General features: G+C 42.5%; 95 protein-coding genes and 3 tRNA genes (2 of these 98 cut by a window edge). 45 read left to right on the top strand and 53 right to left on the bottom strand.

Annotated elements, in window-relative coordinates:
- The 4 genes from ACOOEY_RS15260 to rpmH all read right to left on the bottom strand — a co-directional run.
- A protein-coding gene (locus ACOOEY_RS15260; protein WP_420385589.1) for a S41 family peptidase crosses the window boundary here: on the bottom strand, window positions 1–1540 show its 5' portion. Its footprint begins 104 nt before the window's first position; 1540 of the gene's 1644 nt are visible here — the first part of the coding sequence; its start codon is at window positions 1538–1540; the stop codon falls past the left edge of the window.
- A gap of 138 nt (window positions 1541–1678) precedes the next feature.
- Window positions 1679–1945, bottom strand: a complete 267-nt coding sequence (locus ACOOEY_RS15255; RefSeq protein WP_420385588.1) for a YtxH domain-containing protein — start codon at window positions 1943–1945, stop codon at window positions 1679–1681.
- 153 nt (window positions 1946–2098) lie between these two features.
- Window positions 2099–2476 carry a ribonuclease P protein component gene (gene rnpA, locus ACOOEY_RS15250; protein WP_420385587.1) on the bottom strand — a complete coding sequence of 126 codons (378 nt, stop codon included), beginning with the start codon at window positions 2474–2476 and terminating at the stop codon, window positions 2099–2101.
- Window positions 2477–2507: 31 nt separating this feature from the next.
- Window positions 2508–2666 carry a 50S ribosomal protein L34 gene (rpmH, locus tag ACOOEY_RS15245; RefSeq protein ID WP_420385586.1) on the bottom strand — a complete coding sequence of 53 codons (159 nt, stop codon included), beginning with the start codon at window positions 2664–2666 and terminating at the stop codon, window positions 2508–2510.
- A gap of 95 nt (window positions 2667–2761) precedes the next feature.
- Here rpmH and ACOOEY_RS15240 point away from each other — a divergent pair, with 95 nt between their 5' ends.
- The gene (locus ACOOEY_RS15240; protein ID WP_420385585.1) at window positions 2762–4438 is read left to right on the top strand and encodes a M61 family metallopeptidase; all 1677 of its coding nucleotides are present in this window, start codon (window positions 2762–2764) and stop codon (window positions 4436–4438) included.
- Between the two features lie 59 nt (window positions 4439–4497).
- On the opposite strand, the gene ACOOEY_RS15235 is transcribed toward ACOOEY_RS15240, so the two are convergent.
- The 6 genes from ACOOEY_RS15235 to ACOOEY_RS15210 form a co-directional block, all read right to left on the bottom strand.
- Entirely contained in the window at window positions 4498–6540 is a 2043-nt protein-coding gene (locus ACOOEY_RS15235; protein WP_420385584.1) for a M16 family metallopeptidase, read from the bottom strand.
- Entirely contained in the window at window positions 6540–7901 is a 1362-nt protein-coding gene (locus ACOOEY_RS15230; RefSeq protein WP_420385583.1) for a M16 family metallopeptidase, read from the bottom strand. The genes ACOOEY_RS15235 and ACOOEY_RS15230 overlap by 1 nt, the downstream gene beginning before the upstream one ends.
- Window positions 7902–8010: 109 nt before the next feature.
- Window positions 8011–9006: an adenosine kinase gene (locus ACOOEY_RS15225; RefSeq protein WP_420385582.1), complete on the bottom strand. Its 996-nt coding sequence runs from the start codon at window positions 9004–9006 to the stop codon at window positions 8011–8013.
- Window positions 9007–9008: 2 nt separating this feature from the next.
- Window positions 9009–10181, bottom strand: a complete 1173-nt coding sequence (locus tag ACOOEY_RS15220; protein ID WP_420385581.1) for a hypothetical protein — start codon at window positions 10179–10181, stop codon at window positions 9009–9011.
- A gap of 77 nt (window positions 10182–10258) precedes the next feature.
- Window positions 10259–11143: a glycerophosphodiester phosphodiesterase family protein gene (locus ACOOEY_RS15215; protein ID WP_420385580.1), complete on the bottom strand. Its 885-nt coding sequence runs from the start codon at window positions 11141–11143 to the stop codon at window positions 10259–10261.
- Window positions 11144–11264: 121 nt separating this feature from the next.
- Window positions 11265–11531 (bottom strand): hypothetical protein, encoded by a 267-nt coding sequence (locus tag ACOOEY_RS15210; RefSeq protein ID WP_420385579.1) that lies wholly within the window; start codon window positions 11529–11531, stop codon window positions 11265–11267.
- A gap of 162 nt (window positions 11532–11693) precedes the next feature.
- Here ACOOEY_RS15210 and ACOOEY_RS15205 point away from each other — a divergent pair, with 162 nt between their 5' ends.
- Together ACOOEY_RS15205 and ACOOEY_RS15200 are read left to right on the top strand one after the other, a co-directional pair.
- On the top strand, window positions 11694–11924 hold the full coding sequence (locus ACOOEY_RS15205) for a hypothetical protein (RefSeq protein WP_420385578.1): 231 nt from the start codon (window positions 11694–11696) through the stop codon (window positions 11922–11924).
- Between the two features lie 172 nt (window positions 11925–12096).
- Window positions 12097–12170 (top strand) — tRNA-Pro (locus ACOOEY_RS15200).
- Window positions 12171–12384: 214 nt separating this feature from the next.
- Here ACOOEY_RS15200 and ACOOEY_RS15195 read toward each other — a convergent pair.
- Together ACOOEY_RS15195 and ACOOEY_RS15190 are read right to left on the bottom strand one after the other, a co-directional pair.
- Window positions 12385–13260, bottom strand: coding sequence for a hypothetical protein (locus tag ACOOEY_RS15195; protein WP_420385577.1), 876 nt, complete (start codon window positions 13258–13260; stop codon window positions 12385–12387).
- Window positions 13261–13288: 28 nt separating this feature from the next.
- Window positions 13289–14887 (bottom strand): L,D-transpeptidase family protein, encoded by a 1599-nt coding sequence (locus tag ACOOEY_RS15190; RefSeq protein ID WP_420385576.1) that lies wholly within the window; start codon window positions 14885–14887, stop codon window positions 13289–13291.
- Between the two features lie 200 nt (window positions 14888–15087).
- Here ACOOEY_RS15190 and ACOOEY_RS15185 point away from each other — a divergent pair, with 200 nt between their 5' ends.
- Window positions 15088–15423 (top strand): PadR family transcriptional regulator, encoded by a 336-nt coding sequence (locus tag ACOOEY_RS15185; RefSeq protein WP_420385575.1) that lies wholly within the window; start codon window positions 15088–15090, stop codon window positions 15421–15423.
- The gene (locus ACOOEY_RS15180) at window positions 15420–18014 is read left to right on the top strand and encodes an FtsX-like permease family protein (RefSeq protein ID WP_420385574.1); all 2595 of its coding nucleotides are present in this window, start codon (window positions 15420–15422) and stop codon (window positions 18012–18014) included. Before ACOOEY_RS15185 ends, ACOOEY_RS15180 begins: the two co-directional genes overlap by 4 nt.
- Before the next feature lie 17 nt (window positions 18015–18031).
- On the opposite strand, the gene ACOOEY_RS15175 is transcribed toward ACOOEY_RS15180, so the two are convergent.
- The 8 genes from ACOOEY_RS15175 to ACOOEY_RS15140 form a co-directional block, all read right to left on the bottom strand.
- Window positions 18032–18106, bottom strand: a tRNA-Val gene (locus tag ACOOEY_RS15175).
- 107 nt (window positions 18107–18213) lie between these two features.
- Entirely contained in the window at window positions 18214–19863 is a 1650-nt protein-coding gene (gene glgP / locus ACOOEY_RS15170; RefSeq protein ID WP_420385573.1) for an alpha-glucan family phosphorylase, read from the bottom strand.
- A gap of 104 nt (window positions 19864–19967) precedes the next feature.
- The gene (locus ACOOEY_RS15165; protein WP_420385572.1) at window positions 19968–21263 is read right to left on the bottom strand and encodes a hypothetical protein; all 1296 of its coding nucleotides are present in this window, start codon (window positions 21261–21263) and stop codon (window positions 19968–19970) included.
- Window positions 21264–21324: 61 nt separating this feature from the next.
- Window positions 21325–22167 carry a hypothetical protein gene (locus ACOOEY_RS15160; RefSeq protein ID WP_420385571.1) on the bottom strand — a complete coding sequence of 281 codons (843 nt, stop codon included), beginning with the start codon at window positions 22165–22167 and terminating at the stop codon, window positions 21325–21327.
- A gap of 90 nt (window positions 22168–22257) precedes the next feature.
- Window positions 22258–22932, bottom strand: a complete 675-nt coding sequence (locus ACOOEY_RS15155) for an IS1 family transposase (RefSeq protein WP_420385570.1) — start codon at window positions 22930–22932, stop codon at window positions 22258–22260.
- 339 nt (window positions 22933–23271) lie between these two features.
- Window positions 23272–23751: a hypothetical protein gene (locus ACOOEY_RS15150; protein WP_420385569.1), complete on the bottom strand. Its 480-nt coding sequence runs from the start codon at window positions 23749–23751 to the stop codon at window positions 23272–23274.
- Between the two features lie 2 nt (window positions 23752–23753).
- The gene (locus ACOOEY_RS15145) at window positions 23754–28052 is read right to left on the bottom strand and encodes a DUF6443 domain-containing protein (protein WP_420385568.1); all 4299 of its coding nucleotides are present in this window, start codon (window positions 28050–28052) and stop codon (window positions 23754–23756) included.
- Window position 28053: 1 nt separating this feature from the next.
- Entirely contained in the window at window positions 28054–31392 is a 3339-nt protein-coding gene (locus ACOOEY_RS15140; protein WP_420385567.1) for a hypothetical protein, read from the bottom strand.
- Between the two features lie 423 nt (window positions 31393–31815).
- On the opposite strand from ACOOEY_RS15140, the gene ACOOEY_RS15135 reads away from it, so the two are divergent.
- Window positions 31816–33096 carry an acetyl-CoA hydrolase/transferase family protein gene (locus tag ACOOEY_RS15135; protein ID WP_420385566.1) on the top strand — a complete coding sequence of 427 codons (1281 nt, stop codon included), beginning with the start codon at window positions 31816–31818 and terminating at the stop codon, window positions 33094–33096.
- A gap of 55 nt (window positions 33097–33151) precedes the next feature.
- On the top strand, window positions 33152–34375 hold the full coding sequence (locus tag ACOOEY_RS15130; RefSeq protein WP_420385565.1) for a DUF4221 family protein: 1224 nt from the start codon (window positions 33152–33154) through the stop codon (window positions 34373–34375).
- A 27-nt stretch (window positions 34376–34402) separates the two neighbouring features.
- Here ACOOEY_RS15130 and ACOOEY_RS15125 read toward each other — a convergent pair whose 3' ends face one another.
- The 4 genes from ACOOEY_RS15125 to ACOOEY_RS15110 form a co-directional block, all read right to left on the bottom strand.
- Entirely contained in the window at window positions 34403–35338 is a 936-nt protein-coding gene (locus ACOOEY_RS15125) for a hypothetical protein (RefSeq protein WP_420385564.1), read from the bottom strand.
- Between the two features lie 95 nt (window positions 35339–35433).
- Window positions 35434–36201, bottom strand: coding sequence for a succinate dehydrogenase/fumarate reductase iron-sulfur subunit (locus ACOOEY_RS15120; protein ID WP_420385563.1), 768 nt, complete (start codon window positions 36199–36201; stop codon window positions 35434–35436).
- 28 nt (window positions 36202–36229) lie between these two features.
- A complete protein-coding gene (locus ACOOEY_RS15115) occupies window positions 36230–38239 on the bottom strand; it encodes a fumarate reductase/succinate dehydrogenase flavoprotein subunit (RefSeq protein WP_420385562.1) in 2010 nt (669 codons plus the stop codon).
- Window positions 38240–38249: 10 nt separating this feature from the next.
- Window positions 38250–38939, bottom strand: coding sequence for a succinate dehydrogenase cytochrome b subunit (locus tag ACOOEY_RS15110; RefSeq protein ID WP_420385561.1), 690 nt, complete (start codon window positions 38937–38939; stop codon window positions 38250–38252).
- A gap of 182 nt (window positions 38940–39121) precedes the next feature.
- Between ACOOEY_RS15110 and ACOOEY_RS15105 the strand changes: the two genes are divergently transcribed.
- From ACOOEY_RS15105 to ACOOEY_RS15085, 5 genes are all read left to right on the top strand, one after another.
- A complete protein-coding gene (locus tag ACOOEY_RS15105) occupies window positions 39122–41974 on the top strand; it encodes a gliding motility-associated C-terminal domain-containing protein (RefSeq protein ID WP_420385560.1) in 2853 nt (950 codons plus the stop codon).
- 124 nt (window positions 41975–42098) lie between these two features.
- Window positions 42099–44972 (top strand): gliding motility-associated C-terminal domain-containing protein, encoded by a 2874-nt coding sequence (locus ACOOEY_RS15100; protein WP_420385559.1) that lies wholly within the window; start codon window positions 42099–42101, stop codon window positions 44970–44972.
- On the top strand, window positions 44972–45373 hold the full coding sequence (locus ACOOEY_RS15095) for a thiol-disulfide oxidoreductase DCC family protein (RefSeq protein ID WP_420385558.1): 402 nt from the start codon (window positions 44972–44974) through the stop codon (window positions 45371–45373). Before ACOOEY_RS15100 ends, ACOOEY_RS15095 begins: the two co-directional genes overlap by 1 nt.
- A gap of 112 nt (window positions 45374–45485) precedes the next feature.
- The gene (gene fabD / locus ACOOEY_RS15090; RefSeq protein ID WP_420385557.1) at window positions 45486–46358 is read left to right on the top strand and encodes an ACP S-malonyltransferase; all 873 of its coding nucleotides are present in this window, start codon (window positions 45486–45488) and stop codon (window positions 46356–46358) included.
- 141 nt (window positions 46359–46499) lie between these two features.
- Window positions 46500–47357: an alpha/beta hydrolase gene (locus tag ACOOEY_RS15085; RefSeq protein ID WP_420385556.1), complete on the top strand. Its 858-nt coding sequence runs from the start codon at window positions 46500–46502 to the stop codon at window positions 47355–47357.
- Between the two features lie 139 nt (window positions 47358–47496).
- Here the strand turns inward: ACOOEY_RS15085 and folK are convergent, their stop codons facing one another.
- The gene (gene folK / locus ACOOEY_RS15080) at window positions 47497–47991 is read right to left on the bottom strand and encodes a 2-amino-4-hydroxy-6-hydroxymethyldihydropteridine diphosphokinase (RefSeq protein ID WP_420385555.1); all 495 of its coding nucleotides are present in this window, start codon (window positions 47989–47991) and stop codon (window positions 47497–47499) included.
- A 74-nt stretch (window positions 47992–48065) separates the two neighbouring features.
- Here folK and bioB point away from each other — a divergent pair, with 74 nt between their 5' ends.
- A complete protein-coding gene (bioB, locus tag ACOOEY_RS15075) occupies window positions 48066–49169 on the top strand; it encodes a biotin synthase BioB (RefSeq protein WP_420385554.1) in 1104 nt (367 codons plus the stop codon).
- A 13-nt stretch (window positions 49170–49182) separates the two neighbouring features.
- On the opposite strand, the gene ACOOEY_RS15070 is transcribed toward bioB, so the two are convergent.
- From ACOOEY_RS15070 to ACOOEY_RS15030, 9 genes are all read right to left on the bottom strand, one after another.
- Entirely contained in the window at window positions 49183–49698 is a 516-nt protein-coding gene (locus ACOOEY_RS15070) for a VOC family protein (RefSeq protein ID WP_420385553.1), read from the bottom strand.
- Window position 49699: 1 nt separating this feature from the next.
- Window positions 49700–50314, bottom strand: coding sequence for a porin family protein (locus ACOOEY_RS15065; RefSeq protein WP_420385552.1), 615 nt, complete (start codon window positions 50312–50314; stop codon window positions 49700–49702).
- Window positions 50315–50409: 95 nt separating this feature from the next.
- The gene (locus ACOOEY_RS15060) at window positions 50410–51000 is read right to left on the bottom strand and encodes an outer membrane beta-barrel protein (protein ID WP_420385551.1); all 591 of its coding nucleotides are present in this window, start codon (window positions 50998–51000) and stop codon (window positions 50410–50412) included.
- A gap of 1 nt (window position 51001) precedes the next feature.
- Complete coding sequence (locus tag ACOOEY_RS15055; protein WP_420385550.1) at window positions 51002–51898, bottom strand: flavin reductase family protein; 897 nt, start codon at window positions 51896–51898, stop codon at window positions 51002–51004.
- Window positions 51895–52302, bottom strand: coding sequence for a DoxX family protein (locus ACOOEY_RS15050; protein WP_420385549.1), 408 nt, complete (start codon window positions 52300–52302; stop codon window positions 51895–51897). Before ACOOEY_RS15050 ends, ACOOEY_RS15055 begins: the two co-directional genes overlap by 4 nt.
- A gap of 98 nt (window positions 52303–52400) precedes the next feature.
- Complete coding sequence (gene fahA, locus ACOOEY_RS15045; RefSeq protein WP_420385548.1) at window positions 52401–53672, bottom strand: fumarylacetoacetase; 1272 nt, start codon at window positions 53670–53672, stop codon at window positions 52401–52403.
- A 107-nt stretch (window positions 53673–53779) separates the two neighbouring features.
- Complete coding sequence (hppD, locus tag ACOOEY_RS15040; protein WP_420385547.1) at window positions 53780–54919, bottom strand: 4-hydroxyphenylpyruvate dioxygenase; 1140 nt, start codon at window positions 54917–54919, stop codon at window positions 53780–53782.
- Between the two features lie 150 nt (window positions 54920–55069).
- On the bottom strand, window positions 55070–56227 hold the full coding sequence (locus ACOOEY_RS15035; protein ID WP_420385546.1) for a homogentisate 1,2-dioxygenase: 1158 nt from the start codon (window positions 56225–56227) through the stop codon (window positions 55070–55072).
- Between the two features lie 149 nt (window positions 56228–56376).
- A complete protein-coding gene (locus ACOOEY_RS15030; protein ID WP_420385545.1) occupies window positions 56377–57603 on the bottom strand; it encodes a Glu/Leu/Phe/Val dehydrogenase dimerization domain-containing protein in 1227 nt (408 codons plus the stop codon).
- 278 nt (window positions 57604–57881) lie between these two features.
- Here ACOOEY_RS15030 and ACOOEY_RS15025 point away from each other — a divergent pair, with 278 nt between their 5' ends.
- From ACOOEY_RS15025 to ACOOEY_RS14990, 8 genes are all read left to right on the top strand, one after another.
- Window positions 57882–58343 carry an Lrp/AsnC family transcriptional regulator gene (locus ACOOEY_RS15025; protein ID WP_420385544.1) on the top strand — a complete coding sequence of 154 codons (462 nt, stop codon included), beginning with the start codon at window positions 57882–57884 and terminating at the stop codon, window positions 58341–58343.
- Between the two features lie 2 nt (window positions 58344–58345).
- Window positions 58346–58507: a hypothetical protein gene (locus ACOOEY_RS15020; protein ID WP_420385543.1), complete on the top strand. Its 162-nt coding sequence runs from the start codon at window positions 58346–58348 to the stop codon at window positions 58505–58507.
- A gap of 47 nt (window positions 58508–58554) precedes the next feature.
- On the top strand, window positions 58555–59109 hold the full coding sequence (locus ACOOEY_RS15015) for a hypothetical protein (RefSeq protein ID WP_420385542.1): 555 nt from the start codon (window positions 58555–58557) through the stop codon (window positions 59107–59109).
- A 135-nt stretch (window positions 59110–59244) separates the two neighbouring features.
- Entirely contained in the window at window positions 59245–59454 is a 210-nt protein-coding gene (locus ACOOEY_RS15010; RefSeq protein WP_420385541.1) for a hypothetical protein, read from the top strand.
- Window positions 59444–59854, top strand: coding sequence for a putative toxin-antitoxin system toxin component, PIN family (locus ACOOEY_RS15005; protein WP_420385540.1), 411 nt, complete (start codon window positions 59444–59446; stop codon window positions 59852–59854). Before ACOOEY_RS15010 ends, ACOOEY_RS15005 begins: the two co-directional genes overlap by 11 nt.
- Window positions 59855–61210, top strand: coding sequence for a methyltransferase RsmF C-terminal domain-like protein (locus ACOOEY_RS15000; protein ID WP_420385539.1), 1356 nt, complete (start codon window positions 59855–59857; stop codon window positions 61208–61210).
- A gap of 129 nt (window positions 61211–61339) precedes the next feature.
- Window positions 61340–64024 (top strand): valine--tRNA ligase, encoded by a 2685-nt coding sequence (locus ACOOEY_RS14995; RefSeq protein WP_420385538.1) that lies wholly within the window; start codon window positions 61340–61342, stop codon window positions 64022–64024.
- 123 nt (window positions 64025–64147) lie between these two features.
- Window positions 64148–64957: a thioredoxin family protein gene (locus ACOOEY_RS14990; protein ID WP_420385537.1), complete on the top strand. Its 810-nt coding sequence runs from the start codon at window positions 64148–64150 to the stop codon at window positions 64955–64957.
- Window positions 64958–64981: 24 nt separating this feature from the next.
- Here ACOOEY_RS14990 and ACOOEY_RS14985 read toward each other — a convergent pair whose 3' ends face one another.
- Both ACOOEY_RS14985 and ACOOEY_RS14980 read right to left on the bottom strand, forming a co-directional pair.
- Window positions 64982–66616, bottom strand: a complete 1635-nt coding sequence (locus ACOOEY_RS14985) for a B12-binding domain-containing radical SAM protein (protein ID WP_420385536.1) — start codon at window positions 66614–66616, stop codon at window positions 64982–64984.
- Window positions 66617–66733: 117 nt separating this feature from the next.
- Window positions 66734–67438 (bottom strand): TIGR04283 family arsenosugar biosynthesis glycosyltransferase, encoded by a 705-nt coding sequence (locus tag ACOOEY_RS14980; RefSeq protein WP_420385535.1) that lies wholly within the window; start codon window positions 67436–67438, stop codon window positions 66734–66736.
- Between the two features lie 131 nt (window positions 67439–67569).
- Here ACOOEY_RS14980 and ACOOEY_RS14975 point away from each other — a divergent pair, with 131 nt between their 5' ends.
- Both ACOOEY_RS14975 and ACOOEY_RS14970 read left to right on the top strand, forming a co-directional pair.
- Window positions 67570–67839, top strand: a complete 270-nt coding sequence (locus tag ACOOEY_RS14975) for a hypothetical protein (protein WP_420385534.1) — start codon at window positions 67570–67572, stop codon at window positions 67837–67839.
- A 17-nt stretch (window positions 67840–67856) separates the two neighbouring features.
- Window positions 67857–68942, top strand: a complete 1086-nt coding sequence (locus ACOOEY_RS14970; RefSeq protein WP_420385533.1) for a glycoside hydrolase family 130 protein — start codon at window positions 67857–67859, stop codon at window positions 68940–68942.
- A 29-nt stretch (window positions 68943–68971) separates the two neighbouring features.
- On the opposite strand, the gene ACOOEY_RS14965 is transcribed toward ACOOEY_RS14970, so the two are convergent.
- Window positions 68972–69046 (bottom strand) — tRNA-Val (locus tag ACOOEY_RS14965).
- A gap of 184 nt (window positions 69047–69230) precedes the next feature.
- On the opposite strand from ACOOEY_RS14965, the gene ACOOEY_RS14960 reads away from it, so the two are divergent.
- The 4 genes from ACOOEY_RS14960 to ACOOEY_RS14945 are packed head-to-tail and all read left to right on the top strand — an operon-like array spanning window position 69231 to window position 74374.
- On the top strand, window positions 69231–69722 hold the full coding sequence (locus ACOOEY_RS14960; protein WP_420385532.1) for an RNA polymerase sigma-70 factor: 492 nt from the start codon (window positions 69231–69233) through the stop codon (window positions 69720–69722).
- A 14-nt stretch (window positions 69723–69736) separates the two neighbouring features.
- Window positions 69737–70633: a FecR family protein gene (locus tag ACOOEY_RS14955; protein WP_420385531.1), complete on the top strand. Its 897-nt coding sequence runs from the start codon at window positions 69737–69739 to the stop codon at window positions 70631–70633.
- A gap of 50 nt (window positions 70634–70683) precedes the next feature.
- Window positions 70684–73377: a carboxypeptidase-like regulatory domain-containing protein gene (locus ACOOEY_RS14950; RefSeq protein WP_420385530.1), complete on the top strand. Its 2694-nt coding sequence runs from the start codon at window positions 70684–70686 to the stop codon at window positions 73375–73377.
- A gap of 52 nt (window positions 73378–73429) precedes the next feature.
- Window positions 73430–74374, top strand: a complete 945-nt coding sequence (locus ACOOEY_RS14945; protein WP_420385529.1) for a FecR family protein — start codon at window positions 73430–73432, stop codon at window positions 74372–74374.
- 102 nt (window positions 74375–74476) lie between these two features.
- Here the strand turns inward: ACOOEY_RS14945 and ACOOEY_RS14940 are convergent, their stop codons facing one another.
- Window positions 74477–75757 (bottom strand): UDP-N-acetylmuramoyl-tripeptide--D-alanyl-D-alanine ligase, encoded by a 1281-nt coding sequence (locus ACOOEY_RS14940; RefSeq protein ID WP_420385528.1) that lies wholly within the window; start codon window positions 75755–75757, stop codon window positions 74477–74479.
- A 95-nt stretch (window positions 75758–75852) separates the two neighbouring features.
- On the opposite strand from ACOOEY_RS14940, the gene ACOOEY_RS14935 reads away from it, so the two are divergent.
- Both ACOOEY_RS14935 and ACOOEY_RS14930 read left to right on the top strand, forming a co-directional pair.
- Complete coding sequence (locus tag ACOOEY_RS14935) at window positions 75853–78009, top strand: T9SS type A sorting domain-containing protein (RefSeq protein ID WP_420385527.1); 2157 nt, start codon at window positions 75853–75855, stop codon at window positions 78007–78009.
- Window positions 78006–78395 carry a hypothetical protein gene (locus ACOOEY_RS14930; RefSeq protein ID WP_420385526.1) on the top strand — a complete coding sequence of 130 codons (390 nt, stop codon included), beginning with the start codon at window positions 78006–78008 and terminating at the stop codon, window positions 78393–78395. The genes ACOOEY_RS14935 and ACOOEY_RS14930 overlap by 4 nt, the downstream gene beginning before the upstream one ends.
- Here the strand turns inward: ACOOEY_RS14930 and ACOOEY_RS14925 are convergent.
- From ACOOEY_RS14925 to ACOOEY_RS14890, 8 genes are all read right to left on the bottom strand, one after another.
- Window positions 78385–79161: an amidohydrolase gene (locus ACOOEY_RS14925; protein WP_420385525.1), complete on the bottom strand. Its 777-nt coding sequence runs from the start codon at window positions 79159–79161 to the stop codon at window positions 78385–78387. The genes ACOOEY_RS14930 and ACOOEY_RS14925 overlap by 11 nt on opposite strands.
- 27 nt (window positions 79162–79188) lie before the next feature.
- Window positions 79189–80457, bottom strand: a complete 1269-nt coding sequence (locus ACOOEY_RS14920; protein ID WP_420385524.1) for a DASH family cryptochrome — start codon at window positions 80455–80457, stop codon at window positions 79189–79191.
- Complete coding sequence (locus ACOOEY_RS14915) at window positions 80454–81983, bottom strand: cryptochrome/photolyase family protein (protein WP_420385523.1); 1530 nt, start codon at window positions 81981–81983, stop codon at window positions 80454–80456. The genes ACOOEY_RS14920 and ACOOEY_RS14915 overlap by 4 nt, the downstream gene beginning before the upstream one ends.
- 34 nt (window positions 81984–82017) lie before the next feature.
- Window positions 82018–82158 carry a DUF2256 domain-containing protein gene (locus ACOOEY_RS14910; RefSeq protein WP_420385522.1) on the bottom strand — a complete coding sequence of 47 codons (141 nt, stop codon included), beginning with the start codon at window positions 82156–82158 and terminating at the stop codon, window positions 82018–82020.
- Window positions 82159–82294: 136 nt separating this feature from the next.
- A complete protein-coding gene (locus ACOOEY_RS14905) occupies window positions 82295–83776 on the bottom strand; it encodes an AAA family ATPase (RefSeq protein WP_420385521.1) in 1482 nt (493 codons plus the stop codon).
- Window positions 83777–83855: 79 nt separating this feature from the next.
- Window positions 83856–85325: a deoxyribodipyrimidine photo-lyase/cryptochrome family protein gene (locus ACOOEY_RS14900; RefSeq protein ID WP_420385520.1), complete on the bottom strand. Its 1470-nt coding sequence runs from the start codon at window positions 85323–85325 to the stop codon at window positions 83856–83858.
- Window positions 85326–85366: 41 nt separating this feature from the next.
- The gene (locus ACOOEY_RS14895; RefSeq protein WP_420385519.1) at window positions 85367–86068 is read right to left on the bottom strand and encodes a hypothetical protein; all 702 of its coding nucleotides are present in this window, start codon (window positions 86066–86068) and stop codon (window positions 85367–85369) included.
- 35 nt (window positions 86069–86103) lie between these two features.
- Window positions 86104–86820: a hypothetical protein gene (locus ACOOEY_RS14890; RefSeq protein ID WP_420385518.1), complete on the bottom strand. Its 717-nt coding sequence runs from the start codon at window positions 86818–86820 to the stop codon at window positions 86104–86106.
- Between the two features lie 78 nt (window positions 86821–86898).
- Between ACOOEY_RS14890 and ACOOEY_RS14885 the strand changes: the two genes are divergently transcribed.
- The 6 genes from ACOOEY_RS14885 (at window position 86899) to ACOOEY_RS14860 (ending at window position 93024) form a co-directional block, all read left to right on the top strand.
- Window positions 86899–88038 carry a methionine aminotransferase gene (locus ACOOEY_RS14885; RefSeq protein WP_420385517.1) on the top strand — a complete coding sequence of 380 codons (1140 nt, stop codon included), beginning with the start codon at window positions 86899–86901 and terminating at the stop codon, window positions 88036–88038.
- Between the two features lie 106 nt (window positions 88039–88144).
- Window positions 88145–88849, top strand: coding sequence for a ceramidase domain-containing protein (locus tag ACOOEY_RS14880; RefSeq protein ID WP_420385516.1), 705 nt, complete (start codon window positions 88145–88147; stop codon window positions 88847–88849).
- A 105-nt stretch (window positions 88850–88954) separates the two neighbouring features.
- Window positions 88955–90568, top strand: coding sequence for a glutamate synthase-related protein (locus ACOOEY_RS14875; protein WP_420385515.1), 1614 nt, complete (start codon window positions 88955–88957; stop codon window positions 90566–90568).
- Between the two features lie 6 nt (window positions 90569–90574).
- On the top strand, window positions 90575–91798 hold the full coding sequence (locus ACOOEY_RS14870) for an NAD(P)-dependent malic enzyme (protein ID WP_420385514.1): 1224 nt from the start codon (window positions 90575–90577) through the stop codon (window positions 91796–91798).
- Window positions 91799–91866: 68 nt separating this feature from the next.
- The gene (locus ACOOEY_RS14865) at window positions 91867–92148 is read left to right on the top strand and encodes a DUF427 domain-containing protein (RefSeq protein WP_420385513.1); all 282 of its coding nucleotides are present in this window, start codon (window positions 91867–91869) and stop codon (window positions 92146–92148) included.
- On the top strand, window positions 92149–93024 hold the full coding sequence (locus ACOOEY_RS14860; protein WP_420385512.1) for a hypothetical protein: 876 nt from the start codon (window positions 92149–92151) through the stop codon (window positions 93022–93024). It begins immediately after the preceding gene.
- A 2-nt stretch (window positions 93025–93026) separates the two neighbouring features.
- On the opposite strand, the gene ACOOEY_RS14855 is transcribed toward ACOOEY_RS14860, so the two are convergent.
- From ACOOEY_RS14855 to ACOOEY_RS14825, 7 genes are all read right to left on the bottom strand, one after another.
- On the bottom strand, window positions 93027–95645 hold the full coding sequence (locus ACOOEY_RS14855; protein WP_420385511.1) for an ABC transporter permease: 2619 nt from the start codon (window positions 95643–95645) through the stop codon (window positions 93027–93029).
- A 29-nt stretch (window positions 95646–95674) separates the two neighbouring features.
- Window positions 95675–95998 (bottom strand): helix-turn-helix transcriptional regulator, encoded by a 324-nt coding sequence (locus ACOOEY_RS14850; protein ID WP_420385510.1) that lies wholly within the window; start codon window positions 95996–95998, stop codon window positions 95675–95677.
- A 141-nt stretch (window positions 95999–96139) separates the two neighbouring features.
- Window positions 96140–97846 carry an alanine/glycine:cation symporter family protein gene (locus ACOOEY_RS14845; RefSeq protein WP_420385509.1) on the bottom strand — a complete coding sequence of 569 codons (1707 nt, stop codon included), beginning with the start codon at window positions 97844–97846 and terminating at the stop codon, window positions 96140–96142.
- Between the two features lie 402 nt (window positions 97847–98248).
- Window positions 98249–98653, bottom strand: a complete 405-nt coding sequence (locus tag ACOOEY_RS14840) for a Dabb family protein (protein WP_420385508.1) — start codon at window positions 98651–98653, stop codon at window positions 98249–98251.
- Window positions 98654–98689: 36 nt separating this feature from the next.
- Window positions 98690–99250, bottom strand: a complete 561-nt coding sequence (def, locus tag ACOOEY_RS14835) for a peptide deformylase (protein ID WP_420385507.1) — start codon at window positions 99248–99250, stop codon at window positions 98690–98692.
- Window positions 99247–99663, bottom strand: coding sequence for a Holliday junction resolvase RuvX (gene ruvX / locus ACOOEY_RS14830; RefSeq protein WP_420385506.1), 417 nt, complete (start codon window positions 99661–99663; stop codon window positions 99247–99249). Before ruvX ends, def begins: the two co-directional genes overlap by 4 nt.
- Window positions 99663–100415 carry an iron-sulfur cluster repair di-iron protein gene (locus tag ACOOEY_RS14825; protein WP_420385505.1) on the bottom strand — a complete coding sequence of 251 codons (753 nt, stop codon included), beginning with the start codon at window positions 100413–100415 and terminating at the stop codon, window positions 99663–99665. Before ACOOEY_RS14825 ends, ruvX begins: the two co-directional genes overlap by 1 nt.
- A 164-nt stretch (window positions 100416–100579) precedes the next feature.
- Between ACOOEY_RS14825 and ACOOEY_RS14820 the strand changes: the two genes are divergently transcribed.
- The 10 genes from ACOOEY_RS14820 to ACOOEY_RS14775 form a co-directional block, all read left to right on the top strand.
- Window positions 100580–102229: a S41 family peptidase gene (locus tag ACOOEY_RS14820; protein ID WP_420385504.1), complete on the top strand. Its 1650-nt coding sequence runs from the start codon at window positions 100580–100582 to the stop codon at window positions 102227–102229.
- Between the two features lie 41 nt (window positions 102230–102270).
- The gene (locus tag ACOOEY_RS14815; RefSeq protein WP_420385503.1) at window positions 102271–102762 is read left to right on the top strand and encodes a hypothetical protein; all 492 of its coding nucleotides are present in this window, start codon (window positions 102271–102273) and stop codon (window positions 102760–102762) included.
- A 55-nt stretch (window positions 102763–102817) separates the two neighbouring features.
- Window positions 102818–103849, top strand: a complete 1032-nt coding sequence (locus ACOOEY_RS14810; protein ID WP_420385502.1) for a hypothetical protein — start codon at window positions 102818–102820, stop codon at window positions 103847–103849.
- Between the two features lie 8 nt (window positions 103850–103857).
- Entirely contained in the window at window positions 103858–104958 is a 1101-nt protein-coding gene (locus tag ACOOEY_RS14805; RefSeq protein ID WP_420385501.1) for a hypothetical protein, read from the top strand.
- Between the two features lie 153 nt (window positions 104959–105111).
- Window positions 105112–105522, top strand: coding sequence for an HYC_CC_PP family protein (locus ACOOEY_RS14800; protein ID WP_420385500.1), 411 nt, complete (start codon window positions 105112–105114; stop codon window positions 105520–105522).
- A gap of 146 nt (window positions 105523–105668) precedes the next feature.
- On the top strand, window positions 105669–109424 hold the full coding sequence (locus ACOOEY_RS14795; protein ID WP_420385499.1) for an efflux RND transporter permease subunit: 3756 nt from the start codon (window positions 105669–105671) through the stop codon (window positions 109422–109424).
- Complete coding sequence (locus ACOOEY_RS14790) at window positions 109393–110142, top strand: acetolactate decarboxylase (RefSeq protein ID WP_420385498.1); 750 nt, start codon at window positions 109393–109395, stop codon at window positions 110140–110142. The genes ACOOEY_RS14795 and ACOOEY_RS14790 overlap by 32 nt, the downstream gene beginning before the upstream one ends.
- Window positions 110139–111368, top strand: a complete 1230-nt coding sequence (locus ACOOEY_RS14785) for a TolC family protein (protein WP_420385497.1) — start codon at window positions 110139–110141, stop codon at window positions 111366–111368. Before ACOOEY_RS14790 ends, ACOOEY_RS14785 begins: the two co-directional genes overlap by 4 nt.
- A 2-nt stretch (window positions 111369–111370) precedes the next feature.
- Complete coding sequence (locus tag ACOOEY_RS14780; RefSeq protein WP_420385496.1) at window positions 111371–112582, top strand: exo-alpha-sialidase; 1212 nt, start codon at window positions 111371–111373, stop codon at window positions 112580–112582.
- A gap of 2 nt (window positions 112583–112584) precedes the next feature.
- A protein-coding gene (locus ACOOEY_RS14775; RefSeq protein WP_420385495.1) for an efflux RND transporter periplasmic adaptor subunit crosses the window boundary here: on the top strand, window positions 112585–112797 show its beginning. The gene runs 1545 nt beyond the window's last position; the window shows 213 of its 1758 coding nt (coding positions 1–213); its start codon is at window positions 112585–112587; its stop codon lies beyond the right edge, outside the window.

The raw sequence follows: 112797 nt of genomic DNA, 5'->3' as shown, positions 1-112797 counted from the left end.
CCGGCTCAAAGAATTGCCTGATAACAAACTCTTCTTTCAGCAAAAACATGATTTCTTCTTTCGCCTTGTCTAAGTCTGCCGATACATCTTTCGCCAATGATTTTTCTAATATGTCCAGCTGCTCAGCTATTTTGGAAAGCTCTCCGGCTTCATCAGCAGCACGCTTAAGTGATTCTATTTCATCGTGAAGAGGATGGCTGTAAGTAAATTCTTTGTCGGCTACCCAGGTCTTAAATGCATTATATACTTCCTCAGAAACCTGATAGGTTGCAGCATCTTCAATTTCTCCGACCTGCGCCTGATATTCATTTCCAAAGCGGAAAATCAGGTCTTCACTCAGGAGACCAATAGCTACCGGAGAAAAGCGCATCCTGTTCACATCAAAGTCGGGATCTATCCCTCCACCATCGTAAACCAGCCTTCCGTTATTCGTCTTGAAGGCGGTCTTTAGGGAGTCGGCAATTTTTCCGACCGAACCATCTGCATTTCTGGTACTATAATCTATGGCCTGAATACATCTGCCGCTTGGCGTGTAGTATTTGGCAATGGTCACCTTCATCTGTGAATTATAGGAAAGCGGAAGTGTACGTTGCACCAGGCCTTTTCCATAAGACTTTCGACCGATCAAAACTCCCCGGTCATAATCCTGCATTACACCTGCCACAATTTCAGAGGCTGAGGCACTTGAGCTATTGATTAAAACGGCCAGCGGAATATCAGTATCTGTAGCGGCATTGAGTGTCTTGTATGTGGCATTCATCTCATCGAGCTTGCCTTTGGTAGTCACCACTAATTCACCCTTATCTAAGAAGATGTTGGAGATATTGACAGCCTCATTCAACAAGCCTCCCCCATTGTCGCGAAGGTCCAGAATAACACTGGTAGCTCCTTCTTTCTTCAAATCTCTCAGGGCATTTCTTACTTCTTTGCCTGCATCTTCTCTAAAGCCGGTCAATTTGATATAGCCTACCTGATCGTTGACCATACCGCTGTAAGGCACATTTGGTAATTCAATTCTTTCAAATTCAACATCAAAATCCATTGGCCCCTGGCCCGGACGATCGATTTTGATTTTTATCGAAGAAGCTGTCTGCCCCCGCAGGTAGAGCCCGGCCTTATCATAATCGTTAGATACATCTATCCCATCTATTTCGAGAATTACATCTCCTCTTTTAAGTCCTGCCTTTTCTGCCGGATAGCCTTTATTGGGTAGGACAACGGTTACCTGCCCACCATTTCTTTCTCCTATGATGGCTCCTATGCCGCCAAACTGGCCTGTGTTTTCGGTTCGCACATCTTCAATCTGATCTTCAGAATAGTACACGGTGTAAGGATCTAGCGAAGTGAGCATCGCATCGATACCGGTACGCATCAGTGTATTAGGGTTGAGGTCGTCAACATAGTTGGCATTGACTTCCTTATACATGGTGGCGAAAATGTCGAGGTTCTTAAGTATTTCGAAATACTTATCGTTTTGTCGCAATGTGGCAGCACTCGCAACAAGCACCACGATCAATCCACCTAGGAGCACCTTTTTCATAGCCATGGTATTAGTTTAGCAATAAAACGGAAGATAACGGTTCATGTTCCTTAATGAAATGTTTTTCCTGTATATGGTCTAAAAAGCAAAAACCCCTGACATCCGCCAAGGGTTCACAACAGTCTATTTAGTCTGAGTCTATGACAAGCTTAATTTTTCTTTTGCTTTGTCGACACCGTTTTTGGTTGAGTTCGCTGCCTGCTCCAGAGAATGATTGTATTTCTCCTTAGCAACGCCTGTCTTTTCTTCTACTTCTTCTTTGAGGTTATCTACGAGTTCGTTGGTGCCGTCTACAATTTTCTTTCTTGTGTTTTTACCACTATCGGGAGCTAACAAAATTCCTGTTAATGCTCCTGCTGCTGCACCTGCTACTACTCCTGTAATTATTTTTGCTGTATTGTTCATAATATGTATCTGAGTTTAGATTTTAAATGTTCGCTTATCTAAAGTTCAAATACCATTCCAGCGGCCAAAACGGCCCTCAGAGGCTATTTTTGAGGCAAATGCTTATCATTTTGAAAAAAGCTTTTTCAAAATGGGGATATCAATGAGAATGATTTAAAGCTGACTTAGCTTGTTGAGTGCCTTTTTAAGCTTCTTCTCCACAAAACTAAAGGCAGGCATATCATCAGATGTGTAGACTACTCCGATAAGACATCTGGATAAATCCACATCATGCTTATTGAGGCGATAGGCTTCGCGCATCAGCCGCTTGATCCGGTTTCGGTGCACTGCAGACTTAAACTTCCTTTTTGAAACCGAGAACATGACCTGCGGAGCTTCGGGCAGGTCATCTTTAAACAAATAGGTGACCCTGAATGGGTATAAATAAAAATAGGAGCCTTCGTTAAAAAGCTCCTCAATCAGTTTTTTACTATGTAGTCTTTCCGACTTAGGGAAAGTATATTTCAAATCCGAGTTAGCGGTTTCTGTCACGAGGTTAAGATAATAAACCTCCGCGCAAGAATTAGGCTTTGTGTCTTCTTTCGTCAGACACGGTCAGTTTGTGACGACCTTTAGCTCTTCTGCTAGCCAATACTCTTCTTCCTCCCGGAGTCTCCATTTTAGCTCTGAAACCGTGCTTATTTCTTCTTTTTCTCTTCGAAGGTTGGAATGTTCTTTTCATTTTCTACTGCGTCTAATTGCAAAAGGACTGCAAAGATAGATAGTCTTTTTTTATTTGCCAACCTCTGTTTAAAATTGTTGTAGAAAAGATTAGCGATGCCAAATTACAAAATAAGTTATACCAAGCCTCTCACCCATTTCTTAAAGTTTAGCTTTGAGCTCGATTCATTGAATGGAGACTCTGCTGTATTGGAACTACCTGTATGGAGACCAGGCCGTTACGAAATCCAGAACTTCCCCAAAAGAATCAGAAACCTGAAAGTAACAGATGCTTCGGGTGAAACACTCTCTTATCAAAAGCTGACCAAAAGCCGCTGGTTGGTTTCACTCGAGGGAAATTCTTCGATTGTAGTCACCTATGAATATTATGCGGGTTTAATGGATGCGGGGAATAGCTGGCTGGATGATGAGCAAGTTTATGTTAATCCGGTAAACTGCTGCTTGTACTGCCCGGAACAGATGTATAACGAGGTGCATCTGGAATTTGATTTACCAGAAAATTACCGCATAGCATCGGGACTTCAACCAGATGGTGAACATGGGCTCAAGGCTAAGTCTTACTTTCAACTGGTGGACAGTCCTGTGTTTGCGAGTGCGGGTTTGAGAACGGTTAAGTATGAGGTGGATGGCATTGAGTTCTATGTTCATATTCAGGGTAATGTACCTCAGTCTGACGAAATACTGATTAAGGACTTCGAGGGTTTTACTGTAAAGCAACTGGAGGTAATGAACGGTTTCCCGGCTAAACATTACCATTTTCTTATTCAGAGCCTGCCATACAAGGCTTATCATGGTGTTGAGCACTGGAATTCTACTGTGATCTGTCTGGGACCTTCTTCTAATCTGGGGGAAAGGGAATTATATAAGGAGTTGCTGGGTGTGAGCTCTCATGAGCTTTTCCATACCTGGAACGTGATCAGACTCAGGCCGAAGGAAATGACTCCGTATGATTTTCAGGGGGAAAACTATCACCAGACGGGTTTTGTCACTGAGGGTGTTACAACTTACTATGGTGACTTATTTCTGATGCGTTCGGGGGTCTTTTCTCTGGAGGAGTACTTATCTGAGTTGAATAAGCTGTTGAAAAGGCATTTTGAAAATGAGGGCAGAAAGCATTACTCGGTTGCAGATTCTTCTTTTGACTTGTGGCTGGATGGCTACGAGCCTGGTATTCCGGGCAGAAAGGTTTCTATTTATAATGAGGGCGCCCTGGCTGCATTGATCCTGGACTTAAGCATTCGCCTGAAGTTCGATAATGAAAAGTCGCTTGACGATGTCATGCGCCTGATGTGGCAACGCCATGGCGAAGACCTAAGTGGTTACAACCTGGAGGATTACCGCCAGGCTGCTGAAGATGTGTTTGGCGATGACCTTAGCTTGTACTTTGAGGAAGTTATACATGGCGTGAATAGTTTAGATAATTATCTAAAGAGACTACTGGAAAGCTTTGGGCTGAGCTTTGGGTTGGCTGCTGCTGAAAAACCGGAAGAAAGGTTATTTGGCCTTAGACTGAATGAAGGAAAGGTGGTTATGATTGCCCCTGACTCTCCTGCTGAAGAGATGCTTTCTCTTGGCGATATGATCGAAAGTGTGAATGGGGTGGCTCTCTCTGAGCAATTCCCTGACGTTCAAACGGTGACTCTAAAACTGAACCGTATGGGCGTAAGTAAGGAGATCAGGCTGGATGCTGGTGATGCCTCTTTCTTTAATATCTATCGGGTAGACCTGAAGTCTGAACCGAACGGTTTACTGAAGGGGTGGCTTGAATTATAATAAAAAGGCTGTCAGCCTTTAATAGACTGACAGCCTCATATCTTAACTGTATTGATTGATTAGTTAAATTCAGAATCCTCAATCCCAGAGTTGATTTGAATCTCAACAGTTGCTTCAACACTTCCCATACCTGGTAAGCTGAGCATCATTTTGGAAGGCATCTTGATTCCATTTACTTCGGTATACTCCGTAATTTCATTACCTCCTTGTACTGATTGCTCTTTAAGCAACAAACCAGACTCCACACTAAAGAATTGGGTAAAGCTTGGAGCGTCTCCGGGCTTCACTACTAATTCATATGCATCTTCTCCTGATACCTGACTAATGCCTTTTACGGTCAACTCATATCCCATCTCTTTATAATAGAGCTCCGGAAATATTACTGCATCGGTCTTAATGGCTTCCAACTGAGGGCCCGCGGGAATTTCCTGCGATTGACCCTGGACGCTCATCTTTGCACTACCATCATTGAAAACTAATTCCTGGAGAGTCATTCCGGCTATTCCGATCGACTGCTTCAGCATGCTATTGCCCTTTTTCTTAACGACAATAGAAATCTGCTGTCCTTGAATTGTAGCCTTTGAAGTAGTGGTCATATCAGTAATGGCCTTTATCTTTTCTGCTCCACCTACGGCTTCGATGTAATTGTTGATTATGGCAAAGGGGTCAACATTGGCCACGGCTGCTTTTGCAGCTTCAACATCCACCTGATTACCATAGGCATCATAGTAGGTAATAGGTCCAAACTGCTTGAGTTTAGGGGCTACTTCTTCTGCCTTACCTACCACTACAATATTAGCCTGGTCTGGTCGAATGTATCTTTTAGCTACATCGAGCAAATCTTCTCTGGTAACGGCATCTACCCTCTTCAAATAGGTGGCATAATAGTCTTCTGGAAGATTATTGAGTTGGGTATTCAAGGCAAAGCTGGCTACGGTTCCACGACCTTCCAGCGATCTGGCAAATGAACCCTTGGCGGAGTTCTTGGCTAATTCAAATTCCTCTTCAGTAACCAACTCGGTGGCAATCTTATTGAGCTCGTACATGAATTGTACAAGAGCACTATCAGTGACCTCATTTCTAACGCTGGCACCTGCACTGAATGTAGCACTGTATCTGCTGGTTCCTATGCTGGAGTTTGCGCCATAAGTATAACCTTTGTCTTCTCTCAGGTTCATGTTCAATCGGGTAGAAAGGCCTCCACCACCAAGAATCTGGTTCAGAAGAGAAAGCTTCACTACATCAGCGCTACCCGGTTTGTTATCAATTGGATAAGTTATATTGATCACCGATTGTACCGAAGAGGGTCTGTCTACAAAAGCAATTGATGTTTCGCTTACAGGCTCTGGCTGAGAGAAGGTTTCTTTTTGAACATCTCCTGCTTTCCAGTCACCGAAGTAATCTTTTACCAGCTTCTGAGCTTCAGACTTTTTGATATCACCTACAATCACGAGGTAGGCAATGTTTGGTTTGAAGTACCTGGCATAATGTTGCTTCAGGTCTTCCATGGTAATGTTCTTGATGGTTTCCTCTGTTACGATTTCACCGAAAACATGGTCTTTACCATAGTTGACAATACCGCTGATATTACCGGCAATGGCATCAGGATTATCCATTGACTGTTTAATTCCGGTCAGCGACTGCTCAATGGCCCTGTCGAACTCATCTTGCGGGAAGGCGGGATTGAAAAGCACATCCGTCATCATTCCCAGAATGTCTTCCTTATATCTGGAAAGTGAGAAGGCACTAATGGAAGATGAACCTACATTAAGGGAAGCTCCCATAAAGTCGATTTCTTCGTTGAGCACTTCTTTTGACTTGCTGGCCGTTCCGGCTCTCATCACTTGTCCGAAGATACCGGTATATCCTGCCTTGTCTCCTTCAGTAATTACTCCGGTATCGAAGCTGAGTGTCCAACCCAAAGTGGGTAATTTATGATCTTCTACCAGAATCACTGTCAATCCATTTTTCAGAGTGAACTTTTCGTAGTCTCCTATCTCTATTTCCTTAGCAGGAGCTGGTTCTGGTAATTTGGTTCTGTCTATTTGTGCAGTGGCTGCCAGAGAGAGGCAACACAATGCTATGGTCAATAGCTTTTTCATTATCTATTTCCTCCTTCCTTTTTTACTTTGGTATCCTCAGGCTTTTCTTTTTCCGACATCGGTCGGTAAGTCAGCTCCACTTTGTTTTCAGGCACCAGGTATTTCTGAGCGACACGCATCAGGTCTTCGCGTGTCACTTTTCTGTATCGTTCAATTTCTGTGTTGATCAATTCGGCATTACCGAAGTAAACATGGTAATTGGCCAGACTTTCGGCAATGGATTGTACTGAACCATAACCGGAGATGAAATTACTTTCAATCTGGTTTTTCAGCTTTTGGAATTCTCTTTCACCTACCTTTTCGGTTTTCACCTGCTCCACCAGTTTATCTACTTCAGCTGCGAGGTCTTCGGTTGAATACCCCTGATTAGGCAGGGCAAAGTTGATAAAGAGACCACCATCTTCCAGAGCTAATGGTATGGCCTGAACGGCAAGTGCCATTCCTTTCTCATCTACCAATTCCTTCTGATATCTTGAACTTTGACCTCCGGAAAGGAGCTGTGTCAACATTTGCAGTGCATAGTAATCATCAGTTCCCTGAGGTGGCATTCTGTACCCCTGAATCACGGCAGGCACCTGAATGTTATCGAATACAGTAGCAGTGATGGCACTATCTTGCTTAGGCGCTTTAATTTCAGGACGAGGAATTGTTTTGGTTCCTCTCTTGATTTCTCCGAAATAAGCTTCTACCAGCTTTTTGGTTTCTTTGATATCAATATCACCGGCAATGGAGAGGGTGGCATTGTTCGGCACATAGAAGGTTTCGTAGAAGTCTTTGAAGTCTGCCTCAGTAGCCGCATCAATATCATCGAAACTACCAATAGGTGCCCATTCGTAGTTCGTACCCTGATATGCATTGGCAAGCATCTTCTCCAGAATAGACCCATAAGGCTGGTTATCTACTCTTAGTCTTTTTTCTTCCTTCACTACTTCTTTCTGAGTGGCAATTCCGGTTGAGTCAATTACCGCATGCAGCATTCTTTCCGACTCCATATAAAGGCCTAACTCCAACTGATTGGAAGGCAGGGTCTGATAGTAGAAAGTTCTGTCGTTCGAAGTATTGGCATTCAGTGTACCACCGGCAGCCTGAATGATCTCGAAATACTCTCCTCTTTCGATATTGGGAGAGCCTTCAAACATAAGGTGCTCAAAGAAGTGAGCAAAGCCGGTTCGGCCGGGAGGTTCATTTTTAGAACCCACATGATAGAGCACAGACACCGTCACAATCGGTGTGCCATTGTCTTGATGGAGAATGACGTGCAGTCCATTATCCAGATCATATTCTTCGAATTCAATATTCTGCGCTTTGGCTCCCAGGAGCACAAAACCGAACATGAGAAGAAAACTAATTTTTCTAGTCATATTTCTATTTTAGTTAAATCGCAACTCAATTAAGCAAGGGCAAATGGCCCTGACATGAGCGATATGTTTAATGGATTAACGTACAGATGAGCGGAAGATAGCCTTGATGCTATTTTAGCTCATGAAGAATGCGCTGAAGCTCATGTGTTTTCAGTCTGGGACCAAACTGTGAAACCACCTTTGAACTAGCCATACTGGCTAATTTACCTGCAGCAGCCATTGACATTCCGTTGGTAATTCCGAACAGAAATGCACCTGCAAACATATCGCCTGCCCCATTGGTATCAACTGCTTTAACGGCATAAGGTTCAATATCTATAAAGGTATCACCATCATAGATAATAGCTCCGTTTTTACCTTGTGTTATGGCAAACTGGCGTGCTTCCTTCTTCATGGCCTGGCGCGCATCATCGAGGTTATTGGTTCCGGTATAAGTCATGGCCTCATCTTCATTACAGAAGAGCATATCTACTGAAGCCCCTATTACATCTTCAAATTGAGATTTGAAGCCCTGAACAATAGAAGGATCTGATAGAGTAATAGATGTTTTCACCCCGTTTTCCTCGGCCACTTTCTTGGCCAGCTTCATGGCCTCCACACCAGAAACTGATGGAGTCAGGTAACCTTCGAGGTAAACGTACTTAGAGTCTTTGATGGCTCTTTCATCTACTTCATGCACCGAAAGATCTGTGGTAGCTCCAAGGAAGGTATTCATGGTGCGCTCAGCATCGGGGGTAATCATCACCAGACACTTTCCGGTAATTCCTCCATCACGTTGCTTACCATCGAGATTGGTATCTACACCCGCCTCGTTCATGTCTTTGAGATAAAAGTCGCCATACTCATCGCTGGAGACTTTACATGAGTAAAACGATGAACCGCCCAACTGGCTAACTGCGATGACAGAGTTGGCAGCTGAACCACCTGACTTTCTGATCAGGTCGCCCTGATTAATGGCATTGATCAATCTGAACTGGGTATCTTCATCTACGAGTGTCATTAATCCCTTCTTCACTCTGTGATCGTACAGGAACTGATCATTTACTTTAAACTCTAAGTCAACCAGGGCATTGCCCACGCCATAGACATCGTATTTCTTACTCATAATTATTGGATAATCGGAGCTCTTTTGAACTCCCGGGTTTCATCGAATAGTTTTCTGTAGGTAATGTGCGTTTTGTAAACCTTGGCTCCGATCTGTTCTACTACACGCATCATTTTAGGATTGAAGTCACCAATCCAGTTCATCTCAATATCGTTGTAGCGGAAGCCATCTTTCCAGGCCATTTTCTTAACGAATGAGATTACCAATCCGCCTTCTACTCCTTTACGCTGGTGTTCGGGCACTACGCCAAACACAATACCTAATCCGGTTTTGCATGCGCCTGTCTTGAGCAGATAAAGGAATTTCAATTTGCTCCACAGGTTCCATTGCCCATTCAGGTGACGATAGATTTCATTGAGCTCAGGGATTGAAATGAAGAAGGCTGCAGGTTCACCTTTATAAAAAGCAAACCATAAGAGCTTTACATCAGCAATGGGCTTCAGCATTTTGAAAGTAGCCTTAGCCTGCTGCTCGGTCATCGGTTTCACACCGCTATGCCCTGCCCAGGCCTTATTATAAACCTCAAGAAAATAGAGGTGACCTTTTTCGTATTCCTTTTTAGTCAGGTGCCTGAACTCATAGTCAGGATCGGCCAGCGTGGCCTCTGCCTTTTCATAGAATCGTGGAGTAAAGTCTACCTGGCTACCCATTGGTCTTCTATAGGTAAACTGCCTGAAGTACTCCTGAAATCCATAGGCTTCGAACAGTTGCTGATAGTAGGCCAAGTTATAGGGCATTTGGTAGTTGGGCTTATGAAAGCCATCGACCAGCAAACCCCACCAGTTATTCCTGTCACCAAAGTTGACCGGGCCATCCATGGCTTCCATACCTAAATCTTCCAGCCATTGTTTGGCTGCATCGAAGAGCATAAAGGCGGCTGCCTGATCATTGATGCATTCAAAGAAGCCTACACCTCCGGTGGGCTGCTCTTGTGCTTCGGAAACTTTCTTAATGTAAAAAGCGGCTATACGGCCTATGGTCTGACCTTTGTCATCGAGCAATATCCAGCGAATGGCATTACCCTGTCGGTAGTTCTTATTCTTTTCAGGATTGAATACGGCACGGATGTCTTTATCGAGTGGACGAATCCAATTCTTTTCATCCTTGTAAAGCCTCACTGGCAGTAATAAGAATTGCTTTTCTGTTGACTTATCGTTGACTTCTACCAGCTTCATCGTTCAGGGACACCAAAAATAAAGACTTATCTATTACTAAAAAACGAGTAGTGCATGTTTTGCTTGAGTGACCAAAATCATCGGTCTAAACCCTTTGCCAGGTTTGGGTAATCTGTAATGATACCGTCTACTCCCCACTCCACCAATTTTTCCATGCGTTTTCTGTCATTTACTGTCCAGGGAACCACTTTCATTCCTTTCTCATGACACAGCGCCACGGCTTTCTCATTGAGTAAAATGTGGTATGGACTGTAAACCTCAGGAACAAAGCCCAAAGCTTCCAGGTTCGCTTCCACCCCTTTCGTATTTTCTATCAGGGCTACCAGTTTGACCTCTTCATAAGATTCATGGAAATACTTGAGCACTCTAAAATCGAAACTCTGGATGGTGTATCTAAAAGAAGGAAGCTTAGACTTCAACAGTCCGTAAACGATGTCTGAAAAAATATCGAAGGAAGGATGAAAAACACCATCTCCTGCTTCGCTACTCTTAATTTCAATATTATAAAACACATTGGGCAGCTTTTTGGCTGCAATATAACTTTCAACACTATCGATGACCTCTACCAGCAAGGGCTTGTACGCAGACATTTTATTCTGCTTGGGGAAACGCTCATTTCCTTTGGAACCGCAATCGTACAGAACGGTTTCGGCCGCTGTCATCTCGAAAATATTATGTTCCTTTTGCTCGGACCTTTTGATCTCTTCACCCAAAGGGGAAAGACAAATTTCGGCCGACATGAAGGGTTCATGAGAAACCAACACTCTGCGGTCTGAAGTAATGACTACATCGAGTTCCAGCGTGGTTACCCCTTCTTCCAGGGCCCTGATAAAGGCGGGAATCGTATTTTCAGGCATCAGTCCTCTGGCACCTCTGTGTCCCTGGATGTCTATCTCCTGAGCACTAAGGCTAACTGAGCATAATAAACTGATAAGTAGTAAAGCGATTTTTGAGCGTAGCATAAGGTTACCTGAAAGTATTGAGTGATTAAGTTAAAAACATTCATCCCAAATCGATGAACATCAGGCTACTTTTGAACTAAACACTCAATGCACTGAGCACAGGTAAAGTTCAATAAGGCAATCAGAAATTGAGGGCTCCCTGATAATACTGGTTAAAAACAGTATTGACGGTGGTATAGACATCGCCCGGCATAAACTTCACCTTCACGATGACATGATAAAAGGCACCCAAAGGATCTGAACCTGCCTTTTCGAAATGAGCTCCATAGGTATCGAATAGCATTTGTCCTACTTCCTGACCAAAGTTACTCCGCGCATTAATCTCGGTAAAGTCAGAAACAAAGTTCTCAATGGCCTGAAGCATGGTCATGGTGTCGATAGATGTCATAGTCTGTTTGTTAGATAGTGAGTGATGAAATTAATGATTTTCTGTATTGCCACCTTCACCACCTAAAGGAAAGGCAGTTGGCGTGAAATCCATCTGAACTCAGATACCTTCTACCGCTCATCAAAAGGCACAACCTGACAAGTTTTCCTTCCGTTATCGACTATGATATTTTTTAAACCTGTGGAAGAGAGACATCATTTAGAAGCACAGCCAGGCCATAAACTGGCTATCCCCCTATTCTTATTAACCAGCATCTTATACTTCGGCACTTTTGCCTACGATTACTTCAACTGTTGTCAGAATATTGACCGAACCTTTGCCTGGTTTGGCGGTTTTTATGTAGTACTCGGAGGCTTGTATATGTTAGCCAAACTGAAGAAATCGGCCAAATGAGGAAAATCTCAACCTGCCTCTTGTAATAAAATCTGAATACATTAAACTTGCACTCAGTTCGGGGTGTGGCGTCCACCTTCGCTACGCTTCGGTTGGACAGGCAGTCTGGACTGCTTGTTGAAGGAGAGTAGAACTTCTCTCTTACCGGAATTAAATAGGTGGAGATACTTTTCGGGGTGTGGCGCAGTCCGGTAGCGTACTTGCATGGGGTGCAAGGGGTCGCTGGTTCGAATCCAGTCACCCCGACAACAGAAAGGCTTAGTCAATGACTGGGCCTTTTTTGTTTACTGTGACTCGAGTTGTAATTCACTTCATTGGCGAATAGAAAATGATTTTAAGCCATCGAGAGCATTCGTTTAATCTCATTCCTACCTCCAGCAAACTTTAAGGCATTACCTACTTAAAAGTCCATATTCGTAGGCCAATTAAGCTTATAAGTGATTAACTCATTACCCAATCGTCACCACCTCGCTTTTCTCCCGCGCACATCGACATGGATAAAGCCACTGTGCCGGCTATTCTTTTTATAAAAGCCCAGCCCACCAATAAACTTCTTATACTCCAACTTATCGTATTCATCTTCCACCAGATTGTAGAAGTATCGGACATCCCTCTCATCAATAAGGCCATCGTGATTCAAATCGTCCATGCGCCCGTCTTTGTCCTCATCAATGAAGATATCTGCCGCCCCTCCCCATACATGGCGGCTATATGGGACATTACCAATTGACTTATTATAAAAAGGGGTTCTGTAGCCACTGATGAATCCAAAAGTATCGATCTCTATGCCTTTGGATTGAACTATGGCGAGCAGGTACTCCAGCTTTAGCAAAAGCCTCTCCCGCACTACCAGGTATTTAGGGAAATCTCCTGCCTGCTTGCAAACGAACTGGCTTAGTTTGAAATGAGGGGTTAGCTGTAAATTCTCCGTTTCAGCAGTTACTTCAAAGAGGCCCTTTGGTCTTTCATAAATAGGATCATTGTTCAACAGGCGCGATGGATAGTCTCCGATTCTATAACCGTTCAGGTATTCCCCCTTCTTGGCACTGAGTGGAGTCAATACCAAAATATTCAATACCATTTGCTCCGCATCAGTCTGTAAATACACATGGTAAGCTCCAGGCTGTGCAGGAGCCCGTAAAACATATCTTAAATCTGATCTGGAGGTAATCCCTACTTCGGTAGACTGTATTTCCAGTGCTACAGACGTAGTCAGATTCAACTGTTCAGATGGCATTACAAAAAAGCTGAACAACCGATAGGGCACCTCCTCTCCATTGACTGTCACCTGAAATGATAGCTTATCTCCTGCCTGTGCACCTAATACTATGCACATTAGCCAACCTATAATCCAGTATCTCATCTTACTCCATGCCAGGGGCACCTTCTTCCAAAGCATCAATGACTGCCGCATCGCGTTGATAAACATCGTTTCTAAACTGAAGGCCATTTTCATCATACCAGGCAGTCAGATAAAGAATATGCACATTAAGCGGCTTTTTGAGCATAATGGTCTTGTCCTTTCCTGACTTCAACACCTCCTGAATCTTCTCTTCATTCCATTCGGGCAGGTCATTCAAAAGATAATTCACAAAATTGAGCGGCTTATTCAGGCGCACACAACCGGAGCTAAATGCTCTGTCCGGGCGATTGAACAGTTCTCTGCTGGGCGTATCATGAATGTAGATGTTGTACTTATTCGGAAACATAAACTTGACGGCCCCCAGTGCATTCGCAGGCCCCGGGTCCTGCCTGATGGTGTATGGAAAATTACTTCGTGAAAGACTATTCCAGTCTACAGATTCGGCAGATACCTCTTCATTACCCCTGAGTACTTTCATGTTCTTAGTCTGTAAATAGCCCACGTTCTTCTTAACCTCAGGCAGTACGTCATTAAAGAGGATGGTTGGTGGTACAGTCCAGTAAGGGTTCAACACAAAATAGGTCATCGTATCACTGAATACAGGCGTCTTACGGTAGGGCTTACCTACTACCACAGTCTGTTGGTAACTCAAAGTATCATCTTTAAAAACCTTCATAGTGTAATCGGCAATATTCACCAGTACATAGTGACTCCCTAAATCCTTATTGATCCATCGAAAGCGTTCGAGATTCGCCTTGATCTTAGCAATCTTCTCCTGAACCGGCACATTGAGCATGGCCAGTGTCTGCTTACCTACATTACCATCTACTTCCAAACCATGATGTTGCTGAAAGCTTTTTACGGCTTCTGCCAGTTGAGGAGTATATTCATTATTGGCTTCTAATTCCAGATTGAAATAACCTTCCACCATGAGCCTTTTCTTGAGGGCCTCCACCCTGGCACCCGTCATACCCGGCTTGAGGGTTTCTCCTGCTTCCAGCACTGACCAGCCACCTGCCTTTCTAATTTCTCTATACTTGACAAGCGACTCTACAAGCCCCCGGTAACTCTGGCTTTCCGGCTCCAGTTGTTCGAATTGCCTTTCAAAATCACCTTCCACTAAACACTGCTTAAGGAAACTCTTGGCATTCCCTTCTCTGCGAACGGCCTGCCATTCACCCTCTACTTCCTCGGGGTTGAGCTTCCCATTAAGAAAATGACTGGCATACATTAAAAAGGCATCGGTAAATAGTAGTTCTGCTGAAGTACTTTGCGACTCTACTGGATCTTTGTAAAGGCTATCCAAAACACGGTAGTGGTAATCAGCAGGGTTCAGACCATGCCGATTAGCGGTTTTAATAATTTCCAGAAAAGACGATTGCAAATTCCTGGTCCACACCCGTTGAAACTGATTCTCAAAATAGAATTCCGGCAACAAGTTGGTGCTGTGAATCAGGTCTCCTTCAATCTCTACGGGTATCCCGGCATTAATGGACTCTGTGTATTTACGAATCAATTCATTTGACTGTGCCAGGGCATCAGTCCTTAGACCTGCTACAGTTAGAAGAATAAGACAAAATAGCTTGATGCTTAATTTCATGTGCTCAGTGTATATCCTAATATAATGCTTTGTTGGACGCCAACTCTAACAAAAGTCACATGGTTCTCTCATTTTTTTATAAGCTGAATATTGGCCTATCTCAGTCCATGATTACCTAATTCACAATTATTTTATTTACATAAGTATAAATTATTTGCGAGTCTGATTTTATTTTATTTACATTGATGTAAAATATCAATATGAAAGGTGATTCATTAGGCGAATTTGAAGAGCTGGTTTTGTTGGCGACCTGTACACTTGGAGAGGACGCCTATGCCAATACCATCAAGGATGAAGTAGAAAGTCATAGCCAGCGGAGCTATAACCTCAGTGCTATCCATGCCGCTTTATATCGGTTAGAGGATAAGGGCTATCTGACTTCTGAGCTTGGCGCTCCAACTCAGAAAAGAGGTGGAAAGCGCAAGCGCATTTTCCAGCCTACTGCTTATGGTATTAAAAGCCTGAAGCAGCAAAGGGCCATGCGTGAATCTCTTTGGCAAAATATTCCTGCATCTACCCTGAACCTTGCTAAATGATGCATCAACCTCCTAAACTGCCACTTCGTATTTTACGCAGATTCTGCCGTGAAGACCGCCTCGAAGAAATTGAAGGTGACTTGTTCGAGGCATATCAAAATTGGAGGTCAGAGAAAAGCAGGGTCACTTCGAGTCTGCTCTACACTTACACACTATTTCGCGATGCTCTTCTCTTTATGAAGAAACCTGATTATTCCATCTTACCCTTCCCTCGCATGATTAAACACTACCTGAAAACTGCATGGAGATCTATGCTTCACGAAAAGTCTTTTACCCTCATTAATCTATTTGGCTTAACCGTTGGCCTGGCCAGCAGCCTTATGCTTATTCTCCTGATTATTGAGCAAGCCCGAAAAGACTTTGACCTGCCAGGCAAAGACAGGATTTACAAGGTTGAATCCAATGCGGGCATCAGACCTTCAGAGGGATTTAAAAGCTCAACACATCCAGGTGTTGGCCCATTTCTTCAACAGGTTATGCCTCAGGTAGAAGACTATACCATCCTGAATAAAATCGAGTGGAATGTAATCTCACAACAAGGAGAAAGAAGAAACTACTTTAAAGAAGACTTTCTTTTAGCCGACAGCTTATTCTTCAACATCTTCCCCCAGACTTTTTTAAGGGGAAACCCTACTACTGCTTTGAAATCCTTTTCAGATATAGTCCTTACTGAATCTACCGCCTTTAAATACTTTGGAAGTGAAAACCCAATAGGGCAAGAGCTTGAAATTGTCAATAACAGAAGAAACCGTTTCACAGTTAGTGCGGTCATTCAAGACCCTCCACCACATGCAAGTATTCAGTTCGACCTGATTGTTTCTCAAACCATTGAGTATGATATTACCTCCGGTGGCTATGACATGACTAATGTCTATTTCAAACTAGCACCCAATACAGATATCTCAGCTTTTGAAAAAGAAGCCAATACACAGATTGCAGGTGTTGTCAGTGGCCCATTAATGACTTCCATTCAATACAGACTTAAGTCATTTGAGGAGGTGAAATACGACCTGGAAATTCCTAACGATGTGATTGTACCTACGGACAAGAAGCTGTACGGTATTTTCACCACTATTGCCATCGCCATTTTACTTCTGGCCATTATCAACTACATCAACCTCACGGCAGCCAGGTCTCTGAAACGGGGACAGGAAGCCGGCATCAGAAAAGTACTGGGAGCTGGTAAAGGAAGCTTCATCGCTCAATTCCTTACCGAATCGTGGTTACTTTGTCTGATTGCATTACCCCTTGCCATTCTTTTGGTAGAGTCATTTACCCCTTTCTTTGAAGACGCACTGAATACAGAGTTGAGTTTCCGCTACTATACAGACATTACTTTCATAGGAATTACAGCTGCCATTCTATTCCTCACAGGGCTGGTAGCGGGGCTGTATCCTGCTTTGCTGGTTTCCAGATTCTCATTCAGTCAATTTCTCAAGGGACGAATAGCCGATAGTGGAAAGGGACGGTATATCAGAAAGGCACTGGTCGTTTTCCAATTCACCATGGCCATAGTATTGATTGTTGGGGCCATTATCGTGCAGCGACAACTGAACCTCTTTCAACAGCAAAAGCTAAGCTATGCACCAGAACAGATAGTGGTATTGGACAGGGCCCTTTCTCAAAACTTCGACCTGATCAGGGCCGATGTACAAAAAATCCCCGGAGTAGAATCAGTTTCCATCTCCACCAGTCCACCAGCAGGCAATAACTTTCGCTTTGACACAGATTTGCTGAATGTAGGAGAACTGGTACAGGGTCATAATATTGACGAATATTATGCAGAACTGCTCAATCTTGAATTTGTGAGCGGTGAAAATTTCGACCCGGAAAAACTGTCGGACTATAGCTCTACTGTTATCATTAATGAGACCATGGCCAACCTGCTTCTGGAAGTAAATCCAAAGAAAGTAGAGCATCCGTTGGAAGTTACTTATTCCTTTATGTACGATGAGGCACGTATTCAGGGAGTTGTTAAAGACTTCCACTTACAATCGCTCCATGAGAAAATCAAACCCATGGTTTTCTTCTATGAAGACTTTAGTGGCTATAATGGCGCCTATAGCCTGATCAAACTCAGTACAACAAACATTCAGGAAACCATGGCGAGTATTGAAGATATCTGGCAGGAACACATTCCTACGGCTCCTTTCCGCTATCAGTTTCTGGATAGTCGATTCAATAATCTCTATACTACAGAAATGAGACTGGGCAAAATCTTTCAGCTATTCACCGCCATTGCACTGATGGTTTCCTGCCTTGGTTTATTAGGTCTGGTCACCTTTATCATTCAATCGAAGGTGAAAGAAATAGCTATTCGCAAGGTATTAGGAGCCAGAATTAACCAGATCGTTTCGCTTTTCCTGAAAGAGATTTACTGGCTCATTGGCCTTTCCAGTCTGTTAGGTCTGCCGATAGCTTATTGGCTGATGAATCGCTGGCTGCAGGACTTTGCCTACCATACCGATATTCCGCTTTCCATCATACTAACCACAGTAATACTGATGCTTACCATTGCCTCATTGACAGTGCTGCTGCGAACGCTGAAAACAGCCAGGATGAATCCGGTAAATTCTTTGAGAAACGACTAAAGTAAGGGGAAATGAAGTGGGATATACTGGATTCGAACCAGTGACCTCTGCCCTGTCAAGGCAGCGCTCTAAACCAACTGAGCTAATACCCCTTAAATTTTAGAAGCAGTTTCAAGTGATGCCTTTCTATAATTGAAAAACAAAAAAGAAAGGCAGTCTTTCAACTGCCTTGCAATATTAATAAAACTCTTTATTCCTCTTAATGATTATAGAGCTTTTTATAATACTCATCGGCCATTCTCGAAGCTCTGAAGTATTTATTCACATCTTCCATGCTCTGGAAGTTCATCTCTACCCATTGATCGTGATTGTTATAGTACATCGGCACAATCTCATCTTCAAGAATTTGCATCATATGGTCTGCATCCCACTGATCTTGCTCTCCTTCAGGCGCTGAGGTATCAGCTTCTGGAATCACGAAGCCATTTTTACCATGCTCTCCAAATTCTAAAATCCAGCCATCGTTGGTAGAAAAGTTGAGCGAACCATTCATGGCTGCCGTCATACCAGATGTACCGGAAGCCTCCAAAGGAATACGTGGATTGTTCAGCCAAACATCAGAACCTTTCTTCATCAAGGCCGATAAACCCAGCTCATAGCCGGTAAGGATAGTGGCATTATGATATTTTCTGGTAAAGTATACCAACCAGTTAAAGGTACTGACAGCGGAATGGTCGAGTGGATAAGGCTTTCCTGCCCAAATGACCTGAACAGGATAGTCCTTGTTATTTAAAAGCTTCTCGAATCTTTCTACATCTCTGGCGATCAGATCGGCACGTTTGTAACCTGCAAATCTCCTGGCCCAAACTATGGTGAGCACGTTCGGGTCTAGAATCTTACCGGTTTGATCTGCCACCAGTTGAAATAGCTCATGTTTGAGCTCCTTCTTTCGGCTAACAAATTTCTTGTTATTCTTTTTCTCAAAGGCCTTTTCCAGCTCTTTGTCAGTCCAATAGTTTTTATTCTGGGCGTTGGTAATTGGAATGATGTCACAGATATCATTAAATCCACCCCACATTTCTGCGGAAACTTCCTGGTGCTTTTTAGACACGGCATTGGCAATCTTCGAAAGCCTTAGTGCTGCCAGGGTATGGTTGAACATTCCCTGATCCAAACCTACCAGCTCATCAACCTCCCTGATACTAAAACCATTGAAGAAGCCCAGCTTATGGAGGAAATTAGGGTCGTTCACCTCATTCCCTGCCTTAACAGGTGTATGTGTAGTGAAAACCAATTTTTCCTTCACCTTATCGACACTACCATACTTCTCCAGCAACCTGAAAGCTGCAGGCAAGGCGTGTGCCTCATTGAAGTGGTATAAATCCACCTCATGTCCCAGTGCCTCGAGCAATTTGGCTCCACCAACACCCAATAGAATGTATTGGGCAATTCTGGTAGCAATGTTATTATCGTAGAGTTTATGGGTAATGGTATGTGCCAGGTGATCATTCTCTGGATGGTCAGTCGACAGCAAGAATATAGGTGCTGTACCAAATACCTCTGGCGCCAGGTAATAGACCTTGGCTTTCACCGGATGGTTATCTACTGAAACCTCAATTTCAATATCCAGCTCCTGCAGAAAGTTATAATGTCTTTCCTGCCAAAGCACATCCAGTTCATTGTTATGCTTTCTTACCTGGTCGTAGTAACCGTATTTCCATAGAATACCAATACCGACCATATTTTGCTTCAGGTCGTAGGCACTACGCATATGTGAACCAGCCAGAAAGCCCAGTCCGCCAGAGTAAATTTTAAGTGGTTGGTCAATGGCAAACTCCATGGAGAAGTAGGCCACGGGCTTTTCATAGCCCTTACCATATTGATAAGGATGTTTTAGCTTGAAACTCATGTTAATTCGATTTCGCGGCTCCTAAAATACAGGAATGCCCCCTCACTCCTGACTGATCTGGTGATTTCTTTTATGCAAACGATTGTGAGCGAAAGAGAGAAGCACTAGAGCTCAAAGCCCAGTCTGGCAATCCATGCTTTTCCATGAGGACTGGTTACAGGATTGTAGAATACATCGTAGAAAATGGAAACATTCATCTTGATCCCTTTTCTTACATTGAACTGTTTTCCAATTCCTACAAGTCCGGTTCTATACCAATTGTAAGATATACTATTATCTAAATTCTCTGTATTGACCTTGCTGGCTTCATAGTTAGCCTGAAAGAAAAAGTTAGGGGTGATAAAGTACCTGCTTAAGCCTCTGAGGCTCCACACTTGTTGTCTGCCCTGCTGATTAGAAGAGGCCACCTTATTCGATTTCTCTAACTGAATACGCCCGGCACTTTCAACTCCGAGGCTGAGACGTTTATTGACAGGATATACAATATTACCTGCCAGGTCTATCGATACCGGCTTCTCTGGGTTATAGTTAAGATTACCACCAAACTGCAAGCGCTGAAACAACGGAAGGCCTTTGTATGGATTATATCTTTTGGGTGCATCTTCAAGACTTTCGAGGCTGGGAAACTCTGCTTTGGCTTCTTGCATCTTAGCCATAGCCTCATCAAAACGTTCCTGCAAGCTCTCCCCTACCTTCTCCAATTCTTTTGCCTTTTCTTCCAGTTTGTCCTTTACAAAATCATTAGTCTGGAGTCTGTCCATATTTTTTCTGTAACCTTCTGGAAGCGGTTTGTAAGCCTTTATTTTTTCCAGTTGATCTTTCATCAGTTGCGCTTCAGGTAAACTCTCAACTTTCGACAGCATAACCTCATCAAAGTCTTTGAACTCTGATTTATACTTTCCGAAATTGTCTAGTACATCTCCGGCCCTTTTGTTTACTTTTTTGATATTGGATGGGGTGAATATATCCTTAGCCTTTAGAGAGTCCTTCTTCAGTTTTGAAATAGCTTCAAGCTCCTTTAAGGTTTCTATACTTTCCTGAACTTCATCTGAAACAGGCAATTTTTCTGGAGTTTCCTTTAAGTCTTCTGAAAGCTTTTGTCTCAATGATCCAAAGGCACTCTCAGTGCTATCCTTAAAATTTTCCTTTATCTCCCCAATTTGTTGTTTAATCAGAGAATCAAGTTCCGCCTCGGAGGCATCCGGATATTGTTTGGCCAAGGTGCGCTTACCTTTCTTCTTAAGTTTTCTGAGGTCTTTCAGCAGTTTGGCATTGGAAGATTGTAATTCACCAGAGGTAGTTGACACACTACTCTCATTAAGATTGATACTCTGAGCATTCAAGTTCTGAGCATACCCGCCAAGCATTAAAAAAATACACAGAAGAAATGTGTGTTTCATTCAGCAATGTTACAATGAGTATAACCCATATCAAACTACATATTCCATAAAAGGGCTACTGTCAATTGTCTGAAGTTTTAAGCTCTTTGAGCTCGGCTTCCATTTTAGACATCCTCTTCTCCTGCTCAATAATGTAAAGAGTAAGCTCTTCGATCTTCTCCAGAAGCCTGAGTTGCATCTCTCCAACGTTCTGGCCGTTAGCTTCTACTTCCTGTGCACTCGGGATATTGGGCAGGTGGGAGTATGTTTTGATATAAGTTTCCAATTCGGACAGACTTCTCAATTTATAACCCGACTTAAATACGTAATCTGGCACAGACCCGGGAGAGGCCGTTACCTTCACTCGGCTAGATTCTATCTCATCTTCAACAATCATCTTTTGACTAAAACGGCTTGTGCCCGTTACATCCAAGGCATAACTGGAAGAATAACTGTTATTCGCTCCTTGACCTATGGCCAGGTGGTTTCTTAAAATCACATCCCCATCATTCTGTATGTGTAATCTGTATAGTCCATTATTTCCAAAGTATAATTCTTGGCCTATAGCCTGAGCATAACTGGTACTGAATGGACCAAAGTAGGCGATATTATTATTGAACGAAGCGCTACTCTCCATTAAAATACCACCTCCTGCAAACAGTCTCAGTTTACCACCTACCTCATTCTGCCAGTAGAGATCATTATTACCCATACTACCATCTCCAAACCATCCTATTCTGGTATTATCAAGTTGTCTCCATTCCAGATAGCCTCCTGAGGAAATCCCATTTGAATTATTGTCTTTGAAAATTAGAAGTGGCCAAGCGTGATTAATGGTCAGACTGCCATTAACAGTCTCATCTTGCGCTTTTAGCGATACAAGAACAGCCATAAGACAGGCTGTGATCAGTAGTTTTGTCCTCATGTGAGTTTAGTTCTATTTGTTAAAAATTGATTATAAATGAATATTTAAGATCGCTATTTCAAACTTATTGAGAAAGGTTAATCCGATGATTCATATGAAAGGTATAACCTGAAACCAGACATATATTTTCACAAGGGCTAGTAATACAATAAGCTTCTTACTAAAACATATGGTTTTACGATTCAATCTTTTGATGTGCAGCCTCAAGTTGAGATGGTGTCGCTCTATTTTATTGATACCCCTGCGTCTGACATGATGCAGGTGGCTTGGGATAAGACAGAAGTATTGTCTTAGTCTATCTGTATAGATAGCTTTGGGCGAGAGTGCCAGTACTTTTTGAACAACCTGCCCCAGATTTCTCAAAGACCTTGAGCCAACAACCACATCAATTATTTTCCCTGTACCTCTTGAAATAGCTGAGATGACCCATTTACGGTTTTTCTTATGGCCAACATAGGTGCAGAGTTCATCTATTTCATATTCATCATTGGGTAAAAAAGCCGTTTGCGGAACCAAAGTCTTGCCCCATTTCCTTATCCATCTCAATTGGGTTGAAACTGCCACACCGGTAATGACCTGACTTCCTCTCAGTCCACTTCCCGTCTTAAGGCAATTCAGGTATAACTGTTTGCTTGAATAGTTACAAGCCAGATATCGGTAAGTTGATTGCTGATATTTTCTACATATTTTACAACAGTACTTTTGCTTACCATTGCTTTGCTTACCAGCCTTTATACATGGTGAAGCACAATATTGACATTTCATGTGTGATAATTGATAACACCAAGGAAACAAAAACCATTATTAGCTATCCTCAGCTTGTGTTTATTGCCTCAATAATACATCTCCACTCTTGAAAAAAGAAAAGGCCGTTCTCAAAACAGCCTTAATTTTTGAAATTTTCAATGCTTTATATTCAAACAGATAATTGATAGCATTACCGGATAATGAGAATTCTACCTTTCACAGCCTAGCGCTAATCACTCTGTATTATTACTTTATAAAAAAACCCTCCGAAGAGGGCTTTATGTTTTGACAGATAATTGATAGAACTACCAAGTATATGACATATGGTCTCAGCAAACCCCAGGTGAGCGTTTCCAACTAGTTATTAATAAACCTTGCTGTCTTTATATGTTCCAATTCTCTATTCTTTGTTATTCTAAACAGAAATATATAGCTATCGCCCTGTATATAAGAACCCTTTCTGTTATCCCTTTTTGTCAAATCATGAAATATCTCACACATGAATAACCCATTATCAATTTCGGAAAAATATACTTTGTTAAGACTCCTTTTTTTCCCTTTCGTAGTATGAAACTCACCCCTTTTATTCATTGGCAGATTCATTGACATATCGACTTCATCTAATGCTTTTTTCATAAAGCTTGCCAACTCTTCATACTTAAGGATACATGTTGATATCATAAAATCGTTGCTCTTTGAGTCTCTGAGTATCGATTTAAACTCCTCTGAATTTTCGACATATTGTTCAAAGGCTACTTCTCTGAAATCCAGTTGCTGTCCCAATAAAGTCGAAGGAAATAACACAATTGTTAATATTATATATTTATAGCTTCTCATATTTATTTGATTACTACAGATGCTGTTTGATTTTTACCTTGTTGCCTATATGTAAATTGAATTCTAGTAATTTCTGCATTATAGTGAGTTCTCTGTCCATAAGGTGCTCCATTACCGTAACCATTATCTAATTCCCTTCTATAAGTATTTACTCTATCAACTGCATCTCCAGTACTCGTCAAATCACTTCTAACAGGGTCTATTGCTTTATTGCCAACAAAAGTATGTTGAAGTTCGTGCATGAATGTCATACCAACGCCCATAGTAAGTTTATTAAGTTTATCTGAAGTTTTATCAACAGTTATTCGAATAGCATCAAAATCCATGAAAACCTCACTAGTTTCAGGATTAGTTTTTGATCCTCTATTACTCTTATCCACTGATATCATACCACCATTTATGGCCTTGAAAAGATCTTCCCTTGCACTTTCACTTCCCATTTCGGTTTCCTTTGCTCCTTCAGCAGCATTTGAAATAATTGCATTTCCATTATCATCTTTTTCAAAGTCCAAATAACCAGATTTATTTAAAAATAAATTCAGTCCTGTAATACTACTTAACTGTGAAAGCATGGTTTCTGTATTATTAGTATTGTTGATTTTATCGTCAAGAACAATAGCTGCAAAGCTGACAGTGTCACCCAAATAATCGTTATATAGAATAGGGTTATTGCTCATTCCAACATAAGGAGATTCTCTTTCAGAAGCCTTTGGATCAACTTGCCACCATCTACCTAATACAGGATCATAATTACGGTAAAAAGCGTCATAGACATTAATGTCAAATTCTGTGTTTTCCTCAATTCCGTTAAACTTGTACTGATTAGGCTTACTCAAAGGAGCATTGGAAGACAATGCCTGAATATTCATCCCAAAGGGATAGTAATGATCTTCCTGTAGGATAGCACCTTTGGTATGAGTGATTCTTAAATCATCAAAGAAGACATCAAAATTGGCCGCACTCTCATTGGAAACAAATACATATAGATAACCTCCCTCTGTAATGCTCAGTGTCGCAAAACTCAGCTTCTCATGGGCTCCATTAGCCAGACTGGTCACCTGATCATGTCCTGAAGTGATATAGCCAAAGTCCTGATCGAAGAGGATATAGTTCAGGTAAGCTCTTGGCTGGCTCGAACTGCCCCCTACAAAGACATAGCCGCTATTGGTGTTGAACAGATTGTATATTGACTGTTGTTCTGTTGTTCCCCCACTTATTCCACCAAAGGTGGCTGCTATAGCGGTAACCATCTGAGATTGACTCAATCCTGTGCTACTGCCAATTGTACCGTCATATCTGGCATATACCTCCAGGTCCACCTGATCTCCTGCCGTTACAGCCATTAGCTTACCCGGACCACTTCTTCTATTCGCATCGCTACCATTTAACCTGGAGGCTTCATTAGCAGTGATTGAACCATCAACTGTGTAGTTGCCAGAAGTGGAGGTCACTCTGGAAGCATCCATATTCAAGAATAGACTTTCTTCAAAAGACTCATATTCCGTCTCCATAGTGGCAATATAAACCGCTACCTCATCGTCTTCTGTCAGTGTCATGCGGGTATTGCCCAAATGGTCTTTCACATAGTAGTCATATACCAGTGTACCTTCATTGTTCTTTCTTACCCTACCTTCTTCATGGGCAAAGTGCTGCAGCTCATCATTTTCATAAATGAAGCCGGCAACGTAATCTGTTACTGTTATCTCCCCTCCATTGTTGACTGTCTTAGCCAGTTTAATTCCTGCTGCATCGTAGGTATAGGTTATCGTCTTGGTACTGCTGTTGCCAAATGTGATGGTCTCTGGCAGGTTAAGATGGTTGTAGGTAATGTCTCCCGATTGAATGTCTTTATTCAGGTCTGTTATCATATTACCATTACCATCATAGGTATAGTCTGTAGTTCCTGTATTGCCATCTACAAAATCTCCCTGTCCCAGGTCTCCGGCAGCATCAGCCACCTTTTGCAATTGGTTGCTCTTGCCTGAGTTGTTGTAAGTATAAGTCAGATTGTCAATGGTCAAAATATTTCCTGCCACCGTACCCATACGCATCAGGCTGGTGATGTTTCCATTCACATCATAGCCATAGCTGGTACTATAGTCATTCTCCGTCTGTAACCATGAACTCCCTTGGGTATAGTCGGCCAGTTCCAGACGGTTACTCTCATCATAGGTAAAACCATAGGCTCTTACATCAGAACTGGAGGTACTCTTCCACTTCACTCCTGCTATATTTCCATTCAGCTGGTTTTGAGTAAACCCATGGTCATAGCTCAGGGTCATACCAAAATAATGACCACTGCCTCCATTTACATAGTCCTTATTGATTCCTTCCAGCCAGCCTCTGACTGTATAGTCAAAGTTGAGTGTTTCCAGTGGGGTGGTTGGATTGTCAAGTTTCTTGGTTATCAACTGGCCCAGATCGTCATATGTATTAGTCACAAATGTCTTATAGCTGCCTCCATTAATCTTCTGCTGAATATTCAATAACCTTCCGGTACCTGAGTTCTCATAAGTGAAGCGCTTGGCTATTGTGGTCTGAGATTCACTTCCACTGGCCTGGGGGTTGTTGTGTTCGGTATAGGTGTTAAGCACCTTTCCACTAAAATCATACTGTGTCGTATTGATGTCTTGGCTTCCCAGGTGATTATCAGCTACGGTTTGGATAACTCTATTCCTGTCATCATAAAACATTACTGTGGTCAGCCACTCGTCTGCACTACCCAGAACCTTTACCCTACTCCCTGTAGCCATGCCCTCAACACTGGAATATACCGTAGGGTCTATCGCATTGTTGGTTCCTGCAGTATGGAAATCCACTTCCTGACCGCTGTCATAGGTGGTCAGAGTGAAATCATAGTTATCGTAGTAACTCACTGTCAATACCTCTTCAGTATAGTCCTTAAGACTCGGAAAGGTGGCATCATGATAACCCTGAACAAAGGTATAATCACTACTGAGCGCTGGAACAATCTCTGTCTCAAAATACTCTCCATTGGAATCGAAACCCGGCAAAAACTCTATGGTCGTTTTGCTCCTGTAAATAGCTGTACCACTAATATGGTAGCTGAGTGAGATACTATTGGCCTCCAGTACGTTATTCATATCCAACGGCTCGGTACTTACATTAAAAACAGCAGAAGCGTTTGCCTGTGTCTGCATCGTAGCTCTTGTATTACTGCTGTTGATAAAGCCCGTGAGTACCGGTCTGTTCAAATCATCATACTTAGTGAATAGCCATTTACCGTCAGTGGTCATGTTCGCATCACGGGTAAGTACCAGTCTGTCTAGTTTATCATACACCATCTCTACCAATCCTCCACCAGGCACCCGCTTGGTTATCATTCTATTGCGGTCATCATAGGTATAGTGGAATGCCAGTGCATTCATATCGGTCGTGTTCCATGACCAGCTATTGGCACTCAGTACTTCTTCTGCCCTTGGTGGCAATACAAACCTCAGGTTACCATAGTCATCATATACATAATAGGTATTCATCCAGTTGCTTCTACCGTCTGCTGTGCTTGCTCCCTTTTGAACACGCTTAAGCACTACCCTACCCAGCTTGTCTGTAAATTCTCTTACCTGATTGCCTTCTTCATCTGTTACAATCGAAACTGTCAGGCTCTTTATAGCATATGTCCCTGGGCTGGAAGCTGAACTGGCACCTGCGGTCCAGCGTCTAACATCATCTGTACTGTTGTTGGTCCTCCAGCTTGAGCTTACTCCATTACTACTACCCGCCCAGCTATTGCCCGGAGACATTTGTTTTAATGGTCTGTTCAAAGGAGAGTTCTCATAGCTGGTCAGTCCGTAAAAAATATCTTCATGTGGGTAGAAACCTGATCCAGCGGTTCCATTGCCATTCATAAAAGTGTTCAATCTCGCACTGGGACTCAGGTGCATCCTGCCGTCTCCATAGTCACTCTGAAATGCCATCGGCTGATAAACCTGTCTGCCATATGCATCATACACCATATACTGAACCAAATCCTTCCCCCCGGGAAGGGCTCTTCTGGCTACACTTTGGATAGGTCTGCCCAAACCATCTACATACTGTGTAGCCTGCATCACATTTCCATTGGTGATTTCTGTAGAAAGACCTGTTTCTGTAGTCATTGCCTTGTAGAAATCAAAGGTCCTTACATAACTCACCTTATCATCTGTCTGATAAGATGTCGTTGGCAAGGTTGAAGTCTTCGATGCACGGTCTCCCGACACCGGCTTTATCTGCCCCTCAACCGGGAAAACTACCGAAAACAATAAAATGATTAGTAAAAACTTAACCTCCTGTGTATGCATATTAGTTATTAGTAGTGTTTGCGTTTACCTGATAGACATATTCATTCTTCTTCAGAATGTTACCGTCCTGATCTTTAATGTATTCGAGTCTGCCGAAGCTATCATACTCATAATAGACAATGATACCATTGGGGCTTTTCTGACTTGTAACCCCCACACCTGGAAGGTATGTCATAGTCGTAATCAGGGCATTCTTAAGATCTGGATCCGATCTCAGTTTATCCAACTCTGTCATCAAGGCTGCATCACTTGCCGGATTATCGAGAACAGACTGGGTAATTACAGATACCACATCAGACTTAGTCGCATTTTCAATCTTTGCCACAGGAAGAGTATGATCATAACCCCATAAGTAGACAATCTTAGTCCCGTTAGTCTGCTGAACCTCAACAGGATTCCCATATGCATCATAATCATTGTAGTTGACTCTGGCTTCAAGACTTGCGGTCCCCTTTGCCATTTGTACCTCCATTGGGAAATAGTGAGCATTAGCATTAAAGCCTGCATATTTGGTCACTAAAGTAGATAGTTTGGTAGTACCTATAAACTCCTCCTGTTTCAACAGTGCTCCAACTATATTCTTACCTACCATTCCTGTTCTTACCGAAGAACTAACCTCTGTCACATTATCAAATGGATAGTAGTACTTGGTTTCCCTAATATTCCCCTCACTGTCAGTGAATTTTGTCCTTGAAACATTTACATACTGATCTGTATCATTCAAATCATCCCAAAAACTCTCAGTTTGTGTCTCAATGTAATTGGCAGGACTATTCAGGTCATAGTTCCTGGTAATAGATTTACTCAGGTCAAATCTGCCACTATATACGTTATAACGCTTAAGCTTAATTGATGTGACCGTTCCAGAACCGTTCCTATAGGTTTTTACCTTTAAGCCTTTGCTGTAAATATGATTAGAGTTGTTAGCCTTAAAGCTATTCCAGGGATTAATAACTCCTGTCTCACCATTTTCCTGAGGCATGTCAAAGGTTATTGAATAAGTATTTTCAAGTGATTTCACGATTTCATAAGCCGATCCATTCCACCTGTAATCTCTCTGTTTAACCAGTTTCCCTCTCATATAATCTCTATCCTCAGTTGGAGGGAAGGGGAACAAATCATGAACACCAAAATTACCCAAAGAAAAATAAGCATCTCCCAAATTATTGTAATAACCAAAAGTCACATCAGGATAATCCTCCGCTGTTGTGAATTCATACTCTGTTTTTCCCAGTCCCTGACCATCAGAAGTAATAACAGTTACCTTTTTATAACCTACAAATGATCCGTTGGTAGACATTAAAGGGTAATGTGGAGTAATCGTACGCGTAATACCCTCTGGTACTATTTGCCAGGAATCCGAAGATGGCAAATAAGTTTCAACTACTCTTTGATAGGCGTATTGAGGCACATTACCCACGCGGCCAGTGCTGTTTCCTGTCTCACCATTTTCATTGTAATAGAAGTTTCTAACAACATCATTAGCTGAACTTATTCCATCATGATCGGTAATCTTTTTAACACGCAGACCTCCCACCGGCTTATTGGTTAGTGCGACTTCGTCTTTGTAGGATAGATAAAGTCCATCTGTCGGATTTACATAACTACACCCACTTTGATATTTTAACTTGATATAAAAACTACCTGATTCAGTTAAGTAAAACTTGTAATCATATTGATAGGTACCACCACCAATACTTACTGCATTAATTGTAAAGCCACTACCACCGACCTGACTATTATCACTTTGCCTATATATACCTCCCGTTATATTACAAGACTGGGCAGTTGTCCCCGATATGTCAAGCACAACGAATGGTTCACTAATTAGCTCAACATCAAAGCTATGAGCTGAGTCATCGGCCTTAATATTTGTTGGACCGTTGTCCTGAACAGCATGGGGAAGTTCATCATTCACGGCAACATTCCCCTCCATCTCAAATTCAGTATATCCTCCCGTTGGATATGTGATCCTTTTTAAAACCCCTGCTTTAGTTTTCGTTACATCTGCAGCTCTATCTGCCGAACCCAATTCTGCAAACTTTTCAGTATTACCTAATATATAGTATTTGAATCTATAGTAAGGTTCTGGTGACGTATTAGAAGTCTTGCCATTACTATAACCCCAATGATCTTGAGCAAATGTATAGCGATGGGGCAGGTAATTGCCCGACTCATAATTATAAGTAAAACTGTATGGTGGCAGCGATTGAGTACTGTTGTTATTGTATTCCTGAATACTATTGAGTTTAAGACGCTTTTTATAATCTCCTACATTACTCCCTTTATAAGACACACCTGTTGGAGTAGCAGAAATGTCGGTTATTCCATTTTCATCAAAGTAATCGTAGTCAAACCTGAATTCTTTGATCAAAGCATTATTACCATCATATATCTCAATTTCGGTCAGATATTTATCATTCTTATAGTCCTGCCGGGTACCTGTAGATATATTAAACTTCACCTTCCCCCCCGGGTATGTTATTTCTTTAATCCTTTTAGCTGTAAGATAATGAGTTGTATGGCTCATGTCACTTGAGGTAAAAGCAGCGAGATTCTCCTTTTGAGAATTAGGGGCAAAGGTAGTATACTCAAGATTCGACAAAGTATAGTAGGTAAAGGTTAATAGGGTATTTCCCTTCTGATCCTTGATTGTGCTTAAATACCAGGATGTGACTGGATTGGCAACACCAGTTGTTGCTTGCCCCATACCTACCGATTGTGTCTTTTCCTGCTCGGAGAAAGTATATACATAACCATTGGCATCAGTAAGTTCAAACTGAGTAATTGGATCATTGAGCGTCCAATCAATATCTACATTCTCTATTGGCTTCTGAACAACTCTAAGTGCAGTAGTATCTGTCTTATTAAAGAAGAAGGTACCTGATATACCATTCATGCTATAGTAAAATTTATCAGGTTCTCCATCATAATCGCCATCTCCATAATCTTCCATCTCAAGAGGATCAGTTATATCAGGTTCAGGAATTCTAATATAACCCTCAGAAAATGTTTCATCGGCTTTTCCTCTGATCGTTCTGGAGACTGTTCCTGTAGCATTTAATGACCAACCCAAACCAACCCATGGAGCCACTGATTCTACATTGATACCCTGAAAAGATGAGTATGATAAGGAAATAGGAAACTGATATCCTCTAACAGAAATAGTATGAATAGGAATCGAGACATTTGGCTGTCCTGTATAGAAACTGACGCCAGTATTGCCGTAAGTTAACATTGATGCTGCCTCTGGAGATGGTGGAATTAAATCAGGCACATCTTGTGCATGAACAATAGATACTGCCATTAAAAGCAGAAGTGACTTAAGCAAAATCTTCATATAGGGTTGTCTGTGTTTTCAGATTTCAATGAAAATCGATTTGTTTCGATAAAGTGTGATCAGTTCATGTCACTTTTAGAGACCATAGTCAATCCGAGTTCCTACATTAATTACCGTTCTGATATCAGAAAATTAGATTTATCCTTTGTAAATTCTTACTGAGCCAAAAAAGGTAGAATACTATTGAAACTGTACATTGACCTGATGTGTCTTTATTGTCAAAAATCATATTAATATAACAGACTCTCTGTCACTAATCAAACACAAAAGAGTATTCTTGTGATAACCACATTCTTATACCTTACAATTGCCATCATTGAGAATGATATATTGTAAAACCTATCAAAAAGTTTGTGCAAAGATGATTTAGATCAACTTTAGACTAATCAACAGTTACCACCTTTGCATCAAATCACAGGAAAAATGAAAGTCAACACTGCCTTAGAAGCTGTTTCGATTATAAAACCAGGTCACAACGTTTACCTCCATACGGCAGCGGCTACACCTGTTGCTTTGGTTGAAGCAATGACTGAAAGGGCTTCTGAATTATATAACATCTCATTATTTCAATTGCATACCGAAGGACCGGCACCTTATGCAGCACCGGAATATGAGGATATCTTCACCATTAACTCCTTATTTATCGGGGGCAACGTGAGAAGGGCTCATAAAGAAGGAAGGGCGAATTTTATTCCTTCATTCCTCAGTGAGGTGCCTATAATGATCCGCTCTGGAGTGGTTCCCGTAGATGTCGCTCTTATTCAGGTTTCTCCCCCTGACCAGCATGGCTTTTGTTCATTAGGCGTTTCGGTTGATGCTACCAAAGCCGCAGTGGACACCGCGAAACACATCATTGCACAAATCAACCCCCGAATGCCCCGTACCCATGGTGATGGGCTGATTCATATCAGTCGCTTTAGCCGATATGTAGATATTGAAGCTGAACTTCCTGAGCTTCCCGCGCATGAACTGACAGATGTAGAACGTAAAATTGGAGTGCACATCGCGGGAATGATTGAAGATGGTGCTACCCTTCAGATGGGAATAGGCGCTATTCCTGATGCTGTTCTCTCTTGTCTGAATAGTCATAAGGATTTAGGAGTCCATACCGAAATGTTCTCAGATGGGGTAATTCCCTTAATTGAACAGGGCGTAATTACCAATAAGCATAAGACCAAGCACAAAGATTACCTGGTTTCAGGCTTTATGATTGGTAGCAGAAAATTGTATGACTTTGTTGACGACAATCCCATGATAAGAATGCTGGACATTCAATATGTAAACGACACTGCGGTGATCAGAAGAATGCCCAAAATGACCAGTATCAACTCCGCTATTGAGATTGATCTCACCGGACAAGTTTGCGCTGACTCTATCGGTACCATGATGTACTCTGGTGTTGGTGGGCAGATGGACTTTATAAGAGGTGCTTCATTGTCACCCGGAGGAAAGCCGATTATTGCTCTACCTTCTACTACGTCACGAGGGGAAAGCAAACTGGTACCCATGTTGAAGCCAGGTGCCGGTGTAGTTACCACCAGAGCGCACGTTCACTATGTTGTGACTGAATTTGGTGTAGCAGATCTTTATGGAAAAAGCCTGAAACAACGGGCAAAGGCACTCATTAATATTGCACACCCCGATCATAGAGAGGACTTAAGCCGGGCAGCTTCAGAACGATTCAAAGGGCATTATTTTGTTTAATCATTTAAAAACTGCTTCTTTAGTTATTAATTATTTATAGCTAAAGAAACAGTTGATGATAAGAAGAATTCAGCATGCACTCCTCCTTACTTTTTTTGGAATATCTTTGTTTTCCTGTCAAAGCAATCAAGGATCGGATCAAGTTGGTGAACCCGAAACATTAGAACCACTAACCATAGTAGACAAGGGAACCAAGAGCTTTCCTCTCGATGCTGAAACAGCCGTTGACTATAATTCCAGATTCAGAGTGAATGTATTCGATGGTAAAGAATATCTTTCATTTGCCAATCGGCCTGCTTCCAGAATCTATGAGTTCGATTATGAAAGTGGAGAACCAACACGCAAAATCAAACTGGAAAGTGAAGGTCCTAACGCGGTAAACCTCTTTTTCAATATTGGTATGTTCTTTCAGGCAAAGGACTCTATCTTTCTAGACAGTGGCGGGTTCGGCTATTACCTGGTCAATGGTGACGGACAGGTCTTGAATAAGGCGGGCATGCCTCAAAAAGAAAACACCATGGATCCTTCCTGTTGCCCAATCCTATTCACTAATGGAACATACTTCAAAGAGAATAAAATTTATGGAACTCAATGGGTTAAAACAGAAGACGAAAAGGAAATCAAAGCATATGCTTATGGCAGCATTGATCTTATCGATAACTCTAAGAGCAAAAAGCTATTAGAAAAGCGCCTCTTTGTTCCAAATTATGAGGAAATCAATGAAATGGTGGAGAAAAAAGACCCTTGGGTGAGCCCTCTCGATATTTCCTATTACTATGAGGGTGAATTACTTTATGCTGGCTCTCCCATTTCTGACACGGTTTATGTTTTCAAAGATTTCGAATTGACCAACAGGTTCTATGTGGGTAAAAGTAATATTGAGCTGGCCGACTATCGTTCCATGCTTCTGACCAGTCAGATCCAGCAAATCCAGAATGGATATCAGAATGTGAGTCAGATTGATCAACCTCCGCATTTTGCAGATGTGTTTGTAAGTCCTGACGGGCAGATGATATATAGAGTACTAATAGAAGCCACCAGGGCAAAGAAGATAGAAAATTCAGATCAGGAGTTTCCTGAAGTAGCTAAGGCCAGCCTCATTGTTCTCAATAAAACTACAGGTCAGCTAAGTACTTTGGACTTGCCGGTAGATGAGCTGGATATTCCGCTATCCACTCAAAGCAGATCGGTCTTTGTAAGTTCTGCCGGTATCCATTTTGAAACCAAAGAACAAGTTGAAGAAGACAGGTTGGATTTCAGGGTGTTTGGAGTGAAATAAAAAAAGCCTCCTAACGGAGGCCTATTCCTATCCCTTTCTCTTAAGCCTTTGAAGCTCTTCGTCCTGACTCTCAACCCTCTCTTTGAGCTTTATGATTTCCTTATTTTGTTCAATCATATGCAGAGTTAACTCTTCTATTTTCTCTAAGAGTTTTAGTTGTAATTCACCCACATCCTGCCCTTTGGATTCTATTTCCTGAGCACCGGGAATATTCGGAAGGTGAGATTTAGTTCTTATAAACTCTTCAATCTCACTTAATGACATCAAGTCATAATCCTTTGCAAACACATAATCTGGTACTGAGCCTGGGATAGCGGTAACTTTTACTTTTTTCGATTCGAGATTACCATCTACAATTGTATTATTACTCAACTTGATCGAGCCGGCAGTGGTAGACAAGGTAAAGTCTATTCCATCATGAATAATTTGACCATAAGCACTGCCCCCAGCTCTGTAGAGTCTTAGTCTTCCCCTATCGCTATCATTAAACAGCTCCATTAAAGTATTGCTATCTCCATTAACCATTAAGACCTGATTACCGGAACCTCTTTGTACTGATAACAGACCATTGGGAATGCTTGCATTGCCAGATCTGCTAATCGAGAAAAGTGATGTACTAAAATCATCTTTCCCTACCTCAAATGCCGAGGACTGATCTGTTATTCTAATTCCATAAGTCGCTGCCTCCGTATTGTTGCCTCCATGCTTGATGTACAAATAGTCTCCAGTTCCACTACTCCACCCTGTCTTTAACATTGTCCTATCAAAATCTCTATCAGTCATCTGGAAATTGAAAGGTATTCCCAGGTTCCCATTGAGATGGAGTCTGTCATCCGGGTTGGATATACCTAAACCAACATTTCCACTAGAATAATAAATATCTGACCCACTTGTTGACCAAAGGGTTTGAGCAAAGAGTGAACCGGAAGCTAAAAGCCAAGCTACAATCATTATTTTTTTCATGAGATTTTATTTTGTGTGTAATAGAAGAACTAAATAAGAATATATAAAAAAAGCCTCCCATCAGGAGGCTTTTGATCCTTTATAAGTTAGGAGAGTTACTCTCCCTTAATACTCGCACTGAGATACTCTCTGTTCATTCTGGCAATGTTATCCAGAGAAATGCCTTTAGGACATTCCACTTCGCATGCCCCAGTGTTGGAGCAATTTCCGAAGCCTTCTTCGTCCATTACTTTCACCATATTCTGAACACGCTCCTTGGCTTCTACTTGTCCCTGTGGTAATAGGGCAAATTGAGATACCTTGGCCGATACAAATAGCATAGCAGAGGCATTCTTACAGGTAGCCACGCAAGCTCCACAACCAATACAAGTAGCGGCATCGAAAGCTTCATCTGCCTTATGCTTTTCGATTGGAATAGCATTGGCATCCTGCGTATTTCCTGAGGTATTCACACTCACGAATCCACCAGCCGCCATAATTCTATCAAATGCACTTCTGTCTACAACAAGGTCCTTGATCACAGGGAATGCCTTGGCTCTCCATGGCTCAATATAGATGGTATCTCCATCTTTAAATTCCCTCATATGCAACTGACAGGTAGTGATTGATCTGCCAGGCCCATGAGCTTCACCATTGATATACATGGAACAGCTACCGCAGATTCCTTCACGACAATCGTGATCGAAAGCAACAGGTTCCTTACCTTCTTCAATCAGTTGCTCATTGAGTATATCCATCATCTCAAGGAATGAGCTGTCAGGAGAAATATCAGACACCTGATAGGTCTCCATTTGACCTTTTTCCTTTTGACTTTTTTGTCTCCAGACTTTAAGCGTAAGGTTTAATCCTTTATTAGCTGACATATTTCGAATATCTAATTTCTAAAATCAATTATTTGTAGGAACGCGTTTTGAGCTCAATATTCTCATAAACCAGTGGTTCCTTATGGAGTTCTGCTTCAGATGGTTCTCCTTTATACTCCCATGCAGAAACATAGGTGAAGTTGGCGTCATCTCTCATGGCTTCACCATCTTCAGTACTGTGCTCCTCACGGAAGTGACCACCACATGATTCTTCTCTCAACAAAGCATCGCGTGCAAACAGTTCTCCTAGCTCAAGGAAGTCTGCCACTCTACCAGCCTTTTCAAGCTCCTGATTAATGCCTTCTGCGGAACCAGGTACTTTCACTTCTTTCCAGAATTCTTCTCTGATCTGTTTGATTTCTTCAATGGCTTCATTCAGACCTTGCTTGTTCCTCGCCATTCCTACCTTATTCCACATCACTTTACCCAGTCTTTTATGGAAATGATCAACAGATTTAGATCCCTTATTATTCATAAAGAAGTCTATTCTCTCCTGAACTGCTTTTTCAGCCTCTTCAAACTCCGGTAAATCGGTAGAGATCGCTCCGGTACGAATATCGTCTGCCAGATAATCACCAATGGTATATGGCAATACGAAATAACCATCAGCCAACCCTTGCATCAAAGCAGATGCTCCGAGTCTGTTGGCTCCGTGATCTGAGAAGTTCGCTTCTCCAATAGCATAACAACCTGGAATAGTCGTCATGAGGTTATAATCAACCCAAACACCACCCATTGTATAGTGTACTGCCGGGTAAATTTTCATTGGGGTTTTGTATGGATTATCAGCTGTAATCTTCTCATACATCTGGAAAAGGTTACCATACTTCTTCTCTACCACCTGCTCTCCAAGGTCTCGAATCTGCGATTCCGTAGCATTGTGATATCCTTTGACATTCGCCTCTTCCTGACCATATCTCATGATGGCTGAAGAGAAATCGAGGAATACGGCTTCACCTGTTTCATTGGTTCCGACTCCATATCCTGCATCACATCTTTCTTTGGCAGCTCTCGATGCCACATCTCTTGGCACAAGGTTACCGAATGAAGGATATCTTCTTTCGAGGTAGTAATCTCTATCTTCTTCTTTTATTTCAGTTGGCTTCAGTTTTCCTGCTCTGATCGCCTCTGCATCTTCTTTCTTTTTCGGCACCCATATTCTACCGTCATTTCTCAATGACTCAGACATGAGGGTCAATTTAGACTGCTGATCACCATGTTGAGGAATACAAGTCGGGTGAATCTGAGTATAGCAAGGGTTAGCGAAGAATGCTCCCTTTTTATGCACCTTCCATCCTGCAGAAACATTTGATCCCATGGCGTTGGTTGAAAGGAAGAATACGTTCCCATATCCACCAGACGCAATCACAACCGCATGCGCTGAATGTCTTTCGATTTCTCCTGTTACCAGATTTCTGGCAATAATACCTCTGGCTTTACCATCCACAATCACGAGATCGAGCATCTCATGTCTGTTGTACATTTTGATCTTACCCTTACCAATCTGTCTCGACATGGCAGAGTAACACCCCAATAGGAGTTGCTGACCTGTTTGGCCTTTCGCATAAAATGTTCTTGAAACCTGTACACCACCGAAGGAACGGTTATCGAGCAACCCACCATAGTCTCTGGCAAAAGGAACTCCCTGAGCCACACATTGATCGATGATATTAGTCGATACTTCAGCCAGGCGGTAAACATTGGCTTCTCTGGATCTGTAATCTCCCCCTTTGACCGTGTCATAGAACAGTCTGTAAGTAGAATCTCCATCACCCTGATAATTCTTGGCCGCGTTGATTCCACCCTGAGCTGCAATTGAGTGTGCCCTTCTAGGAGAATCCTGATAACAGAAAGCCTTCACATTGTAGCCTAGTTCTGCTAGAGTAGCTGAAGCAGAACCTCCGGCAAGACCAGTACCCACAACGATCACATCGATCAGTCGCTTATTGGCAGGGTTTACCAGTCTGATGTTATTTTTATGGTTGGTCCACTTTTCAGCAATTGGACCTCCAGGAATTTTTGAATCTAGTTTTGTCATTCTTCCTTACTTAGTGTGAAGTTAAATGATGATATAAAGCGATAAAGATGAATCCGGCAGGGATTAGTATCGCATAGATATTTCCAAGCTTTTTGATACCCGGAGTATATTTGGGATGTCTGGCACCCATCGATTGAAATGCCGACTGAAATCCGTGCATTAGGTGCATAGAAAGCAACACAAACGACAGCACATAAAGGCCTACTCTCACAGGATCATGGAACTTCTCAACCATTTCTTCATAATACCTCAAATCTCCATTAGCCAAAAGGCCAGACATGTCTCCCTGGATGTACTTAGTATTGATTTCGGGAATCCAGAAATCATAGAAGTGAAGCGCCAGGAAAGCCAGAATAACTGCACCGGAAATAATCATATTCCTTGAAAACCAGGTAGAATTAGCCTGCCCTTTATTCATGGCATACTTAATCTCTCTGGAATTTCTGTTCTTAATCTCCAATGCAAAACCCATCACAAAATGATACACCACGGCAAAGATGAGTACAGGCTGAAGTACAAATTGTACCACTGCATTTGTTCCCATAAAGTGTGATATCTCATTGAAGACATCGGCACTGATAACCGAAGTGAAGTTGATTGTGAAGTGTTGCAGGAGGAAAAGCATCAGAAACAGGGCTGAAAGTGCCATCGCAAACTTTCTTCCCACCGAACTACTGAAGGTATTTTTTACCCAACTCATTTAATTTCAATGGTTAAAATTCTGACCAAAATTACTGTTCAAACGTTAGCAAACAAAAGCAAATTAGCTTGGAACAATTCTAAATAAGAATACAAGCGGCTAACACCCTGTGATTATTGATTGTTTAAGAATATTCCTTTTGTTTTTTTATGCGTTTAGTTGTTTGAACACCTTTAATATTCGTGACACGATATATTCTTCTTATTCTCATTTTTGTCTGTAGTCTGACCGTAGAACTACAGGCTACCCACATTAGGGCAGGAGAGATAACAGCCAGAAGAATTTCCGAAACCAGTCTGAGGTATAGAGTAAGACTCGTGATCTACAGAGACACTGAATCGCCCGTAGAAGTATCAGGCGTTCTATTCATGGGGGATGGGTATGTTATTGGAGGGAGCCCAACGGCACTAAGCCAGGCTTCAATCAGAGGCGGCATAGAGAGAAACGTTGGGCAAAATACTTCTGTAGTTATTTACGAATTCGACTACACCTATAAAACCGAAGGCACTTTTACCATCTCTTATATTGAAGGGAATAGAAATGGCGGTATTATCAATTTAGGCGGTGTTCTTTCTGACGGATACCCCTTCTATGTGGAAACCCAGTTAACGGTATCTTACTCGTTGATCAACAGTAGTCCTGAACTTACCATCCCACCCCTGGATGGTGCCTGTCTGAATGCAAGATTTGTTCATATTCCCGGAGCTTTCGATGTAGATGGTGACAGCCTATCCTTTAGAATTATACCACCCAAAGACGGAGTCAACCAAGACATTGCTGAATACCTGCCATTAGATGACCCGTCCATTTCGAGCACTAACGAATTAAAAAACGGACCTGCAGAATTTCACATTAACGCAACCACAGGTTTACTTACCTGGGATGCACCGGAGTTTCTTGGGGAATATACTGTAGCCTTTTTAATTGAAGAGTGGAGAAAAAACGAGGATGGTGATTACTTTCTATTGGGTTATGTGACACGTGATATGCAAATCATTGTCCAGGACTGTTCAGATGAGCGACCTACCCTGTCGGTACCGGAGGAAGTATGTGTTGAAGCGGGTACTGTTTTGGAAGAGATCATTACTGGTCGAGACCCTAATGAAGATTTGGTTTTAATGGAAGCTTTTGGAGGTCCATTTGAGGTGGACAATTCTCCAGCTGAATACATTAACCTCCCGGACAGCAGTAAAAATACTGTCTTTAGAAACCAACCAGCCGACAACCTATTTAGGTGGAGAACAAACTTCAGCCATGTCAGAGATCAACCTTACAACATTGTCTTCAAAGTCTCTGATGTTCAATTCGACCCATCTGAACCTTCATTGATTGACTTTGAAAGCTGGCAGGTTAAAATTATGGCTCCGGCACCGAAAAACCTGACTACAGAAATCGAATCACTTAATTCCATTCATCTGAACTGGCAAGCATACGGAGGTGCTGATTATGGTGCCACTATCTCAATCTATCGTAAAATAGGTAGTACAGACATCCCTTTTGATGAATGTACCGGAGGAATACCTGGTGGTGCTGGTTATGAAAAGTTGATTGAACTACCCGGCTCATCCACTTCTTACCTCGACAATTCTGATATACTGCCGGGGGTCCAATACTGCTATAGGCTTGTTGCCAATTTCCCTTCTCCAAGAGGTGGAACCAGCTTTGCCAGCGATGAAAGTTGTAGCTATATACCACCTGAAGGCCCAGCCATTACTAATGTTTCTGTGGCCTTAACAGATAATAATAATGGCCTGATGGACTTAAAGTGGACCACACCACTTGCCCTCAATTCGACAGAGCACCCTGAACCTTATACTTATCAAATACTCAGGTCAGAAAATCCTGATCAACCATTGAATGAATGGACGTTCGTTGACCAAACCACTGACACTACTTATCAAGACCGGGCCCTCAATACTTCGGAAAAAGATTACTATTACTTACTGATTACCACCGACAACAATGGCATCAATGCCGACACAAGTATTTCAGCCTCGAACGTGAGGACTAACGGAGTAAGTGCCATCAGTCGAATCAATTTAAACTGGGAAGCAGATGTGCCCTGGTCTAACAATACCTCCGCCTTTCCTTATCACTACATTTATCGGAATCGTACTGATGCAAATGCCAGTGAAGCAGACAATTTTGTTTTAATCGATAGTGTAGATGTCACCGTTAGCGGCTTCAACTTTACAGATAATGGTGAGTTTGGAAATCATCAGTTGAGGAGTGATCGCGACTATTGCTATTATGTTATCACAACCGGAAGCTATGGCATTCCTGAAATTATATCACCGCTATTAAATAGCTCTCAGGTTTTCTGTGCCATACCATTACCTGAACCTCCTCCTCCGGCACCGGACATTATCGTAGAAGGAGACTCCTACACGCTTAGACTACATGGTGATAATGTAACCATGGCAAGCAACCCCATATGCGACTCTAATTTCTCCGGCTGTTCGATTGGCTTGTATACGAACAGAATTGAATGGATTGTTGATGATCCGAATAATTCAGTCAAAGGATTCAATGTCTACTATTCAAATACTGGTGAAGCCAATGACTATGAGCTAATTGGAAGCACAACAGAGATGGAGTTCATTCATGATAATCTCGAAGAGATAAAAGGTTGCTACAAGGTCACCTCCTATGACATTTCCAATCAGGAAAGCACCTACAGCCAAACGCTTTGTTTCGACAATTGTCCCTATTACGAGCTACCGAATACCTTTACCCCAAACGGAGATGGCAAAAATGATACCTTCCAGGCATTCAGTACAGTAGGCAGATGTTCGAGATTTGTCAAGTCGGTGACTTTTAGCGTTTATGATCGCTGGGGAGGAAATGAGCTTTATCGTTTCAGTTCATTGAACGACCTCGAAAATAATGTGTTAATAGACTGGCCAGGTACAGACAAGAATGGGGTCAATTTGCCTTCAGGTGTCTATTACTATAAAGCCACTATTCATTTCGACCAGATTAATCCTGATAATCAATCAATGGAGATCAGGAATTGGTTAAAAATAATGAGATAAGATGGTGACCTGTTAAATTGGCACTAACTTATGACCGAAATACAACCCTTTGAAAGATTGTGGTGTTAAGTCATAAGACAATTAAAAACTAAACGTTTAACCCAAAGGTATCCCTGTAGGAGAAATGCTGCGAAAACTTATACTTCTTACCCTACTCTCCCTTTTTGCCGCTGTTGAAGCCTGGGCAACCCATATTAGGGCCGGAGAATTGACTGCTGTCCGAATTTCTCAATCCAGTTTAAGATACAGGTTTACTCTGATTATTTACAGAGACACTGAATCACCAGTTCAAGTTGGCGATGGGGGTATTTTGAATTTTGGCCAGGGAAGAATATTAGACGGTAAGCCAGCTCTCGAATCGGCTTCAGTAAATGGACGATTTGAGGCTACCAATGTGGGCAATAATACCGAAAGGATTTTTATTCAATGGGAACATACCTTTGACGGACCCGGTGTTTACGTTGTCAGCTACACTGAATTGAACAGAAATGCTAATATCATTAACCTGGGTGGAGCGAGTTCAGAAGACATCCCTTTCCATATTGAAACTGTTATCAGAATTGACCCGGGATTGGATGTAAACGGAACACCTCAGTTGACTATCCCTCCTATCGACAGAGCCTGTGTGGGTTCAACCTTTATTCACAATCCCGGAGCTTTTGATCCTGATGGTGATAGCCTGGCTTACAAGCTTGTTGTTCCCCTGCAAGACAGAGGTACCGAAGTGGTTCCATATCTTCCTTTGAATGACCCAACTATTTCTAATTTCCGTGAAGATGGTGGTAGCCCTGCGAGGTTTGACATCGACCCGGTAACAGGTAACCTTACCTGGGATGCACCTCAGTTTGCCGGTGAATACAACGTAGCCTTCATTGTGGAGGAATGGAGATACTCTGCATTTACCGAGCGTTATGAGCTCCTTGGCTATGTAACCCGTGATATGCAGATTATCGTGGAAGACTGCGACAATGAAAGACCTTTGCTTGAAGTCCCTCAAGATACCTGCATAGAAGCAGGCACTCTACTCGAAGCCCTGGTTACAGGAACAGACCCGGACAATAACCCGGTGCTTGTAGAAGCATTCGGTGGACCATTCGCAGTCAATACTTCTCCTGCCAGATTCTTTAACCTGCCTGGCATGGATGAAGAAAGGGAATTCAGAGCTCAGCCATCAGAACACCTTTTCAGCTGGCAAACCAATTTCTCACACATCAGATCAAGGCCTTTTGAGGTGCAGTTCAAAGTAACCGATGAACCTTCCGACCCACTGGCACCCAACCTAACAGATTTCAAAAGCTGGAATATTACAGTAGTGGCCCCGGCCCCTACTGGCCTGTCAGCATCAATTTTAACTGGACAGTCGATTCAGTTAGACTGGGACAACTATGTTGCAGCCAACCTGAATCCGAAAATCCAAATCTACAGAAGAGTAGAAAGCTTCGACTTTACCCCTGAAAACTGTAATGTTGGCATCCCTGCTAATTCAGGTTATGAATTGATTGACGAAGTAGACGCGACAGAAACCTCATATATTGACGAAAATGGTTTGAGACCAGGTGTCAACTATTGCTACCGACTTGTAGCAGAATTTCCACTTCCTTCAGGAGGCACCAGCTATGCCTCAGTTGAAGTTTGCGTATTGATACCACTAGATGTGCCAGCCATCACCAATGTATCAGTCAACGATACAGACGAAACGAATGGTGAAATCTTTGTGAGATGGACATCACCGCTGGAGATAGACCCTGTTCTTTTCCCGCCACCATACACTTATGAACTAATCAGATATACAGGGTTTAACGGTTCGGCAGGAAGGACCTTATTGACCAATACTCAAGACACTGTCTTTACTGACACAGGTTTGAACACGATGGACCTGCCCTATCATTATCAGGTCAGATTCTATGATGCCGGAAATAACCTGATTGACAGCTCAGCCACCGCTTCATCAGTTCGACTCGAGGCTTTAGGCAGAATCAAAGCAGTGGAGCTTAACTGGTCTGCAGATGTTCCATGGTCTATTCAGGTACAAAGCAGCCCTTATCATTTAATTTATAGAAACAGGACAGATGCCGCAGCAGAAGATGTAGACACTTTTGTACTGATCGATAGTGCATTGGTAACGAGCGAAGGCCTTACCTACTATGATGATGGCAGCTTTAATGGAATAGAACTGCTTGACGATCGTGAGTACTGCTACTTCGTGACAACACGAGGAAGCTATGGAAATGACAAGATTGAGTCACCATTAATTAATGATTCACAGAAATTGTGTGTTCAGCCAAATGACGAAAAAGCCCCTGAACAACCAGACATTGACATTGATCCGGACACAGGCACTGATGTTATTGAAGGACCAGATGGTGACTTACTGGTATTAGATAGTGACAATTGTGATCGTTTGGCTATTGAACCATGTTCATTCGCCAACTTCACCAACACCATCAATTGGACTGTTGATGATGCGGATGATGATATTGCCAAATACAATATCTATTTCTCTCCCACTGGAGCAGAAGCAGACTATCAGTTGATCGGCACAAGCCAGCAAACCTCATTTATGCATACTGGTCTGGCATCCATAAAGGGATGTTATAAAGTATCTGCTGTAGATAGAAGCAACAATGAAAGTGAGCTTAGCTCAGCCATTTGTTTTGACAATTGTCCTTACTATGAACTTCCTAATACCTTCACCCCTAATAATGATGGCATCAACGATACATTCAGGGCATTTGACCAACCTAATGGTAAGTGTCCACGATTTGTTAAATCGGTTGTATTTAAGGTTTATGATCGTTGGGGTGGAACTGAGATTTACAGCTACAGCACCAATGAGGTAACCGAGCCTAACTATTTCATCGACTGGAATGGTACCGATTCAAACGGAGTGCTCCTCCCAAGTGGAACTTACTATTTCATTGCAACTGTTACATTTGATGTACTGGATAAGTCAAACGAAACACAGGAGTTTAAAAATTGGGTGAAAATAATTCGATAGTGGACCAAGATGTATTACTGTTTGACGGGGTTTGCAACCTATGCAACAGCTCCGTCAACTTCATTATTGACCATGATCCCAATGGTCACTTCAAATTCGCTGCCTTGCAATCAGATTTTGGCCAACAGAAGCTTGAGGAGCTTGGATACAATCAAGCGGAATTCGACAGTCTTGTGCTATTATCGGGTGGAAAGGTTTATAAGAAGAGCTCTGCTGCCTTGCGAATTGCTAAAAAATTGAATGGCCTTTATCCTTTACTTTATGTCTTTATGATCATCCCCCCTTTCATCAGGCATGCCGTTTATGATATCATAGCCAAAAACCGCTATAGATGGTGGGGAAAAAGAGATAGCTGCAGAATGCCTACTCCGGAACTTCGGGCCCGCTTCGTTGAGGCCTAACGATTTATGATTAATTTTGCTGCCTGAACAATATCACTTGATGGAGTGTAAGGTATGTATCAGTTAATGATAACCTTACACTTCATTTGATCTACATAAACAAATCAACTTTATGAAAGCATATGTTTTCCCTGGTCAGGGAGCTCAGTTTCCGGGCATGGCCAAAGACTTATACGATTCTTCAGAAGAAGCTAAACAGTTACTGGAGTCGGCCAATGAGATTCTTGGTTTTAGAATCACCGATATCATGTTCAATGGAACTGACGAAGAACTGAAACAAACTAAGGTAACCCAACCAGCCATATTCCTACACTCAGTTGTTTTGGCGAAAATCAGCAACAATTTTCAACCTGATATGGTGGCCGGCCATTCCCTGGGAGAATTTTCTGCCTTGGTGGCCAGTGGAGTATTGTCTTTTGAAGATGGTTTGAAACTGGTGTCTCAACGTGCTCTTGCCATGCAAAAAGCCTGTGAGATTAACCCATCAACTATGGCTGCTATTCTCGGTCTAGAAGATGAAGTAGTAGAAAAAATCTGTGACGATATTGACGAGGTAGTTGTTGCAGCTAATTATAACTGTCCCGGCCAGCTGGTTATTTCGGGGTCACATAAAGGTATTGAGCTGGCCTGTGAAGCAGCAAAAGCAGCTGGTGCCAAAAGAGCTCTTCCATTACCGGTGGGTGGAGCATTCCACTCTCCATTGATGGAACCCGCCAGGGAGGAGCTGGAAAAGGCAATTGATTCTACCGTTTTCAGTCAAGGGGTATGTCCGATTTACCAGAACGTAACAGCTAAAGCTTCTACTGACCTGAACGAAATCAAAGAGAACCTTAAAATTCAGCTTACTGCACCGGTAAGATGGACCCAGTCTGTACAAGCCATGGTGGCAGACGGAGCCACTCACTTTATTGAATCAGGTCCCGGAAAAGTATTGCAAGGCCTTGTGAAGAAAATTCACAGAGAAGCTGAAGTAGACAGTATTTAATAACTGCCTGATTATTATAAGAAAGACGTTGGGGTGAGTTGACCCTAACGTCTTTTTTATTTGATGACATTCCATTCATAACATGCCTATTGTGATTGAATTTTCTTTTCAGGAAATTCCTCTTTAATCAAACACTTATCTATGAAAACGCGCTTCATAATTTTATTCACTCTTGTGACGCTTGGTCTGTCAGCACAGACCGGCAAAGTCTACGATAACCTTTCGGTTAAAAGCGAAATCCTTAAAATGGACAGGAAGTTCGCTATCTATTTACCACCTGACTATGAGACTTCCGAGCGAAGTTATCCGGTCTTATACCTGCTACATGGTGCTGGCGATGATCAAACCGGCTGGGTACAGTTTGGAGAAGTTTTACGGATTACTGATCAAGCCATTAAAGACGGTACGGCAACCCCGATGATCATTGTTATGCCTGATGCCAACACAGGTCAGAGAGGTTACTTTAATAGTCTTGATAATGCCTGGAAGTATGAAGATTTCTTCTTTGAGGAATTAATGCCCCATGTAGAAAGCACTTACAGGATTAAGAAAGAAAAACGGTTCCGGGCTATATCAGGTCTTTCTATGGGAGGTGGAGGAACCTTTATGTATGCAATGCATCACCCTGAATTATTCTCATCTGCCGCTCCACTGAGTGCCTATATAGGGCCACTGTCTTTAGACCAATTTAAACAGCAGGCTCAAAGAATGAATCAGAAGGGTTCTGATGCCGAAATAGAAAGCTATTTCAGAAAGCATAACGCCCTATCCCTTATTGAAGATGTAGATGCCAAAGCTTTGAACTCTATTCGTTGGTTTATCGATTGCGGAGATGATGATTTTCTTTATGAGGGCAACAGTCTGGTTCATATTGCGATGCGCAAGAAAGAGATCAACCATGAATACAGAGTAAGACAGGGCGGTCATACCTGGACTTATTGGAGAGAATCCCTACCTGTTGTATTAAAGTTTGTTTCTGATGCCTTCCATCAGTACTAACAAATGAGCTGAACTAAGAGCCTGGTATTTATCTCCAATAAATGAAGATTTATATGGCCTCTTTCATTAATGCTGCGAAAAGCATCGAACATATATAATATTGCAAGCTAGCCTGGCCTGGTTGTCAAAGATCAGGCCACTACGCTTCCGAAGGTTCGTAAAGACTGACCTCAAGTCGGTCAGGACATTCGTCCAATAATTCAGACTGCTTCTTCTGTAAAGTAGGGTGAAGAAAGTCGGGCGTCAGTTCAACCAAAGGCACCAGGGTAAATCTCCTGTTTTGAATTTCTGGATGGGGCAAAACCAGATTATCTTCCTGAAAAACCATATCGCCAAAGTAGAGCACATCAATATCAATCAGTCTTTCTCCCCATTTTTCATACCTTACTCTTCCCATTTCCTTCTCTATCATATTACAGATAAAGAGTATTCTTTGGGGCGACTTAACAGTTTCTATTTCTACTACCTGATTAAGAAAAGCTTGTTGATCTTCTTTACCCCATGCCGCGGTCTCATACACACTTGACTCGCGCCTGATGGTTATTCCATTGGAAACAAGCATCTCTCTTGCCCGCTCCAAGTGCTTGAATCTGTTACCTATGTTTGTTCCCAGTAGTAAATAGATGCCAGTCATGGCTGCAAATATAGGGTTTGTTATTGGAGTTGAGGGCCCACCTGACTATTTTGCCATCTCATAAGCAAGAATGCATGAGTGAACTAAGACACGACTGGACGAAAGAGGAAATTCTTGAAATCTATAACAGACCACTATTAGACCTGGTCTATGAGGCCGCAACTATACATCGCCAATTCCATAACCCTAATGAAGTACAAGTAAGTACCCTGTTATCCATCAAAACCGGTGGATGTCCTGAAGACTGTGCATACTGTCCGCAGGCTGCCCGATATCACACCGATATAGACACTAATGATTTAATGTCTGTAGAACAGGTAAAGGCACAGGCACTGAGAGCCAAGTCTTCTGGTTCTTCCCGTGTTTGTATGGGAGCCGCCTGGAGAAATGTGGAAGACGGACCTGAGTTCGATCAGGTACTGGATATGGTACGTACCATCAACTCTCTGGACATGGAAGTATGTTGTACGTTGGGTATGCTTACTGAAAATCAGGCCCAGAGACTCGCTGAAGCTGGTCTTTATGCCTATAACCATAACCTTGATTCTTCTGAAGAATACTATAAAGAAATCATCTCCACCAGAGGTTGGGAAGATCGTTTGGAAACACTGAAGAACGTTAGAAAAACGAACGTAACCGTATGCAGTGGTGGAATTATTGGAATGGGAGAAGCTATTGAAGACAGAGCCGGCATGCTGGTTGCCTTGTCATCCTTGAGCCCTCATCCGGAATCGGTACCCATCAATGCATTAGTCTCTGTAGAAGGTACTCCTCTGGAAGAGCAGGAAGTAGTACCTATCTGGGATATGATCAGAATGGTAGCCACTACCAGAATTGTATTGCCATCGACTACGGTAAGACTTTCTGCAGGAAGAACTGAAATGAGTAAAGAAGGTCAGGCATTTTGCTTCCTGGCCGGTGCAGGGTCTATCTTTGCAGGAGACAAACTGCTCACCACACCTAATCCGGATGTGAACGAAGACATGGAGCTCTTCAAAATACTGGGTATCAACCCTATGAAACCTTATGCAAAAGGAACGAAACCAACACCACTATCACCTGATGCGATGACAGAAGCCGAAGGAGAAAAAGCAAAATGGAGCAGACCCGGTCACCGCATTGATAAAAATGTGGAAGCGACTAAAAAAGCCAACAAAAAAAGAAAGGAAGCCATTTAAGCTTCCTTTTTCTTTATCCTGCTCTTTCAATCAGCTCGACATAGGTGCCATCAGGGTCTCTGATGAATATAATCCGATAGTTGTCTCGCTTTACATCTCCTACTATTTCAATTCCGGCCTTTTCAATGCGTTCCAACACCGGAGTAAGGCTTTGGTAGCTAAAGGTGAGATAATTAACCCCTGAGCTCACATCTATACCTTTCTTGCCTTTCTGCTTTTTGGTTTTGTCGAAGTAAGCCAACTTCAGAATAGTGGCTGAAGGACGGTCCTTCATTTTGAACATTTTCACTGTAAAAGGCTTATTGTTAGCCGCTCCAGCTTCTTTACTCCACTGTTCGTCAAGCCTAAACTGACCCGCAGGAACCATTCCCACTATTTCAGTGTAAAACTTCTCTGAAGCCTCAATATCGGACACCACATAGCCAATGGCCAACACACCAAGTTCTTCATCATTTTGCCAGGCCTGGGCATTCAATCCAACAAAGCCTGATAGGGCCATAATCAACCCTATTCTTTGTGTTAATCTCATCTTATTTGTCTTTATTCTTTCCGCTAATCAACTTAATCCCCACAGCGAAAACCAGCATCTTCTGTCGTTGATCTGCACTGAAACCTCCGGCTCCACCCTCATTGATATCTGACAAAGCACCATCATACTTTAAGTCAAGGGCAAGGAAGTTGAGTAAATCCATTCCAACTCCCACCTGATAACCTACGGTAGCACTTTTATAGTTATCCTTAACATCTTGAATAGTCCCATTGATGTCACTTTCAGCTTTAGTGAGGAAGTTGAATGAAGGACCTGCCTGCACTCTTAAGAACAGTATTTTAATACCAAAGTTGACAGGAACATTGATCTGGTTGAAATCCAAATCGGCCCGGGTATTATTGGATGTGATGGTTGCCTGAGTATCAGAAAAGAGCACCTCTGGCATAAGCATAAAAGACTTCCCTAAACCAAGCCTGGCAAAAACTCCAAACTGGTAGCCAAACTCGGCATCTCCTGAACTTACATTATTCACATTGTCAGAAACAGACAACTCGTTGGATAGCAGACTCACTCTCGGACCAAAAGCTCCATTCTGAGCCATCATAGTATTAAACACTCCACAGCAGAGTAGTAGCAAGAATATTCTCTTCATCATATTTCATTTTGGTAAGCATAATAAAGGAAATATTCATAAAATGAAAAAGCCCCGAGTCACAACCCGGGGCTTTCAAATATCTTGATGTCAAATACTTAGAACAACTTAAAGCCCAGCGCGAAAACCCACTGAGAGGTTCTCTGATCTGTATTCACGGTGGTTCCACCAACAGATACTGATTCACCAAACTGACTCAGGCTTCCTTCATATTTTACATCGATCACAAACTTGAGAATATCGATTCCAACACCGGCCTGATATCCAACTGTCGTATTCTTATAGTTGTCTTTGATATCGCCAGCTACATCAGATCTGGAGGCATCCGTCAGGAAACTTAAAGACGGGCCTGCATTCAATCTCAGTGGACCAATTTTACCACCAATCATAATCGGCACATCAATTTTGTTGAATTCGAAGCTAACATCCTGATTATTCAGACTCAAGGTAGATTCAGCTTTGCTGAACAAAATCTCAGGTTGAACATATAGCCCTATTACAGGTACTTTAGCCCTCATGAAGATACCAAACTGATATCCGAACTCTGCATCACCTTCCTGTACACTGGTGGCTGCGTCTTTTAAACTAAGCTTGGAATTAACCAAAGTTACCCTCGGACCAAGAGAGAATTGAGCTGATGCACCAAATGCGATGGTCATCAGCAAACAGATCATAACGAGTTTTTTCATTTTAAGAGTTTTTAGGTGCCTGAAGGAGTGTTAACCACGCCTCTTCAAGCTGATTATTTTCTAAATAATTCTGCGCTAAGTTATGTAATGCATTTACATATTCAGCCTGATTATTCGAAAAACGTTCGTGTAAAGCAACTATTTCATCAGTTGAAGAAAAGGCTTGTATGGCCTCATTTTCGGGCAATTTTTCAATATTTCCTAATCTCCCCAGATTGTTGCCGGTGAGCACCGAACTATTGCGGATTGCATCAGAAATCTGATCTACTCCAATTCCTAAATTTCTATTGGGTTTTGGTATTTCAAAAAGGGCGTCTCCATTGGCACGACAGTACCAATCGCCTCCCATTCTGGCTACCAAATCTGCCTTTCTGGGGTCGGGCTTTCCGTCTTCACCCAATATATCATCTTTCACATGACCCAAGAGAATCTCACAAATGATCAGGTTACCGGCACCCTGGTCTTCTCCCAAATGAACTACCTGCTTTACCCTGCATTCATATGCTGCGATAGCCTCAGCTACTCTGGGTGGCTTCACCTTTACAGAGGCCTGCTCCGTGAGCCCCGCTTTGATAAACTCATTGGTTCCCTTTGGATAGGCTGTACTGCTCAGCGACATCTGTTCAACAATGTCAAAGTTGACAATATTGATCACCACCTCTTCGGTTTCCAACACATTCAATAAGGTGTCTTTTCTCTTTCCTCCTCTTGGAATAGCTGGTGAAAAAATAAGGGTTGGCGGCTTAGTGCCAAACACATTGAAAAAACTGTAAGGAGCCAAATTCACATTCCCCTCTTTGTCTACTGTACTCGCCCAGGCAATTGGCCTTGGACCGATAGTACCTAATAAATAGGCATGTAACTCTGGAACAGGAAGTGAATTTGGATCTAGTATCATTTCTTAATTATGGATAATATTTTAGTCTTTGTCTCCTCAAAATTAGTCAGAACGAGCAAAGCACATGTCACCAGGACTATTAAAGCCAGAGCAAACAGATAACCCCCATCACCCTGAACCTCTATACCCAGTTTAGTCAGGTGGAAGAAAATAGCTCCCGACATAGCTCCTATGCCAATTAAAGCCCCGAGTCCATACCAACTTGTCAGTAATAATATGCCGGCCACAAGTTCGGTAGCCCCAACCAGGTATCTACCCCAAGGCTCCATACCAATCTCCGTAAAGATGTAGACGGATTCTTCTGCTCCGGTGAATTTAAAATAAAGCGTTTGCAACATGATCAGTGCCGGCACAATGCGCAACACCCAGTTGACGATGTTTTTGGTTTTAGAATTGCTATTCATCTCGATAAGTTTTCAGTGACCTAACGGTTCTCTAAGAATCAAGATGATTTTGAACATCCGCCAGCCGACACTTTAGTCAAGATACGATAAATAGCTAATTATTTGGCAGGCAACACTTTAGCCTTCACTTCACCAAAACCAATTCTCACTCCATTACGCTCAGCATGACCTCTCATTATCACGGTGTCATGATCCTGAATGAACTTTCGCTCACCGCCACCATTCATAGAGACTGGCTTAGAACCTCTCCAGGATAACTCCAGCATTGAACCATATTCAGCAGGAGTTGGACCCGATATGGTACCAGAGGCATACATATCTCCTATCTGCATATTACAGCCATTCACCGTATGGTGGGCCAGTTGCTGCAGGCAGTTCCAGTACATATACCTGAAGTTTGAATTAGCTACAACCGTTTCCTCCTGTGCTTCCGGCTGAATTGCTACCTGAAGGTTCAGGTCAAAGTGATAATCACCTTCATATTCCAGGTAAGGAAGAACTTTAGGATCTTGTTTCGGACCTGAAACACGGAATGGTTCCATAGCATCCATGGTGACAATCCACGGAGACACATGTGATGCAAAGTTTTTAGCCAGGAAAGGACCCAGTGGCACATACTCCCACTTTTGCATATCCCGGGCAGACCAGTCATTGAAAATGACGAATCCGAAAATATAATCTTCCGCTTCTTTGGTCGAAATAGAGTTACCCAAACCATTCTCCTTACAGGTGATGAAAGCCATTTCCAACTCAAAGTCCAATAATCGACAAGGGTTGAAAGAAGGCATAGCTGCATCATCAGCCTTTGTTTGCCCTTTAGGTCTGTGGAAAGGAGTTCCGGAAACAACAATTGAAGAGGCTCTTCCATGATAGCCTACTGGTAAATGCTTCCAGTTAGGCATCAAGGCATTTTCCGGATCTCTGAACATACAGCCTACATTATAAGCATGCTGCTCCGAAGAATAGAAGTCCGTATAATTCGGCACATGAACAGGCATACACATTTCTACTTCTGATTGCTCGAAGAAAGCCTGCTTCACTAATTCACTATTATCTCTTAACTCTGCATTATCGGCCTCCAACAAATCAGAAATACGGTTACGAACTGCACGAGTCACCTCTTTGTCGAGCCCCATAAAGTCATTAAGTACAGGCTTATTAAAGGTCTCGGGTGGAAGGCTGAGTCCTTCAAAACAACCGTGAACCTCCAAAACAGAAAGGTCAAGTACCTTATCACCAATGGCTGTGGCAGCTCTTGGACCAAGGCTATCTGTTTTAAATATACCAAATGGTATATTTTGAATTGAAAAGTCTGAATTGGCAGGTACTTCTACCCAGGATTTTAGTTTCGGATCGTTTGCTTTGATCATAATGTCATTCTTGTGCGTCATTCAGAGCGGAACGCAGTGAAGCGAAGAATCTCCTTTTTGACGGGGAGATTCTTCGGTCGTACCTCCCTCTGGATGACGGTAACCAATTAAAGTGTTTGTCTTAATTCCTGTTCTCTCTCAATGGCCTCAAAAAGAGCTTTGAAGTTTCCTTTTCCGAAAGACTGAGCACCTTTTCTCTGAATAATCTCAAAGAACATAGTAGGCCTGTCCAGCACTGGTCGGGTAAAGATTTGAAGCAAGTATCCTTCATCATCTCTATCAATCAGAATATTCAGGTTTTTCAATGGCTCCAGATCTTCATCAATCTCGCCAACTCTATCCAGCACATCATCATAATAAACCTCAGGTACTCTTAAGAACTCAACTCCTCTGGCTCTTAATTGAGTAACTGTTTCAATGATGTTATTCGTGGCTACCGCTATATGCTGTACTCCGGCACCATTATAAAACTCAATATATTCCTCTATCTGAGATTTCTTCTTGCCTTCTGCTGGCTCATTGATAGGAAATTTGATTCTGCCAGAGCCATTACTCATTACCTTACTCATGAGTGCGGTATACTCGGTAGAGATGTCTTTATCATCGAAAGAAACCAGTTGAGTAAAGCCCATTACTTTGGCATAGAACTCACACCATTTGTTCATCTCGCCCCAGCCGACATTGCCAACCATATGGTCGATATATCTCAGCCCTACTTCAGAAGGATTGTAATCTGATTTCCATTCTTTGAAGCCAGGCATAAATGCACCGTTGTAATTCTTGCGCTCTACGAAAATGTGCACGGTTTCACCATAGGTATGAATACCACTTTTGATGATATGACCATGCTCATCTTCTTCCTTTACCGGCTCCATAAATGATTCAGCTCCACGACTGGTGGTTTCTTCCCAGGCTTTTGTAGCATCTTCAACCCACAGTGCTACCACCTTCACGCCATCGCCATGTCTGTTGATGTGTGCATTGATAGGACCGTCCTGTGTTAATGGTGAAGTCAGCACCAGACGGATTTTATCCTGCTGAAGTACATAAGACACCCGGTCTTTCAAACCGGTCTCCAAACCAGCATAAGCTACTGACTGAAACCCAAAAGCGGTTTTGTAAAAGTGAGCCGACTGCTTCGCGTTGCCTACGTATAGTTCTACATAATCCGTCCCGTTAATCGGAAGGAAATCCTGGGCATCCTTAAATATTTTGTCTCCTGAATAGGTTACGTTCTCTGTTGCCATATTCTATAGTTTACTTTTTACTTTTCCTTTTCTACTGATGTCATATATGCTATCAGCAAGTTTTACATTCAATTTCAGTCTTTAGAGGGAAGTTCTTCAGTGAAGAACCAAAATCCCCTTCAGGGGCTAGTGGTTTCGTTGACCCCTTAACTACTCCAACCACGACTTGTGATAATCTTTGGTCAGAATCTTCATGGCCTCTTCAGTTACCATTAAAGGCCTAAAGGTATCCACCATTACAGCTAATTCCTCGGTTGACTTCTTACCCAGACTTCGCTCCATAGCTCCCGGATGAGGGCCATGAGGAATACCGGCAGGGTGAAGTGTAATCATTCCCCTTTCAATATTGTTACGGCTCATAAAGTCTCCATCAACATAATAGAGCACCTCGTCTGAGTCTATATTACTATGGTTATATGGAGCCGGTACTGCTTCCGGATGATAATCGTAGAGTCTTGGCACGAATGAACAAACCACAAACGCATCAGTTTCAAAAGTCTGATGCACTGGCGGTGGCTGATGTACACGCCCTGTAATTGGTTCGAAGTCATGAATTGAGAAGGCATAAGGATAATTGTAGCCATCCCAACCCACCACATCGAATGGATGAGTAGCATAGACATACTCATGAATCATCCCCTGCTTTTTCACCTTGATGATGAAGTCTCCTTTTTCATCGTGTGTTTCCAGGTCTGTCGGTCTTCTCAGGTCTCGCTCACAGAATGGCGCATGCTCCAACATCTGACCAAACCAGTTTCGATACCTTTTAGGTGTATAGATGGGTCTGTGAGACTCTACAATAAATAACCTGTTCTGCTCTGTTTCGAAGTCGATCTGATAAATCATCCCTCGCGGTATCATCAGGTAGTCTCCGTAGCTGAAGGTCAGGTTACCAAGCAAAGTCCTTAGTGTTCCTTTTCCTTCATGGATAAAGATCAGCTCATCACAATCAGCATTTTTATAGAAGTAATCTCTCAATGACTGAGTCGGAGAAGCCAGTACAATATGACAATCACTATTCACCAAAACAGGCGTACGGCTTTCTAAAAAGTCAGCCTTAGGCTCCACCGCAAATCCTTGCAGCCCCAGTGAGAGCATATTCTTTTCAACAGCAATCTTTGGAGATACATCATAAGACTTGAGGACCTCCTTCACCTGAGTTGGTCTTTGTAAATGATACAGCAATGACGACATACCATCGAAGCCGATAGTACCAAAAAGCTGCTCATAATAGTAACCACCATCAGGTTTCTTAAAGGTGGTGTGCCGCTTATGCGGCATTTTTCCAAGGTGATGATAAAATGGCATAGTTTACCTTTTATTGTTCTTATTACCGTCATTCCGAACTTGACTGCCTACAGGCAGGTTTTGTTACGGAATCTGTTGATCGAGATCCTGAAATAAATTCAGGATGACGCTCTAATCAATCCCTACCCTCCAAAGAGAGTTACCAGGGGTCAAACGAGTTGCTTCAAAGAGTGCTCTAAAGCCCGTTTTGATATTCCCGTTTTCTTGTCAGAAATGCCATAAACATTCTGAAGTGCTCTCTCAATAACCTGAGATGTATCACTGAAAATAGCCTCATCCGTGAGTGCCACTCCCCTCTCCATAAGATACGCAAAAACGCGCGCCATTCCACAATTGGCTATAAAATCAGGGATTACAGACAAATTACTATCCGCATAAAGTCCGGTTTCGCCAAAGAAGATTTCAGGGTCATTGAAAGGCACATTCGCTCCACATGAAATTACTTCCAGTTTAGAGTCAATCATCCGGTCTACCTGATCTTTGGTGATAAGTCTGGAAGCGGCAGCAGGTACAAAAATCTCAAAGTCCAGGTCCCATATCTGCTTGTTGATCTCTTCGTATGGAATCATACCATCAGTCACCAGCTGATTTCCTTTCCTGTTAAGGAAGAACTCACGTATTTCCTCCAAACTAAACCCCTCCTGCTTGAGTACTCCGCCATCGCGGTCAATAATACCTACAACGCTCACTCCCATTTGAGCCAGGTAGAACCCTGCCGCAGCACCTACGTTCCCCCAACCTTGAATTACAGCTCTCTTCTCTTTATAGTCGCCACCCCAGATATTATAGTAGTGATGAACAGCTTCTGCCACACCGTAACCGGTAATCATATCGGCAATCTTATACTTGCGGTTGACATCAGGAGAGAAGAAGGGATTTTCAATCACTTTTACCACACCATTCCGAAGTTGACCAATGCGATTGATCTTAGATGCCTCATTGGGCTTGAAATGACCATTGAACACTCCTTCCTGTGGATGCCAGATTCCAGCTTCTTCCGTCATGGAAATTACCTCATGGACTTCATCTACATTTAGGTCTCCTCCTGTTCCATAGTAGAACTTCAATAGCGGGCTTACTGCGGTAAACCACCTGCGAAGTACACCTTCCTTTCTCGGGTCACTCGGATCGAAATTGATACCGGATTTTGCTCCTCCAATAGGAGGACCTGAAACCGTAAATTTCACTTCCATGGTTTTGGCCAGAGATTCTACTTCTCTTTTATTGAGCCCTTTTCTCATGCGGGTACCTCCACCGGCTGCCCCACCACGAAGCGAATTGATGACTACCCATCCTTCAGCTTCAGTTTCCGGATCCTGCCATTCAAACACAATCTCCGGTCTTTTCTCTTCAAATCGCTTTAGTAAATCTTCCATAGGTTAGTTGATGCTGTTTCTTAACCGTCATTCAGAGCTCAGCGCAGAATCTTTCCTTACCTCGCTGCCATCCGTTGGAGATTCTTCGGTCGTCCTTTAAGGGACTCCCTCTGAATGACGCTGAAAACACTGGCGCAAATCTATGGAGAAGTTAAAGAACTTATGCTATTCAACCACATCAGTTCATATAATTAGACTTTCATTCTATAAATGAATTAATTTATAGAACATATCAATTTTGAATTGATAAATTTGAGCCACTACTAGAATAAAATTCTATGCTGAAACTAGACGCTGTGGACATCAAAATACTGGAAATCCTTCAGGAGGATGCCCGAATTACCACCAAGGCCCTAGCCGATCAGCTTAACCTTTCGACCACACCTGTCTTTGAAAGAGTAAAGAGACTGGAAAGAGAAGACCTCATCAAGAAGTATGTCGCCCTGGTAGACAACCGAAAACTAGGGTTGAGACTCATCGCCTTTATCTCCATAAGCCTTACCAAACATTCCCGTTCCTACCTGGAAAAATTTGTAAATGAAGTAAGTCAGTACCCTGAGGTAATGGAATGTTATCACATTGCCGGTAACTTTGACTTTCTCTTAAAAGTAGTGGTCAGGAATATGGAAGTCTATGAGACTTTTATTCTCACTAAGCTTTCTACCATTGCCAACCTCGGGCAGGTTCAGAGTTCCTTTGTACTTTCAGAGAATATTCATTCTACGGCTTATAAGGTCTGATTATGGGAAATGGAGGAAAAAACAAGAAGCTCTCCAAAATCGGAAATATCAACATTTTCAATCTTACAAAGGAGGAGCTTGAAAATGCCATAAAACAATCTGAGAGGGATTTCGAAGATAAACGTTTTATTGATGCATATTCTTTACTTAAAAAGTATCAGTAGCTTCTAATCTAGTATGTACCTGCAGAGTTAGAACATTCAAGACTAAAATGGCATCCGATATTAATGGCGTAAACTGGGAAAACCCTGGTTCGGTCATCTCATATTTCGAGGAGAACCAAATTCAAATTATCAATAGAAATTGGGGTGAACCCAAACTCGATTTTGAAAATCTCAGGCTTTGTGTGCATTACATAAATGCATTGTATCAGAAGGCTCACTATTCAAAATGCATGGATTTCATTCAGAAAATTCAATCTCTAATTTGTGATATCCATGATGAAGACCTTGATGATCTAAAGCGGCAAATCCTATTTGTTAAGGGTATGATACTTAATCGAACCAAAAAGTATAAGGAGGCTGAGGACTTATTTATTTACCTGGAGAAACAGGACCCGAATCATCATTACTATTCTCAATGGAGAATAAATTCAAAGTCAAAGAGATATTCATGGCTTATTGTCGTCTGCTACTCAATAGCCGCAATTCTTTATCTAATTGATGTTGTATTTGACCCGGCAGGATTTTCCTTGATTTTAACTGCATTCTTTCTTTTAATGTTAGCTTTTTCCTTGCCTTATATTTTTAAAAAGTATCTGAAGTAAAACTAATGCCGATGTTATATATTCATTCAACGGCTTATAAGGTTTAGTATATCTAAGGATTAGAAATTTTAGGTTCAATGGAGTATAACCGCAAGGAATATTAAGCGTTAAAGATTTAAGTCTTATATTCAAATTATGGAATCAATTAGAATTGACATACTGAACCCAAAGGCAAAACAGCTATTGAAAGATTTGGCTGATTTGGAGCTCATTAAAATCAACCAAGAAGATTCCAGTCTTTCCGATATTTTGGAACAAATCCGATCAAATTCTAAACAGCAGATTACCCTTGACGAAATCACAAAAGAAGTTGAGGCTGTGAGAAAGTCGAGATATGAGCGCTAAGAGAGCCATTCTGGATACCAACCTATGGATCAGCTTTCTTATATCTAAAAACACACTAATCGAGACTTTATTGAGTACCAAGAAGTTGCAACTGGTGTTTTCAAACGAGCTTTTAGACGAGTTTATTGAAGTAGCAAAAAGGCCTAAACTAAAAGCTTATTTCACATCAAATAGTGTCGAGAATTTACTGAGGCTCTTTAGTGAATATGCTGAACTCATAGAAGTAACATCTGTTATAAACATTTGCCGAGACTATAAGGATAATTTTTTACTTGCATTGGCAATTGATAGTCAAGCTGACTTTTTAGTGACTGGCGACAACGACCTTTTAGTTTTGAAAAACATTCGTGATACTGAAATCATTTCCTTTGCTGAATTGATAGAAAAATTGAAGGCTTAAATGTTCCCAACAGCATTCCAATCCCAAATCCAGCAACTCCTGACCACTGAGGCTGATGCCTTCTTTCAGTCCTTGGACACTGATTCCCCAACCAGTATTCGTTTCAATCCTTCAAAAAACTATTCTGGCAAATTAGAGGGACACAAAATCCCCTGGACTGACAATGGAATTTACCTAAAGGAAAGGCCTTCCTTTACCCTGGACCCTGACTTTCATTCGGGGGCATACTACGTGCAGGAAGCGAGTTCAATGGTGCTCGAACAGATTTTGAAACAGTCGGTTAACCTGAAAGAAGACCTGCTGGCTCTCGATTTGTGTGCCGCCCCTGGAGGAAAAAGCACCCATATTCAAAGCCTCCTAAGTTCCGGCAGTCTGTTGGTCTCCAATGAGGTAATTAAATCACGGGCTAACATCCTGGCCGAAAACCTGACCAAATGGGGCTTGCCCAACAAAGTGATTACCAACAATGACCCTTCTCATTTTGACCGGCTCAATGTTCAATTCGACCTGATTGTAGTGGATGCCCCATGCTCCGGTGAAGGTCTCTTTCGGAGAGATCCCGAAGCCATGAAAGAATGGAGTCCTGAAGCAATGAAGCTTTGTGCCACACGTCAACAGCGTATTCTTGCGGATATCTGGCCAAGTCTGAAACCCGGTGGAGTGCTCATCTATTCAACCTGTACTTACAACTCATTAGAAAACGAAGAGAACATTCAATGGCTGAATGAACAGCTAGATGCCAAAGGCATTTCACTTGAGTTGGAAAATAGCTGGGGCTTTTCGAAAACCCAAACCAGTGGAATTGATGGCTTTCATGCCTATCCGCACAAAGTCAAAGGTGAGGGTTTCTTTATTACTGCCGTGACCAAAACAGAAGGGAGGGCCAAAAAGCTACGCAAGTCTAAAAAACCAATCAACTTTGCCCCCAGACAGGAAATTGAAAATATATCGCCATGGTTGAAAAACCCTGAGTTCTTTGACTTTATTAAACACAACGACCTGTTTATCGCTATGCCTGAACACTGGAAAGATGTGATTCATGAAATCAACTCTAATCTTTACATCGTAGCTGAGGGTATAGAAATGGGTCGTCTTAAAGGCAAGAAGCTTATTCCGCATGAAGCCCTCGCTTTTTCGACTGAGCTTAACCATTCACAAGTATCTACATTTGAGCTGGAACTGGACGAGGCTTTGAACTACCTGCGCAAAGAGTCCTTTGATTTTGACAGTATGGAAAACGGCTGGAATCTCATTACCCACAAAGGGCTGGGATTAGGCTGGGCCAACCGCATTCAACAAAGGGTAAACAACTACTATCCTACCAATTGGAGGGTTAGAATCAGTTCAAACTTTTGAGCTCAAGACTCAAAGTGACTTAAACATTAAACCCAAAACTGGCAAAGCCTATCAATCTTCCAGCCTCCAGCTTCCAGCTTCCAGCTTTTCCACCTATTTTTGCACCTCAATTTCAAGCAGTACACTTTTATGTCACTTTCAAGTAAATACGAATCGCAACAGGTTGAAGACAAATGGTATCAGCACTGGATGGACAAGGGCTATTTCAAGGCCAAAGTCAATCCACAAAAGGAGCCATTCACAATAGTCATTCCTCCTCCAAACGTGACAGGCGTATTGCACATGGGCCACATGCTGAATAACACTATTCAGGACGTACTCATCCGTAAGGCCAGAATGGAAGGCAAGGAAGCCCTCTGGGTTCCTGGTACCGATCACGCCTCTATTGCTACTGAAGCTAAAGTAGTAAGAATGTTACGTGAGAAGGGCATTAAGAAGTCTGATCTGAGCCGTGATGAATTCATGAAACACTCTTGGGAGTGGAAAGAAAAATACGGAGGAATCATTCTTGAGCAGCTTAAAAAGCTAGGAGCATCATGCGATTGGGATCGAACTGCTTTCACCATGGATGATGCCTATTACAAAGCCGTTATCCGTGTATTTGTAGACCTGTATAAGAAGGGCTATATCTACCGTGGCTGGAGAATGGTCAACTGGGATGTTGAAGCCCAAACCACCGTTTCAAATGAAGAGGTAATCTATGCTGACAAGGAGGAAGTATCTAAACTTTACAAAGTTCAATACAGCATTAAAGATTCTGATGAAAAAGTAATCATCGCTACTCAGCGTCCTGAAACCATTATGGGTGATACGGGTATTGCTGTTAACCCGAAAGACGATCGTTTCAAACATCTGATCGGTAAGAAAGCCCTGGTACCTTTCATCAATCGTGAAATTCCAATCATTGGCGATGATTATGTAGATATTGAATTCGGTACCGGTTGTCTGAAGGTGACGCCTGCACATGATCCTAATGATTATGAAATAGGCCAAAGACATAACCTGGACGTGATAGACACCATCAACCTCGATGGTACATTGAATGAAAAATGTGAGGTTCCTGCCTACGTTGGTATGGATCGTTTTGCCGTTCGCAAGCAAATCATCAAAGACCTGGATGAGGCCGGCTACCTGATGGGTTTTGAAGAGTTTACTACAAAAATCGGTCGTTCTGAAAGAACCGATACCGTGATTGAGCCTAAACTTTCTTTGCAGTGGTTCATCAACATGAAAGACATTTCAAAAACTGCTCATGAAGTAGTTATGAATGACGAGGTGGAATTGCTTCCTTCGAAGTTCAAGAATACCTACAACCACTGGATGGAGAATGTAAGGGATTGGTGTATCTCACGTCAGCTTTGGTGGGGGCAGCGAATCCCGGCCTATTTCTATGGAGAGGGTGATGACGACTTTGTAGTAGCAGAAAGCCTCGAAGAAGCAGTGGAACTGGCCAGACAAAAATCAGGAACGAATGACCTGACTGCGGCAGACCTGCATCAGGACGAAGATGTACTGGATACCTGGGCCTCTTCATGGCTTTTTCCAATGGCTGTTTTCGATGGCTTCAATGATGGTTGTTTCGATAAAGAAACCGGCAAAATCATCAAAGGTAAAAATGCTGACCTCGACTATTTCTATCCTACTTCAGTTCTGGTAACAGCGCCTGAGATTCTATTCTTCTGGGTAGCCAGAATGATTATCGCAGGATATGAATACATGGACGAAAAGCCTTTCAAGCATGTATATCTGACGGGTATTGTTCGCGATAAACAAAGGCGAAAAATGTCTAAATCACTCGGTAACTCTCCAGACCCATTGGATTTGATTAGGGATTACGGAGCCGATGCAGTCAGAACAGGTATGCTTTTCTCCTCACCGGCAGGTAATGACCTGTTGTATGACGAGAAGCTGGTTGAACAGGGAAGAAACTTTGCCAATAAAATCTGGAATGCATTCCGTCTGGTAAAAGGATGGGAAGTGAAAGGTAATTCAACACCTGGGGAAAATACAGTGGCCATTCAGTGGTTCGACTCAAGGTTCAACGAAACTTTAGCTGAGATTGAAGATCACTTCAATAAATTCAGAATCTCGGATGCCTTGATGTCTACTTACAAGCTCATCTGGAATGACTTCTGTTCATGGTACCTGGAAATGATTAAGCCAGCTTATGGTGAACCTATCGATCCGGCTACTTATGAAGTGACATTGAATTTCTTCGAGAAGATCATGAAAATCCTTCATCCATTCATGCCTTTCATCACTGAAGAAATATGGAGTGAGTTAAGAGATCGGGGTATTGACCAGGATATCATCGTATCGGCCTGGCCAATAATTGGAGGCACTGATGAGAGGCTTACTCAAAACGCTGAAAAGGCCTTTGAATTGATCTCTCAAATCAGAAATGTGAGAAGCAGTAAAGGTATTTCTCCCAAGGATTCATTGGATCTGTTTATCAGAGCTAATGAACAGGAAGCATACCAACGCTTTGCAGGAGTGATCAGAAAAGTGGCCAACATCGATGAACTGAAATTCACTGAAGCCAAAGTTGAGAATGCGCTGAGCTTTGTCATTAAGTCAGATGAGTTCTATCTGCCATTGCCTGAAGGCTCTATTGATGTTGCGGCTGAAAAAGAAGAAATCACTAAGGAGCTTGAGTACACGAAAGGCTTCCTCAATAGCGTCATGAAAAAACTTAGCAATGAGAAGTTTGTCAATGGAGCTCCTGAGCAGGTAGTGGTCAATGAGAAAAAGAAACTAGCCGATGCCGAAGCTAAGATTAAAGTGTTGGAAGAAAAGTTAGCTTCTCTCGGCTAAGTGAAGAATTAAATATCTAATTGAAAAGCAGTCCTCTCAGACTGCTTTTTTTGTTAATGCTTGCTCATATAGTTTTTTAATATTATAATTATTTAAATTTATTTTTATTCTTAATAAATAAATATGAGATCATTACTTTTTATATGCCTGTCCATTTTACTGAATTCCACAGCCCACGCCCAAATCGATTGGCATGACGATTTTGGAGAGGCAAAAGAAGCAGCCAGAGCACAAGGAAAGCTCATACTCATCGATTTTTGGGCTCATTGGTGTGGTCCTTGCGCCAAAATGGACTTAGACCTCTGGAGTTCAGAAGAAATGGAAGAGATTTCAGACAACTTCATTGGATACAAGTTAGATGTTGACCTGGAAACATTTCTGGCGATTAAATTTAATGTAAGAGGAATACCAAGGGTAATGATCGTCACTGTGGATGAACAAATATTATGGGACAGAACGGGGTATGCAGGACCAGAGCAATTCCTTTCAGCCATTGAGTCATTACCTACAAATCTTAAGGAATATTATGAGGCCTTTAGTTTAGCGGAGGAAAACAACTCTGACCAGGCTTTATATGATCTCGGCATTGCTTATCAAAAAATGGGACGAGAGGTAAACCATGCATCCATTTCAAACAAGCTTTTTAGCCTGAGCAATAAATATTTGCGACAGTCTGCTAAGGGAAAAGACGCTATTATAGCGGAGCTATCTGACCTGAATATGATACTGAACCTGGCCTATGAAGGCCATTCTAAAAAGGCATTAAAAAAGATTGAAAAAATAGATGATAATCAATCTGATATAATCAAAGAATTTGTCAAATACATTCAAGCTTTCTGTTATAAATGCGAAGGTCTGGATAAAGAATTTCAGCAAGTAAAAAAAGAGATGACCGACAAAACGCTTATTGCAGAACTAGATAAGAATAATTGACACATTTATTAAGGCAAGCCCTGATTAGCTCGCCTTATACCATTCTACATCCTTCACATATTCTTCAGAGAGTTCAATTTCAGTTTCAAGGGCTTTCACTTTACCATCGATTCTCGCTTGTAGTGCCTCCTGAATTTCCAGTTTCACCATCTTTCTGTAAGGGATAAAGTGTTCCATAAAGGCGGCAAAAGAAAGGAAGTTACCAATACCGCCAGGATTTTTCCTGAACATCAAATAGAGATACTTCCAGAATACAAAACGGGTACTTCTGATGAAGCCTAGCTTGAGCAACATCTTCAGCCCAAAAAGAACCCCTTTAAAATCAAAATCTGTCTTATGCTGATTGGCCAGTTTTTTCCTGATCTCCTGATCTCGATGCACTTTGGCCTGACCAACCATCATGAAGTGATCAAACACCCTTTTCAGATAAATCTTTGGTTCATAGAGCTTCCAGAATGTTTCTACATATTCCTCAGCAATCTCCTCTACAGGTCTTGTTGGTACAAAATTCAGCAAGGTGGTCTGGTTGAGATTGGCATCATCTAAAAGTCTGCCCTCCTCCTTCAGTCTATCCCATAATGCTGTCCCTGGTAATGCCTGTAGCATACTGAAAGTTACACCCGGAATGGCATTCTCTGTGGCAAACTGGAAAACTCTTTCTCCCGCCCCCTTCTTTTCGTCATCGAAGCCTATGATGAATCCGGCCATAATTCTCAAACCCGATTTCGCTATTTTCTCCAGAGATTCATTCATTGGCTGACGGTTGTTCTGATGCTTCAGCGTAAGAGCCAGACTATCAGTATCAGGTGTTTCAATGCCAATAAACACGGTCGAGAACTTGCTCATTACCATCAGATCCAGGAGTTCATCATCATGAGCCATATCAATAGACGCCTCAGTGGTAAAGCTAAACGGGTAACCATTTGTGGTCTGCCAATCAATGAGCTTTTCAAGAAATGGTTTTACGGTACGTTTATTACCGATAAAGTTATCATCCACAAAGAAGATTCCTCCTCGCCATCCTAGTTCGAACAGCAGGTCCAATTCGGCTTGTACCTGACTGAAAGTCTTTGTTCTCGGCTTTCGGCCGTACAGGATGATAATATCACAGAACTCACAGCGGAAAGGACATCCCCTGGAGTATTGAATAGCCATAAGGAAATAGGCATCTAACTGTAGCAGATCATATCGGGGAACCGGACTGAGCGTGACATCAGGTTTATCTTTAGACCTGAAAATACCCGAAGTTTCTCCCCTGTTCAGGGCTTCGACAAAAAGATTGACAGTATACTCTCCCTCATCTAATACCAGGAAATCAGCCCCTGCCGAAAGCATCTCATTAGGAAGAGATGTAGCATATGGTCCTCCTACTGCTACGGGCTTTCCTCTTCTCTTAGCCTCTCTGATTTGCCCAAGGAAGTCCTCCTTTTGAGCGATCATTCCAGAAAACATAACCATATCGGCCCATTCCCAGTCCTCTTCGGTTACAGGCTCAATATTTCGGTCTTTCAGTCTGAAGTTCCACTCTTGAGGAAGCAGTGCAGCTACTGTAACTAAACTGAGTGGCGGCATAAAGGCCTTTTTACCGATACCCTGTACGGCTTTTTCAAATGACCAGAAACTTGTAGGAAAGATGGGATAGCTAAGAAGTACGTTCATATACATTAAGGTTGATGGCGGGCTTCCCTGCGATACATTCCCTACTTAGCAGCCCTTCTTGAATATGCTAAATGTTCCCTTTTAAAAAAAATACTCCCCACAAATTATAAGGTATTTCTACATGCGGTACTTGGAGCCCTTCACCTGCTTACTGTATATGTTGACCAACGTTTTTTGTGATGCACCAAGAAAAAAAAGCGTGAAAACCAGCACATTGATCACATTTGTCCTGAAATAGTTGTTTTCTTCCATCTTTCTGGCCGAGATAATCACCTTGGCAGGCATGATATTAATTTTCTCATATTTTCTGGCTCTTAATAAGATCTCATAATCTTCCATAATGACCGTGTCGCTATCGAATCCACCAATCTTCCGGAAAAATTTACGGGTCATATACAGTGTCTGATCTCCACCGCGGAAAAATATTCCCTGATACCTGGAAAGACTGCTATTGAACTTCAAGCCTTTCACCGGTCTATCAAATTCAACCTGATAACATCCGTATGAATACCCTTGTCGAACACCCTCCCTTATATCCTCCACAAAACTGTCTGGTATAGTCAAATCTGCATGCACAAAATACAGGACCTCCCCCCTGGCTACTTGTGCTGCTTCATTCATTTGTCTGGCTCTGCAACAACGTTCTACCATTATTACCTGAGCACCAGCCTGCCTGGCTAAATCAGCCGTACCATCTTCACTGTGGGCATCAGCAACTATAATTTCCACTAAATTCTCACCTGCCTTAGCCCTTATTGACTCTACTTGCTTTTGAATAATAGCGGCTTCATTGAGGGTAGGAATGATAACACTAATTTGCATGCCTCTATTTACGATTTCTTTTTCCTTTTCGGATTGCCTTAAGTTCTCCCGGTTCACAGATATAAACATTGAAGAGTCTGAGTTGTTGAGAAAGTATGATGAAAACGAATGAAACAACTCTGTCACAAGTAATGGATCAATTAAACAGCAAAGGCTATAAAGAGCAATTCAAACTGTCTGACAAAGGACTTAAAGCGATTTCTTCAGGTAAGATAATAGCTCCAAACCACCTTAGAATAAAGCATAGGTATCGGTTTGACGGAATGACAAATCCGGGAGATGAATCTACGCTCTACGCTCTGGAAAGTGAAGAAGGAATAAAAGGCACCCTGGTAGTTTCGGGCGATGTTCATTCAGATGGCTTTAAGGAAGTAGTAAAACGCATTCCTTCTGATCTTTAAAATGTCTATTTTTTGGGATGAAATATTTTTTATCCCTCCTTCTGGTATTTTTTATTCTTAGCTGTTCCAGCGAACAGGAATCAGCCTGGCTTACTGGTTTTGAAAAACCTGAGTTCAATCCTATTCTAAAAGCGGATGGACAATACGAATTTCAAGACCCACTATCCGATACTTTGGTGGCCTGGCAAAAAGCTGATGTATTTAATCCTGCAGCAATCGTCAGAAATGATACTGTGTTCATATTCTTTCGTGCTGAAGACAACCCAAAAGCTTATTTGGGAGGGAGAACCTCAAGAATTGGACTGGCCTGGAGTACCGATGGAATGAACTTCAATAAGTTCGAAAAGCCAGTTCTCTACCCAGACTCCACCAGTCTACAATGGGACTACCCTGGTGGATGTGAAGACCCCAGAGTAGTCAAATCACCTGACGGACAATATATCATGACTTATACTTCCTGGAATCAGGATGTAGCCAGACTTTCGATAGCCACCAGCAAAGATCTTAAAAACTGGACCAAGCATGGGCCTGCCCTACTCAATGCCTTCAATGGGAAATTCGTGAATACATGGAGTAAATCAGGCTCTATTGTAACTGAGAGAAAAGGTAGCGAACTGATTGCCTCGAAAATCAATGACAAATACTGGATGTATTTCGGAGAAAGAGGTGTTAACCTGGCCTGGTCAAAAGATCTGATCAACTGGACACCATTAACCGATGGCGATCAATTAGCCATAGTGATGGATACAAGACCTGGCTTCTTCGATAGTTTTTTGACTGAACCTGGCCCCCCTGCCTTACTTACAGACCAGGGCATCCTGCTTATTTACAATGGGAAAAACGATGAGGGTGATATTGCCGATCCAGATATTGCCAAAGGTACCTACTGTGGTGGTCAGGCCCTGTTCGATCTGAAAGATCCATCGAAATTTATCACGAGACTGGATGAACCCTTTATTTGTCCTACTCTCCCACATGAAACCACCGGTCAATACGCAGCTGGCACTACTTTCCTGGAAGCCTTAATCCCCTATCAAGGCAAATGGTTTATGTATTATGGTACTGCTGATTCTTTTGTAGGAGTAGCCGTTGCCGAGCAATAAAAAAACCCAGCCGTTTCTGACTGGGTTTGTGGGCGCTGAGGGATTCGAACCCCCGACCCCCTCGGTGTAAACGAGGTGCTCTGAACCAACTGAGCTAAGCGCCCTTTTCCTAATTTACTGCTGTTATTGAACTGCTTTTGTGTAAATCGGAGTGCAAAGGTAGCACCGCTTTTCAATATTGCAAATGGCCTTGAGAAAATATTTCTGAAAAATTTTAAACACTCAGTATTTCAGACAATTACCACGGAATCTATTTTTCTTTATCTTTAGCGAAAGTCTTACCTCCTCATGACTCTTTCCGAATTTAAGAGCATTTTTGACCAGTATTACACCCCTATCAAGAACTTTTTGTATTACAAATCGGGGGATATTGACTTAAGTGAAGACATTACTCAAGATGTCTTTATGAAGCTCTGGGATAAACGCGAGGATGTTCAACACGAAACGGTCAAGAGCTATCTCTATACCATTGCCAATAATATGCTACTCAACAAAATCCGACACGACAAAGTGGTTATGAATTTTGCCGAGAAGAACAAAAACCAGCAAGAAGAACAGTCACCTGAATTCCAAATGGAGGAAAAGGAGTTCAAGGTAGAATTAGAGCGTGTGATTGGTGCCATGCCTGAAAAGCAAAGAGAGGTATTTCTAATGAATAGGATTGAGGAAATGACCTATAAGGAAATTGCCGAGAGACTTGAGCTGAGTGTTAAAGCCGTTGAGAAAAGAATGCATGGCGCTTTAAACCACATTAGAGAGCACATCAAATACAAAATTTAAACTACTTTAGATTAGTGAAAGAAGACAAACTCATTAAAGACTGGCTCAACCATGAACTCTCTCCTGAAGAAAAGGAGCTGATGGAGAAGACAATTGCTTTCACTGAAAATCTGGATACACCAAAAGGCAGAGAAAAAGAAGATGCCTGGCAAACAATCCTATCTCGCGTTCAGACCGAGTCAAAGGAGAATGAGCAAATTATCGTCCCTCAAACACAAAAGAGAAACTTTAAATGGCAATGGACTGCTGTAGCAGCTGCCGTTCTCATTATAGCCTACTTTGGCTTTTTTAACCAGGCTAAACTTATTACAAAAAGGGCAGCAGCCGGTGAACTACTGAGTGTAACGCTGCCAGACAATTCAAAAATCACGCTGAACTCCGGAACCGAAATCACATACCGGGAGAGAGGCTTTACAAATAACAGAGAGGTGTCCTTGAATGGAGAAGCTTTCTTCGAAGTGACTCCCGGCCCTCCGTTCAGAGTGGCCAATGAAAACTCAACAGTCACTGTTCTTGGCACTAGTTTTAATGTCTATAATAGGTCCAATGATCTCAAAGTTTCCGTATTTGAAGGTAAGGTCGAAGTAGCTTTAAGTGAACAGAGCGTTCTACTAACCCATGGCGAGGAAAGCCAATTCGTTAAAGGAAAACTGACAAAGCATTTGTTCAACGAAGAGGAAACCGCTACCTGGAGAGATGGCAGTTTCTATTACGAAGGAGAACCTCTGAAAAGGGTTATTGAGGAACTGGAAAGACAATTCAATATTCAAATCATAGTGAATACAGATATTAAAGAACGTTTCTACTCAGGCTATTTTAGCAAAGCCAACCAAACCGAAGCATTGCAGCTTGTATTTGTACCTATGGGACTCAGCATTCATACAAACGGTAGTCAGATAACCATTGAATAGTGCGAATACTCAGGTTATTAATATGTTTCTTGATTTGCAGCCAAATCAGCTTGGCTCAGGATGTTAATTCCATAAAAATCTCAGAAGATTTCCAGAACACCTCTCTATCACGAGTACTCAGAATCCTGAAAAATAAGTACGACCTGAAAATAGCATATGACGATGCACTCATTACAGGAACCACAGTCACCGGATCTTTCAGAGACAAACCCGTAACCGAATTTCTTAACAACATACTTCAGAATAAGGGAATAGATTATCAGTTATTGAACGACAAAATTATCCTCATTCCCAAAGAGGTTAACCTGGACCTTAACACACCTAGTCTTTTTGATATTACTGTTTTTGGACTGGTTCAGGATGCTACTACCGGAGAAAGCCTCCCTAACGCCCTTGTGAGTATAGATGGACTTAATCGAGGAGTTATTACTAATAAAGACGGTTATTTCTCCTTACCACAAGTTCCGACTGACACAAGCACTATTGTGGTGAACTACCTGGGGTATAAAAAAGAGGTCATAAAATTACAGCCGGGTAATAGTAAACAGACACTAAAAATCATGATGCAGGAAAGTGCACTTGATCTGTCTGAGTTTACAGTGGTAGACAACAAGCATACAACAGTAAAGTATGGAGATGAAATCTCGCAAATTACAATAGACCCTAACAACCTGTCAGCCCTACCTAGTTTAGGAGAACTGGATATTTTTCGATCCTTACAATTCCTACCGGGAATCGGTGGATCTGACGAGACTTCTTCAGCACTTACCATTAGGAATAGCCCTTCAGCCCATAATCTGGTTCTTTTTGATGGATTTACGATTTATCGACTGGATCACTTTTTTGGAGTATTCAGCGCCATTAATGCAGATGCCGTAAGAGACATTCAAGTCTATAAGGGTGGCTATGGAGCCAAATATGGTGGAAGAGTTTCTGGTGTAGTAGATATTACCGGTACTACAGGTAACTTCAATGAACCCCATTATTCCTTTGGAATTAATTTATTGAGCGCCAGAATGAGTGCCAATCTTCCCTTTGCCAGTGGAAGAGGTGCTATTCATATTAGTGGAAGAAGAGCTTATACCGATATTATACGTAGCAATCTCTTTGAAAATCTCTACAGCAATTACCGGAACAAATCTAACCAGGTCAGCCAGCAGGCATTTGGTGGAGTAGCCAGCGAAAATGATTTCATCCGTCCCGACTTTCACTTCTATGACCTCAATTTCAAAGCCTCTTATAAAATATCAACGAGGGACATTATTAGCCTCAGTCTCTATCAGGGAAAAGATAACCTGGACACAGATTTCGATATTGTAACTCGAAGTGACCCAAACAATCCAGGTAGCATTGACCAGATTGACAGCTATCAGGAATCGGCCGACTGGGGGAATACAGGGGTTGGTTTTATCTGGTCAAGAAACTGGAACAGAAGGTATTACTCCAGTATTCAGGCAGCCTACTCAGAGCATTTTTTCGATTATTTCTACAACGATGAAAGAAGAAACCAAACAGGAGACCTCACCAATCTCTATGAGGTTAATAGAAACAACTCAGTGAAGGACTTTCAATTCAACTTTAGAAATGAAATCACTCTGGGTAGCAAACACAACATTAATGCAGGCATTAACCTTTCCAACCTGGAAGTTTATAGCTTAACCAACATTCGCGACATGATGGGCTCTACTGGTGGCGGAGGCAATATAAACCCAACTCAAAGAGGGAATATCTTCTCAGCCTACATATCAGACAACCTGTTACTCAGTCAGAAACTACAAATTAGAATAGGTGGCAGATACAGTCTGACAGACGTAAGCAATGAAGGCTACTTCAGTCAACGGCTTGCATTCATCTACCGCCTTACTCCTCACCTGGAGTTAAAGGCCACCACCGGAAGATATTACCAAATTATGAGGGAAGAGGTCTATGACGATCCATTTTCCAACAGTGAAAATGGATGGAACCTGGCATTCGATAAAAATGAGCCCGGACGAAGAAGACTACCTGTCATGGAGTCCGATCATTATATCGCTGGCTTCCAGTATGAAAAAAACGATCTGACTTTCGATGTTGAATATTACAGAAAGAAGGTATCAGGTCTTACCGAGTATAATATTTCACATGTCTACGATCCTAACCGACAGTTAAGAAGCCCCGAGCAAAATATTACCCAGGGATCAAGTGACATTGAGGGCATTGACCTGTTACTTCAAAAAAGATTTGGGAATTATCAGGGATGGATTGCCTACACCAGGAGTCAGGCACTCAATCGTTTCGACAACATAAATGGTAATGAGCTATATGCTTCCCGTGAAGATCAGAGGAATGAATTGAAACTGGTGAACATTGTGGAATTACCTCAATGGAATTTCTCAGCCACCTGGATTTATGGAAGTGGCAAGCCATTCTACAGACCAGCTATTAATCTCATCAGAAACAACCAGGGTGAGGTAATCAATTATGAAGTACTCAACAATCAGAAAAGAGTGGAAAGACTACCTGATTACCATCGACTGGATATTTCTGTCGCATTGAAATTTGAAAATGAGCACATGAAGGGTGAAATAGGCCTGTCGATTCTAAACCTATATAACCGGACCAATATTCATAGCAAGAGACTCAAAAGAGATGAAATTGAGAGAGCCATTAGCGGAGACCCTAACACTCTCTTCCCCACTGACCTTTACCGTAACATAGTTTTGCTGGACAGAACTCCTTCAATTTTCCTTAACCTTAACTTCTAAATTATTTAATAAGCGGTAGGGTGTTCTTTATAAGTAGTGTATTATCAGCACAATGGCTGGAAAAAAGCACCTTACGAATTGGGAACAAGAATGGCTTGAAAATAACATTTCAAGTCAGGAGGCAGTAGAACATGCTGGCGAAGATTCCCGGTTTAAGTCATTGGACAAGTTCATTTCCGGTGCCCGCAACCTGAATGTTCCAGAAAGGATTTCTAAGGAAGAGGCATGGAAGAATCTGGAAAGTAAAATTTCCGAAACCTATTCACCTAAAATCATATCCATTTCCAGAAGGAATTGGATCATAGGAATAGCGGCCTCTTTCATCTTAGCAATAGGTGCTTTTTTCATTCTTAACCAGAACAGTAAACAGTTGACAATTTCTACCTCCATAGCGGAAGTGCAGACTGTCAACCTGCCCGATGGATCAATCGCTTATCTTAATGCGGAAAGCTCAATCTCTTTTCCTGAAAAAGGGTGGGACAGTAATCGCGCAGTTAAGTTAATCGGTGAAGCCTTTTTTGAAGTCAAACGTGGAGAAAGCTTCTCTGTTGTTACGGACAATGGTATTGTTCAGGTATTAGGCACAAGTTTCAATGTAAGGTCAAGAGCTGATTTAATGCAGGTAGCCTGTAAAACAGGTAAGGTAAGAGTTAGCAACCTTGAGGAAAACGATGAGCAAATCATTACTCCCGGATTAGCTGTTGTTGTTGAGAACAATCAGGTATCGCTACCAGTAGAAACGAGACTTGATCGTATAGATAGCTGGAGAAATGGCCAATATGACTACGAAAGTACACCTTTACAGGATGTACTCGATGAAGTGAAAAGAATTTACAATGTAGAAATCGAACATGATTTCTCTGATAGTGAACTAACAAGTCCAATCACCACCACCTTCTCTAATCTTAAGGACGCAGCTCAAACCATTGCCGTATCGAAAAGCAGAGGGTTCGAGGTGGATGAAGACAATGGAAAAGTGATGTTCATCATCAAATGATATTTAAAATTAAGGTGACCATTGAATGATTGGTTAAGCAGTTCAAGTCACCGATTCTTAGGTTGAGGTTGAGGGATGGGTGGTGCCGTCCCTCACTTTTTTTTACAAGCTATTCAATAAAGTCTCCAAACTCATTCCTCTTGAGCCCTTAATCAGAATTGATGAAGCAGGCCATTGTTCGGCTTTCAGGTAGGTTTCCAGATCGGCTTTCTCTTTGAAATACTGAGCCTCTGAATTAGCCTTGGAAGCATCTTTCATTAGTTCTCCACAGAAGATAACCTGATCGAAGTCTAATTGGGCAGTTAATTCACCAATGGCGGTATGCTCCTCCGGTGCAGCCTCTCCTAATTCAAACATATCCCCCAATATGACCACTTTATACCCTTGAACAGCCGCAAAGTTCTGAACCGAAAGAGACATAGAGGTAGGGTTAGCATTGTAGGCATCCAGATAAATAGTGTGATTTCCATGTTGAATCACCTGTGACCTGTTGTTTTCAGGAAGGTAATTCGAAACTGCGGCTATTGCTTCACTTTCATTCACTTCAAAGTATTTCCCAATACATAGCGCTGCGCAGATGTTCTCGTAGTTGTAAGTACCGGAAAGGTGAGTTCTCACCTTTTTGCCAGAATTGGTTTTAAATTCAACTTCAGGCTGACTTGTAATTAACTCAGCGCTATAATCATTCCCCTCGTCAGGGTAGGTATACACTTCTTTGACTCCTGCTCTGGCTTTGCTCAAAAGCCTCTCATTTCTTGAGTTCACAAACAGACCCCCTCCATTTTGAGATATAAAGTCATAGAGCTCCGTTTTACCCTTAAAGACTCCTTCAATTCCACCGAAACCTTCGAGGTGAGCTTTTCCGATATTGGTAATTAAGCCATAATTGGGCTCGGCAATAGCTGATAGCTGAGCAATCTCCTTTTGATGATTCGCCCCCATTTCAATTATGGCTATCTCAATTTCAGAAGTAAGACGAAGCAATGTGAGCGGCACCCCAATATGGTTATTCAGGTTACCGCGAGTAGCCAGCACCTTATATTTTCTGGCCAACACATCCCTTACCAGTTCCTTTGTCGTTGTCTTGCCATTTGATCCAGTGATGCCTAATACAGGAATAGTGAACTGCCTCCTGTGATAGTTAGCCAGTTGCTGAAGGGCTTGAAGCCCATCATCCACCAGAATACAGCGGTCATCTACTACATAATCCGGGTCATCTACAACAGCCGCTATAGCTCCGGCATCCAAAGCCTTCCGTGCAAACTGATTAGCATTGAAGTTCGGTCCTTTCAAGGCAAACCATAGGTTATCCTTTTGGATGCTCCTGGTATCGGTAGAAACACCTGAACTATCGATAAAAGCTTTATAAAGATGATCTGTCATAGCAAATACTTCTGATGCTCGAATTTAATATCAATCAGGCAGAAATTACGTTATTCTTGATAGTTGATCTTAACTTAGCATCCATATTACTTCTGATGAAGCCCACACTGATCTTTCTTCTTTCAATCCTTAGTTTTTCTATATCTGCTCAGGTTCAATTTGTTTTTGACCAAGGCATCCCAGTTGTGGAAAATGGAGTGACTCTCACAAGGGCTTTTGAAGGTGGCCTCAACTCCGCACAGTTCCAGACAATGGACCTGAATGGTGATGATAAAGAGGATTTGGTTGTCTTTCATAGAATTTCAAGAAGTATCAATACCTACCTCAACGTCAATGATGAATGGGTACTCAGCCCCTATTACCAAACCTTATTCCCGGAAGATGTAGTTAACTGGATGATTCTAAAAGATTTTGATTGTGACGGACAGAAGGATTTATTCACCAGTACAGCCCTGGGTATCAAAGTATACAGGAACCAGAATAATTCAGGCTTATTAAGTTGGGAGGTGGCCAGTGAATTCCTTACCTGGGACGGGGGCTCGAACATACAGGTGGCCCCAACAGATATACCGGGCATAGCAGACGTTAATGGAGACGGGGCCATAGATATACTCACTTACAGGTTTGGCAGTTCCGGATCAGTCGACTACTATCAGAATAATGGTAACTGTGGCAACCTCACTTTTACAAGAATTACAAGACAATGGGGTAACTTCTTTGATTGCGGTTGTAATGACTTTTCATTCGGACAGCCCTGTGCCAGTGCCGGGGGAGAAGTACGACAGGATGAAATACCCATGGAACAACAGGTCATATTGCATGCAGGAGGGAAAACCATACTCCCTTTTGATGCTGATAATGATGGTGATATCGATATCATCACCTCAGATGAACTTTGCAAAAACCTCACTTTCCTAAGAAACGATGGCACGTCTGATGATGCTCAAATGACCAGCTTTAGTCCCTACCCATCCGGCAACCCTGTTGACTATGAATTTTTTCCTGTAGCTTTTATGGAAGACATTGATTTCGATGGGGTATCTGATTTGATCGTCTCTACTAACCTGGATAATAACGTAGGCAATCAGGTCGACTTCACGAGTCAGATTGGAGCTTACAGCAATACCGGGAGTAATGAAATTCCCAATTTCGTCAGTCGCACTCCCTTCCTTCAGCATGAGATGATTGATGTGGGAGAAGATGCCTTCCCTACCTTCCATGACTTTGATGCTGATGGCGACCTGGATATGTTCATAAGCAATACCAGCACGCCCATCAATCAGACATTTATTGGTACTGTTTGGTTCTATGAAAACACCGGAGGACGATTCGATCCTGCGTTTGAATTACGCACCAAAAACTTTGCTCAACTGGCTGACCTGGACTACACTCACCTTAAACCATTGTTCGAAGATTTAGATAATGATGGTATTACGGACCTGATTCTTCAGGCTAAAATAGGCCCGCTCGATACCCGGGTTTTCTTTATGAAAGGTGATGAAAACTTTGAGTTTGACAGCCCTGTCGATCTTGGCTTTGATGTAACTGATGCCAGCAACCCACACCTTTTCGACATCAATCAAGACGGTTTATCTGACATGCTTATCGGAAATCAGTTTGGAAGTATGTCAGTCTACCTGAACGAAGGCAACCTCAACTTTTCAGAGGAAATAACTGAGTTTGGCGGACTGGAAGATGACTTCAATCGCCAAAACCTTTCAATAGCAGTGGGTAAGTTCCAGAGTGATTCGCCCAGCCAGATCATCGCTATAGACAGTCAGGGTAAAATCATTCTATATACCGATGAAGCCGATGAGAACTTCCGGGCTAATGAATCATCAACCAACCTCATCGGACTGGAAGATGAATTGGGTTCTATTGACTTTGGAAGAGCCAATTACATGGCAACTGTAGACTTGCACAGCGATGGTTTCTCTTCACTGGTAATAGGAAGCTCAAAAGGTGGACTGTACTTTTTAAGAAACAGACCATCTGATGGAGGCTCTGAAAATGAACTCAGGGTGGCTGTAGCACCTAATCCCACCTCAACTCAACTCCGCGTAATTGCCAATGAAGATGGAATGGCTGACATTATTGACTTAACAGGGAAAGTGATTGAAAAAGACATTACCATTGAACGCTCAGTGGCTAAAGAGCTCAACTTTTCAAGTGTACCTGCCGGTATTTACTTACTCAGGATCAGGACTCAGGACGGCAGAAGTAAAACGCAAAGAATCCTCATTCAGCCATGATGCTATACTGCCACCTACAGATCAAGCCACTGAAAAAAATCGATTTCTCCTTTAACTGGAAAGAAACCCTTCTTAATAGGCACCCCGGCTTGTTGTGTATTGAAGCGGATCATCACTCAGATACCTTCCTCACTCAGGAATCTTCCAAACTGATCCTACAATCAGATCAAATCATTGGCTTCTTCGATGTGGAGGAAAGCGATTCTATTGGCTCACTTGCGAGTATACTGGAAGCCTTGAGAAGAGCCAAAGGGAAGAAGCTCATCTTTGTTAGGGGAAGTCATCAGATGTTGGAAAGATCCTTCCTGATGTTTAATTCAGAAGTGATTGCATTTGGGAACGAAGAGCAACTACTGAAAGAAGTCAATACCTTTTTTAATACTTAATCTCAAACCGATCGGCATCCAGCTGTGCCGGAAACTTCTCCCTGAATCTGAGCAGGTCTTCCCCTGACAGACTGACGATCAGTATCTCTTCCTGATCGGAAAAAGTAAGGACCTCTCCTTTAGGTGAGTATGCACCGGCATGGCCGTTATATTCAATACCTACTCCATCTTTTCCCACTCTGTTTAGCCCAATAGTATAACTCACATTTTCAATGGCACGGGCTTTTAATAGCGCATCCCAGGCATTAACCCGTACTGCAGGCCAGTTAGCCACATATAAGAGCAGGTCGTATTCGAGGTTCACATTTCGACTCCAGACAGGGAATCTTAAATCATAACAAATCATAGGGCAGATTTTCCAGCCTCTCCATTCTACAATAAGCCTGTCTTTCCCCATATCAAAATGGTCGTGCTCATTGGCCATTCTGAAAAGGTGTCGCTTATCGTACTTGTAAAAAGCACCATCCGGCTGCATCCAGAGAAGCCTGTTAAAAACCTGCCCATCTTCTTTCACTATGTAGGATCCACAAACAACGGCATTTTTCTGCGAAGCCATTTGCCTCATCCACTTGAAGGTATTGAAGTTCATGGGTTCGGCCAGGCCATTATGCTCCATGGTAAAGCCTGTCTGAAACATTTCAGGTAAAAGTATCACATCTACCTCTTCCTGAATCTGCCAGATTTTCTCTTCGAACATCGCCAGATTAGCACCTATCTCGTGCCAGTGAATATCAGACTGAATTAGAGCCAGCTTTAGATCTTGCATGGCCAAATGTATAAAGATTTGAGCTTTTTAAGCCCAAAGTTCCTGGTACTCCCCTTTTGGATCATACATATCTTTTTGGCGTTGAATATTGAACTCCCTCCCTCCTCTCGGATCATTGCCAACGCCTGCTATGTAAATCCAATTACCATAGTTGGAACAAGGATCGTAATCAATGAGCATTTTCTCAAAATAAGCGGCTCCCAATCTCCAGTCGATACGCATATTGTGCATCAGATAGGAGGCTACATTCTGTCTTCCTCTATTGCTCATAAAGCCTGTGGCGTTCATTTCGTGCATGTTCGCATCAACAAATGGTTCTCCTGTTTTGCCATCACGCCAAAGGTGAAAGAGCCTGTCATCTCCCCATTCTATTTTGTCCTCTCCTAATATACCTTCCCGCTGAAATATCTTAGCACCGTATTTCTTCGCCACAAAGTGAAAATAGTCACGCCATATCAACTCAAAGACCAGCCAATAAGTAGAGCTATTCTTTCTGACATATTTTTCAAACTTCTTCACCTGCCAGTAAATCTGCCTTGCAGAAATACAGCCATGAGCTAACCATGGAGAGAACTTACTTGAATAATCGCCTCCGATTAATCCGTTTCTGGTCTGTTTATAATTGGCCAGCAACTCTTTATCCCACAAATAATAATTAAGTCGATTCAGGGCAGGGCCAGAACCTCCCTGGAATTGAATAACAGCCCTGTCGTCCTGAACAGGGGCAGAGTAGCCCATTTCATCTAAACCGGGAATATCAGTCCCTACACCTTCTGCGATATTGACATGTAAGGGAGCTTCGACCAGAGACCTTACCTCAGCCTTTTTCTCAACAGATTTTCTAAAGGCTGTAAAAACATCTGGCAACTCTTCAAGAAGATAAGGCAAATCGTTAAGGTGATAAAGGGTATCTCCCCAGACAAACTCTGAATTAATTATCTCACTGAGGGCCCTCTCCTGCTCCTCTTCTTCCCAGGCAGCGGATTTCTGAGCGATGAGAGTATCGCAATTAAACTGTTTTCTTACCTGATCAATCTGCTCTACTGTATCTCCTATAATAAAATGAAGGTCGCCACCAATCGCTTTCAACTGCTCTTTCAGGTCTTGAAGTGACTCCAGTAAGAACTTGAGCCTGAAAACTCCCATTCTCTCAATACCCAATTGTGAGCCCTCCAACCAGGATTTATCCAGAACATAAAGAGGAACTACTTCATCAAACCCATTAACAGCTCTGTTAAACCCTTCATTATCCTCCAACCGCAAGTCACTTCTGAACCAATATATCGCCCTACTCATAGCTCATTTATTTTGTCCAGGTATTTAGCTGCCTGTTCAATGATTTGGTTTTTCTTTTCTGTGGAATTTTTATCCCATACACGATATATCATCCCCATTCTGGGGTTGCCATCCAGTTCTTTTCTATTCCTTTCCAAAAAGTCCCAATAGAGACTATTAAAAGGACAGGCCTTATCACCGGTTTTCTTCTTGTAGTCATAATGACACTGACTACAGTAATGACTCATTTTATGCATGTAGTTAGCTGAAGAGACATAGGGCTTAGTGGCTACAATACCTCCATCGGCAAACTGACTCATACCTCTCGTATTGGTGATCTCTACCCATTCCAATGCATCGATATATATACCCAGGTACCAGGCGTCTACCTCATCTGGATGAACACCTGCCAACAAAGCAAAATTGCCAGTTACCATTAATCGTTGGATGTGATGCGCATAGGCATGGTCAAGAGATTGTCGCACGGCATGAGACAGGCATTTCATTTTTGTTTCACCTGTCCAGTACCAGGAAGGCAGATTTCGGTTATTGTTGAAAAAATTTTCTTCCCGATAATCAGGCATGTACTTCCAGTAAATACCACGCATATATTCTCGCCAGCCCAGAATCTGACGAATAAACCCTTCCACAGCAGATAATGGAATATCTTTATTCTTCTGCCAGTGTGCCTCTGTTTTCCTGATCACTTCTTCAGGGCTCAGGAGCTTAACATTCATAACGAAGGAAAGCCTGGAATGAAAGAGTGACCATCCTTTCGTGGTCATGGCATCCTGATAAGCACCAAAATAGGGCAGACAGTCTTCCAGAAAGAAATTGAGCAAATCAAGGCCCTCTTCTCTGGTTACCGGCCAAATGAATGACTGAGCATCAATATTGCCTATGGTTGCGACCTCAAAAGCATGAAGCAAATCGACTATCTCCTGAACATCACGCTCATAAGCCTTAGGCTGGGGTACGTATGTATCCTCAGGCATCTTCTTTCTGTTTTCGTGATCGTAGTTCCACTTACCACCAACAGGTTCACCATTATCCATCAACACCTCATGCTGCTTTCGCATCATGCGATAAAATGACTCCATCAACAACTGTTTCTTCCCCTTGAAAAAGTCTGCAAGCGTTGATCTGTCGGTAAGAAAATGCTCAGTATCAAATGCCTCGGTCGATATGTCCAGCGTTTCGCAAAACTCCTTAAGTTGCTCATCCAGCCGATACTCATCAGGCAGCTGATATTCAAACTTTTCTATTCCATGTCTTTGGATCAACCATTGAAGGTTTTCGGTAAGAGACTGGTTATTTTCCTCTGCATCCAGTTGCAGGTAAATAATCTGATGCCCATTCCTTTTAAGGTGATCAGCAAATGAGCGCATCGCCAGAAAAAAGGCAACTACTTTCTGAATATGATGTGTCACATATTCCAGCTCCTGTCTCATTTCCATCAACACATAGAGGGTATTATCAGACTTCTCATTGAACCAGCTGTGCTGATGATTCAGTTGGTCTCCAAGAATCAGTCGCATTTTCTTCATTCTCCTATCTCATTTGAATTTTCCTCCGCCTTCTCTATCGGGGTTGATTCTTATTTCTTCTGCATCTTTCAGAGCAATAGACCACTTCTTCCCAGCAGTCGCGCCACTTCTTTCGCCATTCAAAAGGTCGCTGACAAACAGGGCATGTTTTGGCAGGAAGCTGTCCTTTTTTCATTGAGGAGATAACCCAAAGCCGATCGAATAGTTTAATAATTTCGGCTAACAGAAAAGTAGAATTATGAATTATAATTGGCGGAATGTGGGTAGAAAAACATAGATTCCGCCAATTATAAACCTAAGAGATTCCAGGTTTACCCCTTAAACAGGTCTTCTAATGTGATAGAGTTATCAATTAAATCGAGACTATATTCATTCTGGTTGAGTCCGAAGGGGCTAATAATAACCAATGATAAATTCTTTAGAGTGCCAGTATGTTCTTTCAAAACTATGCGCTTATTTCTAAGCTTAGCAGCATATTCCTTGGTAATTGTAAACCGTCCATCGTAAAACTTGGCCTCGCAAATATTAATCACTCCATCATCTCTGTCGAGCAACATATCTATCTGAGCTCCATTTTTCTGTTTATCACCTTTTGCAATAAAGCTCGATGAGACAGTATAAACGGAAGGAATACCTAAGGCTTGCTTAATCTGACCGGAATGATTCAGACATAGATTTTCAAAAGCATAACCACTCCAGGAAGACCAGGTGGGCTTGCTGTAGAGCTGACTAAAAGCTCCTTCTCCGCTGATTTTCTTTCCCTCCATAAACTTTAGGTAGAAAAGGATATAGTAGTCTGTAAGTCTGAAAAGCGTTCCCTTCTTCTTTTTACCAAAAGGCTGGTATTGTGAAATAAAGCTCGATTCCTCTAACTCTTTTAAAGCCCGGTTAATACTCCCTCCATCATTGAGGCCACTGATCTTCACAATATCCTGACGAGTTAATCCTTGCCATCTCTTTCCGAGACTTCTCAAAATAGCGTCATGTATATCGGACTGCTTATAAAGCGATGCCAGAAGCTTGGAGTATTCATCTTTGAGGAGTCCATAATCAGAAAAGCAGAGTTTATCTATGATCTGACTTACACTTTGTCCTCTCTCAACCTCTTTAAGATAATGAGGCACACCTCCCATAATCATATACAGTTGAGTTATCTGATATTGGGTGAGGCTTATTTTTTGCTTTTTAAAGTAAGCAGATGTTTCACTCAGTGTGAATGGTTTCAATTGAATAAAACGAGTGATTCTATTATGTAAGCCTCCCTTATGATGAACTACATTGGTAACCATCCAGGAAGCGGCTGAACCACAAATAATAATCACCATCCCATTCTTTTCAGCCCAATCGTTCCAGAAGTGTGAAAAATTTTGAAGAAACTTTGAGCGAGCAGAGGCAATCCATGGAAGTTCATCAAAGAAAATGACCTTTTTCCTTTTAACTCGCTTACCTGACAGAAAGTCCTTCAGCAATGAAAAAGCCTCAAACCATGACTTTGGAGTTACATCTACAGGTTTTCCACCGTATTCACTCAACTTCGATTTAAAATTTTCTAACTGCTCAGAAAGTGTCGCCTCATATATGCCTGTCATTTCAAAGTCAATCATTCCTTTGAACGACTCCCTGACCAGCCTTGTCTTACCCACCCTCCTTCTGCCTATAATCGCGATCATTTCGGACTCGGTGCTTTTCATGCACTTCTCTAATACTTCCTTCTCCTTTTCTCTACCTGAAAACAACATAGCAGCCTCACTATAATTGGCGGAATCTATATAAAGATAGATACATTCCGCCAATTATAAGACCCAGTTTATAGATTTTATTTGGCGGAATGTGGGTAGAAAAACATAGATTCCGCCAATTATAAACCCCATCCTATTGCATTCTCCTACCGGGATTGGTATGCTTTTTCAATATCCTCCGGTTCTCCCTTTTTACTTCAATATGTGCTCTATGTGCCCAAAGTGCTTTTCGGGCGTGGTCGGCAGCCTTCTTCACATCGACAATGGGTTGAAGCCTTTCAGTATCTAACCCTAACATTTGGGCCTCAATAGGAGGAATCAACCAAGGTTCATGAATGTATTCAGTGGGTATTGATTTCAACTCCGGCACCCATTTCTTAATAAATAGTCCTTCAGGATCATGATCCAGACTCTGCTTAATTGGATTGTATATGCGGATGGTATTGATACCCGTCATACCGGCCTGCATCTGGAATTGCGGATAGTGAATACCGGGCTCAAAGTCGAGGAATTGAGAAGCCAGATAGACTGCCCCCTTTTTCCAATGTTGCCATAAATGATGAGTAAGAAAGCTCACAAGCATGGCCCTCATCCGGAAATTGATGTAACCCGTTTCATGCAAACAGCGCATACAAGCGTCTACCAGCGGTACTCCTGTTCTTCCTGCCTTCCATGCTTCAAGAAATTCTGAGTTATCCCCCTTGTTCAGGAAATCATAGCCCCGGTTAATGTTTTCGAACTCGTAGGAGTCTTCCATTTCAAATTTCTGTACAAAATGATCGTGCCATTGCAGCCTCGATTCAAAATTGGCTGAAGGTCTTTTGTAGCCAAACTGTTCTTTGGCCAACAACCTGGCCTGATAAACTTCACGGAGACTCAGGTTACCCCAGGCCAGGTATGGAGACAGGCGACTGCATGCCCTTCTACTCTCTTCAGGTTTAGAGATGTACCGACTGTAATGCTCAACCCGGCCAGACAGAAAGCTCCTCATATATTTTATACCGGTACTTCTGCCGCCTCTTTGAAAATTGGGATTGGGTTTTCTAAATGGTTCTGGTATGGGCTCTTGAAACTTCTGCCGAACTTCCTCATTTAAGGCAATAGTCTGTAGTGATTTCAAATCGACCTGATAGAGTTCATCTCTCATATGACCATGGAAATGCCTGAGCCAGTCTTGCCTGTTCCTGGCACCGCGGAGCACCGCATTATACATACTTTCCTCCCACTCAATTCCTTTTTCTCTACAAAACTCACTCACCCATTTATCCAGGTCGTATGTAATCTTCAGACCAGATTCTTCATGTGAATAGAGGTTTTTGATATCATACTGATTAGCCAGAGCCCTGAGCAACTCTCTGAACGAGGCACAAAACACCTCCACCTTACTCCCATAGGGCTTGAGTTGCTCATTCATATCAAAAAGTGACTCCCAGACAAAACGCCAGTGTCTCACATCATAATGAGGGTCTTCTATCAGTTCCGGATCGAAGCAGTAAAGCAAAAGCAAAGGTCTGCCAGAGGCTATCGCCCTCTGTAACGGAAGATGGTCAGTCAGGCGAAGGTCACGTTTGAACCAAACAATGGAGATTTCCCGCTTCGGCATAATCCTATAAAGCAGGTTGAAGCAAAATGTTTAGTGGAAGATCACTTTTTCAGTTCCATATCGATCAGTTTCAGAGCATTTTCAGCATTCGCCTTCATTCTCAAATAGCGTGGACTGTCTTCATCAGCCATTCGCTGTATCATACCAATGATATATGGATTCCAAGCGAGCCTTTTGAGCATGACTTCTTTAGGATTAGTGTAAGGGGCTACATCATAGTCTTTCTGAAAGGCCCACTTTAAAACGTCAAGTATAAAGTCTCTATCTTCTTCATAGAGTTTAGCCTCCATAGATTCAATGAAGTTGTTCATGCTTATTTCTTCCTGATAGGTCTCCTTATAGGAGTTATAATAGGTGAATAATGCATCTTCCAGCCCTGTTCCCTGCAGATCTTTAAATACCTCTGAGTTCTTTAAGGCTTCGAAACCAGACTGATCAATAACGAGATAGCTCTCGGCCATGACAGACAGAGATGTTGCCAGCACCTCCTCGGAATACTTGTTTTGAAAAGCCAAAGTGAGATGTCGTTTGGCGTAGTCGTGCAAATGGGCATAATTCCTCTGTCTCTGATTGATCTTTACAGTATCTGCCAACAGGTTTTTCTCGATGGTCTTTAAATAGCCTTCCAACAGCAAACGTTCCTTCCTATTCTCGTTCATGTTGTCGATACTCAGGGCAATCAGGATTCCGACTACCACCAGGAAAATCTCACCCATGACATACCTAAGGTATTTACCGTTCATGCTTTGTAATCTGAGTTTTCTGAAGAATTGAGGCATTATTGATTAAAGTTATTAATGGCTATCAGCAAAGAATCACCTGTGGCTAAAATTCTGTCATAAAGGATTCCCATGGTATTTACCTGAGACAATCTTATGTTGGCTCCGACAAAAGCAGGGTTTTTCAATAATTCATGAGCAAGCTTTGCATCATTCTTATGACTAAGTCTTCGCTCTAATAATGGAATCAGTTGTTGCACAACATTCTCCTTAAACATCTCTGTTTCCATACTTTCAACAAAGGCGTTAAGACTGGCTTCCTGATCTTCGATAACATCTACCTGAAGATAATAACTGAAAAGCTGAGCCTCCACCTCTGTACTTTGAAGCTTGTTTAAATATCCTGCACCCTTTAGGGCTTCAAATCCGCTTCTGTTCGAATTGAAGAATACATCGTAGATAGCCAGGTGATTACCAAAATCATCAAAGTAGGAAAGGATTTCTGTTGAATCGGCAGTGGCCTGTCTTGAAAGATTGACGAATTGCGTACACCCCATTTTGGTACTATCTCTGAAGGTCTTGAGTTCCTGTAGGCTCTCAAGGTCGGCTTTCACATTGGTAGAAATTTTATCCAGATAAGCTTTGACTTCCCTCAACTCAATTCTTTTGTCATTCCAATTCTGAAAAGCAATGGCCAGACTAATACCAATGAAGATCAGGGCGATTTCACCAAGAGCATACTTCCAGTTCAACTTGAAGTTGGGTTTGCGGATCATTCGTTTTGATTGAAGAGAGGATTAAGATAATAAATTTGAATTAATTGGCTGAGAGTAAAGAGCCTCCTATATTCAAGCATGCAAGTTAACTCTAAGCTCCCCAACGTAGGTATCACCATATTCACCAAAATGTCGAAGATGGCAAACGACTATGGCGCCATTAACCTATCGCAGGGCTTCCCCGACTTTGAAGTAGCTCCCGAGCTCATTGAAAGGGTAAGTCACTATATGAAAGCCGGCTTTAATCAATATCCTCCAATGCTGGGAGTACTTCCCCTCCGCGAGGCCATTGCCAGTAAGGTAGAGAAGAGTTATGGCAGAGCAACTGATATGAATGAAGTGATGGTCACCTGTGGAGCAATTGAGGCCATTTTTAATACCATCAGTGCTTTTGTGCATCGCGATCAGGAGGTGATCATTATGGATCCGGCATACGATGCCTATGAAGTCATCATCAACCTGCAGGGAGCCAGAGCTATTGGAGTTCCTCTTAGTCCAAAGGACTATAGCATTCAGTGGGACCTGGTCAAGAAAGCCATCACTCCTAAAACGAGCATGATCATTATCAACTCACCTCACAATCCGAGTGGTGCTATCATCAGCAAAGAGGATTTAAAATTACTGGAAGAAATTACCCGTGACACCGATATACTGGTTTTGTCAGATGAAGTGTATGAGCACATTGTTTTCGATGGGAAGGAGCATCAGTCTATCTTAAAATCTGATGAGTTAAGAGAAAGGTCAGTGGCCACATTTTCGTTCGGTAAAACCTTCCATGCTACTGGCTGGAGAATGGGCTACCTGATTGCTCCACCTCATCTAATGAATGAAATGAGCAAAATTCATCAGTACAATACATTTACTATACATGCTCCTACTCAATATGCTTTGGCAGACTATCTTCAAGACCCGGCACACTACGAAGGCATCTCAGGCATGTATCAGGAAAAGAGGGATTTCTTCCTGAAAGTTATGGCAAACTCGAAATTCAAACCCGTCCTATCGAGTGGCACATACTTCCAGCTAATGAATTATGCTGAAGTGAGCGATTTGCCAGATGTCGAGATGGCCGAATGGTTGACCAAAGAAGTTGGAGTAGCAGCCATTCCTACTTCCATCTTCTATCAGGACAAGCAAGACAACAAAGTGCTTCGTTTCTGCTTCGCCAAAAACGAGGAAACTCTCAAGGCGGCAGCTGACAAACTCACCCGACTGTAACCGGTTACGTAAGCCATACTTCGCTAATGTAATTGACAAGACTTTTATCAGGAAAATCCGGTTCAACTGCAACTTTCGTTTATACAAAGTAGTTGAGTATCCAATTATGTATTTAGGACCGGAACAAATTACAGATGGTGGCCCGTGGTATGCCGAAACACATATCACCGATAATTTGATAGTTGAACCCTGGAATGCCTTTTCTTCCCTGGCCATTGCCGCTCCGGCAGTTTACTTTCTCTGGAAGATCAGGAAACAGCCAAATGATTATGCTTTCCTTCTGGTTTGTATTCCATTTTTGTTACTCAATGGTATAGGAAGCACTCTGTTCCACGGTTTGAGAACATCGAGAATATTTCTGTTGATGGATTTTATGCCGGCATTGGCCCTGACGCTTTTAATTAGTGTCTATTTCTGGGCGAAGGCCTTACCTAAATGGTGGATGGGTGTGCTGGCGGTTGCTCCGGTTATGCTGATGCGGTTCGGGGTGATTGATCTGATACCCGGCCAAAGAGGAATCAACACTTCTTATATGATTAGTGGTATAGCCTTCCTTGTCCCCCTTTTCCTCATCCTCAAAAAATACGACTTTAAAAAGACCTTGAATATTGTAGGGGGAACCATCTGTTTCATTCTTGCAATTTGGTTCCGTCAAATCGATAAGCTGGCTGTTGACCTGATTCCTTTCGGTACCCATTTTCTCTGGCATATTTTCTCTGGTATTGGCGCTTTTCTTTTAGCTGACTACCTCTATTTTATGCGTACTACAGAATTGGAAGAAAAAGGCCGGCTGTCTACTAGTGAGGGCTAGGATAAAAAGCCCGTTTTAAGTGTAAAGCTTTGGTCAGGTCACACTCCTTTCAAACTTTTCTTTCCCTGAGGAATTAATTAGTTTACAGTAACCAACCAACTCACTATGAAAAACCCTGTTCAGGTTGCCAGATTCTCTGAATTGGCAGATAAAACTCCAACTCATGCCCTTATTTCTCAAACCGATCTGGTAGTCATCAGGTATGGTGAAGAAGTCTCGGTACTCTATGGCCGCTGCCTTCACAGAGGGGCCCTGCTTTCCGATGGTTTTGTCGATGGACATAATCTCATTTGTGGCTTGCATCACTGGGATTATCGCATTGATACCGGAGTCAGCGAATACAACAATGAGGAAGTCCTGAGAAAGTTTAAAAGTGAAATAAAGAATGATCTTGTACTGGTAGATGAAGACGATGTACTGGCTTTTGAGCATGACCATCCGGCACCCTTCAATCGGGATGCTTATCTGGGTGTTTATGCTGATACCCACCCAGAAGACACAGAGCCTTACACCCGTTATATTTCCGAATTAGCCAGAAATGGTCTCAAAAACTGGGGGCATCATGGCCCGACAGAAGCTATGGGTGTCGACCGTAATACATTACCCAAATGGGAAGACATTCAGTTCCTGCCTGCTCAGCTTTCAAGAAGACCATTACTGGATGATGAAGAGGTCTTAACAGAGACAGTCATAGGTCCAAACGCGAAAAAGCCATTGAAGCTAAGTATGCCCATATTTGTGTCAGACATGTCATTTGGGGCATTATCGCGAGAGGCAAAAATAGCTTTGTCTAAAGGAGCAGAAATGGCCGGCACCGGCATCTGCTCAGGAGAAGGTGGTATGCTTCCCGATGAACAGTCAGCTAACTCCAGATATTTCTATGAACTGGCTTCTGCCCAGTTCGGGTTTTCATGGGAGAAATTAAAGAATGTTCAGGCCTTTCATTTCAAAGGTGGACAGGGTGCCAAGACGGGTACCGGTGGACATTTACCAGGAGATAAAGTTTCTAAGGAGATTGCTGAAGTAAGAGGACTAAAAGAAGGAGAAGCCGCCATCTCTCCTGCCACTTTTCCAGATTTCAAAGGAGTTCAGGATTTCAAAGATTTTGCCGAGAAGGTCAGGGATGTTACTGGCGGAATTCCGGTAGGATTCAAAATAGCAGCATCGAGGATAGAAGAAGATATTGACTTTGCCCTGGAAGTGGGCGTAGATTATATCATTCTCGATGGAAGAGGTGGCGGTACTGGCGCTGCTCCTACCATTCTGAGAAACAACATTAATGTACCTACCATACCTGCACTCGCCAGAGCCCGAAAACATCTTGATGAAAGAGGTGCGGAAGGAATTAGCCTGGTCATTACCGGAGGCCTCAGAGTAGCCGAAGATTTTGCCAAAGCTATGATGCTGGGAGCCGATGCTGTAGCTGTTTCCAATTCAGCCTTACAAGCCATTGGCTGCCTGGGCATGCGTGCCTGTAATACCAATAACTGCCCGGTAGGTATTGCTACACAGAAAGAGAACTTAAGAAGCCGATTGCAAACTCAGGCTTCTGCCAAACAGCTGAGCAATTTCTTTATGGCTTCCAATGACCTGATGAAAGTGATAGCCAGAGCTTGTGGGCATAACAGTTTTCAGAAATTTAATAAGGCCGATTTAAGTACATTCAACTGGGATATGCATAAATTGTCGGGCATAAATTACGCGGGCATAAACGCTTAAAATAATATGGAAGAAGTATATAAGAAATCGGTGGAGCTGCATCAGGAGATGCAAGGGAAGATAGAGATGAATAATAAGATTCCGGTGGACAGTAAGGAAGTACTGTCGCTTGTATATTCTCCCGGAGTAGCGCAACCATGTCTTGAGATTGAAAAGAATCCGGAAACGGCCTATGACATGACCATGAAGGGCAACACCATTGCGGTGGTTACCAATGGCACTGCTGTTCTCGGGTTAGGTGATATTGGTCCTTTGGCCTCTTTACCTGTTATGGAGGGGAAAGCCATGCTCTTTAAGAAATTTGCCGGAATCAATGCCATTCCGATCTGTATCGACAGTAAAAACACACGACATATAATAGAAACCATCAGGCGTATTTCTCCTGCTTTTGGAGGGATTAACCTGGAAGATATTGCTGCACCAGAAAGCTTCGAAATTGAAGAGGCACTTCAGGATATTGGTATTCCTGTTTTCCATGACGATCAACATGGAACGGCTATCGTTACCCTGGCTGCCTTGGTCAATGCCTGTAAGGTTCTGGGTAAAGAGTTGACAGACCTGAAAGTGGTTATCAATGGTGCCGGAGCAGCGGGTATTGCCATTGCCAAATTATTGAGATGCTTTCACATTGACTCTCCCCTTTGTCAATCGGTGAAAACGCTGATTGTATGCGATTCCAAAGGTGCAATTCACCGTTTCCGATCTGACCTGAATAAAGCGAAAACGGAACTACTAAAGTATTCGAACTTCAACGATGTGAAAGGTGATATCCATGAGGTAATCAAAGGAGCGGATGTATTTATCGGAGTAAGCAAAGGCGACATATTGAGTCAGGAAGACATTAAAAACATGGCTGATAACCCGATTATCTTTGCCATGGCTAACCCGACTCCGGAAATTATGCCTGACGAAGCCATAGCAGCAGGCGCTGCCGTAGTTGGAACCGGCAGAAGTGACTTTGCCAATCAGATCAATAACGTATTGGCCTTCCCTGGTATTTTCAAAGGAGCTTTAATGGCCAGAGCAAGCACCATTAGTACAGAAATGAAACTGGCGGCTGCTTATGCCATTGCCAATTCTGTAGAGAACCCAACTGCTGATGCGGTCATTCCTTCTGCGCTGGATACCAGCCTGGCAGAAAAAGTGGCCAATGCCGTTGCCAAAGCTGTAGACTCGGAAAGAGAACTACAAAAACAGATCGAAGCGGCAGAAGCTGAAATGGGCAGTTAAAAGTCTCTTACCAGACTTATTCGCTGAACACCTGTGGCTCTCTATTGTTACCTACTAAAACAATTACAATGAAAGCCATTTGGAATGATCAAATCCTGGCCGAAAGTGATGACACCATAGTCATAGAAGGTAATCATTACTTTCCGCCAGACAGTATTAAAAAAGACTTCTTTAAGCCTAGTAACACGCATACCCATTGTCCCTGGAAAGGCGAAGCAAGCTACTATAGCCTTGAGGTAAACGGAGAGGTAAATCAGGATGCAGCATGGTACTACCCCGTCACCAAAGAAGCAGCTAAACCTATCACAGGTTATGTAGCTTTCTGGAGAGGGGTTAAGGTGGAATCTTAGATGACTGATGTTAAGACTTCATCATGGCAATGGCTTGATCCTGCTCGTCAACATGGTTTAAATACCGCCATAGAGCAGACGCATCAGGCCGTGCAATTCATCTCCATGCTGGGAAAACATTATCTGGAACATCAATCAGATGATAGCCATACCAATATGGCCTGGTTAAAGACACAACAGGCTTTATCCGGACGATGGATTGATGCTCCTAAAACGAGATTCTGTCTGGCCTTGAAGACTTCGGAGCTTAAACTGGTCCTGTACAATAATCAGTTTCAGGTAATCGATCAGCTCACATTAAATGGGCTTACCACCAATGCGGTAACTGTCTGGTTGAAAGAGCATCTCAAGCAATTGAATCTGGACCCGGCACTTTTTCAAATGGATCTACACTATGAAATCCCTGATTATGGTTCGGAAAAAGACTTCATTTTTAAGCTGGAAAACCAACAGCCATTTTTTGAGGCTTCGGCTCACAGGGCAAATAGTGATCTGCTTCTGACGCTACATGCAGATCCCTTTGAAAATGCCTCTGAAGTACGCACATGGCCACACCATTTTGACCATGGTTCATATATACCACTTCATTATCAAAACGGAGAGCCGAGTCATTCCATAAGCATTGGCATGGCTATACCGGATGATGTAATAGGAGAGCCTTATTACTACATCACTCAGTGGTCCAATGAAATTGAAATCGACTATGCGTCTGCTCCTGGTTTATCTGATGGCGTATGGCAAGAACAACTTAATGGAGCAGTGCTCCCTGCCAATAAGCTACTGGCTGAGAACACTGCTGATGCACAATTCAGATTGATAAATCGATTTATGCAAGAAGGAATTGAGGCTTCCTTACAATTGTTTAAGCTGAAATAGGCCTATTCATCTTTCAGGAATTTAACCGGATTATTAAAGGCTACTTTAAAGGCCTGTCCTCCTATGGTCATTACTGTGATCAGCATGGCCACCGCTGATGCGGCCAGCAACATCAATACATTCAGCTCAATGCTGTAAGCATAGGTCTGTAGCCATTGCTGCATTACCCACCAGCTGGCAGGCAAGGCTACGAGAAGTGATAGTAAAAACAAGCTACCAAACTGTCCACCAAACTTCCAGAGAATTTCCATTTGCGAGGCACCCAATACCTTTCTAATGCTTAGCTCTTTCGACTTACGTTCTGCCATGTAGGAGACCAGTCCTAAAAGGCCAAGTATGGTTAAGAATATACCGATGACAGCAAAGCCAATAATTAACTTAACAAACCTCTGTTCAGCCAGATATAATCCCTGGAAAGCATCATTAACAAAGGTAAATGCCAGGGGCTGAGCACTGAACTGGCTCCATATTCTGTCTATCTCATCAATGGCAGAACTGGCCTGTTTAGTGTCTAATCTAACAATAAGGTTATCTGGACTCACTCTTGTACCTGGCGCGGCCAATAAGTAAACATTGGGGGCTACTGATTCATGCAGTGAATTGTAGTGAAAGTCTTCAATTACTCCTACTACTGTTCGTTCATTGCCTCCGACATCTACCTTCTTACCCTCCAGGTCTGTCCACCCTGTGATTTTAAAAGCGGATTCATTCAGCAAGCAAGACTGAGCTGAATCGGTCAAGAGTTCCTTATCCAGGTTTCTACCTGCAACCAGATCAGTTTCCAGCGTATTGAGATAATCATAGTCGATCGCAATGATATTTATGCCAACTGATTCCTCCGAATCCTTTCCATCCCATTCAAAACTCCAGGTGTTATTCATGGCGGAAGGCAGCGCCTCTCCGGTGGCAGTGATATTCTGCACTCCGGGTACCTGACTGATTTGTTCCTTCATGGTCATTAATTGCCGCTGCATATCTCTGTCGTCAACAGGGATATTGATCAATTGCTCAGCATTGAAACCTTTGTCGAAGCTATTGAAGAACTGAACCTGTCTAATTACCACAAGAGTACAGGCAATGAGAAAAACACCAATAGTGAACTGGAAGAACACCTGAATTTTTCTGGTCAGTGATTGATTTCCCAGAACGCCCGACTGAGTTCCTCTTAAGGCATCAATCGGTTTAAATCTATTGAGAATCAATGCCGGATAAGCTCCTGAGAGGATAAGAATAAAAGTAAGAGCCGTGAAGATTACTAAAAGTACTTCTGAACTGATCATTTTCTCTAAACCAATTTCCTTGCCCACTACTTCACTGAATATTGGCATCAGCAAAAGTCCCAGAGTAAAGGCCAATACTACGGCCAGGAAAAGCTGAAAGAATGATTCTACGTAAACCTGTCGAACCACCTGAGCAGGTTGAGCCCCCAACACTTTTCTCATACCAATTTCTTTACCCCTCTGACCCGATTTGGCGGTTACCAGGTTGACGTAGTTCATGGTAGATGCAATCAGAATGAGTATGGCAACACACCCGAAAAGGATCACATAATCAAGATTGCCTTTGGCTATTTTACCATTAATGTCATTGGAATATAGCCGCACCTCATCCAACGGCTGGAATATAATGTTGCTATACTCAGAGCTGCCATCTCCACGATAAGTCTCAAAAAACTCCGGCAACCCTTTTTCAATTTGTTCTACCTGAGATTCATCAGCTATTTTAACATAGCTCTTCAGCCAGTTGAGACCCCAAACCCGATCAAAATGACCATACATCTCACGGGTTGTAGACATGGATCCCAACAAGTCGAATTGCAGATGGGAGTTATCCGGTACGTTCTCTATTACCCCCGTAATTTTCATTAAGAAGTCCTGGTTACCGTCATACACCTTAATGGGGAGTTGCTCTCCCAATACATCTAACCGATCGAAATACTTCATTGCCATATCTCTGGTGATTACCACGCTGTTGGGTTCCTCGAGCATGGTGGCAGGTTCTCCGGAAATCACGTCAAAACTGAAGAAAGTCAGGAAATTGGATTCGGTCCAATAGAAGTCATTCTCCAGAAAATTCTGATCATCCTTTTTCACCAGCACTATATCCTGACCAAATCGGGTATAGGCTTCAATGGCGGGGAAAGCCGGTTCGAGATACAACTTCCAGGGTGAAGGTGTTGCATCTCCTTTAGAGCCATTTTGCGGATCATGATTGACCAGGCGGTAAATCTTATCATGGTCTTCATGAAATTTGTCATAACCGAGCTCATCAAGTATATAGATAGAGATGAGAATGACACTTAACAGTCCGATGGAAAGTCCCAGCACATTCAGCAGTGAGTGCCAGAAGTTCTTTTTGAATTGCCTGATGGCAACGATGAAATAATTGAGATAGAGTTTGTTGTTGTTGCGTTGCATTTCTTTGAGTGTTTTCAACCTGAATAATCTTAAATAGCTAATGGCATCGAAGAAGTAGTACAGGCGGGCCTTTCTAATCCCTTGCTTTTCTACTCTTCTGCTAAACCATTCATGTAGGTCTCCTTCCACTTCTTCCAGAAAGCGTTCCGAGCAGAAAATCTCTAGCATTCTATCGACCCAGATGGGAGGAGATGTTTTCTTCATTTCAATCGTATTTGTAAAACTAATTCGTATTAAAACTTATAATCCGGCATCATTTGCCACATGTTGTCTCTGATACTTCTCGCCTGATTCAGCGCATCGAAACCAGCTGCACTGATTCGGTAAAGCCTTCTTCGCCTCCCTCCTCTTTCACCAGTAGCCCCACCCATATAGGATTCAACAAAGCCCTTTTCCTCCAATCGGTAAAGAGCAGTATGTACTGTTGAAAGGGTAATTGAGCGATTGGTTTGCTTTTCAATTTCAGCCGCTATCGTCACGCTATATGCTGTGTCGACCAACAGAGCACATGTGAGTAATACCAGTTCTTCGAATTCACCAAGGTGTGTTCCTTTCATTTTATTTCACTCGTATTTGTCGAACTAATATATAGAGAGAATACTTCAGATGAAAAGAAAGGTTGCGTCTATTTTCTTCTCGCCAACAAAAAAACCTCTCCTGAATAACAAGAGAGGGTTTCATTCAATATTATTTTCAGATTACTCTGGCGTTTTCTCTTCAGGATACTCCTTTTTGAAACCGTCCCAATACTCCTTGATGGTAAGCTTCATTTCTTTTCTCAATAGGAAAATACCCAATAAGTTGGGCAGTGTCATGAGAGCAATAGCAATGGCCGCTACAGTCCAGATAATGGTGGTATCTGCAATAGAAGCCACAAAGAAACCGGCTACATATACTACTCTATAGTATTTAACCGATCCTGAACCAGCCAGGAATGTCATGGCTCTGTCTCCATAATATGACCATGAAATGGCAGTACTGAATGCAAACAGTAATAGTCCAATTGACACAATATATTGTCCGTATTCACCAAACCAGCCTTTGGTAAAGGCGATAGCGGTTAATGGTGAACTATGCACCAGTGATTTACCATAGAATGAAATACCGGCATCCTGCAGAACTCCTTTCTTAATTTCAACCTGACCCGTCAACGGAGGTCCGTCAAAGTATTCATTCACTACAACTTCTTCTGCGACTGACCTGGCATGGATAACTGTAACATCGCTAACGATCTTTCCATTTTCAACCTCCAGCATACCATCAAACACAGGCAAAGGTTTTTCTCCGGAAAGGTGCTCTTTTAGCGCTATTCGATCTTCTTTGTTATCATCGGTGTAATCAGATCCGGCAATGATAGACATATCCGTCACCGCGAAATCGTTGTAATGCTTTTCCTGCCATGCACCGGAAGAAAGAAGGGTTAAACCTGTGATAGAACAGATTACGATAGTATCAATGAACGGCTCCAGGATGGCCACCATACCTTCAGATACCGGCTCATGAGCCTTTGCTGATGCGTGCGCAATTGGTGCAGAACCCTGACCTGCTTCATTGGAGAACAAACCTCTTCCTACCCCAACATTAAAGGCATAAGCAATAGTAGCTCCCAGGAAACCTCCGGTGGCAGCGGTAGTAGTAAACAGACTGGTGAATACTGAGCTGATAGCAGGAATGATATTTCCTGCGTTGGCAAAAATTACTGAAAAACAACCGATGAAATATACAACAGCCATGGCTGGCACAAGACGCTCAGTCACAGCAGCAATTCTTTTGATACCTCCGATAATTACTACAGCCAGAATCACTGATAAAACAGCTCCGGTAATCCATGGCTCAATAGCAAAAGTGGACTTTACCGCTCCGGCAATACTGTTAATCTGTGGCATGTTACCAGTACCAAATGATGACAGAACAGTGGCTCCGGCAAAGATAGCTGCCAGCCAGCCCAGCTTGAATGACTTCTTACCAATTTTAAACTCGGCATTCTTCATGTAGTACATCGGGCCACCAGCCATAGAACCATCTGCAGCCTTTTCTCTGTACTTGTGAGAAAGGGTTACCTCCACGAATTTGGTACACATACCAATAGCGGCTGTAACCACCATCCAGAATAGCGCAGCAGGTCCACCGAGGTGAAGTGCCAAGGCAACCCCTGCGATATTTCCGGTTCCTACCGTACCGGAAAGAGCGGTGGTTAAGGCCTGGAAGTGTGAAGTATCACCTTCATCACCGGCTTTGTCATACTTCCCTCTGACTACATTAAAGGCAAATCTGAAGTATCTTATTTGCGGGAATTTCAGGTATAATGTAAAGAACAGACCTGTTCCCAGCAATACGAATGGAAACCAATCCGAACTACCAATAAAGCTATCGATAGTACTCAGGATTTCGTTTAATCTCTGCATAAATTAGGTAGGTTAAGTTTTATGGATGCTGCAAAAATAGGGATTATACCTTCCGAACAAAGGTAAAATAAGGTTAACAGGGCACTGCCTGAACCCGTCAGTACCGCAGGTCAGACGGGAAGGTCATCAAAATCTGCTCCCTCCCAATCCACTTTTATATAGTCCTTAGCAAGCTGCGTGTTGAGCAAAAGGTGTTTTTCTATCTAAAAAAAACAGTCTTAACAGTCTTATGATGTATGTAATAAAAACATCTGGCCATTTGATAGCAGGTCTTGAAAAATCTGCATGTGCTTATAGAATATTAAATATACACTAGATCAAACGGATTAGTGCCAGTTTTTCGCGTCTGACCTTCGGTACTGACGCTACATTTATTCCAACCCAAACTGTCTATTTCAGGTATTAGTTCTCCACATCAGTAATCATCACTTTTTCCCACTTATCGGAGTGCTTTTCTAAAAGGTTTAGGTGGATGGGATCTTGTTGGTAAGCATCATGGGCGGCCAGATCTTTGAAGTGAACAATCACAGCAAAATCATAGCTTCTCTCTACTATTGGACGTGTTGTATTGGCAGGTTTGCCAGTGTAAAGAGCTTTTACCACCTCCACTTGCCTCAACTTTTCAGTATCCCGATAAAATGAATCGAGTTGTTCCTGCGAGAGGCCCTCTTTGAACCAAAAGTACACGGAGTGAATAAAAGGATTTTCTAACGAGTCTCCTTCAGCCAAAACCTCATCAGAAACAGTGTCCTTTGACTGACAAGCAAAAACGGAAATAGCTAATAGCAAGAATATCACTTTTTTCATTACCTGAACTTTTACCTTCAAGTTATGAAAAGCAGATTACTTCTTTACCGGGAATTTCATTCGATAGGCTACATCGATATTGCCTTTTGAAATATTGACCAGTTTAGATCGCAACATCTGCTTTTTGAGGCCTTTGATGTAATCAGTAAATAAGACACCATCGAGATGGTCGTATTCGTGCTGAATGACTCGGGCAGTCAAAGCATCGAACTCCTCTTCGTGCTCATTCCAGAGCTCATCGTAATAATGGATGGTCAGCTTTTCAGGTCTCAGAATATCGGCATGCACATCAGGAATACTCAAGCAGCCCTCCTCAAAGGCCCATTCGTTTCCGTATTCATCCAGAATTTCAGGATTGATAAAGGCTCTTTTCACTCCTTTAGCCTGATCTTCTTCACTACCCATTTGAGTAGAGTCAATGACAAAGATTCTATGAGATAATCCTATTTGTGGAGCAGCAAGCCCTACCCCATTGGCATGGTACATGGTTTCAAACATGTTTTCCACCAATTGTGTAAGATCCTTAGAGTCTTTAGGGTAATCTTCCGCTTCTTTTCTAAGTATGTTGTCTCCGTAAGCTAGTATCGGGTAAATCATATGCCTTTGCTTTCCAGATAAGATTGAAGAATGATGGATGCACTAATCTTATCTATGTTGCCTTTTTCTCTTCTATCCTTCTTTTTCATTCCTCCGGCAATCATCGCATCCATTGCCATTTTGGAGGTAAATCTTTCGTCATGCAAATAAACGGGTTTTTCCGGAAACTGCTTTTTCAAAAGGTTATGAAATTGCCTCACCTGTTGTGTGGCGTTCGTGTCTTGCCCATCGAGATTCTTAGGCATACCCAACACAAACGCCTCAATGCCTTCATTCTGATCGTATGTTTTCAGATACTGAATGACATCTTTAGAGTGAACCGTGTCTAGTGGAGACGCAATGATTTGTAAAGGGTCTGTAACAGCTAACCCTACTCGTTTTGAGCCATAATCTATGGCTAGAATTCTACCCATTAATTGCTTTTAGAGAGATCATGAAATTTCAATTTCACAAGACGCTCCAGTTGAAGGGCCTTAGGGAATAAAATTTCATTTTCAATTTTGGCGTGCAAGATGAGGTCTTTTTCAAGTCTTTCCAACTCTGAATAAAGCACCTTAATCTGTAGGTCGGCCTCATCGCAATAGGTATAGTTATTCGTGAACTTCCTGAAACCTTCCATCTCATTGTCATGCACCTCATGGTCCAGCGCAAACTCTCTTACGGAGTATTTCTCCATCAGGTAGAAAACCTCAGAGCTTGGCACATCGTCTTTGAGGAATCTGGAAAGCTGACTCACATAAGAAAAGAAGGTATCTTCCTCCTCATAAATATGTTCGATAAAGTCTTCGACAAAAAGCGGGAAGATAGATTTCAGGTCATTGGAGAGCGACTTGTACCTGAAGTCAACATCCTTGATTCCATCAATAAGCTGAGCAACATAAGGCATTCGCTTTTTGACAAAAATATAGTGAGCATGCTTGAGGTACTCGACCATTAACTCAACCGGAAGAGACTGTAATTGCTTGATGGTGGTTTCGCTGTTGTCATCTACCAACTCCAGAGCCTTAATGACAGACTCCGCATTGAGCCCGTGACCGGCACACACCTGCTCAAGTGTTTCTGTCTTGTAGTCATAAAACTTCACACCGAAATAATAAAGTACTGACGCATGAATATGATTTTCAGTAACTATATCATTTATTGTCTTTTTAAGCAGGTTTTCCATTTCTTTTGGGGGTTTAACGAATCTACTAATTTTGAATCAGAGAGTAAATGTTCTTCTCTCATTTTTCGGTAAACACAAATGAAAACATACCGTTAGAATCATACCATGACATTTACCCATGTTTTTGATGGGTTTGCATATTTTTGGCAAATAAATTTGAAGAAGTGAGCGAATATAAAAATTCACCTTACCATATAAGACTACCTATTTTATTAGCAGTAGCACTCATTATCGGTGTACTGATAGGTTCTAACTTTGCAAAACCCAAGACTGATCTGCGTTATCAAGGGTCTATCCAGAAGTTTACTCAGCTGATGGATTACATCGAAAACGACTATGTGGATTCGGTGAATACGGCCAGTCTGTTGGAGGAGTCTATTGAAACTATGCTGGATAAGCTAGACCCTCACACTGTCTACATCCCACCTAAAGATGCAGAACTTGCAGCCTCTCAACTTAGGGCAACCTATGACGGTATCGGAGTTGAGTTCAACTTGCTTAGAGATACCTTATATGTAGTTACCCCCCTTTCCGGAGGCCCATCTGAAAAAGCAGGAATTATGGCGGGCGATAAAATTGTATCAGTCGATGGGGAAAATATTGCCGGCATAGGTCTGACCAATCGTAAAGTCTATGATATGCTGAGAGGCCCCAGAGGTTCTGAAGTGACTCTCGGTGTTGTGCGAAAGAATCAACAAGAGACCATGGATTTTGAGTTGAAACGGGGTGCCATTGCACAAACTTCTCTCGATGCCAGCTACATGGTGGATGATAAGATCGGTTATATCAAAGTGAATCGTTTTGCAGAAACCACTTACAGGGAGTTTAAAGCGGCACTGCAGAATCTCAAGGATCAGGGGATGCAACAACTGATTCTCGATCTGCAGAATAATTCCGGAGGATATATGAGCGCAGCCATTGGCATCTCCGATGAATTCCTGAAAGCAAATGAGGTGATTGTAAGCCAAAAAGGACAAAGCAGAAAGTATGACCGCGAAGACAGAGCCACTTCAGGAGGAATATTCGAAGATGGTGCCTTAATGGTCTTGATTAACGAAGGTTCGGCCTCTGCTTCAGAAATAGTTGCTGGTGCCTTGCAGGACAATGATCGCGCCTTAGTGGTAGGCCGAAGATCTTTCGGTAAAGGCCTGGTGCAGTACCCTTTTGATCTCGATGATGGATCTGAGCTTAGAATGACCATCGCAAGGTATTATACGCCTAGTGGACGTTCTATTCAGAAGCCTTACGAAGACGGTGAAGAGACTTATAACAATGACTATTATGACCGCTACGTTTCGGGTGAATTATTTTCACAAGACAGTGTACACTTCGATGAGAACCTGTCTTATAAAACTTCGGCAGGAAGAACGGTTTATGGTGGTGGTGGCATTATGCCTGACTACTTTGTTGGTCTCGACACCACTGATAACAGTGCATACATCAATCGATTGGTAGCGAACAATACCATCAGAGAATACACTTTGGATTATCGCGACAACCACCCGGACTTGAAGAATCTCAGTATCGATGAATTCATTGAAGAGTTCGAAGTATCAGAGGCCATGCTTCAGGATGTTATTGCTTTGGGTGAAAAGAATGGAACTCCTTTTAGAAGAAAGCAATATGAGAAGTCCAAAACGCTACTGATCAACCTCATTAAAGCAAGAATAGCCCGAGAGGTATATGACAATGATGATGCTTTTTACAAGGTATACAATCAAAGTAACGAGATATATAGAGAGGCTATTAGCATATTCAGAAACCCTGAAAAACTTCAGGATAAATCTAACGGGGTTCTTTTGCAGAAAATGTAAGAACAAGGCAGAATGAACGTTCAGAGACAAAGGTCATTAAAATGAAGAATTTCTTTCTGAGCAGTCTGCTCTTGCTATCGGTCAACGCATTTTCTCAATCTGTATCAGATGACATCAACAAGGATGTCTGGTTCAACTTCATGCAGGCATATCAGGATTTGGATGCCAGTCTTTTCAATCAGATTCACACCAACGATGTACTTCGAATTCCTGTGGATGGTAACATGATGATGATCGGGCAGGAATACAAAGATGCCAATCTGGAGAACTTCAATCGCTGGAACCAGACCAAGGTCAGACAAAAGATAGAGTTCAGTTTTTACTCTCGCATTCAAAAGGCCAACTGGGCCTATGAAACCGGTATCTACAAACTCACGAGATTCACGGACAATGGCTCCCAATCTTACTACGGTAAGTTCCATGTAACCCTTAAGAAGGTCTCAGGCACTTGGAAAATCTTCATCGACTCAGATAGTAGTAATGGTGGAACCATTGGCGAAGAGGATTTCCTGAAAGGTGACATTCTGAGGTAGCTGGTTGAGATGTTTGTGGTATCTTCCAATCATAAAAATCACAAACAACGCAATTATGAAAAAACCACTTCTATTTCTATCAGCTTTTATTCTCTGTAGTTATTCTTTCGCACAAACCAATACTTTCCCTTCTTCCGGAAATGTGGGGATTGGAACAACTTCGCCTTCTGAAAAGCTAGAGATTCTAGGCAATCTAAAATTAAGCACTGGTAGCCACGTAAAATTTGGATTGGACTATTCCAAAATTTTTGAAAATGGTGTCGATCAACTAGTTATTCAGGGACACAATGGAATTCTACTGCAATCTTGGGATGGTAGCTCATCTACTCTTTACACTGATTTATTTACAAGGTACGGCAAGGTGGGCATTGGCACAACTTCACCAAGTGCCCACCTTGAAGTGAAAAGAGCCAGTTCAAGTACTTCCGAATTCTTAAGATTCACTGATGGGAACTACAACATTGGAGCTATTCAAAGCCTTAGCTCGACTGATGGTAGGGGGATTATTTTTAATGCAAAATCAGAGGGAGTTTCGACACCAGAACCCTCTTTGGTTTTAGCCGCATATAGCAATGATCTGCAACCGAATAATGACTATGATGCCGCTGTATCTGTAAGGGGTTATGACATTTCTGACAACTCTCCTTTAGAAAACTTGCCAATTTTCAAGGTATTAAATGGTCATAGTGAGGTAAAACTATCTGTTGAAGCCAACGGCAATATTGGCGTGGGCACAAATTCTCCACAGGAAAAACTATCAGTTGACGGAACTGTTCTGGCGAAAAAAGTACGAGTTTCAATAGCAGGAACTGATTGGCCAGACTACGTTTTCTCTCCCAATTTTGAATTGAGAACCTTAGAGGAGGTAGAAAGCTTTATTGAGAAAAACCAGCACCTACCAGAAGTACCTTCCGCTAAGGAAATTGAGACAAATGGCTTGGATTTAGGCAGCATGGATGCAACACTTTTAAAGAAAGTGGAAGAGTTGACTCTATATATGATAGAGCAAAACAAGAGACTCAAACAGCTCGAGATCAAGAATCAGAAATTAGAAAAAGAATTAGAAACCATTAAAAAGAATAAATAAACGCAATCATGAGAAAAATACTTTCATCCATAATTATATGCTTTTCTTTTCACTCGTTTTCTCAAACCTTTCCAGTATCAGGTGAAATAACCACCACCAACGGTGTGGGAATTAACATTGTGAGCGAATACTTGCAAGCAATGAGTGGACGAGATCAAACAAAATATGTCAAAATCGTTACTACAATGCCTTTCCAAAATGGCAAAGGGATGACATCACTTTATCTGGATTATTGGGGGTATGAGAAGGTATGGAGGACTAGGATTGGGTGGTATGTATATAATGACCAATTCTTAAACCCTTCAATAAGTATTTCAGGAGATTATACACACACGGGAGTGGTTTTGGCCAACGAAGGGGGATACGTGACTATATCAATCCCCATACCTGCTTTTTCGCATTACGGACACTTAACCGTTAATAGTTTGACAGAAATAAAAGCTGTCACATCTACCTGGGCAGATGGATGGTCCATTGAAGAGGAAAGTATACCTGGTACAGGTAATCAGAAAACGGTTAGTATCCATAATAAATTGAGTACGGATGGAAGTATAGGAATTGGGATCAATATCCCACTAGCAAAACTTCATGTAAAAGGTAACAGTGGTAGTTCAGAAACACAGATAAATAATGTAGACGGAATGTTTATTGAAAACGGAGGGAGTTTAAACTCTTATTATGTCCTTCAAACAGCAACTACAGGTGGTGGAAAGAGCTTTTCAATCACAAATGCTGGAAACGTTGGAATAGGCACAGACACTCCTGATGAAAAACTCGAAGTCAACGGCACCGTCCGCTCCAAAAAAGTAAAAGTAGAAGCCTCCGACTGGCCAGACTACGTATTCTCTCCCAATTTTGAATTGAGAACATTGGATGAAGTAGAAGACTTTATCGAGAAAAACCATCACCTGCCAGAGGTACCTTCTACACAGGAAATTGAAGTCAATGGACTTGATTTAGGTAGTATGGATGCCACACTTTTAAAGAAGATGGAAGAATTGACTCTGTATATGATTGAAATGAACAAAACAATCAAAGATCAAGGTAAGAGAATTGAGGAGCTGGAAAAGGAGAATAAAGAACTTCTAGAAAAGGTGAGAGATAAATAGCCAATTCGCATACTTAAGAATGGCAGCCCTATCTTCACCATGCATATAGGACTGCCATTCTTATAACATCTCAGCTTGCTCACTTCTTAACCTCAATACTTCCAAACCTCTCAACATGAACACTTTTTCAAAACTTCCGTATATTTGTTCGACTTGAAAAGAACACTAACCATATTTTTCACTGCTTTATACTTCATCGCAAGTAGTGGTGTCCTGTTTGGACAACATATCTGTATGGGACGTGTTCAGGAGTCTGCCTTATTCACGCATGCTGACTCTCAGTGTGGAATGAGCATGGAAATGCATACAGGCATGGATGGCTGTTGTGACAATGAGTGGTCACTGGAAATCATTGAAGACGACCAGCAGATCACCGCCTTTCAGGATGCTCCCAACGCTACTTTCTATCTCCTTTTTGAAACTTCACTCACCGAGTACTTTCTCAGCCTGACTGAAGAGCAAAACCACAACGAATTCAATGATTCCGGTCCCCCTGACATAAATACTCCGGAACTCTATCTTTTCTATCACAATCTCAAGATTCCTTCAGGTTTACAATCTTAAGGTGATACGTTAACGTGTCATTCAGAGAGCCTATAGGTTGGTTTTTTCTCCGCCTAACTGACTCCCTTCTGCATGACCACATCATGAACGACTCACCAACCCTCCCTCCGAGGTAATAATTCATTCAGGATTGTAATACCGTTCAAATGATCAAAAATCTTATTCAATTTTTCCTTTATAACCGCCTGGTTACTTTTCTGCTGCTAGTCATTGTGATTGGCTGGGGGCTTGTGACTGCACCCTTCAACTGGTCTACAGGGTTACCTAGTGATCCGGTACCAGTAGATGCCATTCCTGATATTGGTGAAAATCAGCAAATCATCTTTACAGAATGGTCAGGACGTTCTCCTCAGGATATTGAGGACCAAATCACTTACCCGCTCACCTCCTCCCTCCTGGGCTTACCAGGGGTTAAGACTATCAGAAGCTCAAGTATTTTCGGGGTATCTTCTATTTATGTGATATTCAATGAGGATGTGGAGTTTTATTGGAGTCGCAGCAGGATTCTGGAAAAACTAAATGCGCTTCCCAAGGGGCTACTTCCCGATGGCGTTCAACCTTCACTGGGTCCTGATGCGACCGCATTGGGACAGATCTTCTGGTATACGCTCGAGGGCAGAGATACCGAAGGCAAACCAGCTGGGGGCTGGGACCCTCAGGAAATTCGCAGTATTCAGGATTATACCATCAAATACGCATTGAGCTCAGCTTCAGGAGTATCTGAAGTAGCTTCGGTTGGTGGTTTTGTAAAAGAATACCAGATAGATATTGATCCTGAGGCCATGAAAGGCTTCGGAGTTACGCTGGCAGAGATTACCAAGGCGGTAAAAGAAAGTAACCGCGACATTGGAGCCAAGACCATGGAGATCAATCAGGCTGAATACCTGGTACGCGGTTTGGGTTATGTAAAAAGCCTCCAGGATCTCGAAAACGCAGTGGTCAAAACAGTGAATAACACCCCTATTAGGGTTCGGGACGTGGCCTTTGTCTCACTGGGACCGGCTTCCAGAAGAGGAGCTCTTGACAAAGCCGGAGCTGAAGCGGTTGGCGGAGTTGTGGTTGCCCGCTATGGAGCCAACCCAATGGAGGTGATAGAAAATGTAAAAGCCAAGATTGAAGAAATCAAACCCGGGCTTCCTACCAAAACGCTGGCCGATGGCAGACAGTCAAAGCTGACTATTGTTCCGTTTTATGACCGGACTCAACTGATTCAGGAAACCATTGGAACACTGGAAGAAGCCTTAAGTCTGGAGATCATCATAACCATAGTTGTGGTGATTGTCATGCTGCTGAATCTAAGAGCATCAGTTCTCATCTCCTCACTTCTGCCTATTGCCGTACTCATGTGCTTTATTGCCATGCGCTACCTCGGTGTAGACGCTAACATTGTAGCACTCTCGGGGATCGCCATTGCCATTGGCACGATGGTAGATGTGGGTATAGTACTGACTGAAAATGTCAGCCGACACCTGGATCAGAACCGCGACAAAAGACTGGTTGATCTGATTTTCGAAGCCAGCAAAGAGGTTGCTCCGGCCATTATCACAGCTGTATTGACAACCGTAGTTAGCTTCATTCCGGTATTTACATTGGAAGCAGCTGAAGGCAAGTTATTCCGGCCACTGGCTTATACCAAGACATTTGCCCTCATTGCTGCCATTCTGGTCGCACTATTGATCTTGCCTACCCTTGCTTACTGGTTCTTTGGTTTTCAACCGAAAAACAAAAGGCTGAAACTGGTTTTGAATACCATTACAGTAGCCTTTGGCATTGTAGCTCTGTTTTATGCGCAGTGGCTTGGGGCATTTGTTCTTTTGGCCATTGGCCTCTCTAATCTTTCGCAAAACTTCTGGCCTCAAACCAAGAAATACCTGAAGTACTCTGATGTAATCATCGCCCTGCTGGCAGTTACCATTTTACTTGCCGAGCAATGGATGCCTCTCGGAGTTAAGGGAGGCTTGTGGCTGAACTTCCTGTTCGTAGCACTGGTCATTGGACTAACATTGGGTGTCTTCAGCCTCTTCATCAGAGTTTACCCCAGAGTACTTGGGTGGACACTCAACCACAGAAGGACTTTCCTGGTCTTACCAGCCTTTATTGTCCTTTTTGGAATCACCATCTGGCAAGGTTTCGATAAAGTGTTCGGTTTCATTCCCCAACTCTTTGGCGATGAAGTGAGAGTCACAAAACTCTATTCCAGATTAAACCATAGCCTTCCGGGTATTGGTAAAGAGTTTATGCCTGCGCTGGACGAGGGCGCATTTCTATTAATGCCTACCTCAATGTCTCATGCGGGGGTAGACCAGAACCGCGAGGTACTTAAGATGTTGGATATGGCTGTCACCGCCATACCTGAAATTGAATCGGTTGTTGGAAAGTTTGGAAGAACAGAGAGTGCTCTCGACCCGGCACCAATCTCCATGTATGAGAATGTAATCAACTATAAAAGTGAGTACAAAACCGATGAAAACGGTAGACGTCTTCGCTTCAGGTTTGAAAACAATGAGTTTGTGAGGGATGCTCAGGGCGAGTTGATTCCTGATAAGAATGGAAGTTACTACAGGCAGTGGCGTGATGAAATTCAGTCACCCGAAGATATATGGCAGGAAATTGTTAAAGCCACGAGTCTTCCGGGAGTTACTTCAGCCCCTAAATTACAGCCTATAGAAACCCGCCTGGTCATGCTACAAACCGGTATGCGTGCACCTATGGGTATCAAGGTAAAAGGGCCGGATCTTGAGACCATTGAAGCCTTTGGACTAGAGTTAGAGGAGATTCTCAAGCAAGTGCCTTCTGTTAAAAAAGAAGCCGTATTTGCAGAGCGCATTGTTGGAAAACCTTATCTCCTGATTAACCTGAAGAGAGATCAACTAGCCAGGTACGGCTTAAGTATTGCACAAGTCCAGGACTATTTACAAGTGGCCGTTGGTGGAATGAAGTTATCTACCACAGTAGAAGGCCGGGAGCGCTACCCCATCAGAGTCCGCTATCCGAGGGAGTTACGAGACAACCCCGAGGACCTCAATAATATCCTTATTCCTCTACCCGGGAATCAGAATATCCCATTGGGAGAAGTTGCTTCAATAGAGTATGCCCGTGGACCTCAGATGATCAAAAGTGAAGATACGTTCCTCATAGGCTATGTCATCTTCGACAAACTGGTCGGTCAGGCTGAAGTGCAGGTTGTTGAACAAGTGAGAAACCTCATCAATCAAAAGGTAGCTACAGGTGAGCTAAGCATTCCGGCCGGAGTTTCCTATGAATTTGCAGGGAGCTATCAGAATCAGATCAGGGCTGAGGCACGACTGAGTATTGTTATTCCTATCGTACTGGTTGTCATCTTTTTGATTCTCTACTTCCAGTTCAAATCTGTTCCGGTTTCATTGATGGTGTTCAGTGGTGTCGCTGTGGCATTCGGAGGTGGTTTCCTCATGCTTTGGTTGTATGGACAGGATGGCTTTCTCAATTTCAACCTGTTTGGCACCAATATTAGAGATTTGTTCCAGATTGAACCCGTCAACCTGAGTGTTGCTGTCTGGGTTGGATTCATTGCGCTTTTTGGTATTGCCACAGATGATGGAGTGCTCATGGCCACCTACCTCAACCAAACCTTTGAATCAGATACTCCAAAAAGTAAGACAGAAATTCAGAAAAGAGTCATTGAGGCCGGGATGAAACGTGTCAGACCTTGTCTGATGACTACCGCTACCACTCTACTCGCTTTGTTGCCTATCCTGACAAGTACAGGCAGAGGATCTGATGTGATGGTTCCAATGGCCATCCCTTCATTCGGGGGAATGTTCATTGCATTGATTACACTCTTTGTCGTACCGATCCTCTATTCCTACTACAAAGAAATACAGCTAAAACGTGAAACCGCTAAAGGAAACAGCCATGTATAAGCAACTCATTTCAATCATATTATTTAGCCTGATTATTGGCTGCCAGGCTCCTCAGGACGGGTATGAGGTAGAATATCAGGTACATGGAAAGCTGATGGAAATCATGCAGCAGAATCAGTTACAAGCCAGAATAACGGTAGATGAAAACCAACTGAATGGTACTACTTACGGGTTAGGAGCCATAGAAGGGCTGACGGGTGAAATTCTAATTAGTGCCGGTAAGATATTTACCTCGGTGGCTACGCCTGATTCTATTCTGATCGATGAGCCAGGACGAGTAGCTGCTGTCTTGTTAGTGACTGCCGAGGTAAATACCTGGCAAAAAGTAGAAGCGGAAGAAGCTGTTCCTGATATGGATGAATTGGCCCGACTTATCGCCAATAAGGCTGAACAGGTTGGGTTGAGCAGCTCTGGCGTTGTCCCAATCCGGATTATCGCATCAAGCTCCTCGATAGAATGGCATATTATCAATGCCAGCCTGGCGCAAGAACAAAACCATCAGGCCTATAAGGCCTCCGGGCGAAGCGGCACCATTGGCGATCAACCCGTTGAAATCACCGGCTTCTACTCCAAAAATCATGAAGGTGTTTTTACCCACCATGGCAGTTTTCTGCATTTACATGTCATTACTGCTGATGGACAATTAATGGGACATGTAGACGAACTACATTTCAATCGGACCTGGACCTTGTTTTTACCTAAAGCCGACAAATTATGAAAAGACACTTTTACATAGGCATATTTCTTCTGGTCTGTTTAGGTGTTAATGGCCAGACTCTGGAAGATTACTGGCAAACAGCAGCAGAACAAAACCCAATGCTCAAAGCCAGTTTTAACCAGTATTTATCAGCCCTAGAGAAAGTGGATCAGGTAAACGTATTGCCAGACCCAACTGTCAGTTTTGGCTACTTCATCTCTCCGGTTGAAACCAGAGTTGGAGCGCAGCGATTCAAGGTTTCGGTTAGTCAGATGTTCCCCTGGAGGGGAACCTTAGCCACCAGAGAGTCGTTGGCGGTTAAAACAGCAGAAGCCCGTTTTGCGGAGTTTGAAGAAGCGAGAAACAAACTATTTCTCAACCTTACCGAAACCTGGCTTCAACTCTCAGAGCTTGATCAGGAGATTGAGGTTAAAAAAGAAAACCTGAGGATTCTTAAAACCTACGAGCCAATTGCCAAGACCAAGTACGAGTCGAACCTGACCTCTCTGGCAGATCTTATCAGAATTCAAATCAGGATTGAAGAGGCCACTACCAACCTGGAAATACTGGAGCTTCAGCGCAAGCCTCTGGTTGCCGATTTTAACACCTACCTCAACCAACCAGTTGATAGTCCGGTAAACCTGAGCGCAGGCTATTTTGAGACAACACAAAGCTATAGTCTCGACTCTGCCCTCACTTCCAATCCGAAGCTGGCGGCCAATAGCAAAGCTATTGAGGGAGCGGAAAGCCAAATCAGACTAGCCGAACTTCAACGAAAGCCTAATATCGGAGTGGGCCTTGACTATGCCTTCGTGAGCGAGCGAACGGATATGGCAGTCACAGATAATGGTAAAGACATTCTAATGCCTATGGTATCGCTTAGCCTTCCCATTTTTGGTAAGAAGAACAGAGCTGTCAAAAAAGAGGCAGAGCTTTATAAAGAGAGCCTCGAGTACAAATCAGAGGGTATTCGCAACGAGATCAAGAATCAGTGGACCAAAACGGACTATCTGGAAAATTCAGCTGGGAAAGAGCTGGACTTGTATGAAAAGGAAATCAGGAATACTCAATCCTTACTGAACGTACTCACCAGCGAATACAGCAATAACAGTACAAACTTTGAAGAGTTACTGCTCATCCAGCAGCAGCTCCTGCAACTACGTATAGCCGAAATCAAAGCCCAAACCAAGCAATACAGGGCAATGATTCAAAAGAGATATTTAACCGGAAACTTTACTGAATTCTAGCCATGAAAAAACTTTTAACACTTCTTATTGCGCTGACTATTTTTTCGGCCTGCGAAACTAAGCCTCAGGTGGCTGTTGAAGAAATTCAATTAGCAACAGAACACCCCAGCAGTCTCCCAAGACTCTTTACAAACAGTGAAGGAAAAACCTACTTATCATATGTAGAGCGAACCCCGGAAAGGATGGCAAAATTATACTTCACCAGCCTTGAAGGTGAGCAATGGTCAGATGCTCAACTGATTGCAGAAGGAGATAACTGGTTTGTCAACTGGGCAGACTTTCCGTCTGTCATAGAAAACAACAAGCACATGGCAGCCCACTGGCTACAGAAAAGTGAGGAAGGAACGTATGACTACGATGTACATGTGGCCATGTCGGCTAACAGCGGTAGTCAGTGGAATGAGTCATTTATTCCTCACACCGATGGTGTCCCTGCAGAACATGGCTTTGTCACCATGCTTCCCCTTGACAACCAGAGAACATTTATGACCTGGCTCGATGGTAGAAACACCAAAGGTGGTGAGGACCATAATGAAGGAGGTCATGGTGGAGCCGGAGCTATGACTTTGAGAGCCGCTATCTTCGATGCCAATGGTAAAGCTCTTGAAGAATGGGAATTAGACGACAGAGTATGCGACTGCTGCCAGACTACTGCCGCAAAGACAGATGAAGGCATTGTGGTGATTTACCGCGACCGAACTGAAAATGAAATCCGTGATATGTCGGTTGTACGATTGGTCAACGGCAACTGGACTAAACCTGAACCTCTTAAAGTTGAACTTTGGGAAATGCCTGCATGCCCGGTTAACGGGCCATCCGTAACCGCTCAGGGCAATCAGGTAGCTGTGGCCTGGTTTATGGCTAAAGGCGGTACGCCTGAGGTAAAGCTGGCTTTTTCAAAAGATGGCGGAGCAAGCTTCGGAGAACCTGTTGTGGTTAGCCAGGCCAATACCAGTGGTCGGGTAGGCACCACTACCCTGAATAATGGTCACGTGATTGTTAGCTGGCTGGATACCATTGGTGAAACTGCTAAGGTAATGGTGGCAGAGTACGACAAAACCGGTGCATTGATTAACAAAATGACGGTTGCTGAAACATCTGCTGCAAGAGCCAGCGGATTCCCGGTCATTACTTCTAATGGTAATGACATTTATATGGCCTGGACTCAGGCCGATGAAAAAACGATGATCAAGACAGCAAAAATTAACCTCTAGTCATGAAACTGGATAAGAAAATTATAGGAATCATTTTAGGCACGCTCACTGTTGGGCTTGTTTTGGGGGCAGTACTCTTTAGTAGTAAAGACACTGCTCGGCCTGTAGAGTCCATGGTAGCAGACCATGACCACAGTGCATCAGCCATCTGGACATGCTCTATGCACCCTCAAATCAAGCAGGGAGAGCCGGGCTCATGTCCTCTGTGTGGTATG

Source organism: Roseivirga sp. (assembly GCF_965216855.1).
Taxonomy (GTDB): Bacteria; Bacteroidota; Bacteroidia; order Cytophagales; family Cyclobacteriaceae; genus Roseivirga.
The sequence above is the reverse complement of the archived record's forward strand: the minus strand, read 5'-3'. Positions and strand labels throughout refer to the sequence as shown.

What these genes read in the sequence shown, in the direction of transcription:
- ACOOEY_RS15255 (WP_420385588.1), bottom strand. Translation starts at nt 1,945, where the DNA reads ATGAACAATACAGCAAAAATAATTACAGGAGTAGTAGCAGGTGCAGCA.
- rpmH (WP_420385586.1), bottom strand. Translation starts at nt 2,666, where the DNA reads ATGAAAAGAACATTCCAACCTTCGAAGAGAAAAAGAAGAAATAAGCAC.
- ACOOEY_RS15240 (WP_420385585.1), top strand. Translation starts at nt 2,762, where the DNA reads ATGCCAAATTACAAAATAAGTTATACCAAGCCTCTCACCCATTTCTTA.
- ACOOEY_RS15235 (WP_420385584.1), bottom strand. Translation starts at nt 6,540, where the DNA reads ATGAAAAAGCTATTGACCATAGCATTGTGTTGCCTCTCTCTGGCAGCC.
- ACOOEY_RS15230 (WP_420385583.1), bottom strand. Translation starts at nt 7,901, where the DNA reads ATGACTAGAAAAATTAGTTTTCTTCTCATGTTCGGTTTTGTGCTCCTG.
- ACOOEY_RS15225 (WP_420385582.1), bottom strand. Translation starts at nt 9,006, where the DNA reads ATGAGTAAGAAATACGATGTCTATGGCGTGGGCAATGCCCTGGTTGAC.
- ACOOEY_RS15220 (WP_420385581.1), bottom strand. Translation starts at nt 10,181, where the DNA reads ATGAAGCTGGTAGAAGTCAACGATAAGTCAACAGAAAAGCAATTCTTA.
- ACOOEY_RS15215 (WP_420385580.1), bottom strand. Translation starts at nt 11,143, where the DNA reads ATGCTACGCTCAAAAATCGCTTTACTACTTATCAGTTTATTATGCTCA.
- ACOOEY_RS15210 (WP_420385579.1), bottom strand. Translation starts at nt 11,531, where the DNA reads ATGACATCTATCGACACCATGACCATGCTTCAGGCCATTGAGAACTTT.
- ACOOEY_RS15205 (WP_420385578.1), top strand. Translation starts at nt 11,694, where the DNA reads ATGATATTTTTTAAACCTGTGGAAGAGAGACATCATTTAGAAGCACAG.
- ACOOEY_RS15195 (WP_420385577.1), bottom strand. Translation starts at nt 13,260, where the DNA reads ATGTGCATAGTATTAGGTGCACAGGCAGGAGATAAGCTATCATTTCAG.
- ACOOEY_RS15190 (WP_420385576.1), bottom strand. Translation starts at nt 14,887, where the DNA reads ATGAAATTAAGCATCAAGCTATTTTGTCTTATTCTTCTAACTGTAGCA.
- ACOOEY_RS15185 (WP_420385575.1), top strand. Translation starts at nt 15,088, where the DNA reads ATGAAAGGTGATTCATTAGGCGAATTTGAAGAGCTGGTTTTGTTGGCG.
- ACOOEY_RS15180 (WP_420385574.1), top strand. Translation starts at nt 15,420, where the DNA reads ATGATGCATCAACCTCCTAAACTGCCACTTCGTATTTTACGCAGATTC.
- glgP (WP_420385573.1), bottom strand. Translation starts at nt 19,863, where the DNA reads ATGAGTTTCAAGCTAAAACATCCTTATCAATATGGTAAGGGCTATGAA.
- ACOOEY_RS15165 (WP_420385572.1), bottom strand. Translation starts at nt 21,263, where the DNA reads ATGAAACACACATTTCTTCTGTGTATTTTTTTAATGCTTGGCGGGTAT.
- ACOOEY_RS15160 (WP_420385571.1), bottom strand. Translation starts at nt 22,167, where the DNA reads ATGAGGACAAAACTACTGATCACAGCCTGTCTTATGGCTGTTCTTGTA.
- ACOOEY_RS15155 (WP_420385570.1), bottom strand. Translation starts at nt 22,932, where the DNA reads ATGAAATGTCAATATTGTGCTTCACCATGTATAAAGGCTGGTAAGCAA.
- ACOOEY_RS15150 (WP_420385569.1), bottom strand. Translation starts at nt 23,751, where the DNA reads ATGAGAAGCTATAAATATATAATATTAACAATTGTGTTATTTCCTTCG.
- ACOOEY_RS15145 (WP_420385568.1), bottom strand. Translation starts at nt 28,052, where the DNA reads ATGCATACACAGGAGGTTAAGTTTTTACTAATCATTTTATTGTTTTCG.
- ACOOEY_RS15140 (WP_420385567.1), bottom strand. Translation starts at nt 31,392, where the DNA reads ATGAAGATTTTGCTTAAGTCACTTCTGCTTTTAATGGCAGTATCTATT.
- ACOOEY_RS15135 (WP_420385566.1), top strand. Translation starts at nt 31,816, where the DNA reads ATGAAAGTCAACACTGCCTTAGAAGCTGTTTCGATTATAAAACCAGGT.
- ACOOEY_RS15130 (WP_420385565.1), top strand. Translation starts at nt 33,152, where the DNA reads ATGATAAGAAGAATTCAGCATGCACTCCTCCTTACTTTTTTTGGAATA.
- ACOOEY_RS15125 (WP_420385564.1), bottom strand. Translation starts at nt 35,338, where the DNA reads ATGAAAAAAATAATGATTGTAGCTTGGCTTTTAGCTTCCGGTTCACTC.
- ACOOEY_RS15120 (WP_420385563.1), bottom strand. Translation starts at nt 36,201, where the DNA reads ATGTCAGCTAATAAAGGATTAAACCTTACGCTTAAAGTCTGGAGACAA.
- ACOOEY_RS15115 (WP_420385562.1), bottom strand. Translation starts at nt 38,239, where the DNA reads ATGACAAAACTAGATTCAAAAATTCCTGGAGGTCCAATTGCTGAAAAG.
- ACOOEY_RS15110 (WP_420385561.1), bottom strand. Translation starts at nt 38,939, where the DNA reads ATGAGTTGGGTAAAAAATACCTTCAGTAGTTCGGTGGGAAGAAAGTTT.
- ACOOEY_RS15100 (WP_420385559.1), top strand. Translation starts at nt 42,099, where the DNA reads ATGCTGCGAAAACTTATACTTCTTACCCTACTCTCCCTTTTTGCCGCT.
- fabD (WP_420385557.1), top strand. Translation starts at nt 45,486, where the DNA reads ATGAAAGCATATGTTTTCCCTGGTCAGGGAGCTCAGTTTCCGGGCATG.
- ACOOEY_RS15085 (WP_420385556.1), top strand. Translation starts at nt 46,500, where the DNA reads ATGAAAACGCGCTTCATAATTTTATTCACTCTTGTGACGCTTGGTCTG.
- folK (WP_420385555.1), bottom strand. Translation starts at nt 47,991, where the DNA reads ATGACTGGCATCTATTTACTACTGGGAACAAACATAGGTAACAGATTC.
- bioB (WP_420385554.1), top strand. Translation starts at nt 48,066, where the DNA reads ATGAGTGAACTAAGACACGACTGGACGAAAGAGGAAATTCTTGAAATC.
- ACOOEY_RS15070 (WP_420385553.1), bottom strand. Translation starts at nt 49,698, where the DNA reads ATGAGATTAACACAAAGAATAGGGTTGATTATGGCCCTATCAGGCTTT.
- ACOOEY_RS15065 (WP_420385552.1), bottom strand. Translation starts at nt 50,314, where the DNA reads ATGATGAAGAGAATATTCTTGCTACTACTCTGCTGTGGAGTGTTTAAT.
- ACOOEY_RS15060 (WP_420385551.1), bottom strand. Translation starts at nt 51,000, where the DNA reads ATGAAAAAACTCGTTATGATCTGTTTGCTGATGACCATCGCATTTGGT.
- ACOOEY_RS15055 (WP_420385550.1), bottom strand. Translation starts at nt 51,898, where the DNA reads ATGATACTAGATCCAAATTCACTTCCTGTTCCAGAGTTACATGCCTAT.
- ACOOEY_RS15050 (WP_420385549.1), bottom strand. Translation starts at nt 52,302, where the DNA reads ATGAATAGCAATTCTAAAACCAAAAACATCGTCAACTGGGTGTTGCGC.
- fahA (WP_420385548.1), bottom strand. Translation starts at nt 53,672, where the DNA reads ATGATCAAAGCAAACGATCCGAAACTAAAATCCTGGGTAGAAGTACCT.
- hppD (WP_420385547.1), bottom strand. Translation starts at nt 54,919, where the DNA reads ATGGCAACAGAGAACGTAACCTATTCAGGAGACAAAATATTTAAGGAT.
- ACOOEY_RS15035 (WP_420385546.1), bottom strand. Translation starts at nt 56,227, where the DNA reads ATGCCATTTTATCATCACCTTGGAAAAATGCCGCATAAGCGGCACACC.
- ACOOEY_RS15030 (WP_420385545.1), bottom strand. Translation starts at nt 57,603, where the DNA reads ATGGAAGATTTACTAAAGCGATTTGAAGAGAAAAGACCGGAGATTGTG.
- ACOOEY_RS15025 (WP_420385544.1), top strand. Translation starts at nt 57,882, where the DNA reads ATGCTGAAACTAGACGCTGTGGACATCAAAATACTGGAAATCCTTCAG.
- ACOOEY_RS15020 (WP_420385543.1), top strand. Translation starts at nt 58,346, where the DNA reads ATGGGAAATGGAGGAAAAAACAAGAAGCTCTCCAAAATCGGAAATATC.
- ACOOEY_RS15015 (WP_420385542.1), top strand. Translation starts at nt 58,555, where the DNA reads ATGGCATCCGATATTAATGGCGTAAACTGGGAAAACCCTGGTTCGGTC.
- ACOOEY_RS15010 (WP_420385541.1), top strand. Translation starts at nt 59,245, where the DNA reads ATGGAATCAATTAGAATTGACATACTGAACCCAAAGGCAAAACAGCTA.
- ACOOEY_RS15005 (WP_420385540.1), top strand. Translation starts at nt 59,444, where the DNA reads ATGAGCGCTAAGAGAGCCATTCTGGATACCAACCTATGGATCAGCTTT.
- ACOOEY_RS15000 (WP_420385539.1), top strand. Translation starts at nt 59,855, where the DNA reads ATGTTCCCAACAGCATTCCAATCCCAAATCCAGCAACTCCTGACCACT.
- ACOOEY_RS14995 (WP_420385538.1), top strand. Translation starts at nt 61,340, where the DNA reads ATGTCACTTTCAAGTAAATACGAATCGCAACAGGTTGAAGACAAATGG.
- ACOOEY_RS14990 (WP_420385537.1), top strand. Translation starts at nt 64,148, where the DNA reads ATGAGATCATTACTTTTTATATGCCTGTCCATTTTACTGAATTCCACA.
- ACOOEY_RS14985 (WP_420385536.1), bottom strand. Translation starts at nt 66,616, where the DNA reads ATGAACGTACTTCTTAGCTATCCCATCTTTCCTACAAGTTTCTGGTCA.
- ACOOEY_RS14980 (WP_420385535.1), bottom strand. Translation starts at nt 67,438, where the DNA reads ATGCAAATTAGTGTTATCATTCCTACCCTCAATGAAGCCGCTATTATT.
- ACOOEY_RS14975 (WP_420385534.1), top strand. Translation starts at nt 67,570, where the DNA reads ATGGATCAATTAAACAGCAAAGGCTATAAAGAGCAATTCAAACTGTCT.
- ACOOEY_RS14970 (WP_420385533.1), top strand. Translation starts at nt 67,857, where the DNA reads ATGAAATATTTTTTATCCCTCCTTCTGGTATTTTTTATTCTTAGCTGT.
- ACOOEY_RS14960 (WP_420385532.1), top strand. Translation starts at nt 69,231, where the DNA reads ATGACTCTTTCCGAATTTAAGAGCATTTTTGACCAGTATTACACCCCT.
- ACOOEY_RS14945 (WP_420385529.1), top strand. Translation starts at nt 73,430, where the DNA reads ATGGCTGGAAAAAAGCACCTTACGAATTGGGAACAAGAATGGCTTGAA.
- ACOOEY_RS14940 (WP_420385528.1), bottom strand. Translation starts at nt 75,757, where the DNA reads ATGACAGATCATCTTTATAAAGCTTTTATCGATAGTTCAGGTGTTTCT.
- ACOOEY_RS14935 (WP_420385527.1), top strand. Translation starts at nt 75,853, where the DNA reads ATGAAGCCCACACTGATCTTTCTTCTTTCAATCCTTAGTTTTTCTATA.
- ACOOEY_RS14930 (WP_420385526.1), top strand. Translation starts at nt 78,006, where the DNA reads ATGATGCTATACTGCCACCTACAGATCAAGCCACTGAAAAAAATCGAT.
- ACOOEY_RS14925 (WP_420385525.1), bottom strand. Translation starts at nt 79,161, where the DNA reads ATGCAAGATCTAAAGCTGGCTCTAATTCAGTCTGATATTCACTGGCAC.
- ACOOEY_RS14920 (WP_420385524.1), bottom strand. Translation starts at nt 80,457, where the DNA reads ATGAGTAGGGCGATATATTGGTTCAGAAGTGACTTGCGGTTGGAGGAT.
- ACOOEY_RS14915 (WP_420385523.1), bottom strand. Translation starts at nt 81,983, where the DNA reads ATGAAGAAAATGCGACTGATTCTTGGAGACCAACTGAATCATCAGCAC.
- ACOOEY_RS14910 (WP_420385522.1), bottom strand. Translation starts at nt 82,158, where the DNA reads ATGAAAAAAGGACAGCTTCCTGCCAAAACATGCCCTGTTTGTCAGCGA.
- ACOOEY_RS14900 (WP_420385520.1), bottom strand. Translation starts at nt 85,325, where the DNA reads ATGCCGAAGCGGGAAATCTCCATTGTTTGGTTCAAACGTGACCTTCGC.
- ACOOEY_RS14895 (WP_420385519.1), bottom strand. Translation starts at nt 86,068, where the DNA reads ATGAACGGTAAATACCTTAGGTATGTCATGGGTGAGATTTTCCTGGTG.
- ACOOEY_RS14890 (WP_420385518.1), bottom strand. Translation starts at nt 86,820, where the DNA reads ATGATCCGCAAACCCAACTTCAAGTTGAACTGGAAGTATGCTCTTGGT.
- ACOOEY_RS14885 (WP_420385517.1), top strand. Translation starts at nt 86,899, where the DNA reads ATGCAAGTTAACTCTAAGCTCCCCAACGTAGGTATCACCATATTCACC.
- ACOOEY_RS14880 (WP_420385516.1), top strand. Translation starts at nt 88,145, where the DNA reads ATGTATTTAGGACCGGAACAAATTACAGATGGTGGCCCGTGGTATGCC.
- ACOOEY_RS14875 (WP_420385515.1), top strand. Translation starts at nt 88,955, where the DNA reads ATGAAAAACCCTGTTCAGGTTGCCAGATTCTCTGAATTGGCAGATAAA.
- ACOOEY_RS14870 (WP_420385514.1), top strand. Translation starts at nt 90,575, where the DNA reads ATGGAAGAAGTATATAAGAAATCGGTGGAGCTGCATCAGGAGATGCAA.
- ACOOEY_RS14865 (WP_420385513.1), top strand. Translation starts at nt 91,867, where the DNA reads ATGAAAGCCATTTGGAATGATCAAATCCTGGCCGAAAGTGATGACACC.
- ACOOEY_RS14860 (WP_420385512.1), top strand. Translation starts at nt 92,149, where the DNA reads ATGACTGATGTTAAGACTTCATCATGGCAATGGCTTGATCCTGCTCGT.
- ACOOEY_RS14855 (WP_420385511.1), bottom strand. Translation starts at nt 95,645, where the DNA reads ATGAAGAAAACATCTCCTCCCATCTGGGTCGATAGAATGCTAGAGATT.
- ACOOEY_RS14850 (WP_420385510.1), bottom strand. Translation starts at nt 95,998, where the DNA reads ATGAAAGGAACACACCTTGGTGAATTCGAAGAACTGGTATTACTCACA.
- ACOOEY_RS14845 (WP_420385509.1), bottom strand. Translation starts at nt 97,846, where the DNA reads ATGCAGAGATTAAACGAAATCCTGAGTACTATCGATAGCTTTATTGGT.
- ACOOEY_RS14840 (WP_420385508.1), bottom strand. Translation starts at nt 98,653, where the DNA reads ATGAAAAAAGTGATATTCTTGCTATTAGCTATTTCCGTTTTTGCTTGT.
- def (WP_420385507.1), bottom strand. Translation starts at nt 99,250, where the DNA reads ATGATTTACCCGATACTAGCTTACGGAGACAACATACTTAGAAAAGAA.
- ruvX (WP_420385506.1), bottom strand. Translation starts at nt 99,663, where the DNA reads ATGGGTAGAATTCTAGCCATAGATTATGGCTCAAAACGAGTAGGGTTA.
- ACOOEY_RS14825 (WP_420385505.1), bottom strand. Translation starts at nt 100,415, where the DNA reads ATGGAAAACCTGCTTAAAAAGACAATAAATGATATAGTTACTGAAAAT.
- ACOOEY_RS14815 (WP_420385503.1), top strand. Translation starts at nt 102,271, where the DNA reads ATGAAGAATTTCTTTCTGAGCAGTCTGCTCTTGCTATCGGTCAACGCA.
- ACOOEY_RS14810 (WP_420385502.1), top strand. Translation starts at nt 102,818, where the DNA reads ATGAAAAAACCACTTCTATTTCTATCAGCTTTTATTCTCTGTAGTTAT.
- ACOOEY_RS14805 (WP_420385501.1), top strand. Translation starts at nt 103,858, where the DNA reads ATGAGAAAAATACTTTCATCCATAATTATATGCTTTTCTTTTCACTCG.
- ACOOEY_RS14795 (WP_420385499.1), top strand. Translation starts at nt 105,669, where the DNA reads ATGATCAAAAATCTTATTCAATTTTTCCTTTATAACCGCCTGGTTACT.
- ACOOEY_RS14785 (WP_420385497.1), top strand. Translation starts at nt 110,139, where the DNA reads ATGAAAAGACACTTTTACATAGGCATATTTCTTCTGGTCTGTTTAGGT.
- ACOOEY_RS14780 (WP_420385496.1), top strand. Translation starts at nt 111,371, where the DNA reads ATGAAAAAACTTTTAACACTTCTTATTGCGCTGACTATTTTTTCGGCC.